The sequence below is a fragment of the Microbacterium sp. MEC084 genome (assembly GCF_004514465.2).
GTDB lineage: Bacteria > Actinomycetota > Actinomycetes > Actinomycetales > Microbacteriaceae > Microbacterium.
Genome location: NZ_MYFP02000010.1, coordinates 1 through 111676 on the forward strand (window position 1 = coordinate 1; position 111676 = coordinate 111676).

The 111676-nt window shown below is 73.0% G+C and carries 113 protein-coding genes (1 of these 113 cut by a window edge); 49 read left to right on the top strand and 64 right to left on the bottom strand.

Annotated features, from left to right (window positions below; all coding sequences use genetic code 11):
• On the top strand, positions 1 to 248 hold a 248-nt coding region (locus B5M43_RS09575; protein WP_230667908.1), incomplete at its 5' end, for an integrase core domain-containing protein.
• Here the strand turns inward: B5M43_RS09575 and mnmA are convergent.
• The 4 genes from mnmA to B5M43_RS09595 form a co-directional block, all read right to left on the bottom strand.
• Entirely contained in the window at positions 245 to 1348 is a 1104-nt protein-coding gene (gene mnmA / locus B5M43_RS09580; RefSeq protein WP_082543100.1) for a tRNA 2-thiouridine(34) synthase MnmA, read from the bottom strand. The genes B5M43_RS09575 and mnmA overlap by 4 nt on opposite strands.
• Before the next feature lie 247 nt (positions 1349 to 1595).
• Positions 1596 to 2759, bottom strand: a complete 1164-nt coding sequence (locus B5M43_RS09585; protein WP_134745159.1) for a cysteine desulfurase family protein — start codon at positions 2757 to 2759, stop codon at positions 1596 to 1598.
• Between the two features lie 10 nt (positions 2760 to 2769).
• Positions 2770 to 3708 carry a tetratricopeptide repeat protein gene (locus B5M43_RS09590; RefSeq protein WP_055991229.1) on the bottom strand — a complete coding sequence of 313 codons (939 nt, stop codon included), beginning with the start codon at positions 3706 to 3708 and terminating at the stop codon, positions 2770 to 2772.
• A gap of 36 nt (positions 3709 to 3744) precedes the next feature.
• Positions 3745 to 5613 carry a glycosyl transferase gene (locus B5M43_RS09595; protein ID WP_134745161.1) on the bottom strand — a complete coding sequence of 623 codons (1869 nt, stop codon included), beginning with the start codon at positions 5611 to 5613 and terminating at the stop codon, positions 3745 to 3747.
• Positions 5614 to 5846: 233 nt separating this feature from the next.
• Between B5M43_RS09595 and B5M43_RS09600 the strand changes: the two genes are divergently transcribed.
• Positions 5847 to 6896: an AI-2E family transporter gene (locus B5M43_RS09600; RefSeq protein WP_134745162.1), complete on the top strand. Its 1050-nt coding sequence runs from the start codon at positions 5847 to 5849 to the stop codon at positions 6894 to 6896.
• Here B5M43_RS09600 and B5M43_RS09605 read toward each other — a convergent pair whose 3' ends face one another.
• From B5M43_RS09605 to rpsB, 9 genes are all read right to left on the bottom strand, one after another.
• The gene (locus tag B5M43_RS09605) at positions 6897 to 7604 is read right to left on the bottom strand and encodes an alpha/beta hydrolase (protein ID WP_055991220.1); all 708 of its coding nucleotides are present in this window, start codon (positions 7602 to 7604) and stop codon (positions 6897 to 6899) included. It abuts the gene before it with no gap.
• A gap of 18 nt (positions 7605 to 7622) precedes the next feature.
• The gene (locus B5M43_RS09610; RefSeq protein WP_055991217.1) at positions 7623 to 7907 is read right to left on the bottom strand and encodes a hypothetical protein; all 285 of its coding nucleotides are present in this window, start codon (positions 7905 to 7907) and stop codon (positions 7623 to 7625) included.
• 10 nt (positions 7908 to 7917) lie between these two features.
• Positions 7918 to 8763 (bottom strand): lytic transglycosylase domain-containing protein, encoded by an 846-nt coding sequence (locus tag B5M43_RS09615; RefSeq protein WP_230667912.1) that lies wholly within the window; start codon positions 8761 to 8763, stop codon positions 7918 to 7920.
• A gap of 92 nt (positions 8764 to 8855) precedes the next feature.
• Entirely contained in the window at positions 8856 to 9407 is a 552-nt protein-coding gene (locus B5M43_RS09620; protein ID WP_055991214.1) for a DivIVA domain-containing protein, read from the bottom strand.
• Positions 9404 to 10423, bottom strand: a complete 1020-nt coding sequence (locus B5M43_RS09625) for a phosphatidate cytidylyltransferase (RefSeq protein ID WP_055991211.1) — start codon at positions 10421 to 10423, stop codon at positions 9404 to 9406. Before B5M43_RS09625 ends, B5M43_RS09620 begins: the two co-directional genes overlap by 4 nt.
• Before the next feature lie 3 nt (positions 10424 to 10426).
• Positions 10427 to 10981, bottom strand: a complete 555-nt coding sequence (gene frr, locus B5M43_RS09630) for a ribosome recycling factor (RefSeq protein ID WP_055991495.1) — start codon at positions 10979 to 10981, stop codon at positions 10427 to 10429.
• A 98-nt stretch (positions 10982 to 11079) separates the two neighbouring features.
• Positions 11080 to 11799, bottom strand: a complete 720-nt coding sequence (pyrH, locus tag B5M43_RS09635; protein ID WP_134745163.1) for a UMP kinase — start codon at positions 11797 to 11799, stop codon at positions 11080 to 11082.
• A 120-nt stretch (positions 11800 to 11919) separates the two neighbouring features.
• Positions 11920 to 12747, bottom strand: a complete 828-nt coding sequence (tsf, locus tag B5M43_RS09640) for a translation elongation factor Ts (RefSeq protein WP_055991206.1) — start codon at positions 12745 to 12747, stop codon at positions 11920 to 11922.
• A gap of 48 nt (positions 12748 to 12795) precedes the next feature.
• Complete coding sequence (rpsB, locus tag B5M43_RS09645; RefSeq protein ID WP_055991203.1) at positions 12796 to 13623, bottom strand: 30S ribosomal protein S2; 828 nt, start codon at positions 13621 to 13623, stop codon at positions 12796 to 12798.
• Between the two features lie 361 nt (positions 13624 to 13984).
• Between rpsB and B5M43_RS09650 the strand changes: the two genes are divergently transcribed.
• On the top strand, positions 13985 to 14518 hold the full coding sequence (locus B5M43_RS09650) for a murein hydrolase activator EnvC (RefSeq protein WP_134745164.1): 534 nt from the start codon (positions 13985 to 13987) through the stop codon (positions 14516 to 14518).
• A 17-nt stretch (positions 14519 to 14535) separates the two neighbouring features.
• Here the strand turns inward: B5M43_RS09650 and B5M43_RS09655 are convergent, their stop codons facing one another.
• From B5M43_RS09655 to B5M43_RS09720, 14 genes are all read right to left on the bottom strand, one after another.
• Positions 14536 to 15438 carry a tyrosine recombinase XerC gene (locus B5M43_RS09655; RefSeq protein WP_134745165.1) on the bottom strand — a complete coding sequence of 301 codons (903 nt, stop codon included), beginning with the start codon at positions 15436 to 15438 and terminating at the stop codon, positions 14536 to 14538.
• 94 nt (positions 15439 to 15532) lie between these two features.
• Complete coding sequence (locus B5M43_RS09660) at positions 15533 to 16462, bottom strand: MetQ/NlpA family ABC transporter substrate-binding protein (protein ID WP_134745166.1); 930 nt, start codon at positions 16460 to 16462, stop codon at positions 15533 to 15535.
• A 50-nt stretch (positions 16463 to 16512) separates the two neighbouring features.
• A complete protein-coding gene (locus B5M43_RS09665) occupies positions 16513 to 17013 on the bottom strand; it encodes a hypothetical protein (RefSeq protein ID WP_134745167.1) in 501 nt (166 codons plus the stop codon).
• Entirely contained in the window at positions 17010 to 18053 is a 1044-nt protein-coding gene (locus B5M43_RS09670; protein ID WP_134745168.1) for a methionine ABC transporter ATP-binding protein, read from the bottom strand. The genes B5M43_RS09665 and B5M43_RS09670 overlap by 4 nt, the downstream gene beginning before the upstream one ends.
• Before the next feature lie 168 nt (positions 18054 to 18221).
• On the bottom strand, positions 18222 to 18785 hold the full coding sequence (locus B5M43_RS09675) for a glycosyl hydrolase family 18 protein (protein ID WP_205829454.1): 564 nt from the start codon (positions 18783 to 18785) through the stop codon (positions 18222 to 18224).
• 9 nt (positions 18786 to 18794) lie between these two features.
• Positions 18795 to 19127: a hypothetical protein gene (locus B5M43_RS09680; RefSeq protein ID WP_205829448.1), complete on the bottom strand. Its 333-nt coding sequence runs from the start codon at positions 19125 to 19127 to the stop codon at positions 18795 to 18797.
• Between the two features lie 129 nt (positions 19128 to 19256).
• Positions 19257 to 20447, bottom strand: a complete 1191-nt coding sequence (gene dprA, locus B5M43_RS09685; protein ID WP_205829449.1) for a DNA-processing protein DprA — start codon at positions 20445 to 20447, stop codon at positions 19257 to 19259.
• A complete protein-coding gene (locus B5M43_RS09690; RefSeq protein ID WP_134745170.1) occupies positions 20444 to 21967 on the bottom strand; it encodes a YifB family Mg chelatase-like AAA ATPase in 1524 nt (507 codons plus the stop codon). The genes dprA and B5M43_RS09690 overlap by 4 nt, the downstream gene beginning before the upstream one ends.
• Positions 21964 to 22326, bottom strand: coding sequence for a YraN family protein (locus tag B5M43_RS09695; protein ID WP_055991182.1), 363 nt, complete (start codon positions 22324 to 22326; stop codon positions 21964 to 21966). The genes B5M43_RS09690 and B5M43_RS09695 overlap by 4 nt, the downstream gene beginning before the upstream one ends.
• Positions 22327 to 22420: 94 nt before the next feature.
• On the bottom strand, positions 22421 to 22747 hold the full coding sequence (locus tag B5M43_RS09700) for a DUF2469 domain-containing protein (RefSeq protein ID WP_134745171.1): 327 nt from the start codon (positions 22745 to 22747) through the stop codon (positions 22421 to 22423).
• 79 nt (positions 22748 to 22826) lie between these two features.
• Positions 22827 to 23498 (bottom strand): ribonuclease HII, encoded by a 672-nt coding sequence (locus tag B5M43_RS09705; protein WP_134745172.1) that lies wholly within the window; start codon positions 23496 to 23498, stop codon positions 22827 to 22829.
• Positions 23498 to 24289 carry a signal peptidase I gene (gene lepB / locus B5M43_RS09710; protein WP_055991173.1) on the bottom strand — a complete coding sequence of 264 codons (792 nt, stop codon included), beginning with the start codon at positions 24287 to 24289 and terminating at the stop codon, positions 23498 to 23500. Before lepB ends, B5M43_RS09705 begins: the two co-directional genes overlap by 1 nt.
• A 184-nt stretch (positions 24290 to 24473) precedes the next feature.
• Entirely contained in the window at positions 24474 to 24824 is a 351-nt protein-coding gene (gene rplS, locus B5M43_RS09715; protein WP_055991170.1) for a 50S ribosomal protein L19, read from the bottom strand.
• Positions 24825 to 25021: 197 nt separating this feature from the next.
• Positions 25022 to 25450 (bottom strand): hypothetical protein, encoded by a 429-nt coding sequence (locus B5M43_RS09720; RefSeq protein ID WP_055991167.1) that lies wholly within the window; start codon positions 25448 to 25450, stop codon positions 25022 to 25024.
• Between the two features lie 125 nt (positions 25451 to 25575).
• Here B5M43_RS09720 and map point away from each other — a divergent pair, with 125 nt between their 5' ends.
• The 6 genes from map (at position 25576) to B5M43_RS09750 (ending at position 32806) form a co-directional block, all read left to right on the top strand.
• On the top strand, positions 25576 to 26349 hold the full coding sequence (map, locus tag B5M43_RS09725; RefSeq protein ID WP_134745173.1) for a type I methionyl aminopeptidase: 774 nt from the start codon (positions 25576 to 25578) through the stop codon (positions 26347 to 26349).
• A gap of 234 nt (positions 26350 to 26583) precedes the next feature.
• Entirely contained in the window at positions 26584 to 29178 is a 2595-nt protein-coding gene (nirB, locus tag B5M43_RS09730; RefSeq protein WP_205829450.1) for a nitrite reductase large subunit NirB, read from the top strand.
• A complete protein-coding gene (locus B5M43_RS09735) occupies positions 29175 to 29657 on the top strand; it encodes a nitrite reductase (NAD(P)H) small subunit (RefSeq protein ID WP_134745174.1) in 483 nt (160 codons plus the stop codon). Before nirB ends, B5M43_RS09735 begins: the two co-directional genes overlap by 4 nt.
• A 5-nt stretch (positions 29658 to 29662) precedes the next feature.
• Positions 29663 to 30889, top strand: coding sequence for a uroporphyrinogen-III C-methyltransferase (gene cobA, locus B5M43_RS09740; RefSeq protein WP_230667930.1), 1227 nt, complete (start codon positions 29663 to 29665; stop codon positions 30887 to 30889).
• A gap of 70 nt (positions 30890 to 30959) precedes the next feature.
• Positions 30960 to 32123, top strand: coding sequence for a uroporphyrinogen-III synthase (locus tag B5M43_RS09745; protein ID WP_374198162.1), 1164 nt, complete (start codon positions 30960 to 30962; stop codon positions 32121 to 32123).
• The gene (locus B5M43_RS09750; RefSeq protein ID WP_134745176.1) at positions 32120 to 32806 is read left to right on the top strand and encodes a sirohydrochlorin chelatase; all 687 of its coding nucleotides are present in this window, start codon (positions 32120 to 32122) and stop codon (positions 32804 to 32806) included. The genes B5M43_RS09745 and B5M43_RS09750 overlap by 4 nt, the downstream gene beginning before the upstream one ends.
• A 19-nt stretch (positions 32807 to 32825) precedes the next feature.
• On the opposite strand, the gene moaA is transcribed toward B5M43_RS09750, so the two are convergent.
• From moaA to modA, 4 genes are all read right to left on the bottom strand, one after another.
• Positions 32826 to 33887: a GTP 3',8-cyclase MoaA gene (gene moaA / locus B5M43_RS09755; protein WP_205829451.1), complete on the bottom strand. Its 1062-nt coding sequence runs from the start codon at positions 33885 to 33887 to the stop codon at positions 32826 to 32828.
• A 116-nt stretch (positions 33888 to 34003) separates the two neighbouring features.
• Positions 34004 to 35158, bottom strand: coding sequence for a sulfate/molybdate ABC transporter ATP-binding protein (locus tag B5M43_RS09760; RefSeq protein ID WP_134745178.1), 1155 nt, complete (start codon positions 35156 to 35158; stop codon positions 34004 to 34006).
• Positions 35155 to 35991: an ABC transporter permease gene (locus tag B5M43_RS09765; protein ID WP_134745179.1), complete on the bottom strand. Its 837-nt coding sequence runs from the start codon at positions 35989 to 35991 to the stop codon at positions 35155 to 35157. The genes B5M43_RS09760 and B5M43_RS09765 overlap by 4 nt, the downstream gene beginning before the upstream one ends.
• Positions 35992 to 36086: 95 nt before the next feature.
• Complete coding sequence (gene modA, locus B5M43_RS09770) at positions 36087 to 36824, bottom strand: molybdate ABC transporter substrate-binding protein (RefSeq protein ID WP_134745180.1); 738 nt, start codon at positions 36822 to 36824, stop codon at positions 36087 to 36089.
• A gap of 78 nt (positions 36825 to 36902) precedes the next feature.
• Here modA and B5M43_RS09775 point away from each other — a divergent pair, with 78 nt between their 5' ends.
• Genes B5M43_RS09775 through B5M43_RS09795 form a run of 5 tightly spaced genes read left to right on the top strand, consistent with a single transcriptional unit; the run spans position 36903 to position 40283 of the window.
• A complete protein-coding gene (locus B5M43_RS09775) occupies positions 36903 to 38057 on the top strand; it encodes a ThiF family adenylyltransferase (protein ID WP_134745181.1) in 1155 nt (384 codons plus the stop codon).
• Positions 38054 to 39295 (top strand): gephyrin-like molybdotransferase Glp, encoded by a 1242-nt coding sequence (glp, locus tag B5M43_RS09780; RefSeq protein WP_134745182.1) that lies wholly within the window; start codon positions 38054 to 38056, stop codon positions 39293 to 39295. The genes B5M43_RS09775 and glp overlap by 4 nt, the downstream gene beginning before the upstream one ends.
• A complete protein-coding gene (gene moaC / locus B5M43_RS09785; RefSeq protein WP_055991137.1) occupies positions 39292 to 39765 on the top strand; it encodes a cyclic pyranopterin monophosphate synthase MoaC in 474 nt (157 codons plus the stop codon). The genes glp and moaC overlap by 4 nt, the downstream gene beginning before the upstream one ends.
• A gap of 3 nt (positions 39766 to 39768) precedes the next feature.
• Positions 39769 to 40053 carry a DUF6457 domain-containing protein gene (locus B5M43_RS09790; RefSeq protein WP_055991134.1) on the top strand — a complete coding sequence of 95 codons (285 nt, stop codon included), beginning with the start codon at positions 39769 to 39771 and terminating at the stop codon, positions 40051 to 40053.
• Complete coding sequence (locus B5M43_RS09795; RefSeq protein WP_055991480.1) at positions 40050 to 40283, top strand: MoaD/ThiS family protein; 234 nt, start codon at positions 40050 to 40052, stop codon at positions 40281 to 40283. Before B5M43_RS09790 ends, B5M43_RS09795 begins: the two co-directional genes overlap by 4 nt.
• 42 nt (positions 40284 to 40325) lie before the next feature.
• Here B5M43_RS09795 and B5M43_RS09800 read toward each other — a convergent pair whose 3' ends face one another.
• The 3 genes from B5M43_RS09800 to B5M43_RS09810 form a co-directional block, all read right to left on the bottom strand.
• Positions 40326 to 41186 carry an NmrA family NAD(P)-binding protein gene (locus tag B5M43_RS09800; protein WP_055991131.1) on the bottom strand — a complete coding sequence of 287 codons (861 nt, stop codon included), beginning with the start codon at positions 41184 to 41186 and terminating at the stop codon, positions 40326 to 40328.
• 146 nt (positions 41187 to 41332) lie between these two features.
• Complete coding sequence (locus B5M43_RS09805) at positions 41333 to 41791, bottom strand: molybdenum cofactor biosynthesis protein MoaE (RefSeq protein ID WP_230667915.1); 459 nt, start codon at positions 41789 to 41791, stop codon at positions 41333 to 41335.
• On the bottom strand, positions 41788 to 42279 hold the full coding sequence (locus B5M43_RS09810; protein ID WP_055991127.1) for a molybdenum cofactor biosynthesis protein B: 492 nt from the start codon (positions 42277 to 42279) through the stop codon (positions 41788 to 41790). The genes B5M43_RS09805 and B5M43_RS09810 overlap by 4 nt, the downstream gene beginning before the upstream one ends.
• Before the next feature lie 260 nt (positions 42280 to 42539).
• Between B5M43_RS09810 and B5M43_RS09815 the strand changes: the two genes are divergently transcribed.
• From B5M43_RS09815 to B5M43_RS09835, 5 genes are all read left to right on the top strand, one after another.
• On the top strand, positions 42540 to 43925 hold the full coding sequence (locus B5M43_RS09815) for an MFS transporter (RefSeq protein ID WP_230667918.1): 1386 nt from the start codon (positions 42540 to 42542) through the stop codon (positions 43923 to 43925).
• Between the two features lie 8 nt (positions 43926 to 43933).
• A complete protein-coding gene (locus B5M43_RS09820; protein ID WP_134745183.1) occupies positions 43934 to 45502 on the top strand; it encodes an FAD-dependent oxidoreductase in 1569 nt (522 codons plus the stop codon).
• Positions 45499 to 47676, top strand: a complete 2178-nt coding sequence (locus B5M43_RS09825) for a molybdopterin oxidoreductase family protein (RefSeq protein ID WP_134745184.1) — start codon at positions 45499 to 45501, stop codon at positions 47674 to 47676. Before B5M43_RS09820 ends, B5M43_RS09825 begins: the two co-directional genes overlap by 4 nt.
• Positions 47677 to 47685: 9 nt before the next feature.
• Positions 47686 to 47958, top strand: coding sequence for a hypothetical protein (locus B5M43_RS09830; protein ID WP_134745185.1), 273 nt, complete (start codon positions 47686 to 47688; stop codon positions 47956 to 47958).
• A gap of 350 nt (positions 47959 to 48308) precedes the next feature.
• Positions 48309 to 49619: an HNH endonuclease signature motif containing protein gene (locus B5M43_RS09835; protein WP_134745186.1), complete on the top strand. Its 1311-nt coding sequence runs from the start codon at positions 48309 to 48311 to the stop codon at positions 49617 to 49619.
• A gap of 6 nt (positions 49620 to 49625) precedes the next feature.
• On the opposite strand, the gene trmD is transcribed toward B5M43_RS09835, so the two are convergent.
• Genes trmD through rpsP form a run of 4 tightly spaced genes read right to left on the bottom strand, consistent with a single transcriptional unit; the run spans position 49626 to position 51535 of the window.
• Entirely contained in the window at positions 49626 to 50306 is a 681-nt protein-coding gene (gene trmD, locus B5M43_RS09840) for a tRNA (guanosine(37)-N1)-methyltransferase TrmD (protein ID WP_134745187.1), read from the bottom strand.
• Between the two features lie 4 nt (positions 50307 to 50310).
• Entirely contained in the window at positions 50311 to 50898 is a 588-nt protein-coding gene (gene rimM / locus B5M43_RS09845; protein ID WP_055991114.1) for a ribosome maturation factor RimM, read from the bottom strand.
• 2 nt (positions 50899 to 50900) lie between these two features.
• A complete protein-coding gene (locus B5M43_RS09850) occupies positions 50901 to 51131 on the bottom strand; it encodes an RNA-binding protein (RefSeq protein WP_055991111.1) in 231 nt (76 codons plus the stop codon).
• Positions 51132 to 51133: 2 nt separating this feature from the next.
• Positions 51134 to 51535: a 30S ribosomal protein S16 gene (rpsP, locus tag B5M43_RS09855; RefSeq protein WP_134745188.1), complete on the bottom strand. Its 402-nt coding sequence runs from the start codon at positions 51533 to 51535 to the stop codon at positions 51134 to 51136.
• Between the two features lie 195 nt (positions 51536 to 51730).
• Between rpsP and B5M43_RS09860 the strand changes: the two genes are divergently transcribed.
• A complete protein-coding gene (locus tag B5M43_RS09860) occupies positions 51731 to 52912 on the top strand; it encodes a glutamate--cysteine ligase (protein WP_134745189.1) in 1182 nt (393 codons plus the stop codon).
• Between the two features lie 9 nt (positions 52913 to 52921).
• Here the strand turns inward: B5M43_RS09860 and B5M43_RS09865 are convergent, their stop codons facing one another.
• Positions 52922 to 53911 (bottom strand): sugar-binding transcriptional regulator, encoded by a 990-nt coding sequence (locus B5M43_RS09865; RefSeq protein ID WP_134745190.1) that lies wholly within the window; start codon positions 53909 to 53911, stop codon positions 52922 to 52924.
• Between the two features lie 112 nt (positions 53912 to 54023).
• On the opposite strand from B5M43_RS09865, the gene B5M43_RS09870 reads away from it, so the two are divergent.
• The 3 genes from B5M43_RS09870 (at position 54024) to glpK (ending at position 58104) form a co-directional block, all read left to right on the top strand.
• Positions 54024 to 55730: a glycerol-3-phosphate dehydrogenase/oxidase gene (locus tag B5M43_RS09870; protein ID WP_134745191.1), complete on the top strand. Its 1707-nt coding sequence runs from the start codon at positions 54024 to 54026 to the stop codon at positions 55728 to 55730.
• Positions 55731 to 55813: 83 nt separating this feature from the next.
• The gene (locus tag B5M43_RS09875; RefSeq protein WP_134745192.1) at positions 55814 to 56563 is read left to right on the top strand and encodes an MIP/aquaporin family protein; all 750 of its coding nucleotides are present in this window, start codon (positions 55814 to 55816) and stop codon (positions 56561 to 56563) included.
• Positions 56564 to 56589: 26 nt separating this feature from the next.
• Entirely contained in the window at positions 56590 to 58104 is a 1515-nt protein-coding gene (gene glpK / locus B5M43_RS09880) for a glycerol kinase GlpK (RefSeq protein ID WP_055991093.1), read from the top strand.
• A 57-nt stretch (positions 58105 to 58161) separates the two neighbouring features.
• Here glpK and ffh read toward each other — a convergent pair whose 3' ends face one another.
• Complete coding sequence (gene ffh / locus B5M43_RS09885; RefSeq protein ID WP_134745193.1) at positions 58162 to 59709, bottom strand: signal recognition particle protein; 1548 nt, start codon at positions 59707 to 59709, stop codon at positions 58162 to 58164.
• Between the two features lie 119 nt (positions 59710 to 59828).
• Between ffh and lipB the strand changes: the two genes are divergently transcribed.
• Positions 59829 to 60488 carry a lipoyl(octanoyl) transferase LipB gene (gene lipB / locus B5M43_RS09890; protein ID WP_134745194.1) on the top strand — a complete coding sequence of 220 codons (660 nt, stop codon included), beginning with the start codon at positions 59829 to 59831 and terminating at the stop codon, positions 60486 to 60488.
• A complete protein-coding gene (gene lipA / locus B5M43_RS09895) occupies positions 60485 to 61477 on the top strand; it encodes a lipoyl synthase (protein WP_134745195.1) in 993 nt (330 codons plus the stop codon). Before lipB ends, lipA begins: the two co-directional genes overlap by 4 nt.
• A gap of 22 nt (positions 61478 to 61499) precedes the next feature.
• Here lipA and B5M43_RS09900 read toward each other — a convergent pair whose 3' ends face one another.
• Complete coding sequence (locus B5M43_RS09900) at positions 61500 to 62060, bottom strand: TetR/AcrR family transcriptional regulator (RefSeq protein ID WP_055991083.1); 561 nt, start codon at positions 62058 to 62060, stop codon at positions 61500 to 61502.
• A 153-nt stretch (positions 62061 to 62213) separates the two neighbouring features.
• Between B5M43_RS09900 and B5M43_RS09905 the strand changes: the two genes are divergently transcribed.
• Genes B5M43_RS09905 through paaZ form a run of 3 tightly spaced genes read left to right on the top strand, consistent with a single transcriptional unit; the run spans position 62214 to position 65904 of the window.
• On the top strand, positions 62214 to 62954 hold the full coding sequence (locus B5M43_RS09905) for an enoyl-CoA hydratase/isomerase family protein (protein WP_134745196.1): 741 nt from the start codon (positions 62214 to 62216) through the stop codon (positions 62952 to 62954).
• Complete coding sequence (locus tag B5M43_RS09910) at positions 62951 to 63838, top strand: 3-hydroxyacyl-CoA dehydrogenase family protein (protein ID WP_055991078.1); 888 nt, start codon at positions 62951 to 62953, stop codon at positions 63836 to 63838. The genes B5M43_RS09905 and B5M43_RS09910 overlap by 4 nt, the downstream gene beginning before the upstream one ends.
• The gene (gene paaZ / locus B5M43_RS09915; RefSeq protein ID WP_167626743.1) at positions 63835 to 65904 is read left to right on the top strand and encodes a phenylacetic acid degradation bifunctional protein PaaZ; all 2070 of its coding nucleotides are present in this window, start codon (positions 63835 to 63837) and stop codon (positions 65902 to 65904) included. The genes B5M43_RS09910 and paaZ overlap by 4 nt, the downstream gene beginning before the upstream one ends.
• A gap of 184 nt (positions 65905 to 66088) precedes the next feature.
• On the opposite strand, the gene B5M43_RS09920 is transcribed toward paaZ, so the two are convergent.
• From B5M43_RS09920 to paaI, 3 genes are read right to left on the bottom strand one after another with little or no spacing between them, the layout of a single operon-like run.
• Positions 66089 to 66715: a TetR/AcrR family transcriptional regulator gene (locus B5M43_RS09920; RefSeq protein WP_055991073.1), complete on the bottom strand. Its 627-nt coding sequence runs from the start codon at positions 66713 to 66715 to the stop codon at positions 66089 to 66091.
• Between the two features lie 43 nt (positions 66716 to 66758).
• Positions 66759 to 68105, bottom strand: a complete 1347-nt coding sequence (gene paaK, locus B5M43_RS09925; RefSeq protein WP_134745197.1) for a phenylacetate--CoA ligase PaaK — start codon at positions 68103 to 68105, stop codon at positions 66759 to 66761.
• A 35-nt stretch (positions 68106 to 68140) separates the two neighbouring features.
• Entirely contained in the window at positions 68141 to 68593 is a 453-nt protein-coding gene (gene paaI / locus B5M43_RS09930; RefSeq protein WP_134745198.1) for a hydroxyphenylacetyl-CoA thioesterase PaaI, read from the bottom strand.
• A gap of 135 nt (positions 68594 to 68728) precedes the next feature.
• On the opposite strand from paaI, the gene paaA reads away from it, so the two are divergent.
• From paaA to B5M43_RS09985, 11 genes are all read left to right on the top strand, one after another.
• Positions 68729 to 69697 (top strand): 1,2-phenylacetyl-CoA epoxidase subunit PaaA, encoded by a 969-nt coding sequence (paaA, locus tag B5M43_RS09935; protein WP_134745199.1) that lies wholly within the window; start codon positions 68729 to 68731, stop codon positions 69695 to 69697.
• A 30-nt stretch (positions 69698 to 69727) separates the two neighbouring features.
• On the top strand, positions 69728 to 70033 hold the full coding sequence (gene paaB / locus B5M43_RS09940; RefSeq protein ID WP_055991064.1) for a 1,2-phenylacetyl-CoA epoxidase subunit PaaB: 306 nt from the start codon (positions 69728 to 69730) through the stop codon (positions 70031 to 70033).
• On the top strand, positions 70030 to 70884 hold the full coding sequence (paaC, locus tag B5M43_RS09945) for a 1,2-phenylacetyl-CoA epoxidase subunit PaaC (protein ID WP_134745200.1): 855 nt from the start codon (positions 70030 to 70032) through the stop codon (positions 70882 to 70884). The genes paaB and paaC overlap by 4 nt, the downstream gene beginning before the upstream one ends.
• Before the next feature lie 20 nt (positions 70885 to 70904).
• Positions 70905 to 71429 carry a 1,2-phenylacetyl-CoA epoxidase subunit PaaD gene (gene paaD / locus B5M43_RS09950; protein WP_134745226.1) on the top strand — a complete coding sequence of 175 codons (525 nt, stop codon included), beginning with the start codon at positions 70905 to 70907 and terminating at the stop codon, positions 71427 to 71429.
• A complete protein-coding gene (gene paaE, locus B5M43_RS09955) occupies positions 71429 to 72541 on the top strand; it encodes a 1,2-phenylacetyl-CoA epoxidase subunit PaaE (protein ID WP_055991061.1) in 1113 nt (370 codons plus the stop codon). The genes paaD and paaE overlap by 1 nt, the downstream gene beginning before the upstream one ends.
• Positions 72542 to 72565: 24 nt before the next feature.
• A complete protein-coding gene (locus B5M43_RS09960; protein ID WP_134745201.1) occupies positions 72566 to 73339 on the top strand; it encodes an enoyl-CoA hydratase/isomerase family protein in 774 nt (257 codons plus the stop codon).
• An 11-nt stretch (positions 73340 to 73350) separates the two neighbouring features.
• Positions 73351 to 73797, top strand: a complete 447-nt coding sequence (locus tag B5M43_RS09965) for a PaaI family thioesterase (protein WP_055991055.1) — start codon at positions 73351 to 73353, stop codon at positions 73795 to 73797.
• Positions 73798 to 73904: 107 nt separating this feature from the next.
• Complete coding sequence (locus B5M43_RS09970) at positions 73905 to 75533, top strand: ABC transporter substrate-binding protein (protein ID WP_134745202.1); 1629 nt, start codon at positions 73905 to 73907, stop codon at positions 75531 to 75533.
• The gene (locus B5M43_RS09975) at positions 75514 to 76572 is read left to right on the top strand and encodes an ABC transporter permease (protein WP_082543095.1); all 1059 of its coding nucleotides are present in this window, start codon (positions 75514 to 75516) and stop codon (positions 76570 to 76572) included. Before B5M43_RS09970 ends, B5M43_RS09975 begins: the two co-directional genes overlap by 20 nt.
• Positions 76573 to 76577: 5 nt before the next feature.
• Positions 76578 to 77408 (top strand): ABC transporter permease, encoded by an 831-nt coding sequence (locus B5M43_RS09980; RefSeq protein ID WP_055991049.1) that lies wholly within the window; start codon positions 76578 to 76580, stop codon positions 77406 to 77408.
• Complete coding sequence (locus tag B5M43_RS09985) at positions 77405 to 78919, top strand: ABC transporter ATP-binding protein (RefSeq protein ID WP_134745203.1); 1515 nt, start codon at positions 77405 to 77407, stop codon at positions 78917 to 78919. The genes B5M43_RS09980 and B5M43_RS09985 overlap by 4 nt, the downstream gene beginning before the upstream one ends.
• 3 nt (positions 78920 to 78922) lie before the next feature.
• On the opposite strand, the gene B5M43_RS09990 is transcribed toward B5M43_RS09985, so the two are convergent.
• The 3 genes from B5M43_RS09990 to glgC form a co-directional block, all read right to left on the bottom strand.
• Complete coding sequence (locus tag B5M43_RS09990; RefSeq protein WP_055991043.1) at positions 78923 to 79423, bottom strand: DUF2004 domain-containing protein; 501 nt, start codon at positions 79421 to 79423, stop codon at positions 78923 to 78925.
• Positions 79424 to 79531: 108 nt separating this feature from the next.
• Positions 79532 to 80413, bottom strand: coding sequence for a signal recognition particle-docking protein FtsY (gene ftsY, locus B5M43_RS09995; RefSeq protein WP_055991040.1), 882 nt, complete (start codon positions 80411 to 80413; stop codon positions 79532 to 79534).
• A gap of 30 nt (positions 80414 to 80443) precedes the next feature.
• Positions 80444 to 81691, bottom strand: coding sequence for a glucose-1-phosphate adenylyltransferase (gene glgC / locus B5M43_RS10000; protein ID WP_055991037.1), 1248 nt, complete (start codon positions 81689 to 81691; stop codon positions 80444 to 80446).
• Between the two features lie 142 nt (positions 81692 to 81833).
• Here glgC and glgA point away from each other — a divergent pair, with 142 nt between their 5' ends.
• Positions 81834 to 83036, top strand: coding sequence for a glycogen synthase (glgA, locus tag B5M43_RS10005; protein WP_134745204.1), 1203 nt, complete (start codon positions 81834 to 81836; stop codon positions 83034 to 83036).
• Between the two features lie 7 nt (positions 83037 to 83043).
• Here glgA and B5M43_RS10010 read toward each other — a convergent pair whose 3' ends face one another.
• Together B5M43_RS10010 and smc are read right to left on the bottom strand one after the other, a co-directional pair.
• Positions 83044 to 84189: a class I SAM-dependent methyltransferase gene (locus B5M43_RS10010; protein WP_134745205.1), complete on the bottom strand. Its 1146-nt coding sequence runs from the start codon at positions 84187 to 84189 to the stop codon at positions 83044 to 83046.
• The gene (gene smc, locus B5M43_RS10015; protein ID WP_134745206.1) at positions 84186 to 87743 is read right to left on the bottom strand and encodes a chromosome segregation protein SMC; all 3558 of its coding nucleotides are present in this window, start codon (positions 87741 to 87743) and stop codon (positions 84186 to 84188) included. The genes B5M43_RS10010 and smc overlap by 4 nt, the downstream gene beginning before the upstream one ends.
• A gap of 548 nt (positions 87744 to 88291) precedes the next feature.
• Between smc and B5M43_RS10020 the strand changes: the two genes are divergently transcribed.
• The 4 genes from B5M43_RS10020 (at position 88292) to cofD (ending at position 91873) form a co-directional block, all read left to right on the top strand.
• Complete coding sequence (locus B5M43_RS10020; RefSeq protein ID WP_055991025.1) at positions 88292 to 88630, top strand: hypothetical protein; 339 nt, start codon at positions 88292 to 88294, stop codon at positions 88628 to 88630.
• A 71-nt stretch (positions 88631 to 88701) separates the two neighbouring features.
• On the top strand, positions 88702 to 89799 hold the full coding sequence (locus B5M43_RS10025; protein ID WP_134745207.1) for a GNAT family N-acetyltransferase: 1098 nt from the start codon (positions 88702 to 88704) through the stop codon (positions 89797 to 89799).
• The gene (locus tag B5M43_RS10030; protein ID WP_134745208.1) at positions 89799 to 90869 is read left to right on the top strand and encodes a GNAT family N-acetyltransferase; all 1071 of its coding nucleotides are present in this window, start codon (positions 89799 to 89801) and stop codon (positions 90867 to 90869) included. Before B5M43_RS10025 ends, B5M43_RS10030 begins: the two co-directional genes overlap by 1 nt.
• Before the next feature lie 35 nt (positions 90870 to 90904).
• Complete coding sequence (cofD, locus tag B5M43_RS10035; protein ID WP_134745209.1) at positions 90905 to 91873, top strand: 2-phospho-L-lactate transferase; 969 nt, start codon at positions 90905 to 90907, stop codon at positions 91871 to 91873.
• 6 nt (positions 91874 to 91879) lie between these two features.
• On the opposite strand, the gene B5M43_RS10040 is transcribed toward cofD, so the two are convergent.
• The 7 genes from B5M43_RS10040 to B5M43_RS10070 form a co-directional block, all read right to left on the bottom strand.
• Positions 91880 to 92539 carry a SatD family protein gene (locus B5M43_RS10040; protein WP_134745210.1) on the bottom strand — a complete coding sequence of 220 codons (660 nt, stop codon included), beginning with the start codon at positions 92537 to 92539 and terminating at the stop codon, positions 91880 to 91882.
• A gap of 45 nt (positions 92540 to 92584) precedes the next feature.
• Positions 92585 to 93514: a bifunctional DNA-formamidopyrimidine glycosylase/DNA-(apurinic or apyrimidinic site) lyase gene (gene mutM / locus B5M43_RS10045; RefSeq protein ID WP_055991450.1), complete on the bottom strand. Its 930-nt coding sequence runs from the start codon at positions 93512 to 93514 to the stop codon at positions 92585 to 92587.
• Positions 93515 to 93522: 8 nt separating this feature from the next.
• Positions 93523 to 94221, bottom strand: coding sequence for a ribonuclease III (gene rnc / locus B5M43_RS10050; RefSeq protein WP_055991009.1), 699 nt, complete (start codon positions 94219 to 94221; stop codon positions 93523 to 93525).
• A 10-nt stretch (positions 94222 to 94231) separates the two neighbouring features.
• Positions 94232 to 94441 carry a 50S ribosomal protein L32 gene (gene rpmF, locus B5M43_RS10055; protein WP_050721097.1) on the bottom strand — a complete coding sequence of 70 codons (210 nt, stop codon included), beginning with the start codon at positions 94439 to 94441 and terminating at the stop codon, positions 94232 to 94234.
• A 3-nt stretch (positions 94442 to 94444) separates the two neighbouring features.
• The gene (locus B5M43_RS10060) at positions 94445 to 94933 is read right to left on the bottom strand and encodes a DUF177 domain-containing protein (RefSeq protein ID WP_055991447.1); all 489 of its coding nucleotides are present in this window, start codon (positions 94931 to 94933) and stop codon (positions 94445 to 94447) included.
• A gap of 139 nt (positions 94934 to 95072) precedes the next feature.
• Positions 95073 to 95573: a pantetheine-phosphate adenylyltransferase gene (coaD, locus tag B5M43_RS10065; RefSeq protein WP_055991006.1), complete on the bottom strand. Its 501-nt coding sequence runs from the start codon at positions 95571 to 95573 to the stop codon at positions 95073 to 95075.
• Positions 95574 to 95687: 114 nt separating this feature from the next.
• Positions 95688 to 97868, bottom strand: coding sequence for an ATP-dependent DNA helicase RecG (locus tag B5M43_RS10070; protein WP_134745211.1), 2181 nt, complete (start codon positions 97866 to 97868; stop codon positions 95688 to 95690).
• A gap of 60 nt (positions 97869 to 97928) precedes the next feature.
• Between B5M43_RS10070 and B5M43_RS10075 the strand changes: the two genes are divergently transcribed.
• Complete coding sequence (locus B5M43_RS10075; RefSeq protein ID WP_134745212.1) at positions 97929 to 98513, top strand: RsmD family RNA methyltransferase; 585 nt, start codon at positions 97929 to 97931, stop codon at positions 98511 to 98513.
• Here the strand turns inward: B5M43_RS10075 and thiL are convergent.
• Positions 98483 to 99487, bottom strand: coding sequence for a thiamine-phosphate kinase (thiL, locus tag B5M43_RS10080; protein ID WP_134745213.1), 1005 nt, complete (start codon positions 99485 to 99487; stop codon positions 98483 to 98485). The genes B5M43_RS10075 and thiL overlap by 31 nt on opposite strands.
• A 156-nt stretch (positions 99488 to 99643) precedes the next feature.
• Here thiL and B5M43_RS10085 point away from each other — a divergent pair, with 156 nt between their 5' ends.
• A complete protein-coding gene (locus tag B5M43_RS10085; RefSeq protein WP_055990995.1) occupies positions 99644 to 100123 on the top strand; it encodes a DUF3515 family protein in 480 nt (159 codons plus the stop codon).
• A 30-nt stretch (positions 100124 to 100153) separates the two neighbouring features.
• Here B5M43_RS10085 and B5M43_RS10090 read toward each other — a convergent pair whose 3' ends face one another.
• The 7 genes from B5M43_RS10090 to B5M43_RS10120 all read right to left on the bottom strand — a co-directional run bounded on the left by B5M43_RS10090 (position 100154) and on the right by B5M43_RS10120 (position 107870).
• On the bottom strand, positions 100154 to 101248 hold the full coding sequence (locus B5M43_RS10090) for a D-alanine--D-alanine ligase family protein (protein ID WP_134745214.1): 1095 nt from the start codon (positions 101246 to 101248) through the stop codon (positions 100154 to 100156).
• Positions 101148 to 102278, bottom strand: coding sequence for an NAD(P)H-dependent glycerol-3-phosphate dehydrogenase (locus tag B5M43_RS10095; RefSeq protein ID WP_134745215.1), 1131 nt, complete (start codon positions 102276 to 102278; stop codon positions 101148 to 101150). Before B5M43_RS10095 ends, B5M43_RS10090 begins: the two co-directional genes overlap by 101 nt.
• Complete coding sequence (locus B5M43_RS10100) at positions 102275 to 103018, bottom strand: 1-acyl-sn-glycerol-3-phosphate acyltransferase (protein WP_134745216.1); 744 nt, start codon at positions 103016 to 103018, stop codon at positions 102275 to 102277. Before B5M43_RS10100 ends, B5M43_RS10095 begins: the two co-directional genes overlap by 4 nt.
• 11 nt (positions 103019 to 103029) lie before the next feature.
• Positions 103030 to 104397 carry a UDP-N-acetylglucosamine 1-carboxyvinyltransferase gene (gene murA / locus B5M43_RS10105; protein WP_055990983.1) on the bottom strand — a complete coding sequence of 456 codons (1368 nt, stop codon included), beginning with the start codon at positions 104395 to 104397 and terminating at the stop codon, positions 103030 to 103032.
• A 113-nt stretch (positions 104398 to 104510) separates the two neighbouring features.
• Complete coding sequence (leuD, locus tag B5M43_RS10110) at positions 104511 to 105107, bottom strand: 3-isopropylmalate dehydratase small subunit (RefSeq protein WP_055990980.1); 597 nt, start codon at positions 105105 to 105107, stop codon at positions 104511 to 104513.
• Position 105108: 1 nt separating this feature from the next.
• Positions 105109 to 106614: a 3-isopropylmalate dehydratase large subunit gene (gene leuC, locus B5M43_RS10115; protein ID WP_134745217.1), complete on the bottom strand. Its 1506-nt coding sequence runs from the start codon at positions 106612 to 106614 to the stop codon at positions 105109 to 105111.
• Positions 106615 to 106871: 257 nt separating this feature from the next.
• Positions 106872 to 107870, bottom strand: a complete 999-nt coding sequence (locus B5M43_RS10120; RefSeq protein WP_055990973.1) for a TerC family protein — start codon at positions 107868 to 107870, stop codon at positions 106872 to 106874.
• Between the two features lie 292 nt (positions 107871 to 108162).
• On the opposite strand from B5M43_RS10120, the gene B5M43_RS10125 reads away from it, so the two are divergent.
• The 3 genes from B5M43_RS10125 to B5M43_RS10135 form a co-directional block, all read left to right on the top strand.
• A complete protein-coding gene (locus B5M43_RS10125) occupies positions 108163 to 108717 on the top strand; it encodes an RNA polymerase sigma factor (protein ID WP_055990970.1) in 555 nt (184 codons plus the stop codon).
• Entirely contained in the window at positions 108714 to 109829 is a 1116-nt protein-coding gene (locus tag B5M43_RS10130; protein WP_134745218.1) for a DUF4349 domain-containing protein, read from the top strand. The genes B5M43_RS10125 and B5M43_RS10130 overlap by 4 nt, the downstream gene beginning before the upstream one ends.
• 171 nt (positions 109830 to 110000) lie before the next feature.
• A protein-coding gene (locus B5M43_RS10135) for a long-chain-fatty-acid--CoA ligase (RefSeq protein ID WP_230667922.1) crosses the window boundary here: on the top strand, positions 110001 to 111676 show its 5' portion. Its footprint extends 25 nt past the window's final position; 1676 of the gene's 1701 nt are visible here — the first part of the coding sequence; its start codon is at positions 110001 to 110003; its stop codon lies off the right edge, out of view.

Consider the following 111676-nt stretch of genomic DNA (forward strand, 5'->3'; position numbering starts at 1 on the left):
CCGAGCTCGGCATCACGCCCAAGCGGACCCGTCCTTACCGCCCCCAGACGAACGGGAAGATCGAGCGATTCCATCGCACCATGGCCGACGGTTGGGCCTACGTGAAGCACTACAACAGCGAATCAGCCCGCCGAGCAGCCCTGCCGGCCTGGCTGCACTTCTACAATCACCACAGGCCCCACACCGCGATCGGGAAGCTCCCGCCCATCAGCCGGATCTCAAACAACCTGGCTGGGCAGTACAGCTAGGCCGGGACGGGCGCGGCCGACACCGTGCGGTCGATCGTGCACTGGCCGATCACGCGCGTGCCGTCGTAGAGCACCGCGGTCTGGCCCGGGGCGACGCCGTGCAGCGGGTCCTGCGGCGTGACGACGAGCTCGTCGTCGCGCACCACGGCCGTCGCGGGCACCGGGTCGGCGTGGGCGCGGACCTGCACGTCGCATGGGAACGCCGTCGCGGCGTCCTCCGGGGCGGCCCCGGCCCACGTGTAGCGGCTGCCGGCGAGCTCGCCGATCGCGAGCGCCTCCTTGGGGCCGACCACGACGGTGTTGGAGACGGGGCGGACCTCGAGCACGAAGCGCGGCTTGCCGTCCGGCGCCGGAACGCCCAGGCGCAGGCCCTTGCGCTGGCCGACCGTGAAGGCGTGCGCGCCGTCGTGGCTCCCCACGACCGCGCCGCTGCGGTCCACGATCTCGCCCGGGGCCGTGCCCACCTTCTCGGCGAGCCAGCCGCGCGTGTCCCCGTCGGGGATGAAGCAGATGTCGTAGCTGTCGGGCTTGGCGGCGACCGCGAGCCCGCGCGCCTCGGCCTCCGCGCGGACGAGCGCCTTCGAGGGCGTGTCGCCGAGCGGGAAGTACGTGTGCGCGAGCTGCTCCGCCGTGAGCACGCCGAGCACGTACGACTGGTCCTTGGCCTCCTCGCTCGAGCGGTGCAGCTCGAGGCCGCGCTCGCCCTCGCGCAGGATCGCGTAATGGCCCGTGCAGACGGCGTCGAAGCCGAGCTCGAGCGCGCGCTCCAGCAGCGCGGCGAACTTGATCCGCTCGTTGCAGCGCATGCAGGGGTTCGGCGTGCGACCGGCCTGGTACTCGGCCACGAAGTCGTCGATCACGTCGTCGCGGAAGCGCTCGGAGAAGTCCCACACGTAGAACGGGATGCCCAGGCGGTCGGCGACGCGGCGGGCGTCCATGGCGTCCTCGATCGTGCAGCAGCCGCGGCTGCCGGTGCGCAGCGTGCCGCCCGCGCGCGACAGCGCGAGGTGCACGCCGACCACGTCGTGCCCCGCCTCGACGGCCCGCGCGGCCGCGACGGCGGAGTCCACGCCGCCGCTCATCGCCGCCAGGATCCGCATCCGTCAAGTCTACGAACCGGTCGCTGGGCGGGGGCCGGGCTCCGTTACGACCACCGGACGCGGTCCCTCACAGGCTGGATGTGACGCACGTCGCCCCGTGAGGCTCCTGAGCCTGCAAACGGCCAGCCCAGCCTGTCAGCGGCCGCCCGGTGCCGAAAGCCGGACCGATGCGACGGATGGGGCGGATGGGACCCCACCAGCACGGCAGGCACCGCCCATCCGGGATCCGGAACCGCGACGCGGCCGCTCAGCGGCGCGCGGCGCGCCGGTAGGCCTCCGGCAGGGCCGCGGCGATCGCGTCGACGTCGGCCGAGGTGGTCGTCCGGCCGAGCGTGATGCGGAGGACCTCGCGGGCGGCGCGCTCGTCGCGCCCCATCGCGAGCACCACGTGCGACGGCTCCGGCACCCCGGCCTGGCAGGCCGAGCCCGTCGACACGGCGATGCCCTCGCGGTCGAGCAGGTAGAGCAGCGACTCCCCCGGCGCGCCAGGCAGGTGCAGGTGGACGCTGCCCGGCAGCCGGTCGACCGGATCGCCGAGCAGCACGGCCTCGGGGATGTCGCGGCGCACGCGCGCGATGAGCTCATCGCGCAGGGCGCCGAGCCGGGCGGCCTCGGCCTCGCGCTCGCGCCCGGCGAGCTCGGCCGCGACCGCGAGTGCCGTGGCGCCCGCGACGTCCTGCGTCCCCGCGCGCAGCGCACGCTGCTGCCCGCCGCCGTGCTGCAGGGCGGTGAGGGAGGCCTCCCGGGAGACGACCAGGGCGCCTGTCCCCACCGGAGCGCCGACCTTGTGGCCCGAGACGCTGAGGGCCACGAGCCCCGCGGCGCCCCGCGCGTCGCCGCGCCAGCCGCGGAACGTCACCGGCACATGCCCGAAGGCGGCGACGGCGTCGAGATGCAGCGGCACGCCGCGCTCGGCGGCCCGTTCCGCGAGGGCCGCGGCGTCGTTCACCGTGCCGGCCTCGTTGCTGGCCACGAGCGCGGTGGCCAGCGCCGTGCGGTCGTCGAGCGCCGCCGCGAAACGCTCGGGCAGGATGCGCGCCGCGCCGTCGAGCGGCACGGGGACCACGCGGGCGTCCTCGTGCTCGCTCAGCCATGCGACGGCGTCGAGCGTTGCGTGGTGCTCGCCGTCGGGCAGCGCGATCGCGTCCCGACCCGCCGGGCGGGCCCACCACAGGCCCTTGAGCGCGAGGTTGATCGACTCGGTGCCGCCCGACGTGAACACGACCTCGATGGGCTGGCAGTCCAGCGCGGCCGCCAGGCGGTCGCGCGCGTCCTCGAGCAGCCTGCGGGCGGTCTGCCCCGCGCCGTGGATGGACGAGGCGTTCCCGACCGTCTCGGCCGCCGCGAGCCAGGCGTCGCGCGCCTCCGGGCGCAGCGGGGTGGTCGCGGCGTGGTCGAGGTAGACGGTCATCCGGACGGGGTCAGAACAGCAGCGAGGTCAGCCGTCCGCGCGCGCGGACCACGCGCGGGTCGGCGGCGCCGACCACGCCGAAGAGCTCCACGAGCCTCTCGCGCACAGGAGCGCGCTCGTCGGCCGGCAGCGCCGCGAACAGCTCGAGCAGGCGGTCGAAGGCGTCGTCCACGTGCCCACCGGCGATGTCGAGGTCGGCGACCCGCAGCTGGGCCTCCACGTCGGTCGGCGCCGCCGCGGCGGCCTGGCGCGCGGCCTGCAGGTCCAGGCCCTTCACGCGCGACAGCAGCCGCACCTGGCCGAGGCCCGCCTGGGCCTCCTCGTCGCGCGGATTCTCCTTGAGCGCCTTCTCGTACGCGGCGATCGCGCGGTCGTAGTCGCCCACCTCGATCGCGGCGTACGCCTCGGCGTGCAGCGGCGGCAGGGGCGGCTCGGCCGGAGCCTCGTCCGCGCCGTCCACCGGCACCGTGCCGGTCACGCCGTTCTGCGCCGCGAGCTGGAGCAGCTGCGCGAAGACCTGCGCGAGCTGATCCTCCGGCACCGGGCCGGCGAACAGCGGGACGGGCTGGCCGGCGACGATCGCCACGGCCATCGGGATGGACTGCGGGCGGAACGCCTGAAGGAGCTGCGGATTGGCGTCGACGTCCACGCGGGCCAGCACGAGACGGCCGCCCTGCGCGCGCACCGCGTTCTCGAGCCCCGCGTCGACGGGGCCGCTGCGCGGCGACCACAGCGCCACGACCACGGGGACGCGGCGCGAGAGCTCGAGCACTTCCTGGAACGACTGCTCGGTGGCGTCGAAGACGACCGACGGCGCGCCGGCCGCGGCGCCCACGGGCGGCTGTCCGGCGCCGGGCGCGCCCGGGGCCGGCCGGTTCTTCAGTGCGGACAGGTCGACGGCGCCGCGCAGGGCGGCGGCGCTCAGCGGCGATGCGGCGGCGTCACTCATCGGTCACCTCTCGAGGGTTGCTCTGAGCACGAGCGATCACTCGTCCTCCTCCAGGATCTCGGCACCGCGCAGGCCCGACGCGTAGCCCAGCAGCCGAATCCTCTCGGTCGAGCCCGGTGCGGGAACCGCGAAGAAGAGCTGGTCGGTGTACGTCGTGCGCACGCCCGTGCCCGTGGTCGTCTCACCCGTCAGCGTCGAGATGGCGCGGTCGCCCTCGAGCTTGATGACGGCGTCGTCCTCGGTCGGCTTGACCGTCTCGATCTCGTCGACCGTCACGGCCACGATCGCCCCGCTGCCGAGCGTGGCCAGCGCGACCGGATCGCTGTCACCGGGCTCCTGGCCGAACTCGATCGACCCCGTCTCGGCGCCCGTCTCGTTGAAGCTCTCGAGCGTCTGGGCGCGCTTCTCCTCGACCGCGACGCGGAACGTGTCCGCCTCGAGGTCGAACAGCGAGGCGAACTCGCTCTCCTCGCCGCGGCCCAGCACGTCGGCATACGCCGCCGCGAGATCCTGCGGCGCGATCGACAGGAACGACGAGTCCGGCGGCACGACGGGCGACCCGAGCCACGACGGCGGCAGCTCGGGGACCTCCGCGGAGGCCTCCATGCTCGCGATCGTCGTGACCTTGTAGTTCGACCACGGGTCGGCCTGCGCGATCATCATGATGTTCGGCGGGGTCGCGGGGTCCTCCCCCTCGACGATCAGCATGGCCGTGCGGGGCCACTCGTCGAAAGCCTGCGGCAGCATGATGCTGACCTTCTCGCCCGCGATCGCCGCCGGAGCGGGGTGGTCCTCGACGTCCTCGCGGATGCGGTAGTTCACCTCGCGCATCGCGAGCGCGACGCCGTCCAGGCGGGTGCCGGCGAGGTCGAGGTCGCGGTTCTCGTCCGCCTCGGCGACCGTGGCCGCGATGTCCTCGACGATGCGCGCGGCCTGCACGTCCGTGAGCGCGGGAGCCTGCTGGTTCTCGGGCGTCACGACCGTGGCGCTGGGCGACGGCGTCGGGGTCGGCGTGACCTGCGGCCACACGTCGGGCGAGCAGCCGGTCACGAGCGCGGCCGTGAGGCCGAGCACCGGCAGCGACAGGAGCGCGCGGCGGTTCGCGCGGCCCTCCGCGCCCTTGTCGTCACGGGGCCCGGAGTCGCCGTCGCCTGCGGCGTCGGCATCGGGCGCGGTGTCGTCGCCGCCCTCGGTGAGCTCCTTGCGCGGCTCCGCGGGTGCCACGGCCGCGCGACGACGCCCCACCCCGACCGCGATGGGCTCGGTCGGCGGGAGCACGGGGCCCTTGCGGCGCGGGCCGCGCGAGCGCCGGACGTGACGGATGCCCAGGATCCACAGGAGCACGCCGAGCAGCAGCAGCAGGCCGCCGGCGACGATGAGCGGTCCGGCCCAGGGCGTCGCGTTCGAGATCGGCCACACGATCGAGATGTCCGCCGGGGCCGGAGCGGCGCCGTCCGACGCGATCAGCACGCTCACGCCGTCGGGCAGCTGCAGGCGGGTGGAGAGCTCGCCCTCCGCGACGTACTCCTCGAGCCACAGGTCCGAGCCCTCGGGGTTGCGGCCCTCGAACTCCGCGTCGCCGTCGGGCTGGACGACCTCGGTGACGGCCGAGCCCTGGTCATCCAGCGTCACGTGGTTGTACGGCGCGTCGGAGAGCCACGCCTCCATGTCGGCCGTGCGCCCGTACGCGGCGTAGATCCGCTCCGTCCCGGCGACCTCGAGCGTCTGCGTGCCCGAATGGGTGCGGAACACCTCGGCGTCGATGAGGGTGTACGGCTGCTCCTCCGGGGTGTCGATCCGCACCGTGGCGGTGTCGGGCCCCAGGAACACGGTGCGCTGCGCGATCCCCGCGCCGATCAGCGCGGCTGCGAGCACGAAGGCGACGACCGCCCAGACGAAACGCACGAATCCGACTCCTCACACGACCCGCTGCTCGGGCCGGCGGGTCTCGGCACTCGACGAGTCCGCGGCACCGGGCTGATCGCCCGACGCGACAGAGCTCGTGTCCTGCCGTACGGGCGGGACATCAGATCAGACTAGCGAAACCGTCCTGAGTGTCGCCCAGGAGCAGGTCGCGGCACGGCGACGTCCCCTCATCCCCCTATCCTGACCTCACGGACACGCCCCGAGGAGGACGCTTGAAGATCCACAACCCGTTCCGGGTCGCCCTGGTCGCCACGCTCGGCGTGGGACTGGGAATCCTGCTCCTCCAGAGCGTGCAGTCGCTGTCGACGATCCTGCTGTACGTCGGCACGGCGCTGTTCATCGCGCTCGGCCTGGACCCGGTCGTGTCGTGGCTCGAGCGCAGGCGCCTGCCGCGCTGGGCGGCCGTGCTGATCACGCTCGTGGCGGTGCTGGGCCTGTTCACGGGGATCGCGCTGATCATCCTCCCCGTGCTGGTCGCGCAGGGGGGACAGCTCGTTCAGCAGATCACCCAGATCGTGAACCGAGGCACGCTGCTCGAGGATCTCCGCGTCTGGCTGCTCGGCCTGTTCCCGTCCCTGCAGATCGACGACATCTTCCAGAACGTCAACGACTGGCTGCTCGGCAACATCGACACGATCAGCGAGAGCGTCGTGGGCCTCACGTTCGGCGTCGTGAACGGCCTGTTCGGCGCGTTCATCGTGCTGATCCTCACGATCTACTTCACAGCCTCGACGCCGTCGCTCAAGCGCGCGATCTACCAGCTCGCCCCCGCCTCGAAGCGCCCGACGTTCATCTCCCTCGGCGACCAGATCACCGACTCCGTCGGCTACTACGTCATGGGCCAGGTCAGCCTCGCGCTGATCAACGGCGTGCTCAGCATCGTGTTCCTCAACATCATCCAGGCGCCGTTCCCGGCCGTGCTCGCGGTCGTGGCCTTCCTCGGGTCGATGATCCCGCTGGTGGGCACGCTCACCGGCTCGACGATCATCACGCTGGCCTGCCTTCTGCCGGGCCTGGGCTCCCCCACGACGGCGCTGATCGCCGGCATCTACTACCTGATCTACATGCAGATCGAGGCGTACGTGCTGTCGCCGCGCATCATGAGCCGCGCGGTCTCGGTGCCCGGTGGCGTGGTCGTCGTCGCGGCCCTGGCGGGCGGCGCGCTGCTCGGCCTCCTGGGCGCCCTGATCGCGATCCCGGTCGCGGCGAGCGTCCTGATCATCTACCGCCAGGTGGTCATCCCGCGCATGAACGAGCGGTGATCAGGGCCACTCACTCGGCAGGGGGAGCGCGGCGGGGTTGACGACCCGGACGATCTCGCTCAGCACGCGGAACGTCTGCTTCTCCCCGACCCAGAGGTGCTTGCCCTCCTCGACGGGGATCAGCTCGAGATGCGGGATGAGGGAGAAGCGCTCGGCCGCCTCGGCGGGGCGCAGGTAGTCGTCGAACTCGGGGATGAGCGCGACCAGGCGACGCGGGTCGTCCCGCCACGCGCGCAGGTCGTCGTCCGTCGCGCGGTGCAGCGGCGGCGAGAGCAGGATGGCGCCCCGGACGTCGTGGCGGCGTCCGTACTTGAGGGCGAGCTCGGTGCCGAAGGACCAGCCCAGGAGCCACGGGTCCGGCAGGCCGCGCTCCGCGACGAACGCCATGGCTGCGGCCACGTCGGTCTCCTCCGCGACGCCGTCGCCGAAGGACCCCTCGCTCGTGCCGCGCGGCGACGTCGTGCCGCGCGTGTTGAAGCGCAGCACCGCCAGGTCGGCCAGCGCGGGCAGCCGCGCCGCGGCCTTGCGGATGATGTGCGAGTCCATGAATCCGCCGTGGGTCGGCAGGGGGTGCAGCGTCACCAGCGTCGCGACGGGATCGCGATCGGCGGGCAGCGAGAGCTCGCCCACGAGCGTCAGCCCGTCGCTCGTGCGCAGTTCGATGTCCTCGCGGCGTGCGGGAAGCGTCACGGCTCCACGGATCTCCATGTTCGTCCTTCCGCGGCCTCAGGCCGTCTTCCAGCAGTGCGTGTGCCAGTGCCGGCGCGCGGCCAGGTCGGCCTGCGGCCCGAGCACGCCGTCCTCGCGCCACACCACGAGGTGTGCGACGCCGAGGCCGATCTCCCCGCCGCATCCCGGGCACGTGTAGGTCTTCTCGGATCGCGCCCCGCTCACGGGCTGCACCGAGTACTCGCGACCGCGGCGGGTCTCCGTGCGGCGCCAGCCGGCGATCAGGCGATCGAGCGAGTCGTCGTCGCGGTCATCCCGGCGACGGCGGTTCGAGCGGGGCATGGCGCAGGACCTACCACCAGTGGTTGGCGGTCCAGAACGCGTACGCGTTGGCCCAGCTGCCGTAGCGGCCCACGGCGTAGCCGTTCGCCCACGTCAGGTTCGCGACCGGGTCGTAGCCGCCGCCGGGCACCTTGCTGCACGGCAGGGCCTGGACGAGGCCGCAGGCGCCCGAGTACGGGTTCGTGGCGTTGGGGTTCCAGCCGCTCTCGCGCGACACGATGTAGTCGACGTAGCCCCAGTCGCTCTGGGCGATGCCCGCGGCGGCCATCCAGTCCGCCGGCGCGCCGCCGCCCGTGTAGAAGGGCGTCTGCCAGGTCGTGCCGGCGCTCGCGGCGGCGGGCTGCGCCTGGGACGCGGCTGCCTCCTCGGCCTCCGCCTCTGCCGCCGCGTCGGCGGCCTCCTTCTCGGCGACCAGCTCGCGGATCTCGTCGCGCGTGGCCCCCTCGGGGACGTCCACGCCGATCGAGGCGGCGTACTCCTGCCACACCTCGAGGGTGGCCTTGGGGTGCGGCTTGCCGCTCTCGTCCGCGGCCAGCTCCACGGCGTACGTGCCGTACTGCAGGCTGCCCGCGGGAGCGAAGTCGGCCGACGCCACGTAGGCCTGGGCATCTGCGGTCGCGGTCTCGTAGGCCGAGACCGGCGCACCCTCCGCCAGCGCCGCCGTCGTGGGGACGAGATACGCGGCGAGGAAGCCGAAGGCGGCGACCCCCGCGAACACGTTCAGGACGCCGCGGCGACGGCTCAGCCGTGCGGGCGCGGGCGACGAGACGCGTGCGGGCGCGGGCCTCCGGGTGGCCAGCGCACGGGCGTCGCGTCGGGAAAGCGTCGTCGTGGGGCGGTTCTGGGCAGAAGTCACAGTTCCCCGAGTCTAACCCAGCGGGGGCTGTGAATGTCACGGGGATGTCACGGGCGCAACTGCCCATGCCGGCCGCGGGGCCGGATGCGGCCTCAGCGGACCGCGAGCATCACGTCGACGACCGCGTCGAGCACGGCGTCGACCTGCTCCTCCCGGTAGCCGCCGCGCACGGGCCGGAACGCCGCGGCGCGGACCTGCTCCACCGTGACCGGGTCACCCGACTCGAAGAACCGCGTGAGCCGCTCGGCGACCGCGTCGACCTCGTCGGGGGCGTAGCCGTAGGCCAGGCGCCCCACCCGGTCGAAGCGCTCGCCGCGCGGCCGGGTCAGCCGGTCGAGGATGACCTGGGCCTCGGCGCGAGCCCGCTCGACCCATGCCTCCGGGCCGCTCTCGGCGATCGCCCGCTCCCGCTCGCGGGCCGCGAACGCGTCCTCGATGCGGGCCAGCGCCGCATCCACGGCACCCACGTCGTACCCGCCGCGCCGGAGGGGGAACGCCGTCTCACGCACGGTGCGTGCGTCGAGCGCCGACTCGGAGCCCGCTTCGAAGGCGGCGCGCGCCTCCGCGAGGAACGCGTCGACCGCCGCGCGGTCGTAGCCCTTCTCACGTCCGCGGGCCGCGGGGAACGGCGGCGCGCCGGTCATGCGGCGGCCAGCGGGGCGAGGAGGTGGTGCAGCGCGAGCGCCGCCGTGGCGGACGGCAGGATGCTGTCGAGGCGGTCGAGCACTCCCCCGTGTCCCGGGAGCCACGAGCTCATGTCCTTGATCCCGAGGTCGCGCTTGAGCATGGACTCGCCGAGGTCGCCGACCGTCGCGGTCGCGACCAGAACGGCGCCCGCGATCAGGCCCGCCCACCACGGGATGCCCAGCATGAACTGCGCGAGCAGCGCGCCGGCGGCGAGCGACGCGACCACGGCGCCCACGAAGCCCTCCCACGTCTTCTTCGGGCTGATGCGCGGCGCCATCGGGTGCTTCCCGAACGCGAGTCCCGCGGCGTAGGCCCCCGTGTCGGCGATCACCACGATGATGATGAACGCCAGCACCCACCACTCGCCGCCCTCCTCGCGCAGCAGCACGACGGCCATGCTGGCGAGGAACGGCACGTAGACCGTCACGAACCCGCTCGCCACGGCGTCCCGCAGCACGTCGACGTACTCGCGGCCGTCCTGGGCCGCCATCTGGGCCAGGAGGCGCCACACGACGACCAGCGCGATCGCGATGAACAGCATCGACCAGTGCAGCCACGGATCGCCGAGGAAGCCCGACACGACGAGCAGCACGGCCGCGGCGAGCTGCGGCACGAGATCGATCCTTCGTCCGCCCGCCTGCAGAGCGCGCGTCAGCTCGAACACGCCCAGCACCGCGGCGGCCAGCGCGAACAGCACGAACGTCCACTTCACGAAGATCAGCGAGGACACCGTGATCACGCCGATGCCGACGCCGATCGCGGTCGCGCGGATGAGGTCGCGCCCCGTGCGCTGCTTGATGCGCGCGTTGCGCTCGTCGAACTCGTGCTTGGCCTGCGCCACGTGCTGCTCGAACTCCGTGCGCGCGGCGCGGATGCTGGCGTGGAAGTCGGTGCCGTGCTCGGGGCGCGGGGTCGACGGCCGGGGGTGCGCCGGATCCGGCGCGCCGCCCTTGCCTTCGGGAACGTCGGTCATCGATCAGACCTCGAGAAGCTCGGCCTCTTTGTGCTTGAGGGCCTCGTCGATCTTGTCGACGTGCGCCTTCGTGATGGCGTCCAGCTCCTTCTCGCCGCGCGCGATGTCGTCCTCGCCGATCTCGTCCTTCAGCGAGTCGAGGTCGTCCTTGATCTGACGGCGGATTCCGCGGATGCGCACCTTGGCGTCCTCGCCCTTGCTGCGCACGAGCTTGACGAACTCCTTGCGGCGCTCCGAGGTGAGCTCGGGCATCGTGATGCGGACGATGCTGCCGTCGTTGGTCGGGTTGGCCCCGAGGTTCGGCATGTTCCGGATGGCCTCCTCGATCGCCTTCAGCGCCGACTTGTCGTACGGCGTGACGATCAGGGTGCGGGCCTCGGGGTTGGCGAGCGCGGCCAGCTGCTGCAGCGGCGTCGGCGTGCCGTAGTAGTCCACGAGGAGCTTCTGGAACAGCTGCGGGTTCGCGCGTCCCGTGCGGACCGTCGCGAAGTCCTCCTTCGCCGCCTCGACGGCGCGGTCCATGCGGGAGGTGGCTTCTGCCAGGACGTCCGCGATCACGGTGACTCCATTCATCAGGTGTTGCATCCACTTTAGTTGGCGCGGCGCGGCGCCGACGGAGACGGCGCGGCCGCGCGGTGCGGTCGCGCCGGGCGGCATCAGGCGGTGACGAGCGTGCCGATCTTCTCGCCGCGCAGGGCGCGCGTCACGTTGCCCGCGGGCTCCATGCCGAACACGCGCATGTCCATCCGGTTGTCCATGCAGAGGCTGAACGCGGTCGAGTCGACGACCTTGAGCCCCTGGACGAGCGCGTCCGAGTAGCTGACCGTGTCGAGCTTGGTGGCGGTCGGGTCGGTGCGAGGGTCGGCGGTGTAGACGCCGTCCACGCCGTTCTTGGCGACGAGCACCTCGTCGGCGCCGATCTCGAGCGCGCGCTGCGCCGCGACCGTGTCGGTCGAGAAGTACGGCAGGCCGGCGCCGGCGCCGAAGATCACGACGCGGCCCTTCTCCATGTGGCGCGCCGCCCGGCGCGGGATGTACGGCTCCGCGACCTGCGTCATCGCGATGGCCGACTGCACGCGCGTGGCGGCGCCGGCCTGCTCGAGGAAGTCCTGCAGGGCGAGGGCGTTCATGACGGTGCCCAGCATGCCCATGTAGTCGGCGCGACCGCGGTCCATGCCGCGCTGGCTCAGCTCGGCGCCGCGGAAGAAGTTGCCGCCGCCGACGACGATCGCGATCTCGACCGTGTCGGTCGCCTCGGCGATCTCGCGCGCGATCTGGCTGACGACATCCGGGTTCACACCCAGCTGGCCTCCGCCGAAAGCCTCGCCGGAGAGCTTCAGCAGGACGCGGCGGCGCCCGGTCTTCTCATCGATCACGTGTGTGTCCCTTTCGTCGCCTTCTCACGCTACCGGTAACGGCGGCAGCACCCCGGGTTCTCCCGCGTCGGGGCGCGGAAAGGGGCCCGGATCCGTGGATCCGGGCCCCTTCTCGGCTGCTTACGCGCCGACCTTGAAGCGGGCGAAGCCCGTGACCGTGATGCCGGCGGCGTCGGCCACCTGCTTGACGGTCTGCTTGTCGTCCTTCGCGTACGCCTGGTCGAGCAGGGCGACCTGCTTGAAGTAGGCGTTGAGGCGGCCCTCGACGATCTTCGGAAGGGCGGCCTCCGGCTTGCCCTCCTGGCGCGTGAGCTCGGTGACGAGCTGGCGCTCCTTCTCGACCTCGGCCTCGGGGACCTCGTCACGCGTCAGGTACGACGGGTTGGCGAACGAGATGTGCTGCGCGATGCCGCGAGCCGTCTCGGCGTCGCCGCCCGTGTAGGCCACGACCACGCCGACCTGCGGAGGCAGGTCCTTGCTGGTCTTGTGCAGGTACACCTGGAAGGCGTCGCCGGACAGCGTGCGCACGCGGCGCAGCTCGACCTTCTCGCCGATGATGGCGGCCTCGTCCGAGATCAGCTGCTCGACCGTCTGGTCGCCCGCGGGGGCGGCCAGCGCGGCCTCGGCCGAGTCGGCGCCGGCGGCGGCCGCGGCGTCCACGACCTTGTCGGCGAGCGCGATGAAGCGCTCGTTCTTCGCCACGAAGTCGGTCTCGCACGCGAGCTCGAGCAGGGTGACCTTGCCGTTCAGCTCACGCGCGACGACCAGGCCCTCGCTCGTCGAGCGGTCGGCACGCTTCGCGTTGCCCTTCGCGCCCTTGAGACGGAGGATCTCGACGGCCTTCTCGACGTCGCCGTCGGCCTCCTCGAGCGCCTTCTTGGTGTCGACCATGCCCGTGCCGAGCTGCTCGCGCAGCGCCTTGATGTCGGCGATGGTGAAGTTGGCCATGGGTTCTGGCTCCTCAGGTTCGGTGGATCCGGTTCGGATCCGGACGACTTACTTCTCGGTGGACTCGGCGGCCGGGGTCTCGGCCTCGGCGGGCGCCTCGACAGCGGCCTCGGCGGGCGCCTCGGTCGGCTGCTCGAGCAGCTCGCGCTCCCACTCGGCGAGCGGCTCGGCGTCGCCCTCGGGGTTGTGCTTCTGCTGCAGGCCCTCGGCGGCGGCGTCGGCGATGATGCGCGTCAGCAGCGAGACCGAGCGGATGGCGTCGTCGTTGCCCGGGATCGGGTACTGCAGGTCGTCGGGGTCGACGTTGGTGTCGAGGATGCCGATCACCGGGATGCCCAGCTTCTTGGCCTCGTCGATCGCGAGGTGCTCGCGCTTGGCGTCGACGACCCACAGGGCCGACGGGGTCTTGGTGAGGTTGCGGATGCCGCCCAGCGACTTGTGGAGCTTGTCCAGCTCGCGCTTCTTGAGCAGCAGCTCCTTCTTGGTGAAGCCGGTGCCGGCCGGGTCGTTGAAGTCGAGCTCCTCGAGCTCCTTCATGCGCGCGAGGCGCTTCGACACGGTCTGGAAGTTGGTCAGCAGACCGCCGAGCCAGCGCTCGTTGACGTAGGGCTGGCCGACGCGGGTCGCCTGCTCGGCGAGCACCTCCTGGGCCTGCTTCTTCGTGCCGACGAACAGCACGGTGCCGCCGCGGGCGACGGTCTCCTTGACGAAGTCGTACGCCTTGTCGATGTACGTCAGCGACTGCTGGAGGTCGATGATGTGGATGCCGCTGCGCTCCGTGAGGATGAAGCGCTTGACCTTCGGGTTCCACCGACGGGTCTGGTGTCCGAAGTGCACGCCGCTGTCGAGCAGCTGGCGGATGGTGACCACAGCCATGGTCTGTCTCCTTGTATCTGGGCACGTCCGGGCGAGCCGGCGCATGCCATTGCGGTTGATCTGCCGGCGTCGACCGGCGAGCCTGGTGCCCGGCGCACTCCCGCCCTCGTGAGAGGGACCGATGGGGGTGGATGCCGCGTCGCCCGATCCGGAGACCGGGCGCCGCTCTGGGCACGCGGAGTCATCCCGACACACGGGATGCGACCTTCAGTGTATCAGGCGCGCCCCCGCGCGCCGCGCGCCGGCGCCCCGTGCTCACCGGCCGTGCCGAGGCTCGTCCCCAGGGCTCCGGATGGCCCGGCTGTCCGCGCGGTGCCGGGCCTCGACGCCGCCGCGCATCCGTCGGCGACAGGCTGGGATCATGCGTCGTCCGATGGTGCGTCTGCTCGCGGGGCTCGCGCTCGCGCTGGCCCTGGTGGGCGGCGCGGCGGAGGCCGCGGGAGGCGCTTCGCGCGGCGTGGGTCCCGAGGCGCGCATCGAGACGCCGGAGCCGTGGCGCTGGCCGGTCTCGGGCGGCGTGCGGATCGTCGCCCCGTTCGTCACGCCCGCGCATGCGTACGGCCCCGGCCACCGGGGCGTCGACGTCGCGTCGGCCGTGGGAGCGGATGCGCTGGCGCCGGCGGCCGGCGTCGTGGCGTTCTCGGGGACGGTGGTCGACCGCCCGCTGCTCACGATCGATCACGGCGGCGGGCTGGTGTCGACGCTGGAGCCGGTCGAGACCGACCTCTCCCCCGGCGACGCGGTGGCACGCGGGCAGGTCGTGGGTCGCGTCGCCACGGGCGGCCACGCGGCACCCGGCTCCCTGCACCTCGGCGTGCGCCTGCACGGCGAGTACGTCAATCCGCTGCTGCTGCTCGGCGGCGTCCCCCGCGCCGTGCTGCTGCCCTGCTGCTGACGTGTCAGGCCCGAGCTTCAGGCACGTGGGTGAGCCAGTCGATACGCGGCGGCGAGGCGCTCGGACGAGACGTGCGTGTAGATCTGGGTCGTGCCGAGGCTGGCGTGGCCGAGCAGCTCCTGCACGGCGCGCAGGTCGGCGCCGCCGTCGAGCAGGTGGGTGGCGGCCGAGTGGCGCAGCGTGTGCGGGCCGACCGCGCTCGAGCCGACGACGGGCCCGACCTCGCGCGTGACGAGGTCGTACACCGCGCGGGGCCCCATCCGGCCTCCGCGCACGCCGAGGAACACGGCGGGACCGGCTCCCGCGCCCCGGGCCGCCAGGGCGGGGCGCCCCCGGATCAGGTAGGCGTCGAGCGCCCGCTGGGCGGGCGCGCCGAACGGCACGACGCGCTCCCTCGATCCTTTGCCGAGCACGCGCGCCGTGGCGCGGTCGAGATCCAGGTCGTCGACGTCGAGCCCGCACAGCTCCGAGACGCGGATGCCCGCGCCGTAGAGCAGCTCCAGGAGCGCGTGGTCGCGCAGCGCGACCGGGTCGCCCTCGGCGGCGGCCCGCCCCAGCCGGTCGAGCACGCCGCCCAGCGCCTCGGCCGCGGCGACGTGCGGCAGCGTCCGTCCCCGTTTCGGTGCGACGAGCCGGAGGCTGGGGTCCGCGGGCACGAGCTCCTCCTCGTGCGCCCACCGGAAGAACGCGCGTGCCGACGAGGTCCGGCGGGCGAGGGTGGAGCGCTCGTCGCCGCGCTTGGTCGCCTGCCACAGCCACTCGCGCAGGTGCTCGAGGTCGACGTCGCGCAGCTCGAGATCCCCGATCGTCGCCTGCAGATCGCGCAGGTCGTTGCGATACGCCCTCACCGTCGCGGGCGAGAGCCGGCGCACTGTCGACAGGTGCGCCGCGAACGCCTCGATCGCCCGGGTCAGCAGCACGCTCCCAGCTTCGCGCGCGGGTGGACCCACGACCCGGCGGACGCGCCGCGGCCCGGGAGACGGATGTCCCCCGGGCCGCGGTCGATGCGCCGGCTCAGTAGCCGGCGAGAGGCAGCAGGATGTTGCGCGGCGTCTCGTTCGTGGCGAGCCACTCCTGGACGGCCGGGTCCTGGAAGGCGGCGACGAGCTTCTGGATGTTCTCGGTGTCCTTCCACTTCGAGCCGATCGTCAGCTGGCCAGCGCACTCGTCGGGCGGGGTCGGCGCGAAGATCTGCTTCTCGATCGGGATCTGCGCCGAGAGGTAGTACTCGGTGTAGCCGACGGCGGCGTCGAGGTCGGGCAGCGCACGCGACTGGGCGGCGAAGTCGAGCAGGCGGAACTGCAGGTCCTTCGGGTTCGACACGATGTCGTCGACCGTGGCCTCGTAGTACTCGACCGCGGGGTCGATCTCGATCAGGCCGGCCTCCTGCAGCACCCAGAGCCCCTGCGCCTCGTTGGCCGGGTCGGAGTACAGCGAGACGGTCGCGCCCTGCGGGAGCTCGTCGACGCTCTCCCACCTGTCCGACCACAGGCCGAAGCCCCAGCGGAACACGGGGGTCGCGGCCTCGAGCTGGAAGTCCGGGTTGGCCTCGAGCACCTGGCCCAGCCAGAGCTTGTGCTGGTAGATCGTGCCGGCGACCTCGCCCTCGCTCACGGCGCGGTTCAGGGTCGTGCTGTCGGCGAGGCCGCGGAAGGCCACCTCGATGCCGTACTTGGGCGCGACCTCCTCTGCCACGAACTCGATGAGCGCGGTCTCGGTGGGCTGACCCTCGACGGTCGTGATGTAGAGCGTGGCGGCGGGCGTCTCGTTCGCCGTGGCCGTGCCGCCGAGGCGCGGGACGATCAGGACGGCCGCGATCGCGGCGGCCGCGACGACTCCGCCGACGATCCAGGGCCACTTCGAGCGGCGCTTGAGCTCGAGCTCGAGATCGGGCCCGTCTGGGGCGCCGGCGCTCGGCTTGACGAGCGTGGGGGTGTCGGTCATGGGGATGCTCCGATTTCGGGTGGGGTATTCGGGTGGGGTGGGGTGCGGGATCAGCGGGCGCGCTGCAGCAGGCGGGGCCGGCCGGCCGAGCGGGCCAGCTCCGGCGTCGCGCGACGGACGAGCCGGTCGCCGACCAGCTGGATCGCTCCGACGAACAGCACGAGCGCGATGATCGTCGCGAGCATGACCGGCTGGGCGCGGATCGCATTCTCGACGATCCGGCTGAAGAACGCCGTTCCCGCGAGGGTCATGGGCACCACGGCGGCCGGGATGCCGATGCTCGTGCCGACGACCAGCCGCGTGAACGGGATCAGCGCCGCCATGAGCACGAGGAAGGGCAGCGATCGCATGATGCTGATGAGCCAGCTCAGCACGCCGTGCAGCAGGCGGTTCGGGAACAGCCCGCCCTCCGACAGGTTGAACACGAGCACGCCGAGCGGGGTGCCGAGCAGGACCACGAGGAACATGACGATCGCGACCATCGCGAGCGTCTCACCCAGCGCGGGCAGCAGCAGCGCGATGATGCGCTCGAACTCCGAGGTGTCGTTCACGACGCCACCGCCTCGAGCTCGACGCGCGCGGCGGCCGCATCCGAGGCTCCCGCGTTGAGCCGCTTGGGCGCGAGGCCCTCCCGCCGCAGCGCCGTCTCCAGCGCGCACGCCCGGTCGGCGTCCGCCTGGATGACCACCCAGCCCACGGGGGCGCCGTGCACCACGCGCACGTCGGCCTGCAGTATGCCGATGTGGGCGCCGAACTCGGCGCTCACATGCGCGAGCCAGTCGGGGCGCACGTCCGCGGCGCCGTACGAGACCTGCCAGACGCCGTGGGCCGAGTCGGCGAACAGCGTCGAGATGTCGGGGTCGATCGAGATCAGCGCCTCGCCGACCTCGGACTCCGGCGAGGTGAGCAGGTCCTCGAGCCGACCGTATTCGGCGATCCGGCCGCGCTCGATGCGCGCGACCGTGTCGGCCACGTCGACGACGGTGTCCATCTCGTGCGTGATGAAGAGCACGGAGAGGTTCAGATCGTCGCGGAGCTCCTTGAGCAGGCGCGTGATGGAACGCGTCGTCTCGGGGTCGAGGCCCGACGTCGCCTCGTCGGAGAGCAGCACCGAGGGCCGCAGCGCGAGGGCGCGCGCGATGCCCACGCGCTGGCGCTGCCCGCCCGAGAGCTGGTGCGGGTAGTAGTCGGCCCTGTCGGCGAGCCCGACGCGGTCGAGCAGCTCGGCGACGCGGGCCTTGCGGGCGCGGTCGGTCACGCCGAGGTAGCGCAGCGGCAGCCCGACGTTCTCGGCGGCGGTGCGGCGCGACTGCAGGCCATCCGACTGGAAGATCGTGCCGATGCCGCGGCGCGCGACGCGCAGCTCGCGCTCGCTCAGGCGCGACAGGTCCCGGCCGTTCACGCGGACGCTGCCCGACGTCGGGCGCTCCAGGAGGTTCACGCACTGCGCGAGCGTGCTCTTGCCCGCGCCGCTCGGACCGACGACCGCGAGGATCTCGCCGGGCTGCACGACAAGGTCGATGTCGTCGAGCACGCGCACCGGCCCGGTGCGTCCCGGGTAGTCCTTCGTCAGGTGGTCCAGCTCGATCATGCGGATGACATGAGGGGCGGGCGGGCGGCGCCGCCGGACGCGCGGTAACCGGACGACGCGGAGCATAAGACGGCGTCACATATATCGGTCGCATCCCCCTGATGACGCGGCATGAAGAGGCCGCCCGCCCCCGACGGGATGGGGACGGGCGGCCGGTCAGGGGGACGATCAGCCGGTGTAGACCGTGCGCTCGCCGTTCATCGCGATCGTGATCGGCGTCAGGTACGCCGACGCGTCCGCGGACGTCAGGTTGTAGGTGTTGTAAAGCCCGTACTCCTCGGCCACCGTGCGGGTCGCGAGCAGCGTCGCCGTGCCGGGATCGGTCGCCGTCAGGTTCACGGCGGCCGGAGCGAGCGCGTCCTTCCCGAGCCCGGGGACCTCCGGCACGATCCACGTGCCGTAGAGCGCGTTCCAGCTGTAGTCGATGAGCTCGCCCACCCGGATGTCCTCGTACTCGAGCGTCTCGGTGATCGGGCCGTACCAGTACAGCGAGATGATCTTGTCGGGCATCCGCGTGCGGAGCGCCTTGACCAGGTACGGGAACGACCACGCGTTGACCGGGTGGCCGAGGTCGTATCGCGCCCACTCGTCGTCGAAGTCGATACCATCCAGCTCGTACGTGTACACGGCGTCGGCGAGCTGCGCCGCGAAGGCGTCGGCCTCCTCGTAGGTCTGGAAGTTCGCGAAGCCGACGCCGCCGTGGTTGCCGAGGATCGACAGCAGAACCTTGATGCCCTGCTTCTACAGCGGACGGACCTCGGTGTCGACGTTCTGCAGCACGCGGGTCACGTTCTCGTTGTGGTGCAGCACGGCCCTGCCGGTGCCGTCGTTGTTGATGTTCGAGGCGAAGACGATGCCGATGTCGAACGCGTTCGCGCCGCTCTTGGCGAGCTTGTAGCGCCCGACGTTGAGCATGCTCTGATTGTTCACCTCGACGTAGCAGACCATGCCGGGGCCCAGCTTCACGGGGCGGGGCTTGTTGCCGCCCGGCGCGGCGAACGCGGCGGATCCGGCGCCGATCGACGCCGCTCCGAGGACGGATCCTGCCGCGACCGAGCCGGCGATCCGCATCATGTCGCGTCGCGAGAGTTTCTCGTCCCACGGGTGCTCCTCCTGTTCCGGGCCGGCGTCGTTGCCCGCACGGACTTCACTTGACCGGTTTAGCTGGTTAGTCAAGGGCTGCTCCGCGAATCGATCGAAACGTCACCGCGACAGTCGCCATCCGTCGGCCGACGACTCGACCCGGCCGTCGAGCTCCAGCAGGCCGAGCTCGGCCTGCACCTCGGCGAAGGACATTCCCGATCGACGCGCGACGTCGGCCAGGTCGCGCCAGGCGCGGGCGGCCAGCGCGTCCAGGACGCGGATGGCCTCGGGGCGCGGGCGGTCGTCGGCGGGCGCCGCCCCGCCGGGGCCCCATTCGCCGAGGAGCTCGCGCACGTCCGCCGCGCACGTGACGCAGGTGGCGTCGAACTCGCGCAGCAGCCGATGGCAGCCGTCGGACGTCGCGCTCGTGACGGCGCCGGGCACCGCGCCGAGCGGACGCCCGAGCGCCGCGGCGTGCCCGGCGGTGTTGAGCGAGCCGCTGCGCCGGCCCGCCTCGACCACGACGGTCGCGGCGCTCACGGCGGCGATCAGCCTGTTGCGCTGGAGGAACCTCCACTTGGTCGGGGTGCCGCCGGGTGCGACCTCCCCCACGATCGCGCCCCGCTCGGCGATGCGCGCGAACAGGTGCGCGTGCCCGGCCGGGTAGACCCGATCCGCGCCGCCCGCGACGAAGGCGACCGTGAGGCCGCCGGCGCCCAGCGCCGCGCGGTGCGCGACGCCGTCGATGCCGTACGCGCCGCCGGAGACGACGGCGACCCCCTCCCCCGCCAGGTCGCCCGCGAGCATCCCGGCGACGTGCTCGCCGTAGGCCGTGGACGCGCGGGCCCCGACGAGCGCCACCGAGCGGTCGAGCGCGCCGAGCGCCGCGGCGTCGCCGCGCACCCACAGCGCCACCGGGGCGTGCGCGCCGAGGTCCGCGAGCCGCTCGGGCCAGACCGCGCCCTCCGGCGCGAGCAGCGTCAGGCCCGCCCGGACCGCATCGTGCGCCACCGCCGCGAGCAGCCGGGCGCCGAGGCGGGGTCGCCAGCGCTCGAGCTGCACGGCGAGCTCGCGCGGCTCGACGCCCGGCACGCCGGGCATGAGGCCGCCGGCCGCCGCGCGCTCGACCGCCCGCAGCGCGTCCACCGCGCCCAGCGCGGCCACGAGGGACCCGGCCACGGAGTCCCCAGGCTCGGCCAGAGCGCTCCACACCAGGCGGGCCGCGCGCACGTCCGGATCCGTCACGGTCGACAGGACCAGGCCGACGGCCTCGCGCAGGCCGCCGTCCCGCAGCACGCCGGGCTCGCTCATCCGGTCACCCCCTTCTTCAGGAACAGCGCCTGACCGACGTCGGCCGTCGACGGCTGGTCGCGCCCGGCGAGGTCGGCGATGGTCCATGCCACGCGCAGGATGCGGTCATAGCCGCGCAGCGTGATGGCGCCGCGCTGCAGGGCCGTCTCGAGCGTGCGCCGCGCGTCCGGGGCGATGGCACGCGGCCCCTGCCGCAGCCACGCGCCGGGCACGTCGGCGTTGACCCGCCACGGCGTGCCGTGCAGCCGCGCCGCGGCGCGCTCCCGGGCCGCCGCGACCCGCTCGTGCGCCTCGGCGGTGCTCACCGGCGCGGTGCCGTCGTGGTGCGACGAGGCGACGCGCTGCAGCCGCAGGTCGATGTCCATCCGGTCCAGCAGGGGCCCCGACAGCCGGGACAGGTAGCGCCGGATCACGCTGGGCGCGCAGGCGCACGCGCCTCCCCGCACGCCGTACTCGCCGCACGGGCAGGGGTTGGTCGCCAGCACGAGCTGGAACCGCGCGGGAAACTCCGCCCGGAATCCGGCGCGGTGGATCTCGATCCGGCCCTGCTCGAGCGGCTGCCGCAGCGCGTCGAGCACCCCGCCGGGCGCCTCCGCGGCCTCGTCGACGAACAGGACGCCGCGGCTCGCGCGCGCGATCGCCCCGGGTCGCGCCGTGCGCGAGCCGCCGCCGATCAGCGCGGCGATCGACGCGGAGTGGTGCGGCGCCTCGAAAGGCGGCGTGCGGTCCAGCTTCGAAACGGGCTCTCCGGCCAGCGACCGGAGCGAGGCGACCTCGAGCGCGGCGTCGTCGTCGAGCGGCGGCAGGATGCCCGGCAGGCGCCGCGCGAGCATGGTCTTCCCCGCTCCGGGAGGCCCCGACATGAGCAGGTGATGCCCGCCCGCCGCGGCCACGATCAGCGCCTCGACCGCGGCGGGCTGCCCCACGATCTCCGCCAGGTCCAGGCGCTCGGTGGCGCGCGGGCGCCGCGCCTCCCCCGGCACGGGCTCGACGTCGGGCACCTCGACGTCGGCGCCGTGCCAGCGCGCCACCTGCGCCAGGCTGACGGCCCCCAGCACCTCGACGCCGGGCACGAGCTCGGCCTCGGCGAGGTTGGCGTGCGGGACGACGAACCGGTCGAAGCCCCGCCGCGCGGCCGCGTGCACGGCCGGCAGCACGCCGGGGACCGGCCGCAGCCGCCCGTCCAGGCCGAGCTCGCCGATGTGCACCGTGCGCGCCAGGGACTCGGGCGGCATGAGACCGTCCGTCGCGAGCGCCGCGACTGCGATCGCGACGTCGAAGCCCGTTCCCTGCTTCGGCAGCCCGGCCGGCGAGAGGTTCACCGTGAGGCGCCGGTCGGGAAGCCGCATGTCGCTGTTCTCGCACGCGTTCGTGACGCGCCGGACGGCCTCGCCGAGCGCCTTGTCCGCCAGCCCGATGAGCTTGAACTCGGGCGTCTGCGCCGTGAGGTCGGCCTCGACCTCCACGAGCTCGCCGCGCAGACCCGTCAGGGCAACGGCCCACGTGCGCGCGACCCTCACCGCAGCCCCTCGAGGTGCTCGAGCGTCGCCGTGCGCGGGTCGCGCCCGATGATCGCGATGCCGTCCACCCGGATCCGGCGGCGGCGCGCGTGTCCGGGATGGGCGGCGGCCCACGCCAGCGCCAGCCGCCAGAGCCGGCCGAGCTTGCGATCGTCGATCGCCGCGAACGGATGCCCGTACGCGATCCCGCTGCGCGTCTTCACCTCGACCACCGCCAGGCGCCCGGGCCGGGCCGCGACGATGTCGATCTCGCCCGCGGGGCAGCGCCAGTTGCGGTCGAGGATCTCGTACCCGCGCTCCGTCAGATACGCGGCGGCGCGGTCCTCGCCCGCCCGGCCCAGCTCGTCCTTGCGTGCCATGCCCCGAGCGTGCCGGGGATCGCGGCGGCGCGAGCGGCCGGCGGCCGCTCAGGCGGAGATCCGGCCGTGGACGCGGCCTGTGGACGAGGGCCGGCTACTTGCCGTCGAGCGAGAGCTCCTCGGGCAGCTGGAAGTCGCGCCGCGAGAGCTCCTCGATGTTGACGTCCTTGAACGTCAGGACGCGCACCGACTTCACGAAGCGGTCGGCGCGGTAGATGTCCCACACCCAGACGTCGGTCATCGTCAGCTCGAAGTAGAAGTCGTGCTCGGTGTCGTGACGCACGACGCTGACGTCGTTGGCGAGGTAGAAGCGCCGTTCCGTCTCGATCACGTACTGGAACTGCGAGACGACGTCGCGGTACTCGCGGTAGAGCGCCAGCTCGAGTTCGCGGTCGTAGTCGTCGAAGACCTCGTCATCCATGGTGACTCCATCCTATGGCCGCGCGGGAGCGCGCCGGACCGGCCCGGAGCGCACGCCGCCGAGGCGGGCCCGGGCCCGGTCAGAACAGCGTCGGGGCGTCCGCGATCGCCCACGAGCGCCGGTGGTGCGCGCTCAGGCCGAGCTCGCGGATCGCGGCGCGGTGCGTGGGGCTGGCGTAGCCCTTGTTGCTGCACCAGTCGTAGTGCGGGTGCTCGTCGTGCAGGGCCACCATGCGGGCATCCCTGGCGACCTTCGCGATGACCGACGCGGCCGAGGCCGATGCGCAGTCGCGGTCGGCCTTGATGACGGGCCGCACCGTGAGCCCCGCCCCGCCGGCCGGGCGCGACACGGGGGTGATGTAGTCGTGGTTGCCGTCCAGCAGCACGATGCCGGTCGCCGGGGCGAAGCCCAGCTCCTCGAGCGCCGCCAGCGCCCGCACGGCCGCGAGCCCGAGAGCGCGGATGATGCCGACCTCGTCGATCTCGTCGGCCTCGGCCCACCCGACGGCGCTGGCGCGCACCCATCCGGCGGCGCGCTCGGCCACGGCGGCCCGCTTCGGCTCGGGCACGAGCTTCGAGTCGCGCAGCCCCTCGGGCACGCGACGCCGCGCGGACGCGGCGTCGATCACCGAGGCGCCCACCGCGACCGGACCCGCCAGCGCGCCGCGCCCCACCTCGTCGCACGCGAAGACCAGCGGCGTCTCGCGCAGCAGGCGCCGCTCCAGCGACAGGGTGGGCACGGCGACGGCCATCAGCGCGACGCCTCCTCGATCGCGTCGGCGGCCCCTGGCACGCCGGCGAACACCTCGTGGTGTCCGTCGATGGGTCCGAACCGCTCGAGCGGCCATGTCCGCAGGAACACCCGGCCCACCACGTTGTCGAGCGGCACGAATCCCTCGCCGGGCTGGTCCGTGTTGTAGCGCGAGTCCTTCGACCGGTCGCGGTTGTCGCCCAGCACCCACAGCGATCCGTCGGGCACCGTCACGTCGAACTCGACCTCGGACGCCTCGGTGTCGCCGGCGGGCAGCTTGATGTAGCCCATCTCGTCGATCGGCACGTCGTTGACCGTGATCTGGCCGAACGCGTTGCAGCAGACGACGTGGTCTCCGGGGAGACCGATGATCCGCTTGACCAGGTGGTCGTCGGAGTCGGAGGCGGACAGGCCCACGAGACTGAGCAGCCAGTCCACGCCGGTCTCGAACGGCGACCGCGGCGGCTCGGGCGTCGGGTCGAGCCAGCCGCCCGGGTCGGCGAACACGACGACGTCGCCCCGGTCGTATCCGGACCAGTCGGGCGTCAGCTCGTCGACCAGGATCCGGTCGTTGATGACGAGCGTGTCCTCCATCGACGCTGACGGGATGAAGAACGAGCGCACCACGAAGGTCTTCACGAGGAACGACACGACCACCGCGATCAGGACGATCACGAGCACGTCGCGCAGGAAGGCGAGCCAGCCGCGGCCCCGCCGCGGGGCGTGCGCCGCGGCCTCCCGCGCGTCGCGACGGTGCAGGGGCGCTGCGGAGGCGGGGGGCTCGCTGCTCATGGGTTCCTTCGACTGCCGCGCCCGGTCCGGAGCGCTCCTTCCAGGTTCGCACATCCGGACCCGTGCGACCGTCGGCCCGCCGACGATCCGCGCACGTCGCGCGCGTCGCGTCGCCGCCCCTCCCCGGATGCACGGAACCCCGCGACCGATCGGTCGCGGGGTTCCATGGGAGTGGGACGCGGGCTCAGCCGTTGTCGCGCTTCTCCTTGATCTTCGCCTTCTTGCCGCGCAGGTTGCGCAGGTAGTACAGCTTGGCGCGGCGCACGTCACCGCGGGTCACGACCTCGATGTGGTCGATGACCGGCGAGTGCACCGGGAAGGTGCGCTCCACGCCGACCTGGAAGCTGATCTTGCGGACCGTGAAGGTCTCGCGGACGCCGTCGCCCTGGCGGCCGATCACGACACCCTGGAAGACCTGGATGCGCGAGCGCGAGCCCTCGACGATGTTGACGTGGACCTTGACGGTGTCGCCGGGGCCGAACTCGGGGATGTCGGTGCGCAGCGAGGCGGCGTCGACGGTGTCGAGGATGTGCATATCGGATCACTTCCTGCGGCCGCCACAGGTCGGCCGCGTCTGAGATGGTGGTTGTCTGCGTGTGCTGTGAGGTCGGACGACCCTCGGCTCCCCTGAGGCAGAGCGGCGAAGCGGGCACAGCGACAGCTGCACCGGCCACGGCACAAACAGCGATCTTATCAGAACCGATCGCACGCCGCCGGCCGGGCCCGGGCGCGTCAGCGCTCGTCGATGACGATGACGTTCGACGTGGAGGGGGTGCGGAGCAGCCGCGACGGCGACGCCTCGCGCCACAGCTGCCAGAGCTGCAGCCACAGGAGGCCGACGGCGGCGAGGATCGCGAGCGCCAGCGTGAGGCCGAACCAGGCCTCCACGAACAGACCGACCGCGATCGTCAGGGCGTGCCAGACCCCGAAGCCCGCCACGTCGAGCCACGACACGGCACCCGTCCGCCGCACGGACGGGCGGGCGCGGTTCAGCAGGATCAGCACGACCTGGCCGATCAGGACCGACGGCACGGCGATGAAGAGCACCCACAGGAAGGCCCATCCGTTCGCCCCCGACACGCCCCAGCCGATCAGCAGCCAGACGGGCAGCACGACGGCCGCGGGCCACAGCCAGCGGGAGAGCAGACGACGGAGGGCCATGTCCCGATGCTAGGCGCGCTCCCCCGCCGACGGGCGGGTCGGATCCCGATCCATGAGGAAGACACAGGATGCCACCGGCCGTCCAGACGGGATCAGGGAGAATGGACGCGAGTGAGAGGACTCTGATGATCGAACTGCGCACCCCGGCCGAGATCGAGCAGATGCGGCCCGCGGGCCGGTTCGTCGCGGAGGTGCTCGCGACCCTGCGCGGGGAGACCAAGGTCGGCACCAACCTGCTCGCGCTCGACCGGCGCGCGCACGACATGATCCGCAGGGCCGGCGCGGAGTCCTGCTACATCGACTACCACCCCTCGTTCGGCGCGAGCCCGTTCGGCAAGGTGATCTGCACGTCGATCAACGACGCCGTGCTCCACGGCCTCCCCTTCGACTACGCGCTGCGCGACGGCGACCTCGTCACGCTCGACTTCGCGGCGTCCGTCGACGGATGGGTCGCCGACTCGGCCGTGTCGTTCGTGGTCGGCACCCCGCGCGACGAGGACCTCGCGCTGATCGACACGACCGAGCGCGCCCTCGACGCCGCGATCGCCGCGGCCACGGTCGGCAACCGGATCGGCGACATCTCGGCCGCGATCGCCGCCGTCGCCCGCGGCGAGGGCCTCAGCATCAACACGGACTTCGGCGGACACGGCGTCGGCCGCATCATGCACGGCGACCCGCACGTCCCCAACGACGGCCGCCCGGGCCGGGGCTTCCCCCTCAAGCCTGGCCTCGTGATCGCGATCGAGCCGTGGTTCCTGCAGACCACCGACGAGCTCATCACCGACCCGGACGGCTGGACGCTGCGCAGCGCGGACGGCTCGCGCGGCGCGCACTCGGAGCACACCATCGCGATCACCGAGGACGGCCCGATCGTCCTCACCGACCGCACCGGCCTCTGAACCGCGGCCCCGCCGAGACCGCAACGCCGCCCCGAGACCGCAGCGGACCGATGCGGTCTCGGGCCGGGGATGCGGTCTCGTGCCGGGGATGACGTCTCGCGCCGCGCGGAACTCACACGCGGCGCCGCCCCGACGTGAGGGAATCGTTCGCTCGGGGTAATCGAACGCCGCGCCGCGGCGAAACACGCCGTTCCTACCGTGGGATCCACACCGTCCCCCACCGGCAGGAGCGAGATGACCGCCTCGACCGAAACACCCCGTCGCATCGTCGTCGTCGGCGCCGGCATGGTGGCGCACCGCTTCGTCGAGAGCCTGCTGAGCCGCACCGACGCCGACGTGCGCGTCACGCTGATCGGCGACGAGGGCCGCCACCCGTACGACCGCGTCGGCCTCACGGGCTTCTTCTCGGGCGCGGGCGCCGACGACCTCACGCTCGACCGGGGCGTGCTCGACGACGAGCGCCTCTCGTTCACGCCCGGCGACCCCGTCATCCGGATCGACCGCTCGGCGCGCACCGTCACGACGCGCTCGCGCGCCGAGATCGCCTACGACCGCCTGGTGCTCGCGACCGGCTCCTACGCGGCCCGTCCCGGAGCGGACGGCGCCGACCTGCCCGGCACGTTCGTGTACCGCACGCTCGACGACGTCGCGGGCATCCGCGCGTTCGTGGAGTCCCGCTCCGCCGAGCTCGGCCGGCCGCTCGCGGGCACCGTGATCGGCGGCGGCCTGCTCGGCCTCGAAGCCGCGGGCGCGCTGCAGGGCCTCGGCGTGGAGTGCACGGTCGTGCAGTCGTCGGACCGGCTCATGTCGGCGCAGCTGGACCTCGCGGGCGGCTCGACGCTGCGCCGCCTGATCGAGGCCAAGGGCATCGCGGTGCGCACCGAGAGCCGCACCACGCGCCTCGACCCGGATCGCTCGGGTCACGTCACGGGCCTCGAGTTCCGCGACGGCTCGTACGCCCGCACGGACGTCGTGATCTTCACGGTCGGCGTGCGCCCGCGCGACGAGCTGGGCCGCGAGGCGGGCCTCGAGATCGGCGCGCACGGCGGCGTCGTGATCGACGAGGGCTGCCTCACGAGCGACCCGGCCATCCTGGCGATCGGCGAGGTCGCGAGCTTCGAGGACCGCTGCGTGGGCCTGGTGGCCCCCGGCTACGCCATGGCCGAGGTCGCGGCCGACCGCCTGCTCGGCGGCGCCGCGGCGTTCCCCGGATACGACGACTCCACCAAGCTGAAGCTGTCGGGGGTCGACGTCGCGAGCTTCGGCGACGCGTTCGGCACCACGCCCGGCGCGCTGGACGTCGTCTACACCGACCCGGTCGCGGGCGTCTACAAGAAGCTCGTGCTCTCGGACGACGCCAAGACCCTGCTCGGCGGCATCCTGGTCGGCGACGCGTCGGCGTACGGCTCGCTGCGCCCGCTCGTGGGCAGTGCCCTGGGCGGGGACCCCGCCGCGTACCTGATGCCGGCCGACGGCGTCGAGGCCCCGACCGGCGACCTGCCCGACGAGGCGATCGTCTGCTCGTGCTCGAGCGTCACCGCGGGCCGGATCCGCGGCGCCGTGCACGAGGACGGCTGCATGGACGCCACCGCTGTCAAGACGTGCACCAAGGCCGGCGCCACCTGCGGATCCTGCTTCGTGGCGGTCAAGAAGATCGTCGGCCAGGAGCTGACCAAGCTCGGCCAGACCGTCAGCAACGCGATGTGCGAGCACTTCGACATGTCGCGCCGGCAGCTGTTCGACGCCATCCGGGTGTCGGAGCTCACGACGTTCAGCGCGATCATCGAGCGCTTCGGACACGGCCGCGGCTGCGACATCTGCAAGCCGACGATCGCGAGCATCCTGTCGGGCCTGGTGGGCGCGCACGTGCTCGAGGGCGAGAACGCGACGCTGCAGGACACCAACGACCACGTGATGGCCAACCTGCAGAAGGACGGCTCGTACTCGGTCGTGCCGCGCATGCCCGGCGGCGAGGTCACGCCCGAGGGACTGATCGCGGTCGGCCAGATCGCGAAGGACTTCGGCCTCTACACGAAGATCACGGGCGGCCAGCGCGTCGACATGTTCGGCGCGCGCCTCGAGCAGCTGCCGCTGATCTGGCAGCGCCTGGTGGACGCCGGCTTCGAGTCGGGCCACGCGTACGGCAAGTCGCTGCGCACCGTGAAGTCGTGCGTCGGCTCGACGTGGTGCCGGTACGGCGTGCTCGACTCGGTCGGGATGGCCGTCAAGCTCGAGCTGCGCTACCGCGGCCTGCGCGCCCCGCACAAGTTCAAGCTCGGCGTCTCGGGCTGCGCGCGCGAGTGCGCCGAGGCCCGCGGCAAGGACGTCGGCGTCATCGCGACCGAGCACGGCTGGAACATGTACGTCGGCGGTAACGGCGGCTTCACGCCCCGCCACGCGCAGCTGCTGGCCGAGGGCCTGGACGACGACGCGCTGATCACGGCGATCGACCGGTTCTTCATGTACTACATCCGCACGGCCGACCGCCTGCAGCGCACGGCCCCGTGGTTCGAGGAGCTCGAGGGCGGCATCGAGGAGCTGCGCCGCGTGATCTTCGAGGACAGCCTGGGGATCTGCGCCGACCTGGACGCGCAGATGGCGCGCCACGTCGACAACTACGAGGACGAGTGGGCAGCGACCCTGCGCGACCCCGAGAAGCTGAAGCGCTTCGCGTCGTTCGTGAACGCGCCCGACACGCCGGACCCCTCGCTCGCGTACGTGCCCGAGCGCGGCCAGGTGCGCCCCGCCTCGCCCGAGGAGCGCGAGGCCGCGGAGCGCGAGGACGGCCCCGTCCTGATCGCCGGAACCACGCTGGAGGTGCGTCGATGACGCTGGTCGCCCGTCCCGAGACCGACCGCCCGGAGACCGCGGCGCCCGCCGCCGGCTCCGCGTCCGGCTGGGTGCGCGTGTGCGCCCTGAGCGACCTGGAGGTCGAGCGCGGCCGCGCGGCCCTGCTCGGCGCGACGACCCAGGTCGCGCTGTTCCTGCTGACCGACGGCACGGTCCGCGCGGTCTCCAACTACGACCCGTACGGCGGCGCGAACGTCCTCTCGCGCGGCATCGTCGGGACGAAATCCCTCGGAAACACGCCGACGTCGTCGGGAAACACGCCTCCGGGATACTCGGACGACGACGGGGCGCGCGAGGACGTGCCCACCATCGCCTCGCCCCTCCACAAGCAGGCGTGGGACCTCCGCACCGGGATGGTCGTGGAGACCCAGGGCAAGGATGCGCGCGACATCCCCGTCTTCCCCGTCGCGGTCTCGGACGGGGACGTGTACATCAAGTGGGACGGAGCGAGATCGTGACGACCATGCTCGGGGTGTCGCTCGCCGGTCGAGACGTGCTGTTCGTGGGCGGCGGCTCGGTCGCCGCCCGCCGCCTCCCCCGCCTGCTCGACGAGGGCGCCGTCATCCGGATCGTGGCCCCCGAGCTGTCCGACGAGGCGCGCGAGCTCGTCGACCGGCACGGCATCGCCTGGGCACCGCGCCCCGTGCGCGAGGAGGACGTCGACGGCGCGTGGCTCGTGCACACCGCGACCGGAAGCGCCCGCCTCGACGCCGACGTCGCGGCGTGGTGCGAGACGCGGCGCACGTTCTGCGTGAACGCGTCGGACGGCGCGCACGGATCCGCGCGGCTGACCGCCGAGACGCGCTCCGGCGACGTCGTGATCGGCGTCGCGTCGGACGCCGGCGTCGACCCCCGCCGCGCGGCCCGCGTCCGCAACGCGATCGCGGCCCTCGCGGACCGCGGCGCCCTGCCGCTGCGCCGCGTGCGCGAGACCGCCCGCGGCCGCGTCGCCCTCGTCGGCGGCGGCCCCGGCCCCGTGGACCTCATGACCGTGCGGGCGCGCCGGCTGCTGGCCGAGGCGGACGTCGTGATCGCCGACCGCCTGGGGCCCGTCGACGTGCTGAGCGAGCTCGACCCGGAGGTCGAGGTCGTCGACGTGGGCAAGCGCCCCGGGCACCACCCCGTGCCCCAGGACCGGATCAACGCCCTGATCGTCGAGCACGCCCGCGCCGGGCGCCGCGTCGTGCGCCTGAAGGGCGGCGATCCGTTCGTGTTCGGACGCGGCGGCGAGGAGGTCACCGCGTGCCTCGAGGCGGGCCTGCCGGTCGAGGTCGTCCCCGCGCCCACGTCGGCCGTGTCGGTCCCCCAGGCCGCCGGCATCCCCGTGACGCACCGCGGCGTCTCGGGCGCCATGCACGTCGTCAACGGCCAGGCGCCGCTGACCGCATCCACGCTCGCGGCGCTCGCCGACGACGCCGTCACGACCGTGGTGCTCATGGGCGTCGCGGCGCTCGAGCGCATCGTCGCGGGCGCGATGGAGGCCGGAGCGCCCGACACCCGGCCGGTGGCGATCGTCGAGAGCGGGCACACGCCGCAGCAGCGCACGACCCGAACGACGCTGGCCCGGGCGGTGGCCGACGCCCGCGCGGCGGGCGTGCGCAATCCCGCGGTGATCGTGATCGGCGAGGTCGCGCGCCTCGACCTCCTGCTGCCGGCACCGGCCGCGGCGATCGCGGGCGACGCGGCCTGACCCGACCCGGTCCGCACCCGACGGGCCGTCGCGTCACATCCGCGAAATCTCCACCCCCGACACTGAGGACGTGAACCACGTGCCGGACACCGCACCCGAACCCTCCCCCGCGGCCCGCCTGCTCTCGAACGCGCTCACCGGCTGCGCGATCCTCATCGCGGTCGACCGCCGCTCGAGCGAGCTCACGGCGGCCCTCGAGCGCCACGGCGCGACCGTGCAGCAGGCGCCCGCGCTCACGATCGAGTCGCACATCGACGACGCCACCCTGATCTCCCGCACGCGCGAGCTGATCGCCGACCCGCCGGACGTCGTGGTCGCGACCACCGGCGTCGGCTTCCGGGGCTGGATCGAGGCGGCCGAGGAGGCCGGACTGGCCGACGAGCTGCTCGCGGCCTTCCGCGGCGCGCAGCTGGTCGCCCGCGGCCCCAAGGCGCGCGGCGCGATCCAGCAGGCCGGGCTCACGGCCGACTGGGTCGCCGAGTCCGAGACCGCCGCCGAGCTCGGCGAATACCTCGTGGCCGAGGGCGTGTCGGGCAAGCGCATCGCCGTGCAGCATCACGGCTCAGGGGCCGACGGGCTCGACGAGCTGTTCGAGTCGCACGGGGCCCAGGTCGTGAGCCTCACGGTGTACCGCTGGGGACCGCCGCCGGACCCCGCCGTCGTGCGCCACAGCGTGCTCGCCACGGCGCGCGGCGAGTTCGACGCGGTGCTGTTCACCTCGGCGCCGGGAGCGGCCGAGTGGCTCAAGGAGGCCGAGCGCGCGGGCGCGCTGGAGGACATCCGGATGCTCGCCACCGAGCGGCGGCTGCTCATGACCGCGGTGGGGCCGATCACCGCCGAGCCGCTCGTCGCGGCCGGGATCGAGACGCTGATCGCCGAGCGCGGGCGGCTGGGATCGCTCGTGCGCGCCGTCGTCACGTACTTCGGCGGCGGGCACGCGCCCTCCCACCTGACGCCGGCCGGACGGCTGGAGATGCGCAGCGCCGGCGCGGTGCTCGACGGGCGGTTCATCCCGCTCTCCCCGACCAGCGCCGACGTCCTGGCGACGCTGTTCCTCGCGGGCGGCGGGGTCGTGTCGCGCACGGATCTGCAGCGCGCGCTGCCCCGCTCCGGCGACAGCGCGCACGCGGTCGAGATGGCCGTCGCCCGGCTGCGCGAGGCCCTGGGCGCGCCCGACGTGGTCAAGACGGTCGTCAAGCGCGGCTACCGTCTGAATGTGGAGGATCCCGAATGACCGCGACGCCGACGCTCATCGCCTGCTCGCACGGCACCCGCTTCGCCGAGGGCCGCGACGCCGTCCACGCGCTCATCGAGCAGGTGCGCGGGCTCCTGCCCGGGGTGTCCGTCGCCGAGGCGTTCGTGGATGTGCAGGACCCATCGATCGACGACGTGGTCGCCGCGACGGACGGCCCGGCGGTGATCGTGCCGCTGCTGCTGTCGGCCGGCTTCCACACGGGCGTCGACATCGCGCGGGCGGCCGCGACGCGCGCCGACGTGACGGCGACCGCTCCTCTGGGCCCCCATCCGCTCCTGGCCGAGGTGCTGTCCGAGCGGCTCGCGGAGTCGGGGCTCGCGGACGGCGACCACGTCGTGCTCGCCGCCGCCGGTTCGTCGCGCCCCGAGGCCGCGACGGACGTCGAGGCGATGCGCGACCTGCTCGCCGCGCTGCTCCACCGGCCCGTGACGGTCGGCTACGCGGCCGGCGCCGATCCGCGGATCCCGGCGGCGGTCGACGCCGCCCGGGCGGCCGGCGCGCCGCGCGTGGTCGCCGCCAGCTACGTGCTCGCGCCGGGCTACTTCGCCAACCTCGTGGCCGACGCGGGCGCCGACGTCGTCACCGCTCCGCTCGCCCCCGACCTCCGCGTCGCCCAGGTGATCGCCGAGCGCTACCACGAGGGCGTCTCCGCACTGGCCTGATCCACGCCGGCCCGATCCGTCAGCCGCCGATCGCGTTCATTCCCCGCGCGGGCTGGAGGAACGACGGATCGTCGATCGCGTGGCCCGGGAGCTTGCGCAGGATGCACCCGCGCAGCATGGCGTCCAGGTCGCGGTCCAGATCGTCGGAATCGCCGCGCAGGATGGGCAGCAGGTCGAACTCGGTCGTCGAGAACAGGCAGTTGCGCAGCTGGCCGTCCGCGGTGAGCCGGAGGCGGTCGCACGCGCCGCAGAACGGCGCCGTGACCGACGCGATCACGCCGACGCGCGCAGGGCCGCCGTCGAGCAGCCACGTCTCGGCCGGCGCGCCGCCGCGCCCCGGCACGGGCGTCAGCTCCCACCGGACGGACAGCGCGGCGAGGATCTCCTCGCGCGTCACCATCCGCTCGCGCGACCAGGTGTGGCCGGCGTCGAGCGGCATCTGCTCGATGAAGCGCAGCTGCGCGCCGTGCCCGACCGCGAACTCCACCAGGTCGACCAGCTCGTCGTCGTTCACGTCGCGCATCGCGACCGCGTTGAGCTTGAGCGGGCTCAGCCCCGACTCGGCCGCCGCGGCGATGCCGTCGAGCACGTCGTCGAGGCGGTCGCGGCGCGTGAGATCGCGGAAGCGGTCGCGGCGCAGCGTGTCGATCGAGATGTTCAGGCGCGACAGCCCGGCGTCGATCAGCCCCGGGAGGGACTCCCGCAGCCGGATGCCGTTGGTCGTCATCGCGATCTGCACGGGCCCGTCGGGCCCCTCGATCCGCGCGAGCCGGCGCACCACGTCGACGATGTCCGTGCGCAGCAGCGGCTCGCCGCCCGTGAGGCGGAACGTCGTGATCCCCGCCGCGGCCGCGATGCGCGCGACGCGGTCGATCTCGTCCAGGGTCAGGATGCTCGTCTTCGCGAGCCACTCGTTGCCCTGCTCCGGCATGCAGTACGTGCAGCGCAGCGAGCACCGGTCCGTGAGCGAGATCCGCAGGTCGCGGTGCACGCGCCCGAAGGTGTCGACCAGAGGGCCGGACGCGGCGAGGTCGCCGACGGGCTCCGCCCGGCGGCCGATCGCGACCGGCACCGCGGTCATGACCCTCGCCTCATCCATCCAGCCTACGGTCCGTCGGCGCACGTGGCGCCACCCGCGACATGTCCTCCCGGGCGGCGGGGGCGCGCGCCGCCGCCGCCCGCACATGCCGTGAGGCGTCAGCCCGCGGGCAGCAGGCGGACGTCCTCGGGCTCGAGCGCGAGCCGCACCGGATCGCCGGGCGCCAGAGCGAGCGCCGCGAGCTGGGCGGCCGTGACCTCCGCGACCACGTCGGGACGGCTGGTGTGCACACGCGCGCCGCCGGGCGTCGGCTCCAGCCGCACCACGCGGGCCAGCCAGCGCCCCACCGGGCGCGGCTCCTCGCGCGCGAGGCGGAGCGCGCCGGTCCAGGTGTCCTCCGCGGCGCGCTCGACGCGCACGTCCGCGGGGCGGAACACCGCCACGAGGCCGGCGCCGTCCGGGACCTCGGCCGCCGACGCCGCCGCGAGCCGCACGTCGCCGTCGACTCCGTCGGCGCGCCAGGCGCCCCCGTCCGCGACACCATGCACGCGGTTGAGCCCGGCGACAGCCGCCACGAAGCCCGTCGCGGGAGCCTCGAGCACGTCCCGCACGGCGCCCTCCTGCGTGACGGCGCCGCGCTCGATCACGACGACCCGCCTCGCGAGCGCCGCGGCGTCGAACGCATCGTGCGTCACGATGAGCGCGGTCGTCCGCGTGGAGGACAGCTGATCGTGCAGCACGGCGCGGATGTCCGCCGCAGTCTCTGCGTCGAGCGAGGTGAGGGGCTCGTCGAGCAGCAGCAGGCGGGGCGTCACGGCCAGGGCGCGGGCCAGCGCCACGCGCTGCTGCTGACCGCCGGAGAGCTCACGGGGGCGGTGATCGCCCGAGCCCGACAGTCCGACGCGCCACAGCCACTCGTCCGCCGCCCGGCGCGCGACGTCCTTTCGCGTGCCCCGTACGGCGAGCCCGAACGCGACGTTGTCCCGGACGGAGAGGTGTGGGAACAGCCGCGGATCCTGGCCGAGCAGGACGACGCCGCGCCGCGAGGCGGGCAGGTGCCGGCGGCGGGTGATCACGGTGCCGTCCGGCAGGCGGATGGACCCGGAGGAGAGCCGCACATCCCCCGCCAGCGCGGCGAGCAGCGTCGACTTGCCGGCGCCGCTCGGTCCCATCACGGCGGTCACGGCGCCGTGCGGCGCGCGCAGCGCGGCGTCCAGCCGGAACGCGCCGCGGCGCACCACGACGTCGGCCTCGAGGGCCGCGTCCGCCCCATCCACGGGGTGCGTGCCGGCGGGCACGACCGCGCGGCTCATCGCACGCTCCCGGGTCGCCAGCCGCGCACGAGCAGCAGCACCGCGACGGCCGTGACGAGCAGCAGCAGCGACAGCGCCACGGCGGGACCCTGGTCGACGCCGGAGCCGTTGAAGGCCGTGTAGATCGCGAGGGGCATGGTCTGCGTGACGCCGGGGCTGTTGCCCGCGAACAGCGCGGTCGCGCCGAACTCGCCGATCGCGCGCGCGAAGCACAGTACGACGCCGGCGACCAGGCCCGGCGCCGCGAGCGGCAGCGTGACCCGCCACAGCACGTGCCAGCGCCCCGCCCCGAGCGACGCGGCAGTGCGCTCGTAGTCGACCCCGATCGAGCGGACCGAGGCCTCGACCGCGAGCACCAGGAACGGCAGCGCGACGAACACCTGGGCGATCACGACCGCCGCCGTCGTGAACGGCAGGGCCAGCCCCGCTCCGTTGAGCCACCCGCCGACTGGCCCCGTGCGCCCGAACAGGAGCAGCAGCGCGACGCCGCCCACCATGGGCGGCAGCACGAGCGGAACGGTCACCAGCACCCGCAGCACCGCTGCGATCCACGACCGCGACCGCGCGATCAGCAGCGCCAGCGGGACGCCGAGCGCCAGACAGACGGCGGTCGCGATCGCGCCCGTGACGAGCGAGAGGACGAGCGCGTCGCGCGCCGCGGGGGCCGACACGTCGACCCACAGCCGGCTCCAGTCCGCGCGCGCGACGAGACCCCCGAGCGGCACGACGAGCAGCGCGAGGCCCAGGATCGCCGGGAGCGCCAGGATGCGGGGCAGGTGCCCGGCGGCGGCGTCTCTCGCGCGCGGCGGGCGCGCGCGTCGGTCATCCGTCATGGTCGTCTCCCCCGATTCGACATCCGACACCCGATCTTGGCGCGGACCGCGCCGTCCGCGCACCCCGCCGCTCCCGCGCCAGCCCGCCCGCGGCGTCACGGCGCCCCGAAGCCGAGCTCGGCGAGGATCGCGCGCCCCTCGGGCCCGGCCGCGAACTCGGCGAACTCCCGCGCCGCCTCCGGGTTCGGCGCGGCGCGGAGCACCGCGATGGGATAGCGGTTCACCACCTCGTCGGCCCCGTCCGCCTCGATCGCGACGACGTCGCCGCGGAGGGCGTCCGTGCGATACACGAGCCCGGCGTCCGCCTCCCCCACCGCGATCTTCGTCACCACGCCGCCGACGTTCTGCTCGAGGCTCGCGGGCTCGACCGCGACGCCCGCGGCATCGAGGAGCCGCGCGCTCGCCGCGCCGCAGGGCACCTCGGGGGCGCACAGCACCACGGTCGTGCCGGGCCGGGCGAGGTCGTCCAGCGCGCGCACGCCCGCGGGGTTTCCCGACGGCACCGCGAGCACGAGCGTGTTCGTCGCGAACACCACCGGGTCGTGGATCAGCGGCGCCACGCGCGCCATGGTCGCCTCGTCGGCGCTCGCGAAGACGTCCGCCCTCGCGCCCTCCTCGAGCTGGGTCGCCAGGACCTGCGAGCCGTCCGAGACGACCGGGCGCACGTCCACGTCAGGATGCCGCTCCTCGAACGCCGCGGCGATCTCCTCCATGGCCGGCGCGACCGACGCGGCGGCGTACACCGTCAGCGCGCCGCCCTCCGGGGCCTCGGGCGCGCATCCGGCCAGCGCCGCCGCGGTGGCGGCGGCCGCCACGATCCGGAGGGCACGCACGCTCCGATCCTGGCACGGGGCGACGGGCCGCCCGACCCGCCCGGTCCCCGCGCGCCCCCGCGGCCGTAGGCTGTCGGCATGTCCCCCACCCCCGTCCCGCTGCCGCCGCTGGTCGAGCCGGTCGCCGCGCTGAGCGCCGCGGAGAGCGCACGCACCGCGCGGCACCACGTGCTCGCACCGCTCGGCGAGCTCGGACAGCGCCGGCTCGCCGCGGCCCACGTCGCGATCGTCGGCGCGGGCGGCCTCGGCTCGCCCGCCGTGCTGGCGCTCGCGGCGGCGGGGGTCGGCACGCTGACCGTGATCGACGACGACGTGGTGGAGACCTCGAACCTGCAGCGGCAGCTGCTGCACCGGATGGCCGACGTCGGCCGTCCGAAGGTCGACTCCGCCGCGCGTGCCGCCGCCGACCTGGCGCCGGAGGGGCGCGTGCGCTCCGTGCGCGAGCGCCTCACGCCCGAGAACGCCGCCCGGCTGCTGGCCGGGGCGCACGTGGTGCTGGACGGCAGCGACACGTTCGACACGCGCCTTGCGGTGGCCGAGGCGTGCGACGTGCTCGGCGTGCCGCTCGTCTGGGGCACCGTGCAGGGCTTCGACGCGCAGGTGACCGTGTTCTGGTCCGCGCCACCGGCCGGCGCGGCCGCGGTGCGGCTCTCCGACCTCTACCCGGCCGGAAGCGCCGGGGATGTCCCGACGTGCGCGCAGGTCGGCGTGCTCGGATCGCTCTGCCTGCAGGTCGGCGCGCTCATGGCGACCCAGGCCATCACGCTGATCGCGGGCATCGGCGCGCCTCTGCTGGGCCGCATCCTCGTGATCGACGGCCTGCGCGCGACGCAGCGCGAGGTGCCGCTGCGCGGACGCTCGCCCGAGGCCGCGGTCGCGGCGCCGGCCGCGTCCGGGCCAGCGCGCGTGCGGCCCGCCGAGCTCGCCGGCGCGCTCGGCTCGCCCGCCGCGCCTCTCGTGGTGGACGTCCGCGAGCCGCACGAGGTGCGGGCCGGCACGATCGCCGGCGCGCTCCACGTGCCCCTCGGCGAACTGCGCGCCGATCCGGGCGCCGCGACCGCCCGCGTGCGCGACGCGGCGGACGGGCGCCCCGTCGTGGTCGTGTGCCTCAGCGGTGTGCGCTCGGCCGAGGGGGCGGCGCTGCTCGCGGCACACGGGATCGACGCCCGGACCCTGGACGGCGGCATCCGCACCTGGCCGGAGCCCCTGGTCGAGCCGGCGGTGACGACATGACCGCGCCCGGCCCGCTCCGCACCGTGGAAGAGCAGCTCGCGGACGTGCTCGCCGCGATCCAGGCGAACGGCCCGATCACCCTGACGCTGCCGGGCGCTGTCGGGCTGACGCTCGCGGAGCCCGTGCACGCACGGGTCGACGTGCCCGTGTTCGACAACTCCGCGATGGACGGCTTCGCCGTGCGCTGCGCGGATGTCGCGCACGCGTCGGCCGACGAGCCCATCGTGCTCCGCGTCGTCGCGGATCTCCCGGCGGGATCGTCCGAGGACCCTGCGCTGGCGCCCGGCGAGGCCGCGCGCATCATGACGGGGGCGCCGGTCCCGAGCGACGCCGACGCCATCGTGCCGTTCGAGGACACGGCCGGAGGCCTCGCCGACTCGCTCGGCGACATCCGGGTGATCCGCGCTCCCCGGGCCGTCGGCGCGCACATCCGTCGTCGCGGCGAGGACCAGCCGGCGGGCAGTCTGGTGATCCCGGCCGGCGCGCGGCTCGGACCGCTCGAGCTCTCGGCCGCGGCCGCGACCGGAGTGGACCGCGTGATCGTGGCGCGGCCCCCGCGCGTCGTGGTCGTCTCCACCGGCGATGAGCTCGTGGAGCCCGGCGCCGAGCTCGAGCGCGGCCAGATCCCCGAGTCGAACTCGGTGCTGCTCGCGGGGCTCGTGCGCGCGACCGGCGCCGAGCTGCTGCGGGCCGCGTGCGTGTCCGACGACCCCGACGAGCTGCGCGCGCTGCTCGCCGAGACGAGCGAGGCGGACGTCGTGATCACGTCCGGAGGCGTGAGCGCCGGCGCGTACGAGGTCGTCCGGCACGCGCTCGAGGGCGAGATCGCCTTCACCCGGGTCGCGATGCAGCCCGGCAAGCCGCAGGCCTTCGGGCGGCTGTCGAACGGGGCGCTGCTGTTCGGGCTCCCGGGGAACCCCGTGAGCGTGGCCGTGTCGTTCGAGACCTTCGTGCGCCCCGCGCTGCTCGCGATGCAGGGCCGCGAGGACCTGCACCGCCCCGTGCTCCGTCTTCCCGCCGCGACGGGCTGGCGCACGCCCCCAGGACGCCGCCAGTACGTGCCGGCCGCGATCGACCGCTCCGACCCGGCGCGCTGGACCGTGCGGCCCGCGACCGCCGGTGGCTCGGGCTCGCACCTGGCCGCCGGTCTCGCGCGCGCCGCGGCCTACGCGGTCGTGCCCGCCGAGGTCGACGCGGTCGCCGAGGGCGACCTCGTCGATGTCATGCTGTTGCCATGAGCTTCACCCACCTCGACGCCGCCGGTCACGCCCGCATGGTCGACGTGACCGACAAGCAGCCGACCGTCCGCTCGGCGACCGCACGGGGCTTCGTGCGCGTCGCCCCCGAGACCGTGGCGGCGCTGCGCGACGGCGCAGTGCCCAAGGGCGACGTGCTGGCGGTCGCGCGGATCGCCGGCATCCAGGGCGCGAAGCGCTGCGCCGAGCTGCTGCCGCTCGCGCACGTGATCGGCGTGCACGGCGCGGCCGTCGACCTCGCGGTCGAGGACGAGGGCGTCGCGATCGAGGCCACGGTGCGCACGGCCGACCGCACGGGCGTCGAGATGGAGGCTCTGACGGCCGTCGCGATCGCGGCGCTGTCGGTCGTCGACATGGTGAAGGGCATGGATCGCTCGGCCCGCATCGAGAACGCCCGGATCGTCGCGAAGACCGGCGGGCGGAGCGGATCCTGGACGCGCGAGGAGGACTGAACGATGAGCGATCGCACGCTTCCCCCCGAGGCGCTCGACGAGTGGGCCCGCGCGGCGAGCGAGACCCTCGGGCTGTCGCCCGACGACGTCCCGGTCACGCTGATCCTCGACCTCGCACGCGACGTCGCGCACGGCGTCGCTCGCCCGGCCGCCCCGCTGACCGCGTTCCTCGCGGGTCTCGCGGCGGGCCGCGCAGGCGGCTCTCCCGACGACATCGCCCAGGCGGTCGCGGACGTCACGGAGCTCGCGCACGCGTGGCGCTCGCGCACCGGCGGGGAGCCGGCGTGAGCCGGGTCCGCTTCTTCGCCGCGGCGGAGGAGGCCGCCGGCCGCGCCGAGGAGCAGCGGACCGAGGCCACGCTCGGCGCGCTCCGCGCCGCGCTGATCGCCGAGCATCCGGCGCTCGCGGGCATTCTGCCGCGGTGCGCTGTCCTCGTCGACGGCGAGCGTCGCGACGACGACGCGCCGCTCGCCGCCGGCGCGACGGTCGACGTGCTGCCGCCGTTCGCGGGAGGCTGAGCCGGGAGGTCAGGCGGTCCGGCGGTCAGCCGGCCCCCGCGGTCAGGCAGCCGCGACCTGCGGCGCGAGCGCCTGGCGCACGGCGTCCGAGAGCGTGGTCGGGCGACGGCCGCTGAGCTCCACCAGCTCGGTGGAGTCGGTGTCGAGCGCACCGCGCGCCGCGGCCTCGTCGAGCTCCACGGCCAGCACGGCCTCGGTCTCCGTCATGCCCTGCGCGACCAGGGCGGCGCGCAGCGCGTCCCCCTGCAGCGGCCGGTAGGCCACGTCCTTGCCGGAGACGCGGGAGAGCTCGCGCGCGTACTCCTCGAGCGTGAACGGGCTTCCGCCCAGCTCGTAGACCCGCCCGGCCCACGGCGTGAGCACGGCCGCCGCGGCGGCGTCGGCGTAGTCGCGGCGATGCGCGGCGGCGATCCGGCCCGGGCCGCCCAGCACCTCGCCGCGCGCCACATGCTGCGGGGCCTGCTCCATGAACGTGTCGAGGTAGAGGCCATTGCGGAGGAACGTCGTGGGGATGCGGGTCTGCCGCAGTGCCGCCTCGGTCTCGCGGTGCTCCTCGGCCAGGGTCAGCCCGGCGGTGTCCGCGCCGAGCATGCTCGTGTAGACGATGCACCCCACCCAGGCCCGCTCGGCGGCCGCGATCACGTTGCGGTGCTGGCCGAGACGCCGGCCGATCTCGGTGCCCGCCACGAGCATGAGCCGCTCGACGCCGCGGAAGGCGAGGTCGAGTGAGGCCGGATCGTCGTAGTCGGCCTGCCGCACGGTGACGGCGCGGTCCCGGAACCGCACCCCCTCGGGCGTGCGGGTGATGGCGACGATGTCGGTGGGCGAGACGCCGCGCTCGACGAGGGCGTCGATGATGTACGAGCCGAGCCGTCCGCTGGCTCCCGTGACTGCGATGGACATTCGGGTCCTCCGTCTCCGCCGACTCACCTCTGAGGCCGGCTGATTCCGAGAATGCGCCGGTGCGCGACGCGAATCAACCGACACACCGCAGAAGGATTCGGCTTTCTTTCCGATCCCTCAGGAATGCATTCTCGCGCCGGGCGCGCTCAGCCGCCGAGGCCCTTCCACTCCGCCGTGCCGTCGGCCTCGATCTGCCGCTTCCAGATCGGGAGCTCGCGCTTGATGTCCTCGATGACCTCGCGACAGACGGCGAAGGCCTCGGCGCGGTGCGGCGCGGCGACCGCGATCACGACCGCCGCCTCGCCCACCTCCAGACGGCCGATGCGATGGCTCACGGCGACGATCGCGCCGTGGGCCTCCCCCGCGCGCAGCGCGATCGCGTGCAGCGTGGCCTCCGCGTCGGGGTGGGACGTGTACTCCAGCGCCGAGACCGCGCCGCGCGCATCCGGATCGTGATCGCGCACGCGCCCCACGAACGAGGTCTCGGCGCCCATCCGCGGGTCGTCGATCGCGGCGACGTGCTCGTCCAGCCGGATCGGCGTGGCCGAGATCCGCGCGATCCGCACGGTCTCCGCCGCGAGAGCGTCCTCTGTGCCGGCGCTCAATGGTCCTCCCCGGCGAGCTGCGAGGCGGCGTGACGGGCGATCGACACCACGACGGGCATGCCGCTTCGCACGGCCGCGGGCGAGCCCGGCAGGTTCACGATGAGCGTGCCGTGCGCGACGCCCGCGACGCCGCGGGACAGCATCCCCGCGGGCTTCTCGGCCGCACCGATCCGCCGCAGCTCCTCGGCGATGCCCGGCACCTCGCGCTGGATCACGCGCAGCGTGCCCTCGGGCGTCTGGTCCCTCGGACCGAGCCCGGTGCCGCCCGTCGTGACGATGACGCCCGCCCCGGCCGCGATCATGGCGGCCAGCGCGCGCTCGACGCTCTCGGCGCCGTCGGGCACCACCACGGCGTCGTCGCAGTCGAAGCCCGCGACGCGCAGCGCCGCGACCGCCTCGGGCCCGGACAGATCTTCGCGCTCGCCCCGCGCGGAGCGGTCGCTCACCGTGATCACCGCGGCGCGCGGCGGCTTCCCGGCATCATCCATGCTCCGAGTCTAAGGACCCCGGCGCCGGCCGGCTCCGCTCGCCGAGACCTCTCGGCTCCCGGAGCCGCACCCTCCGGCCGGCCACCGGGGCGCGATGTTTCCGGCGTGTGACGAAGCCCTCAACCGACCTGCGCCCGGGCGGTGATCGAACGGTGATGGAGAGGTAACGGGCGCACGCGCGGCGCCGAAACACGCCCGCCCTACGGTCGGAATCGCCCCACCCGATGTCCCCCGCATCCGCTGACCTCCGAGGAGTCGCCATGGCCACGCCGCTCAGCTCCACCGCACCCAGCATCACCGCATCGGGCACCGCCCCGTCCGCCTGGATCGACGGCTGGAACCCCGAGGACGCCGCGTTCTGGGCGTCGCAGGGCCGTGCGATCGCCCGCCGCAACCTGGGCTGGTCGATCTTCGCCGAGTTCCTCGGCTTCATCATCTGGCAGCTCTGGAGCATCGTCGTCGTGATGCTGCCGAACGCCGGATTCACGCTCACGACCACCGAGTCGTTCTGGCTGATCTCGCTGCCCAGCCTCGTCGGCGCCACGCTGCGCTTCCCGTACACGTTCGCGGTCGCGACGTTCGGCGGCCGCAACTGGACCATCGTGTCGGCCGCGCTGCTGCTCATCCCCGCCACGGCGCTCGGCTTCGCGGTGCAGAACCCCGAGACGCCGTTCGGCGTGCTGCTGCTGATCGCCGCGCTCGGCGGCGTGGGTGGCGGCAACTTCGCCAGCTCGATGGCCAACATCACGTACTTCTTCCCGCAGCGCGAGAAGGGCTGGGCGCTCGGCCTCAACGCGGCCGGCGGCAACATCGGCACCGCGATCGCGCAGCTGCTCGTGCCCATCGCGGTCACGCTCGGCGCGGCCGGCACCTTCAACATCCAGCTCGCGGGCTGGATGTGGATCCCGCTGATCCTCGTCGCGATGTGGGGCGCGTACCGCTTCATGGACAACCTGTCCTCCGCCAAGGCGGACTTCGCGGGCGCCGCGTCCGCCCTGCGCGAGCCGCACCTGTGGATCATGGCCGTGCTGTACATCGGCACGTTCGGCTCGTTCATCGGCTTCGCGGGCGTGTTCCCCAAGCTGATCGCCGACCAGTTCCCCGAGTTCTCGACCTTCCAGGTGGCCGGGGCGTCGCTGTCGCTGGCGTTCATGGGCGCGCTCGTCGGGTCCCTCGCCCGCCCGTACGGCGGCAAGCTCGCGGACCGCTTCGGCGGGGCGCGGATGACGGTCGCGGCGTTCGGCGTCATGATCCTCGGCGCGCTGTCGCTCATCCTGACCCTGCCGCTCGGCAGCTTCTGGGTGTTCCTGGGCTGCTTCCTGCTGCTGTTCGTCGCCACGGGCATGGGCAACGGCGCGACGTACCGGATGATCCCGAGCATCTTCGCGGCGCGTGGCGCGGCGACCGCGGGCGACCCGCACGCCGTCAGCACGCAGCGCCAGGGCGCGGCCGCGCTGGGCCTGATCTCGGCGATCGGCGCCTACGGCGGCTTCGTGATCCCGCAGGTGCTGAACGCGTCGCACGCGGCGACCGGCGGCTACGTCGCGGCGTTCTGGGGCTTCGTGGCCGCCTACGCCGTGCTCATGACCATCACGGCCGTCGTGTACATCGTGCCGCGGGCCTCGCTCGCCGGTCACCGGATCTGAGGGGCCGGATGTTCCAGGACTCCCCCGCCCTCCGGGTCGTGCTCATCGGGCTCGGCCCGGTCGGCGTGCGCTTCGCGGAGGAGCTGCTCCCCGAGATCGCGACGGGACGCGTCACGCTGACGATCGTCGGCGCCGAGACGCACGAGCCGTACAACCGCGTGCTGGTCGCGGAGTACGCCACGGGCGAGCTGGAGCGCGACGACCTCGCGATCGCCGATCTGTCCGAGCTGCGCGCCGCCGGCGCCGACGTCGTCACCGGCGTGCGCGCGACATCGCTGGATCGCGGCGCACGGGAGGTCGAGCTGAGCGACGGGCGCCGCCTCGCGTACGACCGCGTCGTGCTCGCCACGGGCGCGCGTGCGATCGTGCCGACGCTCGACGGGCTGGAGCACCTGGGACCGGACGACTCCGGCCTCGATCTCGCCCTGACCTCGGGTGTGTGCGTGCTGCGCACCCCCGAGGACGCCGAGCACGTGCGCGGCGTGGTCGCGACGGGCGGCCGCGTGGTCGTGCTGGGCGCCGGGGTGCTCGGGATCGAGCTGGCCCTTCTGCTCGCGCGCGCGGGCGCCGTCCCGCAGGTCGCGCATTTCGGCCCCATGCCGATGCCGCGTCAGCTCGACCGCGGATCGGCCTCGGTGCTCGCGGCGGCGCTCGAGACCGCCGGCGTCCACGTCGTGCCGCACACGCGCGCGGAGGCGATCATCGCGCGGGATGAAGGCGACGGCGTGCGCCGCTTCCGTGCGCTCGTGAGCTCGGACGGCCGCCGCATCGAGGGCGACCTGCTCGTGCTGTCGTGCGGCGTGCGGGCGCGCACCGAGCTCGCCGAGACGGCCGGGCTGCGCGTCGACCGCGGCGTGCTCGTCGACGCGCGCCTGCGCTCGTGGACGGACCCGGACATCCACGCGATCGGCGACTGCGCGCACGTGTTCGAGCACGGCGGCGACCCCACGCTGCTGCACGAAGCGCACGTGCCGGGCGGGCCCAGCGGCCTGATCGGCCCCGGCTGGCGCCAGGCCGAATGGCTCGCGCGTGCGCTGCGCGCCGAGCTCGACGGCCTGGAGGCGATGCCGTTCGCGGAGGACGTGCCGGGCGTCGTGGCGCTCAAGGCGGAGCAGGTGGACCTGGTCTCGGCGGGCGACGTGTCGGCCGACCCGTTCGCCCCCGTTCCCGCGGGAGAGACCGCCCCGGGCGTGGCGATGTGGGCCGACCCGCAGCACGGCACGTACGTGAAGATGGTCAGCCGCGACGGCGTCCTCACGGGCTTCGTGTCGGTCGGGATGCCACGCACCGCCGCGGAGCTGAGCGTTCTGTACGCGCGTGCGGGCGAGCTGCCGGCCGACCGATCCCTGCTGCTGCGCCTCGACGCGGACGAGGACCAGGGCCCGATCGCGACCGGGCGCGACGCCACGGTGTGCGTGTGCAACGGGGTCACGGCCGGGGCGATCGAGGACGCGGTCGACGACGGCTGCGAGACCGTGGCGGATGTGGGCCGGTGCACGCGCGCCGGCACCGGCTGCGGCGGCTGCCGCGCGCGGATCGCCGAGCTCATCTCGGCCCGCGAGGTGGCGCCCGCATGACGCCCGCTTCGCTGACCGATGCGCCGTCCGCCCCCGCGCAGACGGCCGCGACCCACTGCCCGTACTGCGCGCTGCAGTGCGCCATGACCCTCACGCCGACGCCCGGCGAGCGGCTGCCGGTGTCGGTCGAGGGGCGCGAGTTCCCCACGAACCGCGGCGGCCTGTGCCGCAAGGGCTGGAGCTCGAACGAGCTGCTCGCCGCGCCCGACCGGCTCACGTCCCCGCTCGTGCGCGGCGCGGACGGCGAGCTGCACCCGGCCACGTGGGACGAGGCCCTCGACCTCATCGCGGAGCGCCTCCGCGCGATCCAGCGGGAGAGCGGCGCCGACGCGGTCGGGATCTTCGGCGGCGGCGGCCTCACGAACGAGAAGGCGTATCAGCTCGGCAAGTTCGCCCGCATCGCGCTGCGCACGTCCCGGATCGACTACAACGGCCGGTTCTGCATGTCGTCGGCCGCGGCCGCCGCGAACCGCGCGTTCGGCGTGGACCGCGGGCTGCCGTTCCCGCTCACGGACCTGGACACGGCTGAGACCATCCTGATGCTCGGCTCGAACGTGGGCGACACCATGCCGCCGTTCGTGTCGCACCTGCAGGGCGCGCGGGCGCGCGGCGGCTTGATCGTCGTGGATCCGCGTCGCAGCACGACCGCCCGGCTCACGGCGGACGGCGCGGGCCAGCACGTGCAGCCCGTGCCGGGCAGCGACCTCGCCCTCCTGCTCGGCCTGATCCACGTCGTGATCGCCGAGGGTCTCTTCGACGCTGACTACGTGAACCGACGCACACGCGGCTTCGAAGCGCTGCGCCGCTCGGTCTCGATGTGGTGGCCCGAGCGCGCCGAGCAGGTCACGGGCGTGCCGGCCGCGGCGATCCGGTCGCTCGCGCGGCGGCTCGCGGCGTCCGGATCGACGTACATCCTCACGGGGCGGGGCGTCGAGCAGCACGCCGACGGCACCGACACCGCCACCGCCGCGATCAACCTCGCGCTGCTGCTGGGGCTGCCCGGCACTCCGGGCAGCGGCTACGGCACGCTGACGGGCCAGGGCAACGGGCAGGGCGGCCGCGAGCACGGTCAGAAGTCCGACCAGCTGCCGGGCTACCGCAAGATCGACGACCCGGCCGCTCGCGAGTACGTCGCGGCCGTGTGGGGCGTCGACCCGGCAATCATCCCCGGGCCCGGGATCCCCGCCGTGCAGCTGCTGCAGAGCTGCGGCCGCCCCGGCGGCGTGCGGGCGCTGCTGGTGCACGGCTCGAACGTCGTGGTGTCCTCGCCCAACGTGCAGTCGGTGCGCGACGCGCTCGCGCGCCTCGACCTGCTCGTCGTGAGCGACTTCTTCCTGTCCGAGACCGCGCGCCTGGCCCACGTCGTGCTGCCCGTGCTGCAGTGGGCCGAGGAGGACGGCACGATGACCAACCTCGAGGGCCGCGTGCTGCGCCGGCGCCGCGCCCTCGAGCCGCCCGCGGGGCCGCGCAGCGAGCTGTGGATCATGGCCGAGCTCGCCCGCCGGTTCGACGCCCCGGGCACGTGGGACCTGGATCCGTCGCTGGTGTTCGACGAGCTGGCGCGCGCTTCGGCGGGCGGGCTCGCCGACTACTCCGGCCTCAGCCACGCGACGCTGGACGCGCTCGAGGCGGAGGGCGTCGGCGCCCACTGGCCGTACCCGCCGGGAGGGATCGGCACGCCGCGGCTGTTCGCCGACCGGTTCGCGCACGCGGACGGCCGCGCACGGCTCGTGGCGGTCCGCTCCTACTCCCCCGAGACGCCGCACGGCGGCGAGCTGAGCCTCATCACCGGTCGGCTGCTCGAGCACTACCAGTCGGGCGCCCAGACCCGCCGGGTGCCGGAGCTCAACGACGCCCGTCCCGAGCTCGTGGCCCAGCTGCATCCCGCGACCGCCCGCGATCGCGGCGTCGCCGACGGCGACCTCGTGCGGCTGGAGAACCGGCGCGGCGCCGTCGAGGCCCGCGTGGGCGTGAGCTCGGACATCCGGCCCGACACCGTGTTCCTCCCGTTCCACTTCCCCGACGGCGCGAGCGCGAACCTGCTGACGAGCGACCGACTCGATCCCATCTCGTCGATGCCGGAGTTCAAGAACGCCGTGGTGACCCTGACCCGCGTGGTGACCCGCGTAGGCGCGAACACCGACGCGACCGAGCACAGGATGGCCGGCCAGTAGAGGACGCCGATGCTCGCCGCGCCCACGATGCCCCACGCCACCATCAGGGACGCCGAGACGATCGTGGACGACTGCCACGCCCGCGGCGCCGCGACCAGCGGCACGGCGGCGATCGCCGCGGGGATCAGCACGAGCAGCAGCGTCCAGGGACCGACGTGCTGCAGCACCGAGGCGCTGCCGGCCCGCTCGACCCCGTCGGCGCCGATGCTCGCCGTCGAGTATGCGGGCGCGAACAGGACGACCGCCCCGGCCACGGCGACGCAGGCGACCGCCACCTTCTGAAGGGTCCGCTTGGCATTCATCTCGACCTCCCGGAATGCCCGCCCACTACGCCGCGAGTCTGCCCGTCGAGACCGGCTCCCCCTTTCGGTCGTTGAGCGAAGCGAGCGCCAACGCCGGCCCACCCCTCCGGGCCTTGAGCGAAGCGAGCGCCAGCGCCGCCCCCACCCTGTGGTCGTTGAGCGGAGGCGCGCCAGCGCCGGAGTCGAAACGTGTCCGAACCCTCTCTGCCGACCAGCCCACCGCTCGTCCACAGGGCACCGCCCCGAGGACTTCTCCACAGATTCGGTTTGAATCGCTGATCTGTGCTTTCCGGCCCGGTGAATGTCGGTGGCCCGGAGGAGAATCGGGCCATGACGGCACAGGCGACTTCGACCCGGTGGGCTCCCACCCCGACCGAACGCGCCCGCACGTCAGAGCTCGTCGACGGCTACCTGGAGCAGCAGGTCATCATCGCCCAGGCCCATGCCCGGCAGGCGCGGATCCTCGCCGAGGGCCGCGCGATCGCCGAAGCCCAGACCCGCCGGGGTGGGACGGGTTCGGAGTTCGAGCACCCGCTGAGGTCCATGGCCGCGGAGTTCGCGGTCGCCGGGCGGACGTCAGACCGCACGATCCGGGCCCGGATGGAGTGGGCGGTCGACCTCGTCGACGGGTTCCCGGCCACGTTCGCCCTGTTCGAGGAAGGCCGGATCAGCGAGGCCCATGTCCGCGCGATCGTCGACGCCGGCTCACGGCTGGAGGATGACGACGCCCGGGCGGAGTTCGAGCGGATCATCCTCCCGCGAGCCGAGAAGCTCACCGCCGGGCAGCTCGGGTCCGTCGCACGGAAGCTCGCGGACGACATCGAGCCCCTCCCGTTGGAGGAGCGGCACGAGGAGGCCATGGCCGACCGCTCCGTGCGGGTGGCGCCGCTGCCGGACGGCATGGGCGAGTTGACGTACATCGGTCCGGCGGTGACGGTGTACGCGATGCATGACCGGGTCACTCAGATGGCCCGCACGATCTACCGCACCAAGGGCGAGGGCGACGAGCGGACGTTGGATCAGATCCGGGCGGACGTGTTCGCTGAGATCGCCCTCGCCGGCCTGCCGACCGCGGAGCTGATCGACCAGCACGGCGGGGATGCCCTGACGCAGATCAAGGCGACCGTGCAGGTCACCGTCCCGTGGCAGACCCTCACCGGCGTCGGCGACGAGTCCGCGTTCCTCGCGGGCTACGGACCCATCCCCGCCGAAGCGGCCCGCCGCCTGGCCGGCGAGGCCGCCAAGTGGACGCGCCTGTTCACCGACCCCGACACCGGGTGCCTGAAGACCGTCGACACCTACACGCCGAGCAAGGCGCAGCGGCGCTTCCTCATCGCCCGGGACGAGCACTGCCGCTTCCCCGGCTGCCGGCAACCGGCGGTCCGCTGCGAAGACGACCACACCATCCCGTACTCCCACGGCGGCCCCACCACCGTCCGCAACCTCGCCAACCTCTGCCGGGCCCACCACGTGTTGAAACACAACTCCGCCTGGGACTTCCGTCACGGGCCCGGCGGCGTCATCGAGGTCATCAGCCCCACCGGCAGGGCCGTCAAGCACAAACCCACACCGGTCGTCCGGTTCGAAGCGTCCGCGGAGATCGCGCGCGCCGACTTCGGCGCAGACCCGCCGCCCTTCTGACGTCAGTCAGTCAGCCAGCAGGTCGGGGCGACGCTCGCGGGTGCGCTCGAGGCTCTGTTCGCGGCGCCAGGCGGCGACCGCGCCGTGGTTGCCGCTGAGCAGCACGGGCGGCACCTCCAGCCCGCGCCAGACGGCGGGCTTGGTGTAGATCGGGTATTCGAGAAGGCCGTCCTCGTGCGACTCCTCGAGCAGGCTCTCGGGGTTTCCCATGAAGCCCGGCACGAGCCGCGTGACGGCCTCGATCATGGCCATGGCGGCGACCTCGCCGCCGTTGAGCACGTAGTCGCCGATGCTCACGAGGCGCACCCGGCCCCGCGACGCGTAGTGGTCGATCACGCGCTGATCGATGCCCTCATACCGGCCGCACGCGAAAACGAGCTGCGACTCCTGCGCCAGCTCACGCGCCATCGGCTGCGAGAAGACCTCGCCCGAGGGCGTCGGAACCACCAGCACGGCGTCGTCCTCGAGGATCTCGTCGAGCGCCTCACCCCAGGGCTCCGGCTTCATGACCATGCCGGCGCCGCCGCCGTAGGGCGTGTCGTCGACCGTGCGGTGGCGGTCGTGGGTCCAGTCGCGCAGGTCGTGCACGCGCAGGTCGAGCAGGCCCTTCTCACGGGCCTTTCCGATCAGCGAGACGTCGAGCACATCGAAGAACGCCGGGAAGATCGTGACGATGTCGATGCGCATCGGGTCAGTCCTCGGACGCGGGCGTCTCCGCCTCGGGCGTCTCGGGCTCGGGCAGCTCCTCGAACAGACCGGCGGGCGGCGTCACGACGACGCGGCCGCCCTCGATGTCGACCTCGGGCACGATGGCCGAGACGAACGGCACGAGCACTTCGTCCTCGCCGGCGCGGACCACGAGCAGGTCCTGCGCCGGGAAGTGGTCGACCCGCGCGACCTTTCCGACGACGACGCCGTCGCGCACGACGTCCAGACCCACCAGCTGGTGGTCGTACCAGGCGTCGGGCTCGGCGGGCGCGTCCTCATCCTGGTCGATCCACAGGATGGCGCGCACGAGGGTGTCGGCCGCGTTGCGGTCGTCGACGCCCTCGAAGAAGACGACGGGGTGCTGGTTCATCCAGCGGAACTCCCGCACGGTGATGGTCTTGCCGTGCCACTGCGAGTGCTCAGGCACCTGCAGGGTGAACGTCGCCCCGGGCGTGAACCGGCCGTCGGGGTCGTCGGTGTACAGCTCCAGCTTGAGCGCGCCCTTGAGGCCGTGGGCCTTGACGAGGCGGCCGACGCGAAGCTGGTTCTTGGCGGGCTTTCCTGCGGCCACGATCAGTCGTCCGCGACGTCGACGCGCACGCGACGACCGTCCGCCAGGGCCGACACGAGCGTGCGGATGGCCTTCGCGGTACGGCCGCCGCGCCCGATGACGCGCCCACGGTCGTCCGCGTGGACGTGCACTTCCAGCACGTCCCCGCGAGGCGAGGTGGACGAGTCGATGCGCACGTCGTCGGGGTGATCCACGATCCCCTTGACGAGGTGCTCGAGCGCGGCGGCCAGCACGATTACTCGGCGGCCTCGACGGCCGGAGCCTCGGCGGGCTCCTCGGCCTTCTTCTCGACCTTGGGCTTGACGACCGACTTCTTCGACGAGTCGGCCACGTAGCCGGCCTTCTCCTCGCGGGTCTTCAGGGTGCTCTTCGCATCCTTCTCACCCTTGAAGGTGCCCCAGTCGCCCGTGATCTTGAGGATGGCGCGCACCTGCTCGGTCGGCTGGGCGCCGACCGACAGCCAGTACTGCGCACGCTCCGAGTCGACCTCGATGAACGAGGGCTCCTCGGTCGGGTGGTACTTGCCGATCTCCTCGATCACACGACCGTCGCGCTTGGTGCGCGAGTCGGCCACGACGATGCGGTAGTACGGCGCACGGATCTTGCCCAGGCGCTTCAGACGGATCTTGACAGCCACGATTCTCCTGTGTGGTGTGTAAAGCGAGACGAACCAGTCGCCAGGTAGTGGGGTGCACACCGGCGGAAGCTCAAGAGGAGGACTCTGGGCGCTGGATAGAGGGTCGAGCACCCGGTCCGACCCTCCATTCTGCCAGATGACGCGGGGCCCCGCGTACAAGTTGCCCCTGGCGTGCCGGGCCAGGACACTGGGCGAATGACGATCGCGTTCGCGCCCTCCGCCCGCTCCACCGTCGGCATCGAGTGGGAGCTGATGCTGGCCGACGGCGAGACCGGCGATCTGGTCGGCCGAGCCCCGGAGATCATGCCGGCCCTCGAGGAGCTGACCGCGCTCGAGCGCCACACGGTCACGGCCGAGCTGCTGACCAACACGGTCGAGGTCACGAGCGGCGTCGGCGACACGGTGGAGGCAGCGATCCACGACATCTCGGACGCGATCCACGCTGTGCGCACGCAGACCGATCCGCGCGGCATCGAGCTGATGTGCGCCGGGAGCCACCCTTTCGCCAAGTGGTACGGGCAGACCGTCACCGACAAGAACCGCTACGCCGCGCTGATCGAGCGCACCCAGTGGTGGGGTCGCAACATGATGATCTGGGGCATCCACGTGCACGTGGGCGTCGAGGACGTGAACAAGGTGTTCCCGATCATCCACGCCCTCACCGGCTACATCCCGCACCTGCAGGCGCTGTCGGCGTCGAGCCCGTTCTGGGCCGGCGAGCGCACCGGCTACGCCTCGAACCGGGCGCTGGTGTTCCAGCAGCTGCCGACGACGGGCCTGCCGTGGCAGCTCAGGTCCTGGTCGGAGTACGAGGCGTACCTCGACGACATGACGCGCACGGGCGTGATGGCCGACGCGACCGAGGTGCGCTGGGACATCCGCCCCGCTCCGCACTGGGGGACGATCGAGGTGCGCGCGTGCGACGGGATGTCGACCCTGCCGGAACTGGCGGCCGTCGCGGCCCTCGTGCAGACCCTCGTCGAGTCGTTCTCTCGCGACATCGACGAGGGCCGTGAGCTGCCCGCGCTCCAGCCCTGGTTCACGCGCGAGAACAAGTGGCGCGCCGCGCGCTACGGGCTCGACGCCGAGGTGATCGTCGACCGCGAGGGCACCCAGGTGCCGGTGCAGCAGCACCTGCTCGAGACGCTCGACCGGCTCGAGCCGATCGCCGTCGAGCTCAAATGCGCGCGGGAGTTCACCAGCATCCGCGGCATCCTCGAGCGCGGCGCGAGCTACCAGCGGCAGATCGCGGTCGCGGAGGCCGCGGACGGCGACCTGCGGGAGGTCGCGAAGATGCTCATGCGCGAGTTCCGCAACGGCCCGACGCTGCGCGACCGCAGCAGGATCGACCCGCTCTCCGCGCCGTTCGGCATCTGAGCGCCCCGGTCAGCCGAGCTCCACGACCTCCCTCGCGAGGCCCTGGTCCATCACGACGTCGGTGACGAGCCCCGCCGCCATCGCGGCGCGCAGGCTGGCCGCCTTGTGCACGCCCGCGGCGATGCAGATGCGCCGCGGCACGCGACGCAACCGGTCCAACCCCGGGCCCGTGGTGCGGGCGTTGAGCCGGATGTCGCGCCACGAGCCGTCGGCGCGGAAGAACACCGTGGCGACGTCGCCGATCGCGCGGTCCTCGGCCAGGCTCGTGTAGTCCGCGCGGTCGAGATAGCCGCCCGCGTACACGCGGCTCGGCACGTCCGCCGCGGGAGAGCCGACGCCGAACACCGCGAGATCCATCCGCGCCTGCATCTCGAGCACGCGCCGCGTGCTGCGCTCCCGCCACATGGCCTCGCGCGTCGCGGGATCGTCGAAGAACGCCGGCACCGGGAACTGCTGCACGCGCGCCCCGAACGCCGCGCCGAAGCGCTGCATGATCTCGCTGGCGTACTCGATTCCCGTGGTCTGCACGTTGCCCGCGCCGTTGAGCTGCACGACCGTCACGTCGTGCAGCTCCTTGGCCGGCAGGTGCCTGCTGATCGCACTGAGCGTCGATCCCCACGCGATCCCCACGGTCATGTTGGAGTCCACGAACTGCGTCAGCAGGCGCGCGGCCGTGATCGCGACGCGCTCCAGGCGCTCGATCTCGCTCACGCTCGCCGGCATCGGCACGACGTGCGCCGCGACCCGGAACCGCGAGCGCAGCTCGCGCTCGAGCGACACCCCGCCCTCGAGCGGCGAGGTGATCCGGATGTCGACGATGCCGATGTCGCGCGCGTGACTGAGCAGGCGGGACACGGATGACCGCGACACCGCGAGCTCGGCGGCGATGGCCTCCATCGTCATGTCCTGCATGTAGTAGAGCTGCGCGGCCTTGTGCGCGGCGAGGGCGCGCCGGTCGGTCGGCGGCGTGCGCGGCGCCACCTCGATCTGGTCCACCATGGGCCCATTCTGCACCCGAGTGCACGTTTGTGCACTCGAATTGCGCGGATGTGCGCCGCGGGCGGATGCTGGCTCCCATCGACGGAGGCAGTCGAGAGGAACGAGGTCGACGATGAACCAGCCCGATACGCAGGAGCGCCCTGAGGTCGCCGCGGTACGCGAGGCGGGCCGGGTCACGGTCCTCATCATCGGCGGCGGCATCAACGGCATCTCGACCTTCCGCGACCTCGCCCTGCAGGGCGTCGACGTGCTGCTGGTCGAGCGCGGCGACTTCGCGTCCGGCGCCTCGGCCGCGTCGAGCCACATGATCCACGGCGGCATCCGCTACCTGGAGAACGGCGAGTTCCGCCTCGTCAAGGAGTCGGTGCAGGAGCGCAACGGCCTGCTGAAGATCGCGCCCCACTACGTCAAGCCGCTGCAGACGACGATCCCGATCTACTCGACGTTCAAGGGCGTCCTCTCCGCTCCCCTGCGCTTCCTGACCCACCGGCAGGGCCGGCCGACCGAGCGCGGCGCGTTCCTGATCAAGATCGGCCTGACGATCTACGACACCTTCTCCCGCGCGGGTGGCACGGTTCCGCGCCACCGCTTCCACGGCCGGCGCCGCTCGCTGGAGGAGCTGCCCATGCTCGATCCGCGGATCAAGTACACGGCCACGTACTTCGACGCCTCGATGCACGACCCCGAGCGGCTCGCGCTCGACGTCCTGGTCGACGGCCTCGAGGCCCACCCCGCGACCGCGACCGGCGGCGCCCGAGCGCTGAACTACGTCGAGGCCGTCGGCCGCGACGAGCGCGGCGTGCTGCTGCGCGATCGCGAGACCGGCGCCGAGTTCGCGATCGCCGCGGACGTCGTCGTGAACGCCTCCGGACCGTGGACCGACCTCACGAACGAGGCGCTCGGCACGAGCACGGCGTTCATGGGCGGCACCAAGGGATCGCACATCGTGCTCGACCACCCCGAGCTGCTGAAGGCGACCGGCGGCCGCGAGATCTTCTTCGAGCACTCCGACGGCCGCATCGTGCTGATCTACCCCCTCAAGGGCCGCGTGCTCGTCGGCACCACCGACATCGACGCCGACCCGCGCGAGCCCGCGGTGTGCACGGAGGCCGAGGTCGACTACTTCTTCGACCTCATCCATCACGTGTTCCCCTCGATCAAGGTCGATCGCGGCCAGATCGTCTACCGCTTCTCGGGTATCCGCCCGCTGCCGCGCCACGAGGACACCGCGCCCGGATTCGTGTCGCGCGACTACCGGATCGAGGTGGAGCGCTCCTCCGGGCGGGCCCCGCTCGTGAGCCTGGTCGGCGGCAAGTGGACGACCTTCCGCGCGCTCGGCGAGGCGCTGTCCGGCAAGGTCCTCGAGCTGCTCGGCCGCGAACGCCGCGTCAGCACCGCCGGGCGCACGATCGGCGGCGGGCGCGACTTCCCGCGCACCACCTCGGACCGCGAGGCGTGGTTCCGCCTGCACCTGGACGGCGCGGGCGACCGCGCCGCGACCCTGTTCGAGCGGTACGGCACCCGCGCGGCGGCCGTCTGGGCGCACATCCAGGAGCAGGACGACCGCCTCCTCGCCGGCGGCCGCCTCTCGACGGGTGAGCTCGACTGGATGGTCGCGCGCGAGCACGTCGTCCACCTCGCCGACGTGGTGCTGCGCCGCACGTCGCTCGCCTTCACGGGCGACGCGGACGCGGCCGTGCTCGAGGAGGTCGCGGAGGCGCTCGCCCCCCTGCTCGGCTGGAGCGACGCGCGTCGCGACGACGAGGTGCACCAGACCCGGCAGCTGCTCACGACGCGCCACGGGGTGACGCTGCCCTGAACCCCGCACCGGGGCGGATCCCCGGGTGTCCCCCTTCACGCGGCAGAGGAGCCGCGTGATGAATCCGAAAGGTCGAAGAAGACATGGATGAAGTGAATCTCGGGCTGTACTTCCTGTCAGAGGTGATCGGCACAGGCATGCTGATCCTCCTCGGCGCGGGCGTCGTGGCCAACGCGATCCTCGTGAAGGCGAAGGGCTTCGGCGGCGGCTTCCTGATGATCAACTGGGGCTGGGGTCTCGCGGTGTTCGCGGGCGTCCTCGTCTCGGTGTACTCCGGCTCGATCCTCAACCCCGCCGTCGGCATCGGCCTGCTGATCGCGGGGAACATCACCTTCCCGATGTTCCTGATCGCCACCGCCGGCGAGCTCGTCGGCGCGTTCCTGGGCGCGGTCCTCGCGTGGGCCGCCTACCGGCAGCACTTCGACGAGGAGGCCGACCCGGGCGCCAAGCTCGGCGTCTTCTCCACCGGCCCCGCCATCCGCTCGTACGGCCACAACCTGATCACCGAGATCATCGGCACGTTCGTGCTCGTGTTCGTGATCTTCGCGTTCGCCCAGTGGGGCGACGTCGAGGTCGGGACCCCCGGCGGCCTCGGTCCGCTGACCGCCCTGCCCGTCGCCCTGCTCGTGGTGGGCATCGGCGCGTCGCTCGGCGGCCCGACCGGCTACGCCATCAACCCGGCCCGCGACCTCGGCCCGCGCATCGCCCACGCCCTCCTGCCCATCAAGGGCAAGGGCTCCAGCGACTGGGGCTACTCGTGGGTGCCGGTCGTCGGCCCGCTCATCGGCGGCGCGCTCGCCGCGCTCGCCCGCCCCCTGCTCAGCCTCGGCTGAACGCCGCCCATTCGAAGGAGAATCCCATGGCTGACTACATCATCGCGATCGACCAGGGCACGACGTCGAGTCGCGCCATCGTCTTCGACAAGAAGGGCTCGATCGTCTCGGTCGGGCAGAAGGAGCACGAGCAGATCCTGCCCCAGCCCGGCTGGGTCGAGCACGACCCGCTGGAGATCTGGCGCAACGTGCAGGAGGTGATCGGCGTCGCGCTCGCGAAGGCCGATCTGACCCGCCACGACATCGCCGCGGTCGGCATCACCAACCAGCGCGAGACCGCGGTGGTGTGGGACCGCACCACCGGCAAGCCGGTGTACAACGCGATCGTCTGGCAGGACACGCGCACGCAGGGCATCGTCGACCGCCTCGCGGCGGACGGCGGAGGCGACCGCTTCAAGGACATCGTGGGCCTGCCGCTCGCGACGTACTTCTCCGGCACCAAGATCGCGTGGATCCTCGAGAACGTCGAGGGTGCGCGCGAGAAGGCCGAGGCCGGCCAGCTGATGTTCGGCACGACCGACTGCTGGGTGCTGTGGAACCTCACGGGCGGCGTCGACGGCGGCGTGCACGCCACGGACGTCACGAACGCGTCGCGCACGCTGTTCATGGACCTCGAGACGCTCGAGTGGCGCGACGACATCCTCGAGGTGTTCGGCGTGCCGCGCTCGATGATGCCCGAGATCCGCTCCTCGTCCGAGGTGTACGGCACGGCCGAGAGCTCGTCGCTGCTGCGCGAGACGCCCATCGCGGGCATCCTGGGCGACCAGCAGGCCGCGACCTTCGGCCAGGCGGCGTTCGACACCGGCGAGAGCAAGAACACCTACGGCACGGGCTGCTTCCTGATCTTCAACACGGGCGAGGAGATCGTCCACTCGAAGAACGGGCTGCTGACGACCGTCGGCTACAAGCTCGGCGACCAGCCGACGCACTACGCGCTGGAGGGGTCGATCGCCGTCACCGGATCGCTCATCCAGTGGCTGCGCGACCAGCTCGGGCTGATCGGATCGGCCCCGGAGGTCGAGGAGCTCGCCAAGTCGGTCGAGGACAACGGCGGCGTGTACATCGTCCCGGCGTTCTCGGGCCTGTTCGCCCCGTACTGGCGCCCGGAGGCGCGCGGCGCGATCGTGGGCCTCACCCGCTACGCGAACAAGGGCCACATCGCCCGGGCGGCGCTCGAGGCCGTCGCGTACCAGACGCGCGACGTGCTCGACGCGGTCAACGCCGACGCGGGCGTCGACCTGACCGAGCTCAAGGTCGACGGCGGCATGGTCGCCAACGACGCGCTGATGCAGTTCCAGGCCGACGTGCTGGGCGTGCCGGTGGTGCGCCCCGTGGTGGCCGAGACGACGGCGCTCGGCGCGGCCTACGCCGCCGGGCTCGCGGTCGGCTTCTGGGCGGGCCTCGACGACCTCCGCGCCAACTGGCAGGAGGACAAGCGCTGGGAGCCGTCGATGGAGGCCGCCGAGCGCGACCGCCAGCTGCGCCTGTGGCGCAAGGCCGTCACGAAGGCCATGGACTGGGTCGACGACGACGTGCGCTGACCCGCGGGGAGGGGGACGAACGGCCCCGGGGATCCATCCCCGGGGCCGTTCGGCGTGTCAGCCGCGACCGAACAGCTTCTGGATCTCCGCGAGATCCGCCTCGCTCGGCTTGGGGGCGCCGCCCAGGCCGAAGCCCGAGCCGGTGGGCTGCTGCGCCGCCAGGCCGGCGTTCTCGGCCGCGCGCTTGGCCGGGTTGCCCGAGCGCGAGCCGCCCTTCTTGGCCTGCTTGCCGCGCTTCGACGAGCCGCCGGGGCGGCCCATGCCGGGCACGGGGCCCATGCCGGGGATGTTCGGCATGCCGCCGCGCGCGACGGTCTTCATCATCTTGGACGCCTGCTCGAAGCGATTGACGAGCTGGTTGACATCCGTCACGGTCATGCCCGATCCGCGCGCGATGCGGGCGCGGCGCGAGCCGTTGAGGATCTTGGTGTTCTGGCGCTCCGCCGGCGTCATCGAGCGGATGATCGCCTCTGTGCGGTCGATCTCGCGCTCGTCGAAGTCGTCGAGCTGCTGTTTCATCTGGCCCATGCCCGGCAGCATGCCGAGCATCTTCTTCATCGAGCCCATCTTCTTCAGCTGCTGCATCTGCTCGAGGAAGTCGTCCAGCGTGAACTGGTCCTTCGCGAACTTCTCGGCGACCTTCGCCGCCTGCTCCTCGTCGAAGGCCTGCTGCGCCTGCTCGATCAGGGTCAGGATGTCGCCCAGGTCGAGGATGCGGCTCGCCATGCGGTCCGGGTGGAACGGCTCGACGTCCTCGAGTCCCTCGCCCGTGGAGGCGAAGATGATCGGGCGGCCCGTGACCGATGCGACCGACAGCGCGGCGCCGCCGCGCGCGTCACCGTCGAGCTTCGACAGCACGACGCCCGTGAAGTCGACGCCCTCCTGGAAGGCCTTGGCCGTGTTCACGGCGTCCTGACCGATCATCGCGTCGATGACGAACAGCACCTCGTCGGGGTTCGTCACCCGGCGGATGTCGGCGGCCTGCTTCATGAGCTCGGCGTCGACGCCGAGGCGGCCGGCGGTGTCGATGATGACGACGTCGTGCAGCTTCTGCTTGGCGTACTCGACGCCGTCGCGCGCGACCCGCACGGGGTCGCCGACGCCGTTGCCCGGCTCGGGGGCGTAGATCGCGGCACCGGCTCGCTCCGCGACCACCTGCAGCTGGTTCACGGCGTTGGGGCGCTGCAGGTCCGCGGCGACCAGGAGCGGGGTGTGCCCGTCCTTCTCGAGCATGCGCGCGAGCTTGCCGGCGAACGTCGTCTTACCGGAACCCTGCAGACCGGCGAGCATGATGACGGTCGGCGGGGTCTTGGCGAACTGGAGGCGGCGCTGCTGCCCGCCCAGGATGCCGACCAGCTCCTCGTTGACGATCTGCACGACCTGCTGGGCCGGGTTGAGGGCCTTGTTGACCTCGTCGCCCAGCGCGCGCTCGCGCACCTTGGCGGTGAAGTCCTTGACGACCGTGAGCGCGACGTCCGCGTCGAGCAGCGCGCGCCGGATCTCGCGGACGGTGCCGTCGACGTCGGCCGGCGAGAGCTTGCCCTTCGTGCGGAGGTTGCGGAAGGTCTCTGTGAGCCGGTCGGAGAGCGTGCCGAAGGTAGCCATGATGCTGAAGATTCTACCGGCGCGGACCCCGCCCGCCCTCGACGCCGCCTCGGACCCCCGGGGGTATTGTTGGACGCGATCCAACTATCCGAGGCCACGAGCCTCAGGGAGGACTTCCGATGCTCGACGTCGTCCAGGTCGGCCTCGCACCGGCCTACGTGCCCTATCTGGAGGGCTGGGACCTGCAGCGCAGCGTCCACGCCGACGTGCTCTCGGGCGCGCGGCCCGACACGCTGCTGCTGCTCGAGCACGAGGCCGTGTACACGGCGGGCGTGCGCACGCAGCCGGAGGACATGCCGAAGGACGGCACCCCGGTCGTGAAGGTGGACCGCGGCGGGCGCATCACGTGGCACGGCCCGGGTCAGCTGGTCGGCTATCCGATAGTGAGGCTGCGCGACTCGAAGGACACCGTCGGCCACGTCCGCCGACTCGAGCGCGCGCTGATCGCGGCGCTCTCCGAGCTCGGAGTGAAGGGCATGCAGGTCGACGGGCGCAGCGGCGTGTGGGTGCAGCCGGTGATCGGCTCCCCCGCCAAGATCGCAGCCATCGGCGTGCGCGTGCAGGCCGGCGTCACGATGCACGGCTTCGCGCTCAACTGCGACAACGCATTCGACGGGTTCGACGGCATCGTGCCGTGCGGCATCGCGGACGCCGGCGTCACGTCGGTGAGCGAGGTGCGCGGCGAGAGGATCGCGCCGCGCGACGTCGTCGACGTCGTGTCGGCCGCCTTCGTGGCGGAGTTCGCCCGCGCCGCGACCGGGGCGGAGGTCGCCGCGTGAGCGCCGCCGTGCCCGAGGGCCGCAAGCTGCTGCGCCTCGAGGTGCGCAACGCGCAGACCCCGATCGAGCGCAAGCCCGAGTGGATCAAGACCAAGGCCAAGATGGGCCCGGAGTACACGGCGCTGAAGTCGCTCGTGAAGGGCGAGGACCTGCACACGGTCTGCCAGGAGGCCGGCTGCCCCAACATCTACGAGTGCTGGGAGGACAAGGAGGCGACCTTCCTCATCGGCGGCTCGCAGTGCACGCGCCGATGCGACTTCTGCCAGATCGACACGGGCAAGCCCGCGGACTACGACACGGACGAGCCGCGTCGCGTGGCCGAGAGCGTGCAGCGCATGGGCCTGCGCTACGCGACCGTCACAAGCGTCGCGCGCGACGACCTGCCCGACACGGGCGCCTGGCTGAACGCCGAGACCGTGCGGAAGATCCACGAGCTGAACCCGAACACGGGTGTCGAGCTGCTGGCGAACGAGCACAACGCCGACCCGGCGTTCCTGGGCCAGATCTTCGAGGCGCGTCCCGAGGTGTTCGCGCACAACGTCGAGACCGTGCCGCGGATCTTCAAGCGCATCCGCCCCGCCTTCCGCTACGAGCGCTCGCTCGACGTGATCACGCAGGCGCACCGCGCCGGGCTCATCACGAAGTCGAACCTCATCCTCGGCATGGGCGAGGAGCCGGAGGAGGTCATCGAGGCGCTGCAGGATCTGCACGACGCAGGGTGCGACATCATCACGATCACGCAGTACCTGCGTCCGACGCCCCGCCACCTGCCGGTCGCGCGCTACGTCAAGCCGCAGGAGTTCATCGAGTTCAAGGCCGAGGCCGAGCGCATCGGGTTCCTCGGCGTGCTCGCCGGCCCGCTCGTGCGCTCGTCGTACCGCGCCGGGCGCCTGTGGGCGCAGTCGATGCTGTCGAAGGGCCGCGAGATCCCGCCGCACCTGGCGCACATCGCCGCGGACGTCGACGGCGGCTTCCTGCAGGCGGTCTGATCCCTCTCACGAGGGGCCGCGCTCAGTCGACCGGGATGCTCGCGATCGCCGCGAGGGCGGCATCGAGCGTGGCCTCGAGATCGCTGCGCCCCGGGCCCGCGAGGGCCCAGCGCTCCACGGCCGCGAGCACGGCGCCGCCGTACGCGGCGCCCGCAACGTCGGCCGCGAGCGGATCGAGCCCCCGGCGCCGCAGCGCGCGGGACACGGCCCGGCCGATGCGGGCGCGCCGCAGCGCGGCCTCGCGCTCCAGCTCGGCGACGAGCCCCATCGCCTCGGCGTTCGCGAACGCGAGCGCCAGCGCGTCGGGCGCGAGACCCACGGCCACCCGGCGCACCGCGTCGCGCACCCCGTGCTCGTCGAGATCGGATTCGAGCGCGTCGAGCCGCTCGTCCAGCCCGCCCCACAGCAGCGCGCCCTTGGAATCGACGTAGTTGAAGAAGCTCGACCGGCTCACGCCAGCACGCGCGGCGATGTCGGCGATCGACGTGGCGTCGTAGCCCTTCTCGAGGAACAGCTCGCTCGCGGCCTCGGCGAGCGTCTCGCGCGAGGACGCCTTGGGGCGGCCGGCGCGCGAGGTGCTCATGGCTTCCAGCGTAGGGCCGGGCTCAGCGGGATGACGGGCGCGCCGTTTGCGGCGCGCGCCCCTTGCCGCCTATCCTGACTTCATCACCGACCGTTCGGTCAGGAATTCGCCTCCGCGACGACGCGGCGGCCCGCGCGACGAGGAGGTCACGGGGTGAGCGAGACCCTGCGCATCCAGCGGCACGACACGCACGTGACCGCGACGCTCGACCGTCCCGAGAAGCGCAACGCGATCGACCAGGACCTCGTCGACGCGCTGCACGCGCTGTGCGAGGCGCTGGAGGACGAGCCGCGCACGCTCATCCTCACGGGAGCGGGCGGGACGTTCGCGGCCGGCGCCGACATCGCGCAGCTGCGCGAGCGCCGCGCCGCCGACGCCCGCGCCGGCATCAACACGCGATGCTTCGAGCGCATCCGGCGGCTGCCCATGCCCGTGATCGCGGTGATCGACGGCTATGCGCTCGGCGGCGGAGCCGAGCTCGCGTACGCCGCGGACATCCGGATCGGCACGCCCTCGCTCAAGATCGGCAACCCCGAGACCGGACTCGGCATCATCGCCGCGGCCGGCGCGACCTGGCGCCTGCGGGAGATCGTCGGCGAGCCGCTCGCCGCCGAGATCCTGCTCACGGGACGCGTGCTCGACGCCGACGAGGCGCTCGCGGCGGGACTGGTGACGCGCGTGGCGGAGCCGACCGAGGCGATGGCCGAGGCGGAGGGCATCGCCCGGCGGATCGCCGCGCTCGACCCCGCCGCGACGCAGGCCACCAAGCGCGCGCTGCTCGCCCCGCGCGAGGCGCACCCCGACATCGACCTCGAGGAGCAGGCCGTGCTGTTCGAGAGCCCCGAGAAGGAGCGCCGGATGACCGCGTTCCTCGAGAGGAAGAAGGCCCGATGACCCCTCACACCCCCGCCCGCGTGGGCGTGCTCGGCGGCGGCCGCATGGGCGGCGGGATCGCGCACGCCTTCCTGCTCGCCGGCTCCGACGTCACCGTGGTCGAGCGCGACCTCGACGCCGCGGACGCCGCCCGCGCCCGGATCGAGGAGAGCATCGACCGCTCGATCGCGCGCGGGTTCGACGGCAACGCCGCGGAGCTGCGCGACCGGCTCACGGTGACGACCGACGCGGCCGCCTTCGCGGCCCACGGGCTGGTGATCGAGGCGGTGCCGGAGGATCTCGATCTCAAGCTCGAGGCGCTTGCGCGGGTCGAGGCCGTGCTCGCGGCCGACGCCGTCCTCGCCTCGAACACGTCGTCGATCCCGCTCGCGCGCCTGAGCGACGGCCTGGAGCGCCCCGAGCGCCTGATCGGCCTGCACTTCTTCAACCCCGTGCCGGCGTCGTCTCTGGTCGAGATCGTGGTCGGCGCGCAGACCGCGCCCGAGCTCCCCGAGGCGGCGCGCAGCTGGATCGAGGCCCTCGGCAAGACGCCCATCACGGTGACCGACTCCCCCGGCTTCGCGTCGAGCCGCCTCGGCGTCGCGATCGCCTTGGAGGCCATCCGCATGGTCGAGGAGGGCGTGGCGAGCCCCGCCGACATCGACCTCGCCATGGAGCTCGGCTACCGCCACCCGACCGGGCCGCTGCGCACGACCGACATCGTGGGCCTCGACGTGCGGCTCGGCATCGCCGAGCAGCTCGAGCGCGAGCTCGGCCCCCGCTTCGCCCCGCCCCGGCTGCTGCGCGACATGGTCGCCGAGGGCAGGATCGGCCGCAAGGCCGGACGAGGGTTCTACGACTGGACCGAGGGCGGCGACGCCGCCGCGAAGGAGACGACACGATGAGCGCTTCGACGACCGCGACCCGGATGCTGCAGAGCTACGTGCAGGACGGCTGGTGGAGCCCCGCCGAGGGCGCCGCCGGCGCCGAGGTGCGGGACGCCTCGACGGGCGAGGTGGTCGCGGCGGTCTCGAGCGAGGGCCTGGACCTCGGCGCCGTGCTGGAGCACGGCCGCACCGTCGGTCAGGCGAGCCTCGGGGCCCTGACGTTCCACCAGCGCGCCGTGCTGCTGAAGAAGATGGCGCTCGCGCTGCAGGAGCGCAAGGACGAGCTGTACGACCTGTCGTACCGCACGGGCGCGACCAAGACGGACTCCTGGGTCGACGTCGAGGGCGGCATCGGCGTGCTGTTCACGTACTCGGGCAAGGGCCGCCGCGAGCTGCCCAACGCGACAGTCCAGCTCGACGGTCCGCTCGAGGTGCTCGCCAAGGACGGGTCGTTCCTCGGCCGCCACATCCGCACGACCCTGCCCGGCGTCGCCGTGCAGATCAACGCGTTCAACTTCCCGGTCTGGGGCCCGCTGGAGAAGCTCGCGCCTGCGTTCCTCGCCGGCATGCCGAGCGTGATCAAGCCCGCCACCCCGACCGCGTACGTCACCGAGCACCTGGTGCGGATCCTGGTGGAGTCGGGCCTGCTGCCGGCCGGATCCGTGCAGCTCGTGTCGGGATCCGTCCGCGAGCTGTTCGAGCATACGCGCCTGGGCGACGTGGTGTCGTTCACGGGATCGGCGTCGACCGCCGACTCGCTGCGCCGGCACGATGCGGTCCAGCGCGGCGGCGTGATCTTCAACGCCGAGACCGACTCGATCAACGCGTCCGTGCTGGGCCCGGATGCCGCGCCCGGCACGCCGGAGTTCGACGCGTACGTGCGCCAGCTCGTGACGGAGATGACGGCCAAGGCCGGCCAGAAGTGCACCGCGATCCGCCGCGCGATCGTGCCGGCCGCCACCGCCGACGCCGTGATCGACGCGGTCCGCGCCCGGATCGACGAGAAGGTCGTCGTGGGCGACCCGCGCACCGAGGGCGTCACGATGGGCGCGCTCGCCTCGGTCGAGCAGCGCGACGAGGTGCTGCGCCAGGTGCGCAGGCTCGTCGACGGCGGCGGCGAGGTCGTCGTGGGCGACGCCGACGGCGGGTCGGCGGGCGAGGGAGCCTTCCTCTCCCCCATCCTGCTGCGGTTCGCGGACCCGCTCGCCGAGCGCGTGCACGACACCGAGGCGTTCGGGCCGGTGTCGTCGATCATCGCGTACGAGACGCCCGAGCAGGCCGCCGATCTCGTGGTGCGCGGCGGCGGCTCGCTGGTCACCAGCGTGGCGTCGGCGGATCCGGCCTTCGTGGCGGCTCTCACGCGCCGCGTGGCGTCGGCGAACGGCCGCATGCTGCTGCTCGACCGCGACGACGCCCGGTCGTCGACAGGCCACGGCTCGCCGCTGCCGATGCTGGTGCACGGCGGCCCGGGCCGCGCGGGCGGCGGTGAGGAGCTGGGCGGCATCCGGAGCGTCTTCCACTACATGCAGCGCACGGCCATCCAGGGATCGCCCGAGATGCTCACGGCCGTGACCGGGGTGTGGCACACCGGAGCGCGCGCCAACGCCGACGGGGTGCACCCGTTCCGCAAGTCGCTCGAGGAGCTGCGCATCGGCGACCAGGTCGTCTCGGCCGAGCGCGAGGTGACCCTGGCCGACATCGAGCACTTCGCCGAGTTCACGGGCGACACGTTCTACGCCCACATGGACGAGGAGGCCGCCGCCGCCAATCCGTTCTTCCCGGGCCGCGTCGCGCACGGCTACCTGCTGGTGTCCTTCGCCGCCGGCCTGTTCGTCGACCCCGAGCCGGGCCCGGTGCTCGCGAACTACGGGCTCGAGAACCTGCGCTTCCTCACGCCGGTCTCCCCCGGCGACCGCATCCGCGTCACGCTCACGGCCAAGCAGATCATCCCGCGCGAGACCGACGAGTACGGCGAGGTGCACTGGGACGCGGTCCTCACCAACCAGGACGGCGAGACGGTCGCCACCTACGACGTGCTGACGCTGGTGTCGAAGTCTCCTGTTCTTTCGCCGCTTCGCGGGTAGTGCAGTGAACGTCATCGATCCTTCGCCCGACGCTTCGCGCCGGGACTCGGGATCGATCGCTGTCGCTGCGCTCCATCGACGAGGGACGTCGCGGATTCGAGGCGGTCGGCAGTCGCTGCGCTCCACGCTCGCTTCGCTCGCACGGCGGAACAGGTCCGCAGGCCGCAGCGTGTGACCCGAATATTCAGCGGAAGTCGCGGGTCTCGCTGACGCGGAGGCCGCTGCGGACGAACGCGACGACCGCGTCGGCGAGCTGGTCGGGGTTCATGGGGCCGTCGGGGCGATACCACTCGACGATCGAGTTCACGAGGCCGAACGTGAGCCGCTCCGCGACGCCCGGATCCATGTCGTCGCGCAGCGAGCCCTCCTCGCGGGCGAGCTCGAACAGGCGGCGCAGCCGGTGGTCGAGCTCGCGCCGGCGCTCCATCGCGCGCCGCTGCACGTCGGTGTTGCCGCGCAGGCGCAGCAGCAGCGTCAGATAGGGCAGCTGCTCGCACGCGACCGTGACGGCGCCGCGCAGCACGAACCGGATGCGCAGGTCGACCGGCCCCTCGTTCGCCTCGGGCGCCTCGAACACGGCCTGCAGCTCACCGAGCGCCTTCTCGAGCGCGAGCTCGAGCATCTCCTCCTTCGAGGCGAAGTGGTGGTACACCGCCGACTTCGACAGGCCGAGGCGCTGGGCGATGATGCCGAGCGACGTGGCGTCGTAGCCGTGGTCGTTGAACGCCGCGACGATGACCTCGAGCATGCCGTCGCGGTCGTACCCCGGGCGCCCGCGGCGGGCGGGAGGGACATCCGTGGTCGTGCTCATCGTCCCATCCTGCCGCACATCGCCGCGGGCACCCGGGAGCCGCTCACGCCTGGTCGCGGAGGTCGTAGACGCGCTTGTACTTGCCCTCGGACCGCGGCAGCGATCCGGTCGACACGATCACGACGTCGACCGTCGTGCCGATGCGCTCCTTGACCCGCGCCTGCAGGATCTTCGCGGCCGCCTCGGACGTCTCCTTCTCGATGCCCGGCGTGCACTCGATCTTGACGGTGAGCTCGTCCATCCGGCCGCGCTTGGTCAGCTCCAGGATGAAGTGCGGCGTGAGGTGCTCGATCTCGAGCGCGATCTCCTCGATCTGCGTCGGGAACAGGTTCACGCCGCGGAGGATGATCATGTCGTCGTTGCGGCCGGTGATCTTCTCGATCCGCCGCATCGCCGGGTATGCCGAGCCCGGCATGAGGCGCGTCAGGTCGCGCGTGCGGTACCGGATGACGGGGAACGCCTGCTTCGTGAGCGTCGTGAACACCAGCTCGCCGCGCTCGCCGTCCGCGACCCGCTGCAGGTCGTCGCCGACGATCTCGGGCAGGAAGTGGTCCTCCCAGATGTGCGGACCGTCCTGCGTCTCGACGCTCTCCTGGCCGACGCCGGGGCCCATCACCTCGGACAGCCCGTAGATGTCGACGGCCTTCAGCCCCATGCGCTGCTCGAGCTCGCGGCGCATCTCGTTGGTCCACGGCTCGGCGCCGCACACGGCGACCTTGAGCGACGTCTCGCGCGGATCGAGCCCCTGCTCCTCGAACGCGTCGGCGATCGTGAGCAGGTAGCTCGGCGTGCACAGGATGGCGTCGGGCTCGAAGTCCCGGATGAGCTGCACCTGCCGCGCGGTCTGCCCGCCCGACACGGGGATCGCCACGCAGCCGAGGCGCTCGATGCCCCAGTGCGCACCGAGCCCGCCCGTGAACAGGCCGTAGCCGTACGCGTTGTGCACCTTCCAGCCCGGCTGCACGCCCGCGGCACGCAGCGACCGCGCGATCAGGTCGCCCCATCGGTCAAGGTCGCCCTCGGTGTAGCCGACCACGGTCGGACGGCCGGTCGTGCCGGACGACGCGTGGATGCGGCGGACGTCCGTCATCGGCACCGCGAACATCCCGAACGGGTAGCTCCGTCGCAGGTCCTCTTTGGTCGTGAAGGGCAGCTTCTCGACGTCGGCGAGCGTCCGGATGTCGTCGGGGTGCACGCCTGCCGCGTCGAACTTCTCGCGGTACAGCGGCACGTTCTCGTAGGCGTGGCGCACGGTCCACTGGAGGCGCTCGAGCTGGAGCGCCTCGAGCGCGGCGCGGTCGAGCGTCTCGGGCGAGGTCGGGCCGGCGGGCGGCTCGGTGTACGCGGGCGCCGCCTCGACCGGAGCGGGCGGGGTGATGGTGTCGGTCATCTCGGACTCCTTCGTCGCTGGATGTCTTCGGTCGGTCAGTCGCCGCGGCCCGGCGCGAGGGCCCGGGAGCGGCCGCGGAACTCGGCGACGGGCTCGCCCGAGTCGTCGGTCACGGTGATGTCGTAGATGCCGTTGCGGCCGCCGACCCAGCGGCGCTCCGCCGTGGCGGTCAGCCGGTCGCCCGCGCGCGTCGCGCGCAGGAACGTGATGTCGGCCGCCTGCGCCACCACCATCGCCTCGCCCTCGTTGCACGCGTACGCGAAGGCCGTGTCCGCGAGCGTGAACACCATGCCGCCGTGGGTGATCCCGAAGCCGTTGGCCATCCAGTCGAGCACGGTCATCGACAGCACGGCCCGACCGGGCTCCAGCGCCTCGATCTCGATGCCGAAGTGCTGCTTCGTGTAGTCCGTCGGCGCCATCGTGGTCGCACGCCAGGCCGGATCCGGCGTGATCGTGTCCTCGAACGTCTCCACCTGCTCGGCAGTCATGCACGCTCCTTCGCGTTCCGCACCCGCCGTGTTGCGGGCCGACCTGTGGCGAGTATACTCACTGAATGTTCGGTAAGTAATTACCGGAAGCGAACTTCCCGGATCCGATCCGGGACGACGGCGAGGAGGCCAGCGATGTCGACGACGACCGCACCGGAGCTGGATGCCCAGGAGGCACAGGCGCAGTTCGACGCCCTGATCGAGGCCGACCAGCGCATCGAGCCGCGCGACTGGATGCCCGACGCGTACCGCCGCACGCTCATCCGCCAGATCTCGCAGCACGCGCACTCGGAGATCATCGGCATGCAGCCCGAGGCGAACTGGATCACCCGCGCCCCGAGCCTGAAGCGCAAGGCCATCCTGATGGCCAAGGTGCAGGACGAGGCCGGCCACGGGCTCTACCTCTACTCGGCCGCCCAGACGCTCGGCATCACGCGCGACGAGATGACGCAGCAGCTGATCGAGGGCCGCGCGCGCTACTCGTCGATCTTCAACTACCCCACCCCGACGTGGGCCGACATGGGTGCGATCGGCTGGCTGGTCGACGGCGCCGCGATCTGCAACCAGGTGCCGCTGTGCCGCGCGTCGTACGGACCGTACGGCCGCGCGATGGTGCGCATCTGCAAGGAGGAGTCGTTCCACCAGCGCCAGGGCTTCGAGATCCTGCTCGAGCTGTCGCAGGGCACCCCCGAGCAGAAGCAGATGGCGCAGGACGCCGTGAACCGCTGGTACTGGCCCTCGATCATGATGTTCGGCCCGCCGGACGACGACTCGCCCAACTCGGCGCAGTCCATGGCGTGGAAGATCAAGCGGTTCTCGAACGACGAGCTGCGCTCGCGCTTCGTCGGCATGCTCGTGCCCCAGTTCGAGGCGCTGGGCCTGGAGTGCCCCGACAAGGACCTGCGCTTCGACGAGGAGACCGGCCGCTGGATCTCGGGCCCGATCGACTGGGACGAGTTCCACGCCGTGCTCGACGGCCGCGGCCCCATGAACACCCACCGGCTGCGGCACCGCCGCGACGCCCACGAGGACGGCGCGTGGGTCCGCGAGGCCGCCGCCGAGTACGCCCGCAAGCAGCAGGAGAAGGCCCGCTTCGCGGCCTGATCCCCGCCACCCCGCTACGAGGAGACGACGATGTCCACCCCCGGTGACTCCCCCGCCGAGACCTGGCCCCTCTGGGAGGTCTTCGTCCGCGCGAACCGCGGCCTGAGCCACGTGCACGTCGGGTCGCTGCACGCGCCCGACGAGCAGATGGCGCTGCGCAACGCGCGCGACCTGTACACCCGGCGCGGCGAGGGCGTGTCGATCTGGGTCGTCCCCGCCGCCGCCATCACGACCAGCGACCCCGACGCGAAGGGCGCGTTCTTCGAGTCGCCCGCGGGCAAGAACTACCGGCACGCGGTGTACTACACGCGCGCCGAGGGGGTGAAGCACCTGTGACCGCCGAGGCGCCCGTCGACCACGGGCACGACGGGGAGTTCGACCACCACGGCGACGTGGCGGTCGACGCCCTGGACCTCGCCGACGAGCTCCCCGGGGCCGGCGGGATCGCGTCGCCCGACGTGGCCGAGTACGCCCTGCGGCTCGGCGACGACGCGCTCATCCTGTCCCAGCAGCTCGGCTGGTGGATCTCGCGCGCCCCGGAGCTGGAGGAGGACCTCGCGCTGGGCAACATCGGGCTGGACCTGCTCGGGCACGCCCGCGCCCTGCTTCGCTACGCCGGGACCGCGTCGGGCCGCACCGAGGACGACCTCGCGTACTGGCGCGACGAGCACGAGTTCCGCTGCTGCTGGCTCGTGCAGCAGCCCAATGGCGACTTCGCCGACACGATCGCGCGGCAGCTGCTGTTCTCGACCTACCAGGTCGAGCTCTACGACGCGCTCGAGCACAGCCCCGATCCCGCCCTGCAGGCGATCGCGGCCAAGGCGGCCCGAGAGGTCGCGTATCACCGGGACCACGCGGTGCAGTGGACGCTGCGCCTGGCTGGGGGCACGGACGAGTCGCGGCGCCGGATCGTCCGCGCGCTCGGCGACATCTGGGCGTACGCGGACGAGCCGTTCCAGGACGACGAGCTGATCGACCGCCTCGGCGACGTCGTGCCGCGGCCGTCGACGCTGCGCGCCGGCTTCGACGCCGCGATCGACGCCGTCTTCGCGGAGGCGGAGCTCGAGCGTCCGGCCGCCAAGCCCGCGATGGCGCGCGGCCGCTCCGGCTCCCACACGTCGTACCTGGGCTACATCCTCGCCGAGATGCAGTGGCTCGCGCGGCGTCATCCCGGGGCGAAGTGGTGAAGGGCGAAGTGGTGAGCGCCGTGGTCACGCAGTCCGACGCCACGGGCGTCCGCCCGGTGGACCCCGCATCCGCGGCCGCCTGGGACATCGCCGCGAAGGTGGCCGACCCCGAGGTCCCGGTCCTCACGATCGAGGACCTCGGCGTGCTCCGCTCGGTGCACTCCGACGGGCATCGGGTGCAGGTCGTGCTCACGCCGACGTACTCCGGATGCCCCGCGATCGAGCAGATGCGCGACGACGTCATCCTGCAGCTCACGGCGGCGGGCTACGACCGCGTGGACGTCGCGTTCACGCTCTCGCCGGCCTGGACCACGGACTGGATGAGCGAGGCCGGCCGGGTCAAGCTGGAGCGCTACGGCATCGCCCCGCCCAACGGCCGCGCGCCCGTGCGCCGGGGCCCGCTGCCCGTGTCGGTCGCGGTCAAGTGCCCGCGATGCCACTCCCTCCGCACGCGGGAGGTCTCCCGCTACGGCTCGACCTCCTGCAAGGCCCTGTACGAGTGCCTGGAGTGCCAGGAGCCGTTCGACTTCTTCAAGGTGCACTGATGCCCGCCACCGACATCGGCGCGAAGAAGCGCGCCACGTTCCACCGCCTGCGCGTCCAGGACGTGCGCCCGCTGACCGAGTCCGCGGTCGAGGTCACGTTCGCCGTGCCGCCCGAGCTCGAGGGCGAGTACCGCTACCTGCCCGGCCAGTACCTGGCGCTGCGCGCGACCATCGACGGGCACGAGGTGCGCCGATCGTACTCGATCTGCCGCCCGCCGGCGCCCGGGCGCGTATCGGTCGCGGTCAAGCGCGATGACCACGGCGTCTTCTCGCCGTGGGCCAACGAGCAGCTGCGGCCCGGCGACGAGCTCGACGTCATGAGCCCCCAGGGCACTTTCACGTCGAACCTCGCGGACCTCGAGGGCCGGCACGTCGTCGGCATCGCCGCCGGATCGGGCATCACGCCCGTGATCACGATGGCGCACCGCGTGCTCGAGGACAGCGCGACCGGGCGGTTCACGCTGCTCTACACGAACCGCTCGTCGCTCGACGTCATGTTCGTCGAGGAGCTCGCCGATCTGAAGGACCGCTTCCCCGACCGGCTGGCCCTGCACCACGTGCTCTCGCGCGAGCAGCGCACCGCTCCCCTGCTCTCCGGTCGCCTCGACGAGGCGAAGCTCCGGACGATCCTGGACGTGCTCATCCCCGTGCACACGGTCGACGAGTGGGCGCTGTGCGGGCCGTTCGAGCTCGTGCAGCTGTGCCGTGACCTGCTCGAGGAGCACGGCGTCGACCCGAAGCACATTCGGTACGAGCTCTTCACGACCGGCGAGCCGGGCCAGGCGCCGCCCGAGCGCGGACGCCCCGTGCAGGTGAGGGAGGGCGAGAAGACGTTCCGCATCGACTTCACACTCGACGGCACGTCGGCCTCGGTCGAGAGTCCCGTGAGCGCCAATGAGTCGATCCTCAACGCGGCGCTGCGCGTGCGGCCCGACGTCCCGTTCGCCTGCGCGGGCGGCGTGTGCGGCACGTGCCGGGCCCGCGTGCTCGACGGCAGCGTCACGATGCGCGAGAACTACGCGCTCGAGCCCGACGAGATCGAGCGCGGCTACGTGCTCACCTGTCAGTCCCACCCCACGTCCGACCGCGTCGTCGTCGACTACGACGTCTGACGGGCGCAGAACCGAGGAGTCCGGATGATCGACCTGACGATCGAGGGCGGCGTCGCCGAGGTCACGCTGAACGCGCCCGCGAAGCTCAACGCGCTGGGCCCCGAAGACCTCGACGCGCTCGGCGCCGCGTACAGCGAGGCCGAGGCGGCGGGCGTCCGCGCGCTCGTGCTGCGCGGCGAGGGCCGGGCGTTCTGCGCGGGCCGCGACATCGCGGGCGTGGATCCGCGCGAGGACGACGTGCTCGGGTACCTCGAGGGCCGGGTGGAGCCGGTGATGCGACGCATCGCGGAGTTCCCGGCCCCGACGTTCGCGGTGGCGCACGGTGCGTGCCTCGGCGTCGGCCTGGGCCTGCTGATCGCGAGCGACGTCGTCTACGTCGCCGAGTCGGCGAAGATCGGCAGCCCGTTCGTCAACCTCGGCGCGACGCTCGACTCCGGCGGGCACGCGCTGTTCTTCGAGCGGCTCGGCGCGCACCGCACGCTCGACCTGATCTACACGGGTCGCCTCATGACGGGCGCGGAGGCTGTGGCGCTGGGGCTGTTCTCACAGGCGCTGCCCGACGACGACGTCCTGGCCGCGGCGCGCGCCGCCGCCGCGAAGGCCGCGGACGGGCCGACGCAGGCGTTCGTCGCATCCAAGCGGCTGATCGCCGCGCTGCGCGACGAGCGCGTGGGATTCTGGCGATCGATGACGGATGAGAACCGCGCGCAGGCTGCGCTGTGCGACACCGACGACTACCGGGAGGGCTTCGCGGCCTTCCAGCAGAAGCGCCGACCGGCATTCACCGGCCGGGCATGAGAGGAGCGGACATGACCGACGCCGACACCGGGACGACGACCGACGCCGCCGGCAACTTCGTGGCTCAGCAGGGCCCCGGCGAGCTGGCCGAGCGGATGGGCATCGAGTTCCTCGAGCTCACGGTCGAGCGCTCCGTGGCGCGCATGCCCGTGCTCGGCAACCGGCAGTCGGTCGGGTTCGTCCACGGCGGCGCGTACGTCGTGCTGGGCGAGTCGCTCGGATCGGTCGCGGCCAACCTGCACGCGGGCCCCGGCCGCCTCGCGGTCGGCGTCGACGTCAACGCGACGCACACCCGATCGGCGACGTCGGGCCACGTGCACGCGGTGTGCACGCCGCTGCACCTCGGGAGGACGGTCGCGGTTCACGAGATCGTGATCACCGACGACGAGGGCCGGCGCTGCTCGACCGTGCGCATCACGAACCACATCAAGGACATGCCCGCGCACGCGAGCGCGTGAGCCGGACCGCCGTCCTGCGGGCCGGAGCCCGCCCCTCCCCGCGGGACTATTCTTGGACGCGGTCCGGAATCCTCGGACCGCACAGCAGATCCCTCACGAAGGTCCCCATGCTCCGTCGCGCCCTGCCCCTGCTCGCCCTGTCGGCATCCGTCGCCCTGATCGCGACCGCCTGCTCCCCTGCCGGCCAGGAGGCGGCCGAGCCGGCGACGGGCGGCACGCTCGTGTACGCCACCGGCGACGCGGAGCCGACCTGCCTGGACCCGCACGTGGGCGGCAACTACCCCCAGGCTCTGATCAGCTCGCAGTACCTCGAGCCGCTCGTCGGCCGCACGGCCGACGGGGAGATCACGCCGTGGCTCGCCGAGGACTGGGAGGTGTCCGAGGACGGGCTGACCTGGGACCTCACGCTGCGCGAGGATGTGACCTTCACCGACGGCACGCCGTTCGACGCGGAGGCCGTCAAGGTCAACATCGAGCACCTGCAGGACCCCGAGACCGCGTCGTCGACCGGCTACCTCGCGGTGTCTAAGGTCGCCGAGGTCGAGGTCGTCGACGAGACCCACGCGCGCTTCCACCTCTCGGAGCCCGACTCCGCGCTGCTGGAGTCGCTGAGCATGCCGTGGACCGCCATCCAGTCGCCCGCCGGCATCGAGCGGGGCATGGAGGAGAACTGCGCCGCGCCCATCGGCACGGGCCCGTTCATCGTCGAGGAGTGGGTGCCCCAGCAGCAGATCACCCTGGTCCGCAACGACGACTACGCCTCGCCCGGCCCGCAGGGCGAGCACGAGGGGCCCGCCTACCTCGACGAGATCGTGTGGCGCTTCATCCCGGACGCCGCGACGCGCCAGGCCGCGCTCGCCTCGGGCGAGGTCCACGTGATCGACAACCCGCAGCCCGACGCGATCGTGTCGGCCGAGCAGGGGGACGAGATCGAGCACATCGACGCGCCGCGCCCCGGCTCGGTCAACCGCATCGAGCTCAACGCCGGCCAGACGCCGTTCGACGACGCCCGCGTGCGCGAGGCGTTCATCCGCGCGGCCGACCCGAACCCGGGCATCGAGTCGCTCTACCTCGGCACCGTCACGCGCTCGTACTCGCCGCTCGGCAGCACCGAGCCCATGGGCGTCTCGGACGAGTCGCTGTTCGGCACCGACCCGGATGCCGCGAACGCGCTGCTCGACGAGGCCGGGTGGACCGAGCGCGACGCGGACGGCACGCGCATGAAGGACGGGCAGCGCCTCACGGTGCGCTTCCCCGTGAGCACCAACCAGTCCGTCGCGGCCGAGCAGTCGCTGTTCGAGCAGATCCAGGCCAACACGGCCGCGGTCGGCTTCGACGTGCAGCTCTCCCCCGTCGACCTGTCCACCTGGTACGGCGCGCTCGGCGCGAACGAGTACGAGGCCGTGAGCGCGCCCTACACGCGCGTGGGTCCCGAGGTGCTCCGCGTGCTGTACCACTCGGACGGCATCGTGCCCGCGCCGTCCGGCTACTTCGCGAACCACGCCCAGCTGAGCGACCCCGAGCTCGACGCGCTGCTCGACCAGGCCTCGGCGACGCACGACGAGGCGGCCCGCGCCGACCTGTACGCGCAGGCGCAGCAGCGCATCCTGGAGAGCTTCACGATCCTGCCGCTGTACGACCAGCAGAACCACTTCCTCACGCGCGGCGTGACGGGCGTGACGACGCTCGGCACGGTCGCGACGCCGACCTTCGTCGATGCCCGACTCGTCGGCTGATCCCCTCCCCGCGCGACTGGCGCGCGGGCTCCCGGCCTGGCTGCGCTGGCTGCTGGGCCGGATCGGCTCCGCGCTGCTGGTGATCTGGGTCGTCGCGACCGCGGTGTTCTTCGCGCTGCGCGCCTCCGGCGACCCGCTCGAGGCGATCCTCGGCGGACCCGGCTCCCAGGCCGGGCCGGAGGCGGTCGCCCAGGCGCGCGCGGCGTACGGCCTCGACCATCCCCTGGTCGTGCAGTACCTCGCGCAGCTGTGGCGCGTCGCGACGTTCCAGCTCGGCGACTCGTATGCCCGCCGCCAGCCGGTCGCGGAGCTCATCGGCGCCCAGCTCCCGGGGACGCTGCTGCTCGCGGTCCTCGCGCTGCTGCTCGCGTGGGCGCTCGCGGTCGCCGGTTCGACGATCGCGGCGACCGCGGGCGCCGGATCGGGATGGCGGGGCCGGGCCGGTCGCGCCGCGGTGGGCGTGCTGCGGGGGCTCGAGCTGGTCGCGACCGTGATGCCGCAGTTCTGGCTCGGCGCGGTGCTCATCCTGGTGTTCGCGTCGTCGCTGCAGATTCTTCCCGCCACCAGCTCCGGCGCCGGCCCGGCCGGCCTGGTCCTCCCCGTCGTCACGCTCGCGATCCCGATCGCGGGCTTCCTGGCGCAGGTGTCCCGCGACGCCCTGCTGGAGGCCGACGCGTCGCCGTTCGCCGTCACCGCGCGGTCGCGCGGGGCGAGCGAGCCGCGCGTGCTGCTGCACCACACGCTGCGGCACGCGAGCCTTCCGGCCCTGTCCCTGTCGGGCTGGGCGTTCGGCCACCTGCTGAGCGGCGCGGTCGTGGTCGAGGCGCTGTTCGCGCGCCCCGGCCTCGGTCGCCTGCTGCTCGACGCCGCGATGTCGCGCGATGTGCCGCTCGTGATCGGGGCGGTCGTGGTGGTGGCGCTGCTCTACGTGGTCGTCGTCACGGTCGTCGACGCGGTCGAGCTCGTGGTGGATCCGCGGCTGCGCACGCCCCGTGCGCCGCACGCGATGCGCACGCCCGAGCTGGCGGTGGGATCGTGAGCGTCATGGCGGCCGATGCCGCGCGGATCCTCCGGCGCCTCGGTCCCGGCGGCGTCGTCGCGGCGCTCGGGCTCGCGGCCATCCTGCTCGCGGTCGTCGCGCCCGGCGTGCTCGCCCCCGGCGATCCGCTCGCGATCGCGCCCGCCGAGGCGTTCTCGCCGCCGTCGTGGACGCATCCGTTCGGCACCGACGAGTCCGGGCGCGACCTGTTCACGCGCGTGGTGCACGGCGCGGCCGCGTCGGCCGGCATCGGCCTGGCCGCCACCGGGATCGGCATCGGCGCGGGCCTCGTGCTCGGCTTCGCGGGCGCCCTGGGCCCGCGCTGGCTGGATGCCGCCATCGCCCGCGTCGTCGAGGTGCTCTTCGCGCTCCCCACGCTCGTGATGGCGCTGCTCCTGGTCGCCGTCATCGGGCCCGGCACGCAGGCGTCCGTCATCGCGATCGGCGCCGCGACCGCGCCCGGGTACGCGCGCATCCTGCGGGCCCGCGTGCGGGGCGTGGTCCGCAGCGACTACGTCGCGTATGCGCGGCACGAGGGCGTCGGACCCGTCGCGGTGTTCGCGCGCCACATCGCCCCCAACACGCTGTGGCCGCTGGTCGCGACCGCGACGCTCGGCGTCGGCCAGGCGATCGTGTGGGTGTCGGCCCTCAGCTTCCTGGGGCTGGGCGCGCTGCCGCCCTCGCCGGAGTGGGGCGCCATGCTCAACGCGGGTCGCGTGTACATCGGCACGGCGTGGTGGATGACCGTGCTGCCCGGCCTCGCGATCGTCGCGACCGCGACCGTCCTGACCGTGCTGGGCCGCCGGGCGTCCGGCGCCGGATCGGCGGGCTCATGACGACTTCCCTGCTCAGCGTCCGCGGGCTGCGCGTGCGGCTCGGCGGAGCCGACGTGCTGCGCGGCGTCGACCTGGAGGTCGCGCCCGGCGAATGCCTCGCCGTCGTGGGCGAGTCCGGTGCGGGCAAGTCCGTGCTCGCCCGCACCCTGCTCGGCCTCACGCGCCGCGACGGCGCGGGCGTCGCCGCCGACGTGTTCGACATCGCGGGGCGCGATGCGCGCCGGCTGCCCGAGCGCGCGTGGCGCGCGCTGCGCGGCGCAGACGTGTCCCTCGTGCTGCAGGACGCCCTGCAGTCCCTGGACCCGCTGCGCACGATCGGCGCGGAGGTCGGCGAGACCCTCGCGGTCCGCGGCGTCCCGCGCGCCGAGCGGCGATCCCGCGTGCTGGACGCGCTCGATGCGGCCGGCCTCCCGCTCGGCGGCCCGGCGCGCGTGGAGTCCGATGCGCGCCTGCGGCAGCGCCCGGGCCAGCTGTCGGGCGGGATGCGCCAGCGCGCGCTGATCGCGTCGGCGGTGGTCGGCGGGGCGCGGCTGATCGTCGCCGACGAGCCGACCACGGCCCTGGACGCGACGACCGCCGTCCGCGTCCTGGGCCTGCTGGGCCGCCTGCGCGACGAGGGCACGGGACTGCTGCTCATCACGCACGACCTGTCCGCCGTCGCGCGCGTCGCCGACCGGATCGCGGTGATCGACGGCGGGCGCATCGTCGAGCACGGGTCCGCGGAACAGGTGCTCCACGCGCCCGCGCATCCCGCGACGCGCGCGCTGCTCGCGGCGGCCCCCACGGGCCCGAAGCCCACGGCGGCAGCACCCGACGGACCCGTACTCGAGGCCTCGGGCCTGGTGCGGCGGTACGCGGGGCCGGCGGGCCCGTTCGCGGCGGTCGACCGCGTGGACGTCTCCGTCCGGCGCGGCGAGGTGCTCGGGGTCGTGGGCGAGTCCGGCTCAGGCAAGTCGACCCTGGCGCGGCTCCTCACGGGCCTCGAGCGCCCCGACGCCGGCGAGGTGCACCGGGCGGAGGGCGCGCGGATGCGGCTCGTGCCGCAGGATCCGCTCGGCTCGTTCGATCCGCAGCACACGGTCGAGCGCATTCTGCGCCTCGCACGGCGCGGCGCCGCGCCCTCGCCCGCCGCGCTGCTCGAGCGCGTCGGACTCGACCCCGCCGCGGTGCTGCGGCGCCGCCCGGCGAGCCTGTCGGGAGGCCAGCGCCAGCGCGTCGCGATCGCGCGCGCCCTCGCGGCGGACCCGGACGTGCTGGTCTGCGACGAGCCGGTGTCGGCGCTGGACGTCACGACGCAGTCGGGCATCCTCGACCTGCTGCTGGACCTGCAGCGGACGGAGGGCCTGGCGATCGTGTTCATCTCGCACGACCTCGCGGTCGTCCGGAGGGTGAGCGACCGCGTCGCGGTCATGCGGCACGGCGTCGTGGTCGAGGAGGGCGGCACCGAGTCCGTGTTCGGCGATCCGCAGCACGCGTTCACCCGCGACCTGGTGGCCGCCGCGCTCGGCTAGGCGTCAGTCGGCGCTGGTGACCGACAGCACGGAGCCGGCCGAGTCCAGGTTCACGAGAAGCACGTCGTCGGCCGCATCCGGGTCGAGCGCGTACTCGAGCACCGCGAACGGGTCGTCGCCGCCGTGCTCGTCGGCGAGGATCGTCATGCTCATCAGCTGCAGCGACCGGATGATGTCCACCGCGGGCTCGCCGCTGATGTCCACCAGGTAGTCCTCGAGCTCGTCGCCCAGGGTCTCCTGCTGCATCAGGATGTACTCGGTCACCTCGCTCGCGCGGTTGTCCACCTCCGCGAGCATCGCGACGCGGGCGCGGCGATCCAGCTCCTCCAGCGCCGACACCATGGCGGCCGCCGCGTCGAGGGCGGCCGGGGACACGTCGTCCTGGTCGGGCGCGGTCAGGTCGACCGTCACGTTCTGGTCGCCCAGATCGACGTTCTCCGACCAGAAGATCGAGCCGTCGGGACCGGACTCCAGAAGACCGAAGAAGTCGTGTTCGATCGCCATAGACCTATGTAAGCAGTCGCACCGCCGCGGCGGTAGGTTGCGCATCTCGAGCGTGTCCCGCGCCTCACGGCACCGCGACCGCGCCGGCCGCCGCGACGCTCCGCGCCGTCAGTCGACGGCGCCCTCGACCAGCGACTGGACGAACACATGCGGGGTGAAACCGGTGAGATCGCCGATGCCCTCGCCCTGGCCGACGAGCTTGACCGGGATGCCCGTGCGCTCCTGGACGGCGAGGACGAAGCCGCCCTTGGCCGAGCCGTCGAGCTTCGAGATCACAAGGCCCGTGACGCCCGCGTGCTGCAGGAACGCCTCGGCCTGCATCACGCCGTTCTGACCCGTCGTGGCGTCCAGCACGAGCAGCACCTCGCTGATCGGCGCCTGCTTCTCGATCACCCGGCGGATCTTGGTGAGCTCGTCCATGAGCCCGCCCTTGGTGTGCAGGCGCCCGGCCGTGTCCACGAGCACGATCTCGGTGCCCGTGCGCTTGGCGTGGTCGATCGTCTGGAACGCGACGGACGCCGGATCCTGGCCCTCGCGCTCCGGGCGGACGATGGCGGCGCCCCCGCGCTCGGCCCACGTCGCCAGCTGGTCGACGGCGGCGGCGCGGAACGTGTCGGCGGCCCCGACCACGACCGAGCGCCCGTAGCGGCGCAGGAAGTGCGCGAACTTGCCGATCGTCGTGGTCTTGCCGACGCCGTTGACGCCCACCACGAGCACCACGGCCGGTCGCTCGGTGAGCTTCAGGGTCGTGTCGTACTTCGCGAAGCGCTCCTCGAGCGTCTCCTGGAGCATGCGGTTCAGGTCGCGCGGGTCCGTCGTGCGGTATCGCTCGACGTCCGCGCGCAGCTGCTCGACGACGCGCTCCGTGATGTCCGGGCCGAAGTCCGCCTGGATGAGGGCGGTCTCGAGCCCGTCCCAGGTGTCCTCGTCGATTGTCGGACGCACGAACACGCCGCGCAGGGCACGACCCAGGGACCACTTCTCCGCCATGGGTCCAGCCTATGCGGATGCGCGCGGGGCTCAGTCGCGCGTGACGCGCACGCCCTTGCCGACGACCGTGATGCCGCTGTCGGTGACCGTGAAGCCGCGCGAGCGGTCCAGCTCGGGGTCGACGCCCACGGTCGCCCCGGACTCCACGATCGCGCTCTTGTCGACGATCGCGCGGCGCACGGTGGCCCCGGCCGCGATGCGCGACTGCTCGAACACGATGGAGTCGCTCAGCATGGCCCCCGACTCGACGACCGTCCGCGCTCCCAGCACGCTGCGCTCGATGTGCGCGCCCGAGATCACGGATCCGAGCGACACGATCGAGTCGATGACCGTGCTGAGCGTGCCGCGCGCGTCGCGCGTGAACTTCGCGGGAGGCATGTTGTCCTGCCGGCTGAAGATCGGCCACTCGTCGTTGTACAGGTTGAACACCGGCAGCACCGAGATCAGGTCCTGGTGCGCGTCGAAGTACGAGTCGATCGTCCCCACGTCGCGCCAGTAGTACCGGTCGCGCGCCGTGCTGCCCGGCACGTCGTTGTGCTTCATGTCGTAGACCCCGGCCGCGCCGCGCTCCACGAAGTAGGGCACGATGTCGCCGCCCATGTCGTGCTTCGAGTCGGCGCGCTCGCCGTCCGCGAGCACCGCGTCCACCAGCGCATCCGCCGTGAAGACGTAGTTGCCCATCGATGCGAGGACCTCCCCGGGCGAGTCGGGAAGGCCCTGCGGGTGCTCGGGCTTCTCGAGGAACTCGCGGATGCTGTCCGGCTTCTCGGGGTCGACGTCGATCACGCCGAACTGGTTGGCGAGCGAGATCGGCTGCCGGATGGCCGCCACGGTGCACTCCGCGCCCGAGGCGATGTGCGCCTCGATCATCTGCTCGAAGTCCATGCGGTACACGTGGTCGGCGCCGACCACGACGATGTAGTCCGGCTTCTCGTCGTAGACGAGGTTGAGGCTCTGCAGGATCGCGTCGGCCGAGCCGAGGTACCAGCGCTTGCCGAGGCGCTGCTGCGCCGGCACCGACGTGACGTACGAGTTGAACAGACCGTTCAGGCGCCACAGCGTCGAGATGTGCCGGTCGAGGCTGTGGGACTTGTACTGGGTCAGCACGACGACCTGGCGCAGACCGGAGTTCATCAGGTTCGACAGCGCGAAGTCGATCAGGCGGTAGTGCCCACCGAACGGCACTGCCGGTTTCGCCCGGTCCAGCGTCAAGGGCATCAATCGCTTGCCCTCACCGCCTGCCAGGACGATACCGAGAACCTTCTTCGTCGCCGCCATGCGGTCACCTGCCCTTCGTCGGACCTCGAGCCCGACACTACTGTCGTATGCGCCCCCAGCGGGAGTGCGACTTAGCCGATCACTCGAAGGATCCGATTGTCATGGGGCGTCGCGGAGGGCCGCGACGCAGTACGGTGACTGCATGCGCGTCGATCTGCTCACCCGCGAGTACCCGCCGGAGATCTACGGAGGCGCGGGCGTCCACGTCGCCGAGCTCGCGAAGGCGCTGCGCCTGCCGCGGCCGGGCGTCGACCTGGAGGTCCTGGTGCGGTGCTTCGGCGCTGCCCGCGACGAGCCGGGCACGTTCGCGTACGGCATCCCGTCGGGACTCGCGTCGGCCAACGGCGCGCTCCAGACCATGGGCGTCGACCTCGAGATCGCCTCGGATGCGGCGGGCGCCGACCTGGTGCACTCGCACACCTGGTACGCGAACTTCGCGGGCCACGTCGCGAAGATGCTGCACGGCATCCCGCACATCGCCACGGCGCACAGCCTCGAGCCCCTGCGTCCGTGGAAGGCCGAGCAGCTCGGAGGCGGCTACCGCCTGTCGAGCTGGATCGAGCGGGACGCGCTGACGCAGGCGGACGCGGTCGTCGCCGTGAGCGAGGGCATGCGGCGCGACCTGCTGCGCGTCTACCCGGACCTCGAGCCGGACCGCGTCAAGGTCGTCTACAACGGCATCGACCTCAGCGCCTGGCAGCGCGTCGACGACCCCGAAACGGTCCGTGCGCTGGGGGTCGACCCGGATCGCCCGTCCGTCGTGTTCGTCGGTCGCATCACGCGCCAGAAGGGCCTGCCGTACCTGCTGCGCGCGGCGCGCCTGCTGCCGCCCGAGGTGCAGCTGGTGCTGTGCGCCGGCGCCCCGGACACCCCCGAGATCATGGCGGAGGTCGAGGGCCTGGTCGCCGAGCTGCGCCAGGAGCGCTCCGGCGTCGTGTGGATCGACCGCCACCTGCCGCGCCCCGAGCTGTGCGCCCTGCTGAGCGCCGCGACGACGTTCGCGTGTCCCTCCGTGTACGAGCCGCTCGGCATCGTGAACCTCGAGGCCATGGCGTGCGGCGCCCCGGTCGTCGGGACCCGCACCGGCGGCATCCCCGAGGTCGTGGCCGACGGCGTCACGGGCACGATCGTGCCGATCGACCAGCTGGACGACGGCACCGGCACCCCGACCGACCCGGACCGCTTCGTCGCGGATCTCGCCGCGGCCCTGACCGACATGGTCTCGGACCCCGACCGCGCCCGCGCGCTGGGCGAGGCCGGCCGCGAGCGGGCCGAGCGCGAGTTCTCGTGGCTGTCGATCGCGGACCGCACCATCGAGCTCTACTCCGAGGTCCTCGGCCGCTGACGCGCGCTCAGTCCGCGCGACGCACGCTCGCGGTCACCGTGAACTTCGGGTTGCGGCCGGCCTGACGGGTCGGGCCGACGAGGCGCTCGAGGATCGGGCGGTAGCCGAGGTGCGAGTTGTACACGCACCAGAGCTCCCCGCCGGGGCGCAGCACGCGCGCCGCGTCGGCGAGCAGCCGCGGGGCGATCGCGTCGGTGACCGCGGCGCCGGAATGGAACGGCGGGTTGAGCAGGATGAGGTCGGCCGACGCACCGGGCTGCGATCCGAGCCCGTCGTCGCGCACGACGTCGACGCGGTCGGCGACGGCGTTCGCCGCTGCGGTGGCGCGGGCGGAGGCGACTGCGGCGGCGGACTGGTCCGTCGCGACGACCCGGATGCCGGGCCGCTCGCGCGCCAGCATGGTCGCCAGGACGCCGGTGCCGCACGCGAGGTCGATCGCCGAGGCCGCCTCCCGCATGTCCGGCAGGAACCGCAGCAGGAAGCGCGTGCCGATGTCGATCGACGTCCCGGCGAACGCGGCGCCGTGCGCGCAGACCGTGATGCGCGGATCGGAGTGCTCCTGACGCCGGGGCCATGACGGCTCCGTCGGGATCGGACCCGACGCGTGCAGCACGCGCGACTTACTCGCCGCCCGGCTGGCGGTCACCTCCTCGAAGTGGCGCGCGAGCACGTCGTTCATCGCGAGCGTCATGTGCTTGACGCGCCCGCCCGCGACGAGGCGGGCACCGGGCGCCGCGGACGCCGCGACGACCTGGGCGATCTCGTCGAGCGCGTCCAGAGAGCGCGGCAGCTGCATGAGCACGGTCGCGGCTCCCTCCGCCAGCTCCGGGCCGAGGTCTTGCCAGGCGACCCGATCGAGCGGGAGCCCGAGCTCCTCGGCGTTGAGCCGCAGGGCCCGCTCCCCCGTGATCGCATCCTGATGCACGCGGATCCGGATGTCCGGCTGGGTGGCCAGCAGCGAGAGCGTGATCGCGCCGTATCGGTCGCCGATCACCACGACCTCGTCGCCGAGATCGCCCGCCTCGCTCAGGATGAGCCGGTCGCTCGCGTCGGCGGCCACGAGATCGTGCGCCTCGACGTCGGGGCGCCGGCGCAGGCGCGGCGCGAGCCGGTCGAACGCCTCGAGTCGATCGGGCGCGGGCGCGGCGCTCACGAGGCCGCGCGCTCGGAGATCCGCTGGCCGACGACGGCCGAGACGCCGTCCTGGCGCATCGAGACGCCGTAGAGCGCGTCCGCGATCTCCATCGTGCGCTTCTGGTGCGTGATCACGATCAGCTGACTGGACTCGCGCAGCTGCTCGAACACGCCCAGCAGGCGCCCGAGGTTGGCGTCGTCAAGCGCCGCCTCGACCTCGTCCAGGATGTAGAACGGGCTGGGCCGCGCCTTGAAGATCGCGGTGAGGAACGCCACAGCGGCGAGCGACCGCTCGCCTCCGGACAGCAGGGAGAGCCGCTCGATCTTCTTGCCCACCGGCCGCACCGAGACCTCGATGCCCGTCGTGAGCATGTTCTCGGGGTCGGTGAGCGCGATGGATCCCGTGCCGCCGGGGAACAGGATCGGGAAGACCTCGGCGAACGCGGTCTTCGTGTCCTCGAACGCGGCCTCGAAGATCACCTGCATGCGCTCGTCCAGGTCCGCGATGATCGTCATCAGGTCCTTGCGGGTCTGCAGGAGGTCGTCCAGCTGCTCCGTGAGGAACCTGTGCCGCTGCTCCAGCGCGGCGAACTCCTCGAGCGCCAGCGGGTTCACCCGCCCCAGCTGCGCGAGCTTGCGCTCCGCGTCGCGGAGGCGGCGCTCCTGCATGCGCCGGTCGTACGGCAGCGTGGCGGGCATGTCGTCCGCGGCATGTTCCGCGCTCTCGGCGTGCGCGTCGTCCGGCGTGCCGATGTCGGCAACATCGCGGGGAACCGGCTGGTCCGGACCGTATTCCGAGACCAGCACGTCCTCGTTGAGGCCCAGCTCGCTCGACACGCGCTCGAGCAGGCTCGTGATGTGCAGCTTCTTCTCGTGGATCTGGAGCTCGAGGCCGTGCACGCTCTCGGTCAGCCCGGTGAGGCGCTCGCGCAGGGCCGCCTCCTGGCCGCGCAGCTCGCGCAGCTCGCTCGACACCGCGCTGCGCGCGCTCTCGGCCTCGGCCAGCGCCAGGCGGGCCTCCGCGACCGACCGGTCCACGGAGTCCAGCAGGTGCGGCAGCTCGGCCGCGACGCCCTCCGCGATCTCGCGCTGGGCGCGGCGGATCACGGCACGGCGGGCCGCCTGAGCGGCCGCCTCGCGCTCCCGCTCGCGCTGGCGCTCCAGACTCGCCGCGCGCGCCTCGGCGGCCCGGACGCGCTCGCGGAGCGTCTCGACCTCCAGGCGCGCGCGCATCTCCTCCTCGCGGGCCGCGTCGAGGGCCGCGAGATACCCGTCGCGCGCCGAGGCGTCGAGGATGGGGCGGGGCTTCTCGAGCGCCCGGTTGAGCTCGTCCGCGGCGGCCTTGGCCTTGGTCTCGGCGTCGGCGACCGCCCCCTGCGCCTGGGCGAGTCCCGCCTCGAGCCGCTCGCACTCCGCGACGGCCGACTCGTGGCGCACCGTGGCGCGGTTGAGCTGCTCGGCGTGCTGCGCGAGCTGCGCATCGTGCTCGCGCAGCGCCTGCAGCGCCTCCTTGCCGACGCGGCGCGCGGTCTGCAGGCGCTCGTTCGCCTCGCTGCGCTCGACGGTCAGGGCCTCGACCTGCACGCGGACCTCGTCAAGCCGCGCGGCGGCCGCGTCGCGCTCCGCCTGCAGCTCGAGCCGCGATCGCTCCCCCGTGCCCGCGCGCAGTGTCTGCGCCGTGCACACCTCGCCCGCACGGGTCACCACGACGAGCCGGCCGCCGACGTCCGCGCCCGCGGCGTCGAACGCGGCGCGGGCCGCTGCGAGGTCGTCCGCGATGGCCACGTGGTCCAGGATGCGCAGCACGCCCTCGGGCGCGCGCACGACGTCGCGCGCCCGGACGACGCCTGCGACCGACGGAAGCGCGGCGACGTCGACGTCCGCCTCGGCGATCACGATGTCGAGCACGCCGAACTCCGCGGCGCCCTCGGCGACGGCGTACGCCGCGGCGCGCGAGTCCACGAGCACGCCCTCGGCGAGGGGGCCGAGCACCGCCGCGACGGCGGCCTCGTAGCCCGCGTCGACGTGCACCGCGTCGCCCACGAGCCCGCGCACGCCCTCGCCCCCGCGCGCCACGAGCGCCGCCGCGCCGTTCTGGACGTCGAGCGCGCTCGACAGCGCCGCAACCTTCGCCGTCAGGGCGTCGGCCTCGCGCTCGGCCGTGCGGTGGGCCTCGCGGATCCGCTCCAGCTCGGCCTCGGCGTCGGCGGTCTCGCGCTGCGCGGCCTCGTACGCCGCCTGGTGCTCGGCGGCGGTGCCCTCGGACACCACGGCGGGGTCGATCTGCTCGAGCGCCTCGGCCGCCTCGATCCGGCGCTGGTCGGCCGCGTCGAGCGCGTTCTGCTGACGCAGCACCGCGCCGCGGACGGCTGCCAGAGCCGACTGGGCCGCCTCCGCCGAGCCGCGCAGGGCGGTCAGCCGCATGTCGTGCTCCGACACGAGCGCGCTCTGCTCGGCGATGTCGGCGTCGAGCGCGTCGAGCTCGGCCCGCGCGCGCATCACGGCGCGCGCGGCCTCCTGGACGGCGTCCTGCGCATCGCCCAGACCGTCGGAGATCTGCGTGATCTCCGCACGCGCCTCGTCGATCGCGGCCTGCGTGACCGTGACGGCCACCGTGCTCGGGTCCTCGTCAGCGCCGAGCAGCGCCAGGCGCTGGTTGGCCAGCGTGTACAGGCCGCGCAGCCGCTCCTGCACCTGCTCGAGCGCGAACGCCACGCGCCGGGCCTCGTCGACCGCCTCGGCGTTCTGCTCGCGCTCGAGCTGGGCGATGCGGGCGCGCACGCCGTCGGCCTGCTCCTGCAGCACCAGGCGCTCGGTGTGGCGCTCCTGCTCGCTGCGCGCGTGGTCCGCGAGCGCGGCGCGCAGCTGAACGACCTCGTCGGCCAGCAGGCGCGCCTTGGCGTCGCGCACGATCGCCGCGATGGTCTGCGCCTCGCGCGCGATCTCGGCCTGCTTGCCGAGGGGCTTGAGCTGCCGGCGGATCTCCCCCGCCAGGTCGCTCAGGCGCGTCAGGTTCTGCTCCATCGCCTCGAGCTTGCGGAGGGTCTTCTCCTTGCGGCGGCGGTGCTTCAGGATGCCCGCGGCCTCCTCGATGAACCCGCGCCGGTCCTCGGGGGTCGCCTGCAGGACCGCGTCGAGGCGGCCCTGGCCGACGATCACGTGCATCTCGCGCCCCAGACCCGAATCGCTCAGGAGCTCCTGGACGTCGAGCAGGCGGCAGGACTCGCCGTTGATCGCGTACTCGCTCGAGCCGTTGCGGAACAGCGTGCGGCTGATCGTCACCTCGCTGTACTCGATCGGCAGGGCGCCGTCCGAGTTGTCGATCGTGAGCTGCACCTCGGCGCGGCCGAGCGGCCCGCGCGTCGCCGTGCCGGCGAAGATGACGTCCTCCATCTTGCCGCCGCGCAGGGTCTTGGCGCCCTGCTCGCCCATCACCCACGCGAGCGCGTCGACGACGTTGGACTTGCCGGATCCGTTGGGCCCCACGATCGCGGTCACACCCGGCTCGAGCGCGAACGTGGTGGGCTGCGCGAACGACTTGAAGCCCTTGAGCGTCACGCTCTTCAGGTGCATCCGCGGTCCTCTCGATTCCGGTGCCCGCACGGGGCCGCGATCCCTGGAAATCGCCGGGATTCACGCTACCGGACGGGCCTCGCCGCACCGCGCAGCGCGCACGCGGTTCGCATCGAATCTGAGAATCCGCTTGACGACGACGTCCGCGCCGCTATAGCGTCATTCTCCGCAAGCCCGCGAGATCGAGAGGAGGGCGTCATGTTCATGATCACTGCACCAGTGACCCGGTTCACCGGAAAGGCGTCCGGCCCCATCCGCGCGCTCGATGCGGCGCACCGCGCCGCGCGCATCCTCGGCTGACGTCCGCCGTCGCCCACCCCGGGCGACCCGGCCCCGCCTCCGGACCTCCGCCGCGCCTCCGCCGGTCGTCATGACCGCCCGCGCCGAATGGTCCCCGCGCCGACTCCGTCGGCTCCGCGCCTGACCCGGCCTCCGCGGTCCGCGCCTTCCGCGATCCCGCTTCTCCGCGAGGGTCGCCGCAATCCCCGTCCCCCGAGCCGTGGGGACGTCCATCCGCCCCTGTCCGGGGCGCTCCTGAGGAGAACACCATGTCGAACACGCTCATCACCGGTCGCCGCGACAACCGCCACGAGGCCGAGAGCCTCGCGGCGCGCACGTCGCATCCGCCGGGGCCTCCCCAACAGGCCGCGCAGGCGCTGCAGAACCGCTCTGCACGCACCGCGCTTCCCGACCGGGTGGCCATGTGGATCGGTCTCAAGCTGCTGCTGTGGGGCACCCGCCCCGAGCCGCGCGACGCCGAGACGATCGAACGCCGCGACCTGCGCGAGGCCCTCGCCGAGCGCGCGATCCGCGAACACCGCGCGGCCCTCGAACGGGCCCGCGCCGCCAGCGGCCTGATCGCCTACACCGGCCAGTTCGGCCGCTGACGAACCCCACCCCGGCCGGGCGGGGCGATCCCCCGCCCGGCCGAACCTCCATCCGGAAGGAAAGCTCCACCATGTCCCCCACGACGGGATCCCTTCTCGCCGGCCTGCGCATCGACGCGCTCCGGCTCCCCTCCTCGGTCGACGCCCCCGAGGCCGCCGACCTCCTCGCCGCGGCGCGCGTCATGACCGACGCCCTGCGGCACGACACCGGCACGACGCTGTTCGACGCCGAGCCCGCGGAGTGGCTCGCCGGCCTGCGCGCCACCCGGTACGTCGACCGCCGGGTCCGCCTGGCGCGGCTCGAGGACCGCGTGGTCGGCGTCCTCGAGCTCGACGTCCCGCTCGACGGCGAGCGCTCCGCGAACGCGGGCTTCCACGTCGCGCCCGACGCCCGCGGCGCGGGCATCGAGGACGCGCTGATCGAGGAGGCCGAGCGCCTCGCGCGCGACGCCGGCCGCTCGGTGCTGTACACCTGGAACCTCACCACGATCGACGTGCCGGGCGAACGCCTCCCGTCGCCGGCGGGCATCGGCTCCGTCCCGCTCGAGGCGGACAGCACGCGGCGCCTGCTTCGGCACGGGTACACGCTGGGTCAGGTCGAGCGCGTCAGCACGTTCGAGTTCGCGGCATCGCTGACGCGCGCCGAGCGGATGCTCGAGACCGCGCTGGCCGCGGCCGGGCCCGAGTACCGCCCGGTGTGGTGGCCGTCGCCGGCCGCCGACGAGCTCGTGGACGGCTACGCCTACGCCGTGGGCAGGATGGCCACGGACGTGCCGAGCGGAGAGCTCGACTGGGAGCCCGAGGCCTGGGACGCGGAGCGCATCCGCTACCGCGAGCGGCTCAAGGCCGACGCCGGCCAGCTCATGGCGGTCGCGGCGGTCGTCCACGAGCCGACCGGCGCCGTCGCCGCGTTCAACGAGCTCGTGATCGGACGTGACCGCTCGCGCCCGACGCAGAACTACGGAACGCTCGTGCTGCCGGAGCACCGCGGGCACCGCCTCGGCACGATCGTGAAGTGCCTCGGCCTGATCCGCTGGCACGAGCTCGTGCCGACCTCGCCGCGGGTCATGACGTTCAACGCCGAGGAGAACAGGTTCATGCTCGACGTGAACGAGGCCGTCGGGTTCGCTCCCGCGGCCGCGTCGGGCGAGTGGAAGAAGGAACTGTGATGGACATCCGGATCGAGCCGGTCGCCGTGCCCGAGACGCTCGACGCCCCGGAGGCGGCGGAGTTCGTCGCCCTCGCGGAGCTGTCGAACCAGGCGTGGCGACGCGAGTCCGGAACCGACCTGCACGACGACGATCCGCGGGAGCTGATCGTCCGGTGGCGCGAGACGCCGTACCGCGCGACGCGGGTGATCGCCGCGCGGGTGGACGGCGAGCCGGCCGGCATGGCCTACCTGGAGCTCGACAAGACCACCCAGGAGTCGGCCGAGATCGACGTGTCGCTCGCCGCGGAGCACGACGACGGTCCCGTCGCCGACGCGCTGTTCGCCGAGCTCGAGCGCATGGCGCGCGAGTCGGGCCGCCGCATCCTGCAGTCGTGGACCATCCACCGCGCGGAGCCCGTCGAGGACCGCGTGATCCCGCCGACGGGAGCCGGATGGATTCCCCTCGACGCCGGGTACCGGCGCATGGTGCGCAACGGCTACGCGCTGGGGCAGGTCGAGCGCAACAGCGTGTTCGACCTGCAGGGCTCCTACGACGCGGTCGACCGGCTGCTCGAGCAGGCGCTCGCCAAGGCCGGACCGGACTACCGCGCGGTCTGGTGGTCGGGGGCCACCCCACCCGAGTACGCCGCCGGCTACGCCGCCGCGATCGCGCGGATGAGCTCCGACGTCCCCGTCGGCGAGCTGTCGGCCGAGCAGTCGGTCTGGGACGCGGAGCGCGTGTTCGAGCGCGACGGACGGTTCGCCGAGGCGGGGACGCTCATGGGCGTGACCCTGGTCATCCACGAGCCGACGGGCGAGGTCGCGGCTTTCAACGAGCTGCAGATCGGGCCGGATCGCACCCGCCCGACCTCCCAGTGGGGCACGCTCGTGATGCCGGAGCACCGCGGTCGCCGGCTCGGCGCGATCGTCAAGTGCGTCGGGCTGAGGCGCTGGCACGAGATCGTGCCCGAGTCGCCGTGCGTCTCGACGTTCAATGCCGAGGAGAACCGGTACATGCTCGACGTGAACGAGGCCGTGGGCTTCGTTCCGGCGTCGTACGCGGGCGCGTGGGAGAAGAAGCTCGCGTAGCTCCCGGCCGGCGCCGCCGCTGGTTGACTGGTGACATGAGATTCACCGTGATCGGCGGCGGCGTCGGCTGCGCCCGGTTCGTCAGGGGGCTGCGCGAGCACGTGCGGCGGACCGGCGGCGAGGACCGGATCGACGTGGTCGTCAACACCGCGGACGACTGGTGGGTGTCGGGGCTGCGGATCGCCCCCGACCACGACAGCCTGCTGTACGCGCTGGCCGGCGTGAACGACGCCGAGCGGGGCTGGGGCCGCGCGGGCGAGACCGAGCGCGTCTCGGCCGAGCTGGCGGCCTGGGGCACGGCGCCGGAGTGGTTCACGCTCGGCGACCTGGACCTCGGCACGCACATCGCGCGCACGGCCTGGCTGCGCGAGGGCCTCACGGTGTCGGAGGTCTACCGGCGGCTCGGCTCCCGGTGGGACCTCGGCGTGACGATGCATCCCGCGACCGACAGCGAGATCGACACCCACGTGCTGCTGGCCGACCGGGAGCCGATCCACTTCCAGGAGTGGTGGGTGCGGCACCGCGCGGCCCTGCCCGCGACCGGCTTCGTGCAGCGCGGCATCGAGCGGGCCGTCCCCTCCGATGGCGCGCTGGAGGCGATCTCTGGGGCCGATGTCATCCTGATCGCGCCGTCGAACCCCGTCGTGTCGGTGGGCCCGGTGCTCGCCGTGCCGGAGATGCGCGAGGCGCTCGCGGTCGCGGATGCGCCGATCGTCGGGGTGTCGGGGATCATCTCGGGCGCCGTGGTGCGCGGGATGGCCGACGCGTGCCTGGCCGCGATCGGCGTGGAGACCTCGGCCGAGGCCGTCGCCGAGCACTACGGCGCGAGGGCGTCGGGCGGGCTGCTCGACGGCTGGCTCGTCGACGAGGCGGATGCCGGCGCGGTCGAGCCGCTCGAGCGGATCGGCATCCGCACGCGCGCGGTGCCGCTGTGGATGCGCGACGCCGACACGTCGGCCCGCCTCGCGGCGGACGGCGTGGCGCTCGCGCTCGCGCCGCGCTGACCCGGGTCAGCCCTTCGGCCGGCCGCCCGCCTCGCCCAGCTCGGTTGCGCCGAGGCGCAGGGCCCGGACGAGCGGCTTGTTGATCGACTGCGACACCGCGGCCTGCGTGATCCCCTCGCGCGCCGCGATGTCCTTCTGCTGCTGCCCGCGCCAGCTCTCGAACGCCACGCGCCGGGCGCGCGGGCTCATGTCGGCCACGACCTGGTCGCGCAGCACCAGGTAGGCGTTGACCACGGCCTCCTGGGCGCGCGCCTCGGCCGACTGGGTCTCATGCACCACGAAGCGCGAGCGCGTGCCGGGCAGCCTGCCGCGCTCGAGCGCCTCCGCGCGCTCGACGGCCTCGCGCGCGGCCCACCATCCGGGTCCGTCCTGGATCGCGTCGGCGAGCATCGACTCGACCGGCTTGATGTCGCCGAGGCCGAGCCCGAAGCGGCACGCGACGCCCTCGGGCAGCGCGAGCTGCAGGTACAGCGTCGCGACCAGGGCGTCCTCGACGGTGCCGTACACGGCCTGGAACTCGTCGGCGACCGTGGGCCACCAGCGCTGCACCGCGCGCGGGCGCGCCTCCTCGATCGCGAGAGCCGCGGACTCGATCTCGCGCTGCAGCACGTCGCGGTCGGGGGCCTCCCGCGAGGCCACGATGTCTGCGATGACGGCTACGACCATGCCTTCACCGTATCACTGATATCGAAACCACATAAGCGAATTCGCTTAATCGGTGCCGGATATCACCGATCGGGCGCGGCGCTGGCACGCGGGACAGTAGTGACTCGAGCGGTTCGCGAAGGAGACACGGACGATCGCGCGCCCGCAACGTGGGCACGGCTTCCCGTGCCGCCCGTAGGCGTTGAGGCTGTGCGCGAAGTACCCCGCCTCGCCGTTCACGTTGACGTACTGCGCGTCGAAGCTGGTGCCGCCCTCGGCCAGCGCCTTCGCGAGCACGGCGCGCACCTCCGCGAGCAGGCGGTTCATCGCGCGCGTCGACAGGTCGCGCGCCAGGGTCTCCGGGTGCACGCGCGCGGCCCACAGCGCCTCGTCGGCGTAGATGTTGCCGATGCCGCTCACCACCGTCTGGTCGAGCAGCACCCGCTTGATCGCCGACGACTTGCCCGCGATCCGGCGCCGGAACAGAGCATCGTCGAACGCCGGGTCCATCGGATCCCGCGCGATGTGCGCGGCCTGTGCGGGCACGAGCGGCGCGGCGTCGCCGAAGCCGCCCGGATGCCCGTCGGGCGTCGGGATCAGCGCGTCGATCGCGAGCGATCCGAACGTGCGCTGATCCGCGAACACGACCGCGAGCTCGCCGTGCTCGGGGTGCTCGATCGCGAGCCGCACGCGCTCGTGCCGCTCGGCCGGCGCCCCCGGCGCGCGCAGCAGCATCTGGCCGCTCATGCCGAGGTGGACCATGACGGCCTCGGGCCCCGCGGCGGGATCGTCGCCGAGCGGCAGCCACAGGAACTTGCCGCGACGCGCGGTGCCGGTGATCCGGCGCCCCGTCAGGCGGCGCTCGAAGTCGTCCGGTGCGCCGAGGTGCCGCGTGAGCGCGCGCGCATCGTGCGCCTCGACGCCGAGCACGCGTGCTCCGGTGACGGCGGGAGCCAGGCCCGCGCGCACCACCTCGACCTCGGGCAGCTCCGGCATCGGCGGCGTCAGGCCGTGACGCGGTCGCTGAGCCGGCGCCACGCCTCGAGCGCGGCGGCCATCTCGGCGGTCTTCTTGCTGGTGCCCTCGCCCGTGGTGGTGAGCTCCCCCACCGCGACCGTGGCGACGAAGCGGCGGTCGTGGTCCGGGCCGCTGGCCTCGACGGCGTACACGGGCGGCGTGAGCCCCTGACGCGCGGCGATCTCCTGCAGCGCGGTCTTCGGGTCCATCGCGGCGCCGTAGCGCTCGGGGTCCTTCAGCAGCGGCTCGATGAGGCGAAGCACCATCGCGGTCGCCGCCTCGCTCCCGGCCGACAGGTAGGTGGCGCCGATCACGGCCTCCATGGCGTCGGCGAGGATCGAGTCCTTGTCGCGGCCCCCGGTGAGCTCCTCGCCGCGGCCGAGGCGCAGGTGATCGCCCAGCCCGATGCCGCGGGCGATCTCCGCGAGGGCGACGGTCGACACGACGCTGGCGCGGCGCTTGGCGAGCGCTCCCTCCTCGAGCTCGGGATGACGCGAGTACAGCATCGTCGTCACGGCCAGCCCCAGCACCGAGTCGCCCAGGAACTCCAGGCGCTCGTTGTGCGGGATGCCGCCGTTCTCGTAGGCGAAGGAGCGGTGCGTCAGCGCCAAACCGAGAAGCTCGGCGTCGATGTCGACGCCGAGCTTCTCGGTCAGGTGCTGAGGTCCGCGAACGGAATCCGTCACGGCAGCCGGATCAGACGTCGGCGACCTTGCGGCCCTTGTACTCCAGGAACAGCTCGGTGCCCTGCGAGTCGGTGACGACCTTCGCCTGGTGCGGACGGCTGTAGACGACCTTGCCGTTCTCGACGGTCTTGACGAGCGCGGGGGCCTCGGCCTTCCACTGCGCGCGGCGCGAACGGGTGTTGGAACGGGAGACCTTCCGCTTCGGAGGGTTACCAGCCATGATTCAGCTCTCTTCTGTGTCGCGGGCGGCGTCAGACGCCGATCCGTGGTCGGTGAGGTTCTGGAGCGCGGCCCATCGAGGGTCGACGGGCGCCTGCTGCGCGCTTCCCGATTCGGTCAGCCGCTCGCCCGTGTTCGGGTCGAGCCCGGGGCAATCCGGCTGACAGACCGGTTGAAACGGGAGCGCCAGAACGGTCGCGTCCCTGACCAGAGTTTCAAGATCCACGTGGTCGTCTTGAACCTCGAAGTCAGCCGCTTCCTCCCCAGGATACTCGAAAAGCTCCTGAAACTCGACTTCGAGCGGCGCGACGATCTCGCGCAGGCAGCGCCCGCACTCGCCCTCGTACTCGGTGTCGAGCGTGCCGGAGACGAGGATGCCCTCGTGCACGGACTCCAGGCGCGCGTCGAGCTCGAGGTCCTTGCCCTGAGGCACGGCGACGAGACCCTCGCCCCATTTCTCGGGCGCGGGGATGGTCAGGCGGTGCTCGCGCATCTCGCCCGGCGTGCGCACGATGTCGCGCGCAGGCAGGACGAACGGGCCGGAAAGTCGGGGTCTCACGCTTCGATGGTACTCGCGAGGTCGTTCCGGGAGGCCGCGACGGGCCGGTGCCCGGCGGACGCCCAGGCGCGGGTCAGAAGTCCCGGGCGCTCGCCTTGGCGAGGAAGCGCGCGACCGCCGGCGGCACGAACGGCGACACGTCGCCGCCGAGCCCCGCGACCTGGCGGACGAGTGAGCTCGACACCAGCGCGTGAGACGGCTCGGGCAGCAGGAACACGGTCTCGATGCCGGCCAGATGCCGGTTGACGACCGCCATCGGCGTCTCGTAGGCGACGTCCACCTGCGACCGGATGCCCTTGACGAGCACGCCCGCGCCGACCTCCTGCGCGTAGTCGACCAGCAGGCCGACGCTCCACGAGCCCACGATCACGTTGCCGTCCATGCCGTCCTCGGCGATCGACTGCTCGATGAGCGAGACGCGCTGGGCGATCGGCAGCATGCCGGCCTTGTCGGGGTTGTGCACCACGAGCACGTGCAGCTCGTCGTACAGGGCCGCGGCCCGGCGGATGACGTCGAGATGCCCCAGCGTCGGCGGGTCGAAGGATCCGGGGACGACGGCGATCCGGCTGCTCATACGCGTCAGCCTATCCACGAGTCTCGGGAGGACCGGGTTTCGGCTCGCTCCGCTCGCTCGACCTTGACCCGGCGCGCATCAACGCCTCCTTCGTCGGCATTGCCCCGCGCCCCGTCAATTCTTCGCCAGGGCGGCGCGCTCCTCCTGCGTCATGCGGCGCGCGAGCGCCTCCGCGAGCCCTCGGTGGCGGTCGAGCGTCGGGTCGCCCTCGAGGATGCGCTCGGCCTCGCCGCGCGCGCGGGCGATCAGGTCGGCGTCCTTGACCACGCGCAGCAGCCGCAGCGACGAGCGCGCGCCGGACTGCGCATCGCCCAGCACGTCGCCCTCGCCGCGGAGCTCGAGGTCGACCTCCGCGAGCGCGAAGCCGTCGAGCGTCGCCGCCACGGCGTCGACGCGCTCGCGCGCGGTCGTTCCCTGCTCGGCCTCGGTCACGAGCAGGCACAGGCCGGGCACGCCGCCGCGGCCCACGCGGCCGCGCAGCTGGTGCAGCTGGGAGACGCCGAACCGGTCCGCGTCCAGGATCACCATGGTCGACGCGTTCGGGACGTCGACGCCCACCTCGATCACGGTCGTCGCGACGAGGACGTCGATGTCGCCGCGCGCGAAGTCCTGCATGACCCGGTCCTTCTCGTCGGACGGCATCCGGCCGTGCAGGGTCGCGATGCGCAGCTCGCCCACGCGCGGATGGCGGGCGAGCATGTCCGCGACCTGCACGACGCCCCAGTGCGGGCGGGCGGCCTCGCCCTCGACGGGAGGCGCGAGCTCCCCCGAGCCGTCGTCCTCGCCCGGTGCGACGGCCTTCGCGTTCTCGGCGTCGATCGCCGAGCAGACCACGAAGACCTGGTGCCCGCGCTCGACCTCCTCGGCCACGCGCTCCCAGACCCTGCCGAACCAGCCGGGCTTCTCGGCGATAGGCGCGACGAACGTCTGGATACCGGCGCGCCCGGCCGGCATCGTGCGGATGGTCGAGACGTCGAGGTCGCCGAACACCGTCATCGCGACCGTGCGCGGGATGGGCGTCGCCGTCAGGACGAGCGCGTGCGGGCTGGTGCCCTTCGCCCGCAGCATCTCGCGCTGCTCGACCCCGAAGCGGTGCTGCTCGTCCACGACGACCAGCCCGAGGTCGGCGAACGTGGTGCCCTCGCTGAGCAGCGCGTGCGTGCCCACCACGATGCGCGCCTGACCGGAGGCGACGCGCAGCGCGGCCTTGCGCCGGTCGGCGGCGGGCATCTGGCCCGTGAGCAGCGTCGGCATGAGCTCCGGCGCGAGCTTCGGACCGAGCATCCGGGTGATCGAGCGGAGGTGCTGCCCGGCGAGGACCTCGGTCGGCGCGATGAGGGCCGACTGCCCGCCTGACTCGGCGACCTGCAGCATGGCGCGCAGCGCCACGAGCGTCTTGCCGGAGCCGACCTCGCCCTGCACGAGCCGGTTCATGGGCCAGTCGGCCGTGAGGTCCGTCGCGATCGACCGGCCGACCGCCGCCTGGTCGGGCGTGAGCTCGAACGGCATGGCGGCGTCGAAGCGCTCCAGCAGGCCGCCGGGCCGCGCCGGGCGCTGCGTGGCCGACATCATCCGCACGAACTGCCGCTGCTGCGCGAGCGCGGTCTGCAGCACGAGCGCCTCGTGCATGCGGAGCGTCTGGCGGGCGGCGTCGATCTGCGCCCGCGTCTCGGGGCGGTGGATCCACTCGAGCGCCTCGCGCGCCGTCAGCAGCGCCTCGCGGAACCGCAGCTCGTCGGGCACCGGATCCGGGATGTCCTCGAGCCGGTCGAGCACCTCGCCGATCCAGGTCTGGAGCTTCCAGCTCGTCACGGCGGCGGTCGCGGGATAGATCGGGATGGGCGTGCGCACGATCTCGTCGGCCTTCGCGAGCGCGGCCGTGTCGTCCTCGAACAGCTGGTAGTCCGGGTTCGCGAACTGCAGCACGCCCTTGAAGGCGCCGACCTTGCCCGAGAACACGCCGCGTCGGCCCCGCTTGAGCTCCTTCTCGCGCCACGCCTGGCCGAAGAAGGTGAGCGTGAGCTCGCCCACGCCGTCGCCGATCACGACCTCGAGCAGCTCGCCGCGGCGGTTGCGCATCCGCCGGCGGCGCACGCTTCTGACCTCGGCGACGACGGTCGCGAGCTCGCCGAGCGGCAGGTCCAGGATGGGCGTGAGCTCGCCGCGCACGGCGTAGCGGCGCGGGTAGTGCGCCACCAGGTCGCCCACGACGGCCATGCCGAACGCGCGCGAGAGCGTGTTGGCCGCCTTGTCGCCGAGCGCGAGGCTCAGCGGCGTGTCGAGCGTGAACGACATGCCCCGAGTCTAGGTCGGGGTGCCGACAGCGCCGGGCCGGCGAGCGGATACCGTGGACGGGTGACGAGGATCATCGCCGGGGCCGCGGGCGGCGTGCGGCTGGACGTGCCGTCGGCGGGGACGCGCCCGACGAGCGACCGCGTGCGCGAGTCGCTGTTCGCCGCGCTCGAGGTGGCCGGCGCGCTCGACGGCGCGCGCGTGCTCGACCTCTACGCGGGGTCCGGCGCGCTGGGACTCGAGGCGGCCAGCCGCGGCGCCGCGGCGGTCGACCTCGTGGAGCGCGCCAAGCCGGCCGCCGCGATCGCGCGCCGCAACGCGGAGGGCGTGCGGCGCTCGATCGGCGGGGGCGCGCCGCCCGTGCGCGTGCACGCCGCCGCGGTCGGCACGTGGCTCCGCGGTGCGACCGGCCCGTTCGACCTGGCGTTCCTGGATCCGCCCTACGACCTGCCCGACGCCGAGCTCGACGCGGTGCTCGCGGCGCTCGCGCCGCTGCTGTCGGCGGATGCCGTCGTGGTCGTGGAGCGCTCCTCGCGCTCGGGCGCCCCTGACTGGGCCGCGGCCGGCCTCGAGCCGCTGCGCGACCGCGCGTACGGCGACACCGCGCTGTGGTGGGGTCAGCCGGCGGCCGAGTCCCAGTCGCGGTAGGGGTCCCAGCCGCCCGCGCCCGCGTACGGCAGCCCGCCCACGAGCACAGGCGCCTCGCCGCGCTCGACGACCCGTCCGATCGGGCGGAATCCGGGCGCGATCGCGTCGCCCGCGAAGGTCGCGAGGAGCGCGTGGTCCTCGCCGCCCGCGAGCGCGGTCACCGGGTCGTCGCCGAACGCGGCGCGATCGAGGTCGATCGAGACCCCGGAGGCATCGGCCATGCGACGGGCGTCGAGCCCCAGGCCGTCCGAGACGTCCATCATGGCCGTGGCTCCGGCGACCGCCGCCATGGGTCCGAGCCCGATCGGAGGCACGGGGCGCAGCTGCGCCGCGAGCGCATCCGACTCCCCCGCCGCGACCCGGCCCGGATCGACGGGCACGGGGGCCCCGTCGGCGTCGCGGAATCGGCCGAACAGCACGGCGAGGCCGCGGGCCGCCATCCCGAGCTCGCCCGCGAGCGCGACCACGTCGCCGGGCCTCGCGCCCGAGCGCAGCACGGGGTCGCGTCCCTCGAGGTCGCCGAGCGCCGTGACGGCGACGGTCAGCGTGGCGGACACCGTGAGGTCGCCGCCCACGACCGCGCAGCCGGGGGCGAGCGCGTCGCACGCCTCGCGCAGGCCGTCGGCGAGCCGCTCCACGAACGAGATCCGAGTGTCGTTGGGCATCGCGAGGGCCACCAGGAGCGCGGTCGGACGGGCGCCCATCGCGGCGACGTCGGCCAGGTTCACCGCCGCCGCCTTCCAGCCGAGGTCGTAGCCGCTCGACCACGCGAGCCGGAAGTCCGGCCCGTGCACGAGCGTGTCGGTGGTCGCCACGACGGATCCGCTGGGCGCCGCGACCACCGCGGCGTCGTCACCGGGCCCGACGTGCGCGGCCGCCGCACGTCCGGTGCGGGCGGCGATGCGACGCAGCACCTCGGCCTCGCTGAGCTCGCCGACCGTGGGATCCGTCTCGGGCGCGGGAGCGTCGTGCATCCCCTCAGCGTATGCGCGGCGGTCCCCGACACTGCAACTCCGCGCTGAGAGTGCAGTGGCCCGCGGCGGTCTCAGCGCGGCGTTGCAGTCTCGGCGCGGCGTTGCGGTTTCGAGGCCCCGACCGGACGCCCAGGATGCCGGATCTAGACTCTTCGGGTGATCCGTCGATTCGCCGCAGCGGCCGCGCTCGTGCTCGCCCTCGGCCTGTCCGGATGCGCCGCGACCGTCCATCTCGAGGCGGCGCAGGATGCGAACGACCCGCTGTGCGCGGACGTCACCGTGCGCCTGCCCGACGCGATCCAGCACCTGGAGCGCCGCTGGACCGACGCCCAGTCGACCGGCGCGTGGGCGGACGAGGAGGGCACGGCGGTCATCCTGAGCTGCGGCGTCACTCCCCCCGGACCCACGACCCTGCAGTGCGTGACCTTCGACGGCGTGGACTGGATCGTCGATCCGGAGGCCCTGCCGATGCAGCGCATCACGACCTACGGCCGCACGCCGGCGACGCAGGTCTACGTCGACACGAGCCGCATCAGCCCCGATCAGGTGCTGGCCGCCGTCAGCCGCCTGGTGTCGTCCATCCCCGCCGAGAGCCGGTGCGTCGACCCCGACGAGGCCACGAAGGTCGACGAGTAGCCGACGCCGCGCGGCCGCGCCCCGCCCGGGTCAGGCCGCGCGGGCCAGGCCGAGCTCGATGAGCTCGGTGATGAGCTCCCCGTAGGTCATCCCGGAGGCGATCCAGCACTTGGGGTACATCGAGATCGGCGTGAAGCCCGGCATGGTGTTGAGCTCGTTGATGACGACCTCGCCGTCCGCGGTGAGGAACACGTCCACGCGCGCGAGCCCACGGCCGTCGACCGCCTCGAACGCCCGGCGGCCGGTCTCGCGGATGCGCTCGGTCTCGTTCTCGGTGAGCGTCGCGGGGCACACGACCTCGGCGCCGTCGCCGCCCAGGTACTTGCCCTCGAAGTCGTAGAACTCGCGCGTGGTCAGCACGATCTCCCCCGGCAGCGACGCGCGCGGGCGGCCCCCGTCGCGGCCCTCGAGGATCGCGACCTCGATCTCGCGGCCGACGATCCCCGTCTCGATCAGCACCTTGTCGTCCTCGGCCAGGGCGACGCGCATGGCGTCGTCGAGCTCGCTCTCGTCATGGGCCTTCGACACGCCCACGCTCGAGCCCGCGCGGGCCGGCTTCACGAACACGGGGTAGCCCAGCGCCTCGATGTCGGCGCGCACGCCATCGGCGTCGGCCGCCCAGCGCGCGCCGCGCACCGTGACCCACGGCGCGACAGGCAGGCCCTCGGCCTGCAGGGCGACCTTCATGAAGTGCTTGTCCATGCACAGCGCCGAGTCGAGCACGCCGCCGCCCGCGTAGGGCAGCTCGAGGATGTCGAGGAAGCCCTGGATGGTGCCGTCCTCGCCGTGCAGGCCGTGCAGGATGGGCAGGACCACGTCGACCTCGCCGAGGTCCTCGACCGCGCCGTCCGCGCGCACCACGCGCAGCGTGCGGTCGCCCGCCGACGAGGGCCACAGGATGCGCGTTCCGTTGTCCACGACCTCGGGCAGCTTGGCGGCGTCCAGCGCGAAGCGCGCCGGTTCGTCCTGCTCCAGCACGAAGAGGCCGTCGCGCGTGATCCCGACCGGGATCACGCGGAAGCGGTCACGGTCGATCGCTCCGAGGACCCCGCCCGCCGTCGCGGAGGAGATCGAGTGCTCGCTCGATCGCCCTCCGAAGAGCACCGCCACGGTCGTGCTGGCCATTCTGCGTCCCTTCGCCCTGCGGCGTGTCGTCGTCTGTCGTGAGATGAGGCGCGATCTCGCGCGGGTTCATGGTGCCGTCCAGCACCATCTTGACCTGCTGCACGATCGGCATCTCGACGCCCGCCTCCTTGGCGAGCTGGAGGATCGGCGCGACCGATCCGAGTCCCTCGGCCGTCTGGTCCATCTGGCGAACGACGTCCTGGAACGTGTACCCCTGGCCCAGCAGGCGCCCGGCGGTGTTGTTGCGGCTGAGCGGCGACTGGCACGTGGCGATGAGGTCGCCCAGTCCGGCCAGCCCTTGCAGGGTGCCGGGCTGCGCGCCGTACGCGACGGCGAAGTCGGTCATCTCCACCAGGCCGCGCGTGATGATCGACGCCTTCGTGTTCTCGCCGTAGCCGACGCCGTCCACGATGCCGATCGCGACCGCGATGAGGTTCTTGAGCACGCCGCCGAACTCGGTGCCGATCACGTCGGTGTTGACGAAGGACCGGAAGTAGGTGTTGCGCGCGCGGCGTGCGACGGCGTCCGCGGTCTCCTGGCTGCTGGACGCGATGACGGCGGCCGTCGGCTGCTCCCGCGCGATCTCGAGCGCCAGGTTCGGCCCGCTCGCCACCGCGATGCGCAGCGGGTCGCAGTGCAGCTCCTGCTCGATGACCTGGCTCATCCGCAGCCCGGTCTTCTTCTCGACGCCCTTCATCAGGCTCACGATCGGCACGGACTCGTCGCGCACGTGTGGGCGGAGGGCCCGCAGCGTCTCGCGCGCGGACTGGCTCGGCACCGAGAGGTACACCTGGGTGGCGCCGTCGAGCGCCCTGCGCAGGTCGTGCGTGGCGTGCAGCGTGCGCGGCAGGTTGATGCCCGGCAGGTACTTCGAGTTGCGCTTGGCCTCGTCGATCTCGTGCGCGAGCTCGGCGCGGCGCGCCCACATCATGACCTGGGCGCCGCCGTCGGCCAGCACCTTGCCGAAGGTGGTGCCCCAGCTGCCGGCGCCGACCACGACGACCTTGGGGGCGTCGACGCGGCGGCTCACAGGCGACCCGTCTCGGACTGGCCGTGCGAGGACGGGTCCCAGCGCTCGTCCGGCGCCTTCTCGCCGCGGATGCCCTCGAGCAGCGCGGTGATCGCCGCCATGAGGCGCGACGTCGCCTCCGCGATGGCCGACGGGTCCGTCGGGCGGTCCTTCAGATCGGACAGGTCCACGGGGTCGCCGACGGCCATGCGCACGAGCTTGCGCGGCGGCCAGAGGCTGAGACCCTTCGCGTAGCGGCCCATGATGTCCTGGACCCCCCAGTGCGCGACGGGGATGAGCGGGAGGTCGCCCGCGAGCGCGAGGCGCGCGGCGCCGGACTTGCCGCGCATGGGCCACAGGTGCGGGTCGCGCGTGAGCGTGCCCTCGGGGTACACGATCACGCCACGCCCGTCCTTCACGAGCGCGGTCGCCTGCGCCATGGTCTGCGCGGCGCCGTCACGCGACGACGTGCGCGCCACGGGAACCATGCCGGTCGCCCGAAGGGCGGCGCCGAGCACGGGCACGCGGAACAGGCTGTCCTTGGCCATGAACCGCGGCGCGCGGCCCATCCGCCACACGGCGACCGCGACCATCAGCGGATCCAGCTCGCTGACGTGGTTGGGCGCGAGGATGTACGCGCCGTCGCGCGGCATCTTCTCCGCGCCGGCGATCCGGATCCGCGCCATCAGGCCGACGGCCGGGATCACGATCGCCGCGAGCGGCCAGAACCAGCTCGGCCGGCTCTTCTCCGAGGAGCTCATCCCCGCCCCGCTCAGCCGACGACGTCGAAGTCGGCGCCGAGCGCCGTGAGCTTGTCGAAGAACTTCTCGTAGCCGCGGCTGATGATGCCGACGCCCGAGACGCGCGACGTCCCCTCGGCCGCGAGGGCCGCGATGACGTACGCGTAGCCGCCGCGCAGGTCGGGCACGACGATGTCCGCGGCGTGCAGCGGCGTCGGGCCGTTGATGACGGCCGCCTGCTCGAGCTCGCGGCGCGGCACACGACGGTAGGGGCCGTCGAGGCCCTTGGGGTGCACGACGATGTCGGCGCCCATCTGGTTCAGCGCGTGCGTGAAGCCCAGGCGGTTCTCGTACACGGTCTCGTGGACGATCGACTGGCCGTTGGCCTGCGTCAGGGCGACGATGAGCGGCTGCTGCCAGTCGGTCATGAAGCCGGGGTGCACGTCGGTCTCGACGATGACGGGCTTGAGCGGCGCGCTGCCGCGACGGAAGCGGATGCCGTCGTCGGTGATGTCGAAGTCGCCTCCGACCTTGCGGTACACGTTCAGGAACGTGAGCATCTCGTACTGGCGGGCGCCCTTGACGAAGATGTCGCCGTCGGTGGCCAGCGCCGCGCACGCCCACGACGCGGCCTCGTTGCGGTCGAACAGCGAGCGGTGGTCGTAGCCCCGCAGCTCGTCCACGCCCTCGATGAAGATGACCCGGTTGGGCTCGTAGGAGATGATCGCGCCCATCTTCTGCAGCACGCCGATCAGGTCCATGATCTCGGGCTCGATCGCGGCGTTGCGCAGCTCGGTGACGCCCTTGGCGCGCACGGCCGTGAGCAGCACCTGCTCCGTGGCGCCGACGCTCGGGTACGGCAGCTCGATGTTCGCGCCGTGCAGACCCTCGGGCGCCGACAGGCGGATGCCGCTGGGCTGCTTGTCGACGATCGCGCCGAAGCGGCGCAGCGCGTCGAGGTGGAAGTCGATCGGGCGGTCGCCGATGCGGCACCCGCCGAGGTCGGGGATGAACGCCTGACCCAGCAGGTGCAGCAGCGGGCCGCAGAACAGGATCGGGATGCGCGACGAGCCGGCGTGCGCGTCGATCTCCTCGAAATTCGCCGACTTGGCGTCGGCCGGGTCGAGCACGAGCGAGCCGGGCTCCTCGCCCTCGCTCACGTGCACGCCGTGCACCTCGAGCAGCGAGCGCACCACCTCGACGTCGCGGATCGCCGGCACGTCACGCAGCACGCTGGGCGTCTCGCCCAGCAGCGACGCGACCATGGCCTTGGTCGCGAGGTTCTTGGCCCCGCGCACGTCGACCTGACCCTTCAGAGGCCGGCCGCCGCGGATCTCGAGCACTTCACCGGCCAGAGGGGCCGGGGTTCCGGGAGTATGCGCGTCGCCGAGAAGTGTCATGTGGTGGTGCCTCACTAGGGTCTTCGCGGCACGAGCCGCATTCGGTCACGAGGCGGGCCGGATCCTCGGCGCCCGGGGGTGCTGACGATCGTCGCGGGGCGGTTGCCCCGAGGTCACAGGACCGGGATGGTCCGGGGCCTCCACGCCTCGCGGCGGGCCTCGAACTGCGCGATCCTGTCCTCGTTGCGCAGCGTGAGCCCGATGTCGTCGAGCCCTTCGAGGAGCCGCCACCTAGTGTAATCGTCGATGTCGAAACCGGCCGTGAAGTCCCCGACAGTGGCGGTTCGCGCCACCAGGTCGACCGTCATCTCGACGCCCGGCTGCGCGTCGATCGCGGCCCAGAAGCGCTCCAGGTCGTCCTCGGCGATCACGCCCGTGAGCAGGCCCTGCTTGCCCGAGTTGCCGCGGAAGATGTCCGCGAAGCGGGGGCTCAGCACGACCTTGAAGCCGTAGTCGCGCAGCGCCCACACGGCGTGCTCGCGGCTCGAGCCGGTGCCGAAGTCCGGGCCGGCCACCAGGATGGACGCCGCGCGGAACGGCTCCTGGTTCAGGACGAACTCGGGGTCCTGCCGCCAGCCCGCGAACAGCGCGTCCTCGAAGCCCGTCTTGGTGACGCGCTTCAGGTAGACGGCCGGGATGATCTGGTCGGTGTCGACGTTCGAGCGCTTCAGGGGCGCGGCGACACCGGTGTGCGTCGTGAACTTCTCCATGTCAGGCCTCCGCCCCGGTCTGCGCGAACTGCGTCGTGGCGACCTCGGCGCCGTCGACCGGCTCCAGGTCGGAGGGGCTGGACAGCGTGCCCCGCACCGCGGTGGCCGCGGCGACGAGCGGGGACACCAGGTGGGTGCGGCCGCCCTTGCCCTGCCGGCCCTCGAAGTTTCGGTTGCTGGTCGAGGCGCAGCGCTCCCCCGGAGCCAGCTGGTCGGGGTTCATGCCCAGGCACATCGAGCAGCCGGCGAAGCGCCACTCCCCGCCGAACTCCGTGACGATCTTGTCGATGCCCTCGGCCTCCGCCTCCAGGCGCACGCGGGCCGAGCCCGGCACGACCATGACGCGCACGCCCTCGGCCTTCCTGCGGCCCTTGATGACCGACGCGAACGCGCGCAGGTCCTCGATCCGGCTGTTGGTGCACGAGCCCATGAAGACCGCGTCGACCGGCACCTCCTTCATGGGGGTGCCCGGAGTCAGGTCCATGTACTGCAGCGCCCGCTCGGCGGCCGCGCGCTCGTTCGGGTCGGTGAACGACTCGGGAGCCGGCACGGCGTCGCTCAGCGACACGCCCTGCCCCGGGTTGGTGCCCCACGTGACGAACGGCTCCAGCTCGTTCGCGTCGATGAACACCTCGGCGTCGAACACGGCGCCCTCGTCGGTGGGCAGCGTGCGCCAGTACGCGACCGCGTCGTCCCAGTCCTGACCCTGCGGGGCGTGCGGGCGGCCCTTCAGGTACTCGAACGTGATGTCGTCGGGCGCGACCATGCCCGCACGGGCGCCGGCCTCGATCGACATGTTGCAGATCGTCATCCGGCCCTCCATCGAGAGCGAGCGGATGGCGCTGCCGCGGTACTCCAGGACGTAGCCCTGGCCGCCGCCCGTGCCGATCTTCGCGATCACGGCCAGGATGATGTCCTTGGCCGTCACACCGGGCTTCAGCTCGCCCTCGACCGTGATCGCCATGGTCTTGAACGGCTTCAGCGGCAGCGTCTGCGTCGCCAGGACGTGCTCGACCTCGCTCGTGCCGATGCCGAACGCCATGGCGCCGAACGCGCCGTGCGTCGAGGTGTGGCTGTCGCCGCACACGACCGTGATGCCCGGCATCGTCAGCCCCAGCTGCGGGCCGACGACGTGGACGATGCCCTGCTCCTTGTCGCCCAGCGAGTGGATGCGGACGCCGAACTCCTCGGCGTTGCGGCGCAGCGTCTCGATCTGGGTGCGGCTGGTGAGGTCGGCGATCGGCTTGTCGATGTCGATCGTCGGGGTGTTGTGGTCCTCGGTCGCGATCGTCAGGTCGAGACGGCGCACGGGGCGCCCCTCGGCGCGCAGGCCGTCGAACGCCTGCGGGCTCGTGACCTCGTGGACCAGGTGCAGGTCGATGTAGATCAGATCGGGCTGGCCGTCCTCGCCCTTGACGACCAGGTGGTCGTCCCACACCTTCTCGGCGAGCGTGCGAGGGCGGTCCGGGATGGCGGCCGGATCGGCGGGGAATTCGGTGGTGCTCATGGGGTCTTTCTCCTTGCGTCGTCGGATGTCGGCCTCGACGAACTCCGCGACGGGGAAGGCCTAGAGCAGATTCCCGTCGCGGCGCAGAAGAAGAAGGAGGCCCGCGAACCGCATGTCTCCAGCGTAACATCCTGCACGCAGAGGGGACGTTTCGCGCGCAGAGTGCACAGACGGACGCGGCGCGGAGATCCGCTCTCTCAGCAGATCCCCGCGCCGCGTGTCAGATCGCTCATGCGACCGGCTCGAGCCGGCCGACGTCAGCGCTGGATCGACTCCGTGCGCTTCTCGCGCGACGAGGCGATGAGGCTCGCGACGGTGGCCACGGCCATGGACGCGACGATCACGCCGAGCGAGACCCAGTTGTTGATCTCGGGCGCCCACTCGATGTGGTGGCCGCCGTTGATGAACGGGAGCTCGTTGACGTGCATCGCGTGCAGGAACAGCTTCACGCCGATGAACGCCAGGATGAACGCCACGCCGTAGTGCAGGTAGCGCAGCTTCTCGAGCAGGTCGCCCAGCAGGAAGTAGAGCTGGCGGAGGCCCATGAGGGCGAAGATGTTCGCCGTGAACACGATGAACGGGCTCTGCGTGAGGCCGTAGATCGCCGGGATCGAGTCGATCGCGAACATCAGGTCGGTCACGCCGATCGCGACGAAGACGAGCAGCATCGGGGTGAAGTGGCGCTTGCCGTCCACCACGGTGCGCAGCTTGGCGCCGTCGTAGTGGTCGCTGATGTCGACGAAGCGGCGGAGGAACCGGACGATCACGGTCTCCTGCTTCTCGTCCTCCTCGAGCTTCTCGGGCATCGCCTGGCGGATCGCCGTGTACACGAGGAACGCGCCGAAGACGTAGAAGATCCAGGAGAAGTTCTCGATCAGGGCCGCACCCAGCAGGATGAACGCACCGCGCAGCACGAGCGCGATGATGATGCCCACCATCAGCACCTCCTGCTGGAGCTTCCGGGGCACCGCGAACTGGGTCATGATCAGCACGAAGACGAACAGGTTGTCGATCGACAGGCTGTACTCGGTCATCCAGCCGAGCAGGAACTCCTGCGCGGGCGTCGCGCCGGCGAACACCCACATCAGCACCGCGAAGATCAGCGCGAGCACGATGTAGAAGACGACCCAGAGGGTCGACTCCTTCGTGGAGGGGATGTGCGGCCGCTTCAGGATGAGAAGCAGGTCGAGGATCAGGATCGCGGTCAGCACGACGAGCGAGCCGACCTCGAACCACACGGGCAGAGCGAGGTCCATTCAGGGCCTTTCGATACGGCCTTCAGCAGGCACGGGGATGCGTCGAGAGTCTCTCCCCCGCGCTGCGCCCGAGGCGCGTGCGGTGCGGGCCCGGGATCCCACCGTCGAGATCCGTGATGACGAGCGCGCGTTGCCGGGATACTCCCTCTCGCGTCTCCAGGATACCCGGCCGCCCGCGCCGCCGATGCGCGCCGATCCGATACGGAACCGAGACGATCGGCGGCATCCGGACACTGACAGGGTGAGAGACGACACAGGCGCCCGCCGGGCGCCGGGACCGGATGGCGGTGCGATGAGCGACACCATGAGCGACGCCGAGCTCGTCGCGCGGGCGGCGGACGGGATGGAGCACGCGTTCCGGCTGCTGTACCGGCGGCACGCGCGGCCCGTCTACTGGATCGCGCACGGCCTGCTGCGCTCCGCGGCCGACGCCGAGGACGTCACGCAGGAGACGTTCGTGGTGGCGTGGCGCAAGCTCCGCGGCCTCGAGCTCGCGGGCGACTCGCTGCTGCCGTGGCTCGCGACCATCTGCCGCTTCCAGGCCGCCAACCGGCTGCGGGCGCGGCGCCGGGCCGAGGCCGACGCGCTCGACGAGCGCCAGCCCGACCTCGACGCCGACGTGCTGCAGCAGGTGATCGACGCCGACCTCGCCGACCGGATCCTCCGCGAGGTCGAGGGCCTGAGCCCCATCGACCAGCGCATCTTCCGGCTCTGCATCGGCGAGGGCTACGCGTATCAGGCGGCCGCCGACGAGCTCGGCGTCGCGCACGGGGTCGTCCGGAATCGTCTCTCCCGCATCCGCAGCAGACTGCGGGGCGTCGCCAGAGAGACGGAGGAAGCGCGATGAGCGAGAACGAGACCCGGTGGGACGACGTCCTGCCCGAGGTGTCCGACGAGACGCTCGCGCGGATCGAGACCCGCGTGTTCGACGCGATCGGCCGCGAGCGGCGCGAGGTGCGCTCCGGCGCGCGTCGGAGGCGCCGCGTGTGGCAGGGCGTGGGCGCGGCGGCGGCCATCGTGGCGGTGGCGGCCGTGATCTCCCCCGCCGTGCTGCAGGGCATCGGCGGGGCCGGGAGCGGCGCGGACTCCGGCGTGACCCTGTCGCGCGACGGCGCCGAGTCCGGCGATGGCGAGTCGGGCGCTGTCCCCGAGGGCGCGCCCGCACCGGACGCCGGGACGGCCGAGGACAGCGCGGTCCAGCCGGGCGCCGCGAACGACGCCGGCGAGGTCGCGCGCGAGGTCATCCGCACCGGCAGCGCGACGATCGTCGTCGACGACGTGTCGGCCGCGGCCGACGAGATCTCGGCGCTCGCGACCGAGTTCGACGGCTGGGTCGAGAGCCTGTCGATCGGCGAGGACGCGACGCGCACGACCGAGGACGGCGTCGTGACCGAGTACATCCCGGTGCCGCCGAACGGCGGCTGGGTGTCCATCCGGGTCCCGGCGGATCGGCTCGACGCCGTCATGGCGCGGCTCGACGACGTGGGCGAGGTGACCGGCACCCGCGTCGGCACCGAGGACGTGTCGACCGTCACGCGCGACCTGCGCGCCCGGATCGATGCCGCACGGGCGTCCGTCGAGCGGCTCACCGCGCTGCTGGAGCAGTCCGGCAGCGTGGCCGACCTCGTCGAGGTCGAGGCGCAGCTCTCGGCCCGTCAGGCCGAGCTCGAGTCGCTCGAGCAGCAGCTCGAGTACTACGAGAGCCAGGTGGCGATGTCGACGCTCTCGGTCACCCTGACCGAGGAGGCGCCGCCGGTCGAGCCCGACCCGGCCGGCTTCGGGGACGGCCTGGAGGCCGGCTGGAACGGCCTGCTCGCCACGCTGAACGGCATCGTGATCGCGCTGGGCTTCCTGCTCCCCTGGCTCGCCGTGCTCGGGCTGGCCTGGCTGATCGTGTGGGCGATCCTGCGCGCGGCGCGGAGTCGCCGGGGCGCGCGGGTCGAGGAGGCCGGAGACTAGGACGCCGCTGAGCGAGGAGGAATCCACCGATTCGGAGGTTCCGAGGCTGAAGCATCCGGATCCGCGGAGATCTCCTCCGCTGAGGTCGGGCCGCGCGTCAACCCCCTCACGAGCGATCGCATGAGGCGGCACCGTAGTGTGTGCCACCCCGCCCCGATCCGAGGAGGACCCGTGACCGCATCCCACCCGTACGCGTCGAAGCCCTGGCTCGCCGCCTATCCCCCGGAGGTGCCGGCCGAGATCGGCGAGGTCACCCAGACGCTGCCGGAGATGCTCGATGCGAGCGTACGGCGGTACCGGGGCGCCACCGCACTGGAGTTCTTCGGCGCGACCACGACGTACCGGGAGCTCGGGCGGGAGATCGCGCTGGCGGCCGAGGGGCTGCGCCGGCGCGGGGTGACGAAGGGCGACCGCGTGGCGATCGTGCTGCCGAACTGCCCGCAGCACGTCGTCGCGTTCTACGCCGTGCTGCGGCTGGGCGCGATCGTCGTCGAGCACAACCCGCTCTACACGGCGCGGGAGCTGCGCCATCAGTTCGAGGACCACGGCGCCCGCCACGCGATCGTGTGGGACAAGGCCTACGACACCGTCGCGGAGTTCCCGTCGGACGTGCGCCCGGACGTGATCGTGAGCGTCGATCTGACCGAGGCCCTGCCGTTCGGCAAGCGGCTCGCCCTGCGGCTGCCGATCCGCAGGGCGCGCGACGCGCGAGCGAAGCTGACCGCGAAGCCGAAGGCCCGCCGCGTGCTGACCTGGGCGGACCTCACGGGCGGCCGGCGCCTGCCGCGCCGCGTACCCGGCCCGGGCCTGGACGACATCGCGCTGCTGCAGTACACGAGCGGCACGACGGGCACCCCGAAGGGCGCCATGCTCACGCACCGCAACCTCCGCGCGAACGCGATGCAGGGCGAGGCGTGGGTGCCCGGGCTGCGGCAGGGCGCCGAGACGTTCTACGGGGTTCTGCCGCTCTTCCACGCGTATGGCATGACGCTGTGCCTGACGTTCGCCCTGAGCATCGGGGCGAGGCTCGTCCTGTTCCCGACCTTCGACGTCGACCTCGTCGCCCAGGCGGCGCGCAAGAGCCCGCCCACGTTCCTCCCGGCCGTCCCCCCGATCTACGACGCGCTGGCGCGGGCCGCGGCGCACGGCAGGATCGACGTCACGAGCATCCGGTTCGCGATCTCCGGCGCGATGAGCCTGCCGGTGGCCACCGTGGACCGCTGGGAGGACGCGTCGGGCGGCCTGCTGGTCGAGGGGTACGGGATGACCGAGAGCTCGCCCGTCGCGCTCGGCAATCCCATGGGGCCGACCCGCCGGCCCGGGACGGTCGGCATCCCGTTCCCGAGCACCGAGATCCGGGTGGTCGACACCGACGATCCCGCGAAGGACGTGCCTCCGGGCGAGCCCGGCGAGCTGCTCGTGCGCGGCCCGCAGGTGTTCCGGGGCTACTGGCGGCGTCCCGACGAGACGGCCGCCGCCCTCCTGCCGGACGGCTGGCTGCGCGCCGGCGACGTCGCGACCGTGTCGCCGGACGGGTTCGTGACGATCGTCGACCGGCTCAAGGAGCTGATCATCACGGGCGGGTTCAACGTCTCGCCGACCGAGGTCGAGCAGACGCTCGAGTCCCACCCCGACGTCTCCGCGGCCGCGGTCGTGGCCGTGCCCCGCGGCGAGGGCGGCGAGGCCGTGGCGGCGGCCGTGGTCCTGCGCGACGGCGCGGCCATCGAGCCCGACGCGCTCCGCGACTTCTGCCGCCTGCATCTGGCCGCGTACAAGGTGCCGCGACGGATCGTCGTGATGGATGACCTGCCGCGCTCGCTGATCGGCAAGGTGCTGCGTCGCCAGGT

Bases quoted from the DNA above. Each gene is read 5' to 3' on its own strand.
- mnmA (WP_082543100.1), bottom strand. From the start codon at position 1,348: ATGCGGATCCTGGCGGCGATGAGCGGCGGCGTGGACTCCGCCGTCGCG.
- B5M43_RS09585 (WP_134745159.1), bottom strand. From the start codon at position 2,759: ATGACCGTCTACCTCGACCACGCCGCGACCACCCCGCTGCGCCCGGAG.
- B5M43_RS09590 (WP_055991229.1), bottom strand. From the start codon at position 3,708: ATGAGTGACGCCGCCGCATCGCCGCTGAGCGCCGCCGCCCTGCGCGGC.
- B5M43_RS09605 (WP_055991220.1), bottom strand. From the start codon at position 7,604: ATGGAGATCCGTGGAGCCGTGACGCTTCCCGCACGCCGCGAGGACATC.
- B5M43_RS09610 (WP_055991217.1), bottom strand. From the start codon at position 7,907: ATGCCCCGCTCGAACCGCCGTCGCCGGGATGACCGCGACGACGACTCG.
- B5M43_RS09620 (WP_055991214.1), bottom strand. From the start codon at position 9,407: ATGACCGGCGCGCCGCCGTTCCCCGCGGCCCGCGGACGTGAGAAGGGC.
- B5M43_RS09625 (WP_055991211.1), bottom strand. From the start codon at position 10,423: ATGACCGACGTTCCCGAAGGCAAGGGCGGCGCGCCGGATCCGGCGCAC.
- tsf (WP_055991206.1), bottom strand. From the start codon at position 12,747: ATGGCCAACTTCACCATCGCCGACATCAAGGCGCTGCGCGAGCAGCTC.
- rpsB (WP_055991203.1), bottom strand. From the start codon at position 13,623: ATGGCTGTGGTCACCATCCGCCAGCTGCTCGACAGCGGCGTGCACTTC.
- B5M43_RS09650 (WP_134745164.1), top strand. From the start codon at position 13,985: ATGCGTCGTCCGATGGTGCGTCTGCTCGCGGGGCTCGCGCTCGCGCTG.
- B5M43_RS09660 (WP_134745166.1), bottom strand. From the start codon at position 16,462: ATGACCGACACCCCCACGCTCGTCAAGCCGAGCGCCGGCGCCCCAGAC.
- B5M43_RS09670 (WP_134745168.1), bottom strand. From the start codon at position 18,053: ATGATCGAGCTGGACCACCTGACGAAGGACTACCCGGGACGCACCGGG.
- B5M43_RS09680 (WP_205829448.1), bottom strand. From the start codon at position 19,127: ATGATGCGGATCGCCGGCTCGGTCGCGGCAGGATCCGTCCTCGGAGCG.
- dprA (WP_205829449.1), bottom strand. From the start codon at position 20,447: ATGAGCGAGCCCGGCGTGCTGCGGGACGGCGGCCTGCGCGAGGCCGTC.
- B5M43_RS09695 (WP_055991182.1), bottom strand. From the start codon at position 22,326: ATGGCACGCAAGGACGAGCTGGGCCGGGCGGGCGAGGACCGCGCCGCC.
- B5M43_RS09700 (WP_134745171.1), bottom strand. From the start codon at position 22,747: ATGGATGACGAGGTCTTCGACGACTACGACCGCGAACTCGAGCTGGCG.
- B5M43_RS09705 (WP_134745172.1), bottom strand. From the start codon at position 23,498: ATGGCCGTCGCCGTGCCCACCCTGTCGCTGGAGCGGCGCCTGCTGCGC.
- lepB (WP_055991173.1), bottom strand. From the start codon at position 24,289: ATGAGCAGCGAGCCCCCCGCCTCCGCAGCGCCCCTGCACCGTCGCGAC.
- rplS (WP_055991170.1), bottom strand. From the start codon at position 24,824: ATGCACATCCTCGACACCGTCGACGCCGCCTCGCTGCGCACCGACATC.
- B5M43_RS09720 (WP_055991167.1), bottom strand. From the start codon at position 25,450: ATGGCCCTCCGTCGTCTGCTCTCCCGCTGGCTGTGGCCCGCGGCCGTC.
- map (WP_134745173.1), top strand. From the start codon at position 25,576: ATGATCGAACTGCGCACCCCGGCCGAGATCGAGCAGATGCGGCCCGCG.
- nirB (WP_205829450.1), top strand. From the start codon at position 26,584: ATGACCGCCTCGACCGAAACACCCCGTCGCATCGTCGTCGTCGGCGCC.
- B5M43_RS09735 (WP_134745174.1), top strand. From the start codon at position 29,175: ATGACGCTGGTCGCCCGTCCCGAGACCGACCGCCCGGAGACCGCGGCG.
- cobA (WP_230667930.1), top strand. From the start codon at position 29,663: ATGCTCGGGGTGTCGCTCGCCGGTCGAGACGTGCTGTTCGTGGGCGGC.
- B5M43_RS09750 (WP_134745176.1), top strand. From the start codon at position 32,120: ATGACCGCGACGCCGACGCTCATCGCCTGCTCGCACGGCACCCGCTTC.
- moaA (WP_205829451.1), bottom strand. From the start codon at position 33,887: ATGACCGCGGTGCCGGTCGCGATCGGCCGCCGGGCGGAGCCCGTCGGC.
- B5M43_RS09760 (WP_134745178.1), bottom strand. From the start codon at position 35,158: ATGAGCCGCGCGGTCGTGCCCGCCGGCACGCACCCCGTGGATGGGGCG.
- B5M43_RS09765 (WP_134745179.1), bottom strand. From the start codon at position 35,991: ATGACGGATGACCGACGCGCGCGCCCGCCGCGCGCGAGAGACGCCGCC.
- B5M43_RS09775 (WP_134745181.1), top strand. From the start codon at position 36,903: ATGTCCCCCACCCCCGTCCCGCTGCCGCCGCTGGTCGAGCCGGTCGCC.
- glp (WP_134745182.1), top strand. From the start codon at position 38,054: ATGACCGCGCCCGGCCCGCTCCGCACCGTGGAAGAGCAGCTCGCGGAC.
- moaC (WP_055991137.1), top strand. From the start codon at position 39,292: ATGAGCTTCACCCACCTCGACGCCGCCGGTCACGCCCGCATGGTCGAC.
- B5M43_RS09790 (WP_055991134.1), top strand. From the start codon at position 39,769: ATGAGCGATCGCACGCTTCCCCCCGAGGCGCTCGACGAGTGGGCCCGC.
- B5M43_RS09800 (WP_055991131.1), bottom strand. From the start codon at position 41,186: ATGTCCATCGCAGTCACGGGAGCCAGCGGACGGCTCGGCTCGTACATC.
- B5M43_RS09810 (WP_055991127.1), bottom strand. From the start codon at position 42,279: ATGGATGATGCCGGGAAGCCGCCGCGCGCCGCGGTGATCACGGTGAGC.
- B5M43_RS09815 (WP_230667918.1), top strand. From the start codon at position 42,540: ATGGCCACGCCGCTCAGCTCCACCGCACCCAGCATCACCGCATCGGGC.
- B5M43_RS09820 (WP_134745183.1), top strand. From the start codon at position 43,934: ATGTTCCAGGACTCCCCCGCCCTCCGGGTCGTGCTCATCGGGCTCGGC.
- B5M43_RS09825 (WP_134745184.1), top strand. From the start codon at position 45,499: ATGACGCCCGCTTCGCTGACCGATGCGCCGTCCGCCCCCGCGCAGACG.
- B5M43_RS09830 (WP_134745185.1), top strand. From the start codon at position 47,686: ATGCTCGCCGCGCCCACGATGCCCCACGCCACCATCAGGGACGCCGAG.
- B5M43_RS09835 (WP_134745186.1), top strand. From the start codon at position 48,309: ATGACGGCACAGGCGACTTCGACCCGGTGGGCTCCCACCCCGACCGAA.
- trmD (WP_134745187.1), bottom strand. From the start codon at position 50,306: ATGCGCATCGACATCGTCACGATCTTCCCGGCGTTCTTCGATGTGCTC.
- B5M43_RS09860 (WP_134745189.1), top strand. From the start codon at position 51,731: ATGACGATCGCGTTCGCGCCCTCCGCCCGCTCCACCGTCGGCATCGAG.
- B5M43_RS09865 (WP_134745190.1), bottom strand. From the start codon at position 53,911: ATGGTGGACCAGATCGAGGTGGCGCCGCGCACGCCGCCGACCGACCGG.
- B5M43_RS09870 (WP_134745191.1), top strand. From the start codon at position 54,024: ATGAACCAGCCCGATACGCAGGAGCGCCCTGAGGTCGCCGCGGTACGC.
- B5M43_RS09875 (WP_134745192.1), top strand. From the start codon at position 55,814: ATGGATGAAGTGAATCTCGGGCTGTACTTCCTGTCAGAGGTGATCGGC.
- glpK (WP_055991093.1), top strand. From the start codon at position 56,590: ATGGCTGACTACATCATCGCGATCGACCAGGGCACGACGTCGAGTCGC.
- ffh (WP_134745193.1), bottom strand. From the start codon at position 59,709: ATGGCTACCTTCGGCACGCTCTCCGACCGGCTCACAGAGACCTTCCGC.
- lipB (WP_134745194.1), top strand. From the start codon at position 59,829: ATGCTCGACGTCGTCCAGGTCGGCCTCGCACCGGCCTACGTGCCCTAT.
- B5M43_RS09900 (WP_055991083.1), bottom strand. From the start codon at position 62,060: ATGAGCACCTCGCGCGCCGGCCGCCCCAAGGCGTCCTCGCGCGAGACG.
- B5M43_RS09910 (WP_055991078.1), top strand. From the start codon at position 62,951: ATGACCCCTCACACCCCCGCCCGCGTGGGCGTGCTCGGCGGCGGCCGC.
- paaZ (WP_167626743.1), top strand. From the start codon at position 63,835: ATGAGCGCTTCGACGACCGCGACCCGGATGCTGCAGAGCTACGTGCAG.
- B5M43_RS09920 (WP_055991073.1), bottom strand. From the start codon at position 66,715: ATGAGCACGACCACGGATGTCCCTCCCGCCCGCCGCGGGCGCCCGGGG.
- paaK (WP_134745197.1), bottom strand. From the start codon at position 68,105: ATGACCGACACCATCACCCCGCCCGCTCCGGTCGAGGCGGCGCCCGCG.
- paaI (WP_134745198.1), bottom strand. From the start codon at position 68,593: ATGACTGCCGAGCAGGTGGAGACGTTCGAGGACACGATCACGCCGGAT.
- paaA (WP_134745199.1), top strand. From the start codon at position 68,729: ATGTCGACGACGACCGCACCGGAGCTGGATGCCCAGGAGGCACAGGCG.
- paaB (WP_055991064.1), top strand. From the start codon at position 69,728: ATGTCCACCCCCGGTGACTCCCCCGCCGAGACCTGGCCCCTCTGGGAG.
- paaE (WP_055991061.1), top strand. From the start codon at position 71,429: ATGCCCGCCACCGACATCGGCGCGAAGAAGCGCGCCACGTTCCACCGC.
- B5M43_RS09960 (WP_134745201.1), top strand. From the start codon at position 72,566: ATGATCGACCTGACGATCGAGGGCGGCGTCGCCGAGGTCACGCTGAAC.
- B5M43_RS09965 (WP_055991055.1), top strand. From the start codon at position 73,351: ATGACCGACGCCGACACCGGGACGACGACCGACGCCGCCGGCAACTTC.
- B5M43_RS09970 (WP_134745202.1), top strand. From the start codon at position 73,905: ATGCTCCGTCGCGCCCTGCCCCTGCTCGCCCTGTCGGCATCCGTCGCC.
- B5M43_RS09975 (WP_082543095.1), top strand. From the start codon at position 75,514: ATGCCCGACTCGTCGGCTGATCCCCTCCCCGCGCGACTGGCGCGCGGG.
- B5M43_RS09980 (WP_055991049.1), top strand. From the start codon at position 76,578: ATGGCGGCCGATGCCGCGCGGATCCTCCGGCGCCTCGGTCCCGGCGGC.
- B5M43_RS09985 (WP_134745203.1), top strand. From the start codon at position 77,405: ATGACGACTTCCCTGCTCAGCGTCCGCGGGCTGCGCGTGCGGCTCGGC.
- B5M43_RS09990 (WP_055991043.1), bottom strand. From the start codon at position 79,423: ATGGCGATCGAACACGACTTCTTCGGTCTTCTGGAGTCCGGTCCCGAC.
- ftsY (WP_055991040.1), bottom strand. From the start codon at position 80,413: ATGGCGGAGAAGTGGTCCCTGGGTCGTGCCCTGCGCGGCGTGTTCGTG.
- glgC (WP_055991037.1), bottom strand. From the start codon at position 81,691: ATGGCGGCGACGAAGAAGGTTCTCGGTATCGTCCTGGCAGGCGGTGAG.
- glgA (WP_134745204.1), top strand. From the start codon at position 81,834: ATGCGCGTCGATCTGCTCACCCGCGAGTACCCGCCGGAGATCTACGGA.
- smc (WP_134745206.1), bottom strand. From the start codon at position 87,743: ATGCACCTGAAGAGCGTGACGCTCAAGGGCTTCAAGTCGTTCGCGCAG.
- B5M43_RS10020 (WP_055991025.1), top strand. From the start codon at position 88,292: ATGTCGAACACGCTCATCACCGGTCGCCGCGACAACCGCCACGAGGCC.
- B5M43_RS10025 (WP_134745207.1), top strand. From the start codon at position 88,702: ATGTCCCCCACGACGGGATCCCTTCTCGCCGGCCTGCGCATCGACGCG.
- B5M43_RS10030 (WP_134745208.1), top strand. From the start codon at position 89,799: ATGGACATCCGGATCGAGCCGGTCGCCGTGCCCGAGACGCTCGACGCC.
- cofD (WP_134745209.1), top strand. From the start codon at position 90,905: ATGAGATTCACCGTGATCGGCGGCGGCGTCGGCTGCGCCCGGTTCGTC.
- B5M43_RS10040 (WP_134745210.1), bottom strand. From the start codon at position 92,539: ATGGTCGTAGCCGTCATCGCAGACATCGTGGCCTCGCGGGAGGCCCCC.
- mutM (WP_055991450.1), bottom strand. From the start codon at position 93,514: ATGCCGGAGCTGCCCGAGGTCGAGGTGGTGCGCGCGGGCCTGGCTCCC.
- rpmF (WP_050721097.1), bottom strand. From the start codon at position 94,441: ATGGCTGGTAACCCTCCGAAGCGGAAGGTCTCCCGTTCCAACACCCGT.
- B5M43_RS10060 (WP_055991447.1), bottom strand. From the start codon at position 94,933: ATGCGCGAGCACCGCCTGACCATCCCCGCGCCCGAGAAATGGGGCGAG.
- coaD (WP_055991006.1), bottom strand. From the start codon at position 95,573: ATGAGCAGCCGGATCGCCGTCGTCCCCGGATCCTTCGACCCGCCGACG.
- B5M43_RS10070 (WP_134745211.1), bottom strand. From the start codon at position 97,868: ATGTCGTTCACGCTCGACACGCCGCTGAGCCTCGCGCTCGGCGACAAG.
- thiL (WP_134745213.1), bottom strand. From the start codon at position 99,487: ATGCACGACGCTCCCGCGCCCGAGACGGATCCCACGGTCGGCGAGCTC.
- B5M43_RS10090 (WP_134745214.1), bottom strand. From the start codon at position 101,248: ATGGCCAGCACGACCGTGGCGGTGCTCTTCGGAGGGCGATCGAGCGAG.
- B5M43_RS10100 (WP_134745216.1), bottom strand. From the start codon at position 103,018: ATGAGCTCCTCGGAGAAGAGCCGGCCGAGCTGGTTCTGGCCGCTCGCG.
- murA (WP_055990983.1), bottom strand. From the start codon at position 104,397: ATGACACTTCTCGGCGACGCGCATACTCCCGGAACCCCGGCCCCTCTG.
- leuD (WP_055990980.1), bottom strand. From the start codon at position 105,107: ATGGAGAAGTTCACGACGCACACCGGTGTCGCCGCGCCCCTGAAGCGC.
- leuC (WP_134745217.1), bottom strand. From the start codon at position 106,614: ATGAGCACCACCGAATTCCCCGCCGATCCGGCCGCCATCCCGGACCGC.
- B5M43_RS10120 (WP_055990973.1), bottom strand. From the start codon at position 107,870: ATGGACCTCGCTCTGCCCGTGTGGTTCGAGGTCGGCTCGCTCGTCGTG.
- B5M43_RS10125 (WP_055990970.1), top strand. From the start codon at position 108,163: ATGAGCGACACCATGAGCGACGCCGAGCTCGTCGCGCGGGCGGCGGAC.
- B5M43_RS10130 (WP_134745218.1), top strand. From the start codon at position 108,714: ATGAGCGAGAACGAGACCCGGTGGGACGACGTCCTGCCCGAGGTGTCC.